We start from the raw sequence: 115,343 nt of genomic DNA on the forward strand, positions 1-115,343 counted from the left end.
TAACTGACGAGCAAAACCGTCACACCCCATCCAGCTTTGGATACAGGTAGGTGTGAAACCTACTTTGGAGTCTATCGCATCCGACTGGAATTCTTCGCGCGGTAACATGGCGCCCTGGAATAACTTATTAGATTCAGCTAGAGTCGATTGCCATTCTGAGCGCAGATTATCAGGCAAATCATCTAAGCCGTATAGGAACATGTCCTTTCGGAATGCTGGATAACCAGCAAAGAGTTCATCACTGCCCTCACCCGTCAATACTACTTTATAACCTTGTTCACGAACCTTCTGGCTCATCAATAGTTTGGCTACACCTAGCGTGTTATAAATGGTTCTTTCGGTGTGCCAGATAGTACGTTCGAAATGGTCGTAGAGATGCTCTGCAGACAGCGGCAAAATAATTTGTTCGGCTCCAGTCATCACCGCCATTTCGCGCGCGACAGGAGTTTCATCATAATCAACATCATCAAAACCAATGGTAAAAGCTTTAACGGGATCCTGACGAACTGAAGCGGACAATCCGAGAATTGAGCATGAATCTATGCCACCTGATAAATAGGCGCCAACAGGAACGTCTGCATTCAAACGATGCTGAACAGCTTCCAGTAGGTGTTCGCGCACGCCATCAATGTATTCCTGCTCTTCTTTAACATTCAAATGCTCTTCTGCTTGTGGGAAATTGATATCCCAGTATTTATGCTGTGAAATATTGAGCTTGCCATCTTGCCGCTGGATTTTAATCCAATGACCAGGTGGAACTTGATTAACACCTTTGAAAGCCGTTGAACCAGGAATCATCACTTGAATCAATTGGTGATACAAACCTTCAGAGTCAATTTCACGTTTCACTTCGGGATGAGCAAACAAGACTTTTAATTCTGAGCCAAATACAATGCCATGCTCAGTTTCAGTCCAGTACAGTGGTTTGATACCAAAACGATCACGCACCAGGTACATGGTTTCTTCTTCACGATCATAAATAGAAAATGCGAACTCGCCGCGAAGATTCTCAACGGTCTTTTCGATGCCATAATGCGGGTACATTTGTAACACAAGTTCGGAATCACTTTTTGTATGATAACGCGCACCTTGCGCAGTCATGTCAGCGCGAATGCGTTGGAAATCATAAAACTCACCATTGTGAACCATCATGTAACGCTCATCATCACTGACTAATGGCTGTCGGCCGCGCTCTTCATCCAGATCGATAATGGTTAGTCGTGCATGACTTAAGCCCACCCCAACGCCAACCGGATTATAGTAACCAAAATTATCTGGTCCACGATGATATTGAATGGCCGCCATGTTGACGAGTGTTTGTGCATCAATAGTTCGATCTTTGTCTCGATGAATGACACCGGCAATACCGCACATATAAAAATTCTCCTTGGAATCTTATCTATAATTTAGTTCTAAACGATAACGTATGTAGTAATCAATACCTCTACCTGTGAGACGATGTTAATTAGATCACATCCATCACCATTTCAGTCCTTTCCACCATGCAAGTTAGCAATGCCATACGTAAAAAGACTGCACCTCGCGCTTGTGAGAAGTACCAATTGTGAGGTGTGCCATCCAAATCAGTTGCTAACTCATCGCCACGAGCCAATGGGTGCAAAATAATGGCATCTTCTTTTAGAGGTGACTTGGCGTTTAATACAAACTTATCGCCATGCGATTCAAAACCATTGTCCACCCAGGCGATGGCATTAATGTAAACCACATCCAGCTCAGGTAGCTCTTTGTTGAGACGATTGGTTAAACGCAAATTTAAACCAGCCTGCTCTAACTGTTCTCTTTGTCCTTCAGTGAAAATGTCGTCATCCTTCTGATCATGGATAATGACAATTTCTTCAAAGATTTCTGGGAAATGAGCAAATATTTTCAGCAAGCTACGAACCGTACGCATGTAGCTCGGCAGTCCCACAACACCGACACGAATTTTCTTAGGGTTGTCCAATAACAACTCTGGACGCCACTTGAAAATAGTGTAGAGATCTGACATTGCCTGCGTTGGGTGTTCGTCAGTTCCATTACCAGCATTGATAATTGGAATACGCAATGTTGACGTCATTTCTTTTACTGAATCTTCGTTCGATTCACGCAATACCACGCAGTCGCCATAGTTATTAAACATCTCGCCGATATCAGAAAGCGACTCACCTTTGGCAATTCCGGTAGTTGAGCGGTCGGTAATCGACATAATGTCACCACCCAAACGATGCCATGCACTTTCGAATGATAGGCGAGTGCGTGTGCTCGGTTCATAAAAAGCACTGATTAATATCTTGCCCTGCAATGGGTTATTGTATCGCTTAGGATTACTTTCATACTTACTGGCCAAACGGAATAACTGCAAAATCGTTTGGCGGTCAAATTGATCACAAGTAATAATATGCTGATTCGCTAATTTCTTTAGCGCATCACCATCTTCCTGGATCGTTTTCAGTAATGCTTTTGGATGAGCATCACCACATACATCAGGTTTCACTCTGGAAAACACCAGGTCTTCATCTTTCATTTGGTCTACCATAATTGGTCCTTTAACCAGTCTCTAACGAGTAACACTATGAGGATGATTGGCGATAAGCAGGTCACTGCCATCGCCGCGAGAATTAAGAATTGAAGAGCATCAAAAGATATCAGCATATTACTTCTCCATATTCGCTAATCGATTCCAGTCGAAACGTTCGTCAGCAAGCAATAATCCCAGCATACAAATAATGAACGAAACGCAGCAGCTAATGAGCGCGCCAACGTAGAACCCAATGCTGAAATAACCGATCAGTCCACAAGTTGTACCTAACGCCATCGCAGCGCCGGCATATTTCCCGGATAGTCGCTGTTGATACAAACCTAAAACAATGGGCCAGATAGCACTTGCCACGAAAGCACCAGCCAGGTTCAAGACCTCGCCCAAGGTGCCCACTCGAGGCAAACATATAATCCAGGTGGCAAAGCCTAAAAATAAAATTGAATTACGACTAATTTTCTCAAGCTTTTTATTGTCGGCCTGCTTATTGATAAACCCTTTGTAAATATCCTTGGTAATCAAATCGCTGGTCGCTGCTAACAATGAATCAAGACTAGATGCCAGCGCCGAAAAGACCACAACGAATACAAAAATCGCACCAATAGAACCTAACAGCTTGGCTGCGACCATTGGCCCAACCATATCCGCTTCTGCCGGATAGATTCCTAATGCCGGTGCCGCCAATGCAATAAATCCGGTCACGATTGGAATCGGCAACCACAATAAGCCCGCCATTAAATAGGCACGCTTACCAATACCTTCTCGGAAGGCAAGTGCTCGAGACCACCAAACGTTTGAATGGAATATTTCGCCAATACCAAAAAAGATATTATTGAACAAAAACATAATCGCTGCCGGGAATAATAAATTCAGCAACTGCGGATGCTCTTTTTTAGCCGACTCATAAACTGTTTCCAGTCCAACAGTCTGGTAGCAGACATAGCCAATAATTAAAACGCCAGTGATAATGATCAGTGTCTGCACATAGTCAGTTGCGATAACCGCTCTGAGTCCACCGAGCAAGGTATAGCCAACGCAGATAATTAAGATCGCAGTCATGCCCAGCTCATAACTCAATCCACTCAAGGTGGACAGCAAGACACCACCAGCCATGCCAAGGCTCACTAACCAACCTAGCGCATAGCAAAAGGACACCACTAAGAAAATGATCCAGGCAGGTTTGCCATAGCGCACACGAATAAAGTCTCCGCAGGTATAACCTTGAGGCATCAACTCTTTAATGCGTTTTGCCATTGGCGCAAACAAAATCAAGCCGAGCGCCGCCATTGAGTAACCGACCATGCCCCAGATACCAAACTGGTAAGTCAGCTGCGGTGCAACTAAGGTCGTGTTACTGGTGATCCAGGTAGCCATTGCGGTTGCCGAAGCAAATGCAAAGCCCACATTACGTCCGGCCAGCATGAAGTCATCAAGATCCTTATTTTTACGGCCTAACCACCAGCCGAAGAAGATCCAGATCACGCCAAAAGCCACCAAAAGGCTTGCCGCCATCGTTATAGAAATAGGATTAAAGTCCATGATTTAGCCTTCTGTTGAAGTCTCTTTTGATTGAAAGGCTCGAGAGATCATGTAACCAATAAGAATGACAAACATTAATGCGCCGACTCCAAACACTAGCCAGACTCGCAAGAGTGAATGGTGGGCAACGGTAACACTGGCTACATTACTTTTGACGTTCTGCTGTTCATCAAGCAGACGCAGAAAATAGGTTCCCTCGTCGTAACCCGTTAGGTGAACCTTATCTTGATAAGTCACATCCAACAGTTGCAACTCTGGAGAAAAATTCTCACTGGTTGATAACTGAAGATATAGGGGGGATTTTCTAGCAGAGTCAATTAAGACTTGCTCGGGATCAATTTGATTGGTATTCGAACGATTCCATTCAACACTAAAATAACCGGCGTTAGAACTTTGTTCCACTGGTTCTAATTTCAGCTCACAGCTAACTCCTTCACAAACTGAAGAGTTTTCCGCGCTAAACGCTGCGCTATTTAGTGAAAAAACGAAAAAAATGACCGCAATCAGTTGTAAGGCCATAAAATTTACATTGTCTTTGCAAAGACAAGTAACCTTAGCAAAGCTAAGTGCTTAGATCAAATCACCTGGTTACAGATTAAACACTTACAATAACCTATAAGAATTTGCTAAGGTGGAACAATAACTCAAAGAGAGGTACAACTTATCTATTCCGTTAATATCGAAAGAATCGAAAAAGATTTATATGAGTTAGCGAACTTTGGCTTTAATCCCAAAGATAAAGGTATCTATCGCCAAGGGTTAACTGATATCGATATGCAGGCTCGTCGCTGGGTCATGCAACAGTTCGAAGCCAATGGGCTGCAAACTCACATGGATGGTGTTGGCAATGTATGCGGTCGCCTGGGCGATCCTGATAAGCCTGCAATCATCATCGCCTCACACTTAGATTCAGTTCCTGCAGGCGGTATGTTCGATGGCACGCTTGGCGTTATTGCCGGACTGGAATGCATACGCGTTCTCCGCGAAAATAATATCGAACCCAATCATCCCATTGAAATTATTGGCACCAGCGAAGAAGAAGGTCGTTTTGGTGGCATGCTTGGTGCACAGGCATTAAGCGGTAATTTAAATTTTCAATGGCTGGAAACCGCCAAAGATCCCAAAGGTGAACTGTTAAAAGATGCGATGCAGAAATGTGGATTGGATATTCACAATGCACTGCATTGCCGTCGCGAGCCGGGCAGCATGAAAGCTTTTTTAGAACTGCATATTGAACAAGGCCCAGTGCTAGAAAAACGACAAAAATCTATCGGTGTCGTTGATGGGATTTCTGGTGTTTTTAAGTGGCTGGTGAAATTAAAAGGTAAAGCCGATCACGCTGGTACCGCACCAATGGATATGCGCAGTGATGCCTTTATGGGTGTCGCCGATTTTGCCCATGAAATTAGTCGTATTATTGATGAAGAAGGCACCGATAAAAGTCGTCTCACCATTGGGCGTGTTGATTTAAAACCAGGCTACGCCCACACCATTCCCGGTGAAGCTCACTTTACCTTGGTTGGTCGTGATATGAGCGAAGAAGTGATGCAGCAAATTGCCAACAGTTGTGGCAAAGTGCTGTCCTCGATTGCTCGCAAACATAAACTTCGTTTCGAGTACGAACAAATGAGCTGGATGGGCCCAAAATACTTTAGCCCAAAACTGGTTGAATTCATTGAGCAACAGGCAGAGGAGCTTGGTTATAATTACTTACGGATGCCGAGCGGTGCTGGTCATGATATTCAGTTCTTCACCGATCTGACTCCAACCGGCTTAATCTTCATACCCAGTGTTGGCGGCGTCAGCCACGCTCCAGATGAGTGGTCACACTGGCAAGATGTCGAACAGGGTTCGAATTTGCTTTTAGCAACTCTCTTGAATATAGCGAATGATAAAGTCTCACTAGAAGAATAATCACTGTATTTCTATATCCGAGGCAGCTTTGATGGCTGCCTGTATCTTTTGCTATCTCGCTTACAACCCCACTACTCTTGACTTCTTTTATAATCGTTTCTGTGACTCCCGTCATAATCTCCCTCTGGTCAGTCCATTATTTACACAAAATATTCACGCTACCGAGAGTAGCTTGCAACTAATAAGTGCAAAAACTGCATCCAAAAGCCTTAAATAACCGTAACAGTAATGTTACTCAAACAAATGGGACTAATATGTCTGAGGAACACAATATTGACCAGCAGCATCTTGCCTGGTTAAACGATATGTCGATGGGAAGCCGACAAGCGTTTCAACGCTTGTACGAAAACTCCTCGGGAAAGTTACTGGCCATAGCAACCAAGTTGCTCGGGCGAAAAGATTTGGCGGAAGAAGTTTTGCAAGAAGTCTATATTAAAGTTTGGCACAATCCAGAAGGGTATCACTCAGAACGCGGCAGTGTAATGACCTGGTTGATCAGTATTCTACGCAACCAATGCATTGATCAGCTACGCCACTCGCAAGTGAAGCAAAAGTATCAGCACAAGATGCCTGAGCCTGCGGATATTAGTCCGCAACTGGATCTGGACATGAGTGCTTCCAATGAAAAGCTTGATGAATGTATGCGTATGCTGAAAGGCGAACAAAGAAATACCATTCAGCTGGCTTTCCTTTATGGTTACACCCATCATGAAATTACCCACTACTTAAGTGCACCTCTCGGCTCCATTAAAAGCTGGATCAGACGCGGTCTTGAAGCGCTGAAAAGGTGCCTGAAGTCATGAGGTATCATAACGAAGAGCTCTCCAACGAACTGGCTAAGCACTATGTTATTGGCACTATGACGCCTCTGGCTCGTCGTCGTTTCAAAAAATTACTGATTAAACATAGCCACTTACAGCAAGCAGTATGGCATTGGGAGCAAATTTTAAATCCCATGGCTGAAGAACTTGCGCCTATAGATCCTGATCAGCAGGTATGGCAAAACATCACTGCAAGACTGGGGTGGGCTAGCAAATCCAAGGCTTCCTCATGGTGGACTGTCTCTGGCTGGTTAGCGACAGCTGCCAGTCTGTTAGTCGTCGCCTATCTGTGGACAGCACAACCGTCAATCACTCCACAGCAGCCAGCTTCTGCACAGGCCTTGGCCATTCTTCAGGTAGAAGCAAACCAACCGGCATGGGTTGTGCAACAAACTGACGATAGGTTGTCAGTGACGGTGAAAAACTTACCTGACATTCAGGCCGACCAGGATTTTGAATTGTGGATGCTGCCAGCCAATGGCCAGGCTCCTATTTCCTTAGGCTTATTACCTAAAGCGGGTAATAAAGAGCTGGCCATCTCGGCACAGCTTCCTGATCTCATTCAATCAGGCCTGGCGGTGAGTATTGAGCCTGAGAATGGTTCACCAACTGGCGCACCGACCGGTCCAGTGATTCTTACTGCGCAGTGGATTGAGATTAGTGGATAGAGATTAAAAACTAGCTATTTCAGCTGGACGTAAAAAAATATCATTTTTTTTGCATCCAGCTGCATCTTCCAAACGTATACGAGTTACACACACAAAAAAGGTAGGTAACTCGTTATGAAAAAACAACTTATAACCAGTGCTGTTTGCTTCACTTTAGCCAGCACTTTAATGTATCAAGCTGCGGAGGCATCCAGTCACCGCGAAGCTCCGAATATCACCCGTTATCCAACGGTTGATTCCACCGATTTTTATCTCTTTAACAGCTATGAAACTGATCGGGCTGGATATGTCACCATTTTGGCGAACTATATCCCGCTGCAAGATGCTTATGGCGGCCCCAATTATTTTGCTATGGATCCTGCTGCTGCCTATAACATCCACATTGATAGCGATGGTGATGCAGTTGAAGACCTCACTTATCAATTTAAATTCACCAATACGCTGGCAGCTAATGGTGAAGGCATCAAGCTGACTATCGGTCCCGACGGTAACCAGAGACAAGTTGCCATCCCTCTGAAAAATGCTGGCGGGATTGTCGCAGGCGATAGCTCAGCTTTAAACTTTATTGAAACCTATAACCTGACACAAATTGAAGGTCCTGTTCGCTCAGGTACTCGTACTGCATTAAGTAGCGACATGGGTAGCTCAACCTTCACCAAGCCTTGGGACTATATTGGTGAAAAAACCTTCTCATCCGCTGCTGACTATCAGAGTTATGCCGATCAATACGTTTACAACGTCACACTGCCTAACTGCTCCCAGCCGGGTCGTGTTTTTGTCGGTCAGCGTAAAGATCCTTTTGCGGTAAATCTTGGCGAGAGCTTTGACTTAGTGAACTATGTTCCAGTCGAAGGTGATAGCGAACCTGGCGCTGGTGACGGCGGCGGCTTCCCTGGTGGTATCACTCAGGATGTCGCGAATGATGATTTAAGAGACAAAAATGTCACAACTCTGGCATTAGAATTACCAGCCAGCTGTTTAGTCGGTGATGGTAATGGCGTGATTGGCGCATGGACTACCGCCAGCTTGCCACAAGCTCGCATCCAAAACCCAAATGCAAGCTTCGACAAGCCAGAAGTTAATGGTGGCGCTATGGTGCAAGTTTCACGCCTGAGTGCTCCACTGGTCAACGAAGTGGTGATTGGTCTGCCTGATAAAGATACCTTCTCTACGGCTCATCCTAACGCGGATATTCAGTTCGCAGACTATGTGACTCATCCGAGCTTCCCGGCGCTACTGGATCTATTATTCCGAGATGCAGTTAATGCGACGTTAGGAACTAACTTTGAAACCATCGCACCGACTAACTTTCCTCGAAATGATCTGATAGCTGCCTTCCTGACCGGTTTTGCAGGCGTCAATCAACAGGCAACGGTGACTCCATCTGAGATGCTACGTTTAAATACAGCCATCCCAGCAACACCGGCTGCTAATCAATCTCCATTAGGTGTTATCGGTGACGATCTGGCTGGTTTCCCCAATGGTCGCCGTCCAGGTGATGACGTAGTGGATATTGCTTTACGTGTTGTTATGGGTCGTTTGTGTCATGAGATCCCTGTTAGTGGCACGCCAACTAACCTAGGTCTATGCCAACCTGAAGATGCCAATGTTGGTACAGCACCATTTACCGATGGCGCGCCTTTATCAGCTTCGGACATTGATGAGCAATTCCCTTACCTACGTACGCCATTAGCTGGCTCACCAAACTAAGGAGGAACTGATGAATATTGCAAAATATATGCAGCCCATCCCCTTGCTGAGTGTGCTGTTACTAAGCGCACTCATATTGGGCGGCTGTGATAGCGATGGGCCATACAGAGACGACCCACCGGTAAATACAAAACCGGAAGCTATCGGACAAAGCATCATAACTGAAACGGATACGACAGTAGATGGGCAGCTCGAAGGCTCTGATGCTGATGGAGATAGCTTAACTTTCAGCGTATCGCAAGATGTTATGAATGGTGTTTTAAGTATCAATTCTGATGGTAGCTTCAGTTACACACCTGATAACGGCTATACCGGAACTGATCAGTTTAGCTTTGTGGTTAGCGATGGCAGTGCAACATCCGATCCAGCTATCGTTGATATCACTATCAATGTGAAACAGGAAATGTTCGGTTCTTACAGCCGAGCGTCTTATTCCAAAGCTGAAACTGATGAACCATCAGGTGTTAATGGCCGTGAGTTCATATTCGATGTCGATACTACCGACTACTACCAAGACTTGGTCATTGAAGGAGAACAATGATCGATGAAGAACTCTAGCTTTAAAACTTCTCTAAACACTTCTCTTAACACTTATCTAAACACGGTACTGTCAGGGCTTTTTGCCCTGCCAGTACTTTTTATTGCAAATACAGGCTATGCTGAAAGTAGCACCTGGGTTCCTGACAACGATCATGTACTGGTCCTCAGTTACCAACCCAAGCCTGACACCAAAACAAGTTCTACCAATGAATTTTACTCAACCAATAAATGGAAACAGCTAGAACCTGTACTGCAGAATTTATTGATTGAATCAAGCCTTCCTGGAAAGAGTTCTCTTGAACAGCAAGCTCAACGACTTGTGTCTGAGTGGACAAGTGCTGTTGAAAAAGACCCATACCTATTATCGTCAAGTGACCTTTCCCAATTAAAACTATTCAAGGCACAGCTATTACAAAAGAAGCATCGCTTTAAAGAAGCTCTGCAAGAATTAGAAACCATAGACAACAACGACCGACTGTTTGCTCAGGCACTTTTAATCGAGTCTCGTATCCATCATATTCAAGGGCAGTATGACAAAGCACGCCAGTCATGCAGTCAATTACTCAATCAGAACTTACCCTTGTTTGCTCAACTGTGCTTAATTGAAACAGAAGCATTAGCAGGGCAACCGGAAAAAACTTATAAGCTACTCAGTGAGTTTAAAACACAGTACGCTCATAGCTCAGCAGAAGTTCTTAACTGGTATCACCAAGTTGCAGGCTCAATTGCCAGAATATTAAACAAAACATCCGATGCCGAGCAGCACTTTTCTTTCAACTTAAATCAAGCACCCAATAGCCAATGGTTTCAATGGGCCGATATGGCACTGAGTAATGGCAAAGCCAATTTAGTGCTAACCAGAATGAAACAACTAAACAATCCAGATATTGAACTGAAAGACGGCCTGATCATAAGAATGGCCAGAGCTGAAAAGATGCTTGGTAGCAATAACGAATTCCAAGCTTTAGCTAAGCAGCGAATTGAATTAAGAGTTAAAAGAAATGATCAACTGCATGCTGCCGACATTGCCTATTATTATCTATATATTACCCCTCAACCTGAACAAGCTTTGTATTGGGCGGAAAGAAATTGGCAGACAGTAAAAGAGCCAGCAGATAGCGAACTATTAATGCTTGCTCAACAAATGGCTCAACCAATGAATCAACAGGAGGTCACTGATGAGAAACAGTAAACCTTGGGCATTTGTTGTGATCTTTATCGTAAGTGCGTTTATGCTATTGAATGCCCCTGCCAGCTTTGCTCATCAATTCAGTACAGCCCACGCCAAGCTTGAGCCCACAGGGCAAAATCAATATCAGGGACATCTGGCATTGTCGTTGCAGGATATTCAGCAAGCGCTGTCTATCGATCCCAATAATGATGGAAAACTATTGTGGCAAGAAGTGAAACAGAGCCTACCTGCCCTGCAACTGTATTTAAACGATCGCTTTACTATTTCGCAAAGCATATCCGATTCGACTATTAGCTGTCAGCTTAATTGGTTGAACTCACCACAGCTTTCAGAACTGTATGGCGAAACATTGTTACACATTCCATTAGCAGTAACCTGCCCACAGTCAGCGGACTCTGCTGGAGAATTGGTCGTACGGTACAACGCATTTTTCGAACACTTCAATGATCATAAGTTACTCTTGAGCTGGAATTTCAAAGATGGTGAAAGTGGAGATAATGGAGAGAACGGAGAAAATAACCAGAGCGCAGAAAGCTACTTCATTATTGATGATTCAAATCAAACAGCAACACTAGCTTTTGTTAAAAGCAGTCTATTAGATACCGTCAATTTTTATTTATACCAGGGCGTGATCCATATCTGGTTTGGCCTTGATCATGTTCTGTTCGTATTAGCGCTGATTCTACCTTTTGCCTGGTTACGGTTTCGGCAAGGGCGTTTTTCTGATACAAAAAAATTAGTGTTAAAAGATTTGTTAGTACTCATTACCAGCTTCACACTGGCTCACTCAATCACATTGACACTGACTGCGTTAAATATACTTTCAATTCCTTCTCAGTGGGCAGAAATTGGTATTGCTATCTCGGTGGCCTTCACCGCCATTAACATTATTACCCACTGGGTCAAACGACTCGGCATTATTACTTTCTTGTTCGGCTTACTGCATGGCATGGGTTTTGCCGGCGCTCTATCCGAACTTGGCCTTAGCGAGACTTATAAAATCTCAAGCATAGTAGCCTTTAATCTTGGTGTGGAAATTGGGCAGGTTGCCATTATCTTTTTGCTCTACCCTCTATTGACTCGACTGCGTAAAACCCAAACGTTGCAATACAGATTAGTGCCGACACTTGCAGTTTTAATTGCAATCATGGGAGCTTATTGGATAGTGGAACGTTTATAAATTTTTACACTTAACAAAAAAAGCAGTAGCCAATGACTACTGCTTTTTTATGACTAACGGTTTTGTCTTAGTCAAATCTTAAGCTCCGCTTACCAATACAGCGCCCAAGATTTGTAATAAGAATTAAGCAGCTTCTTCTGCTTTATTCTTGTGCTCTAAGACTTTTTCAGCGGGTTTCTCTGAAGTACCAATCTCGATAGTACGAGGCTTCATTGCTTCAGGTATTTCCTGCTTCAAGTTAATGGTTAATAAACCGTTATTCATATCAGCTGATACTACTTCAATATGATCAGCTAAGTTAAATTTACGTTCAAAGGCACGATAAGCAATGCCCTGGTGCAAGAACTTTCGTTCTTCATTCGTATTCTCTTTACGACCACGTATGGTTAGCACACCCTTTTCAACCTGGATGTATAATTCATGGCGATCAAATCCAGCAACCGCAATGGTTACGGCATATTTATTTTCATCGAGAACTTCGATGTCGTAAGGCGGGTATCCACCAGTAGACTGTTCGCCACGTAATGAGCTATCCAGCAAAGATGCTAAACGGTCGAAACCAACACTACTACGGTATAGTGGACTTAAATCTATTCTATTCATAATCATATCCTCCAATAGAAGCAATATATTGTTAATGTTTAAGAGCCCTAATCTCTCAGAGACTTAGCGCTCACGATCCTATTTGGGGATAGTTCGAAAATATTTCAAGTCACTTCTAAACAAAATATCAGACAAAAAAATAGCCACCCGGAGGTGGCTATCAATTAACTCACTGCTCTTCCTACTCACCGATATGCTCTTCTAAGAAATCTAGAATCTTCTCAAAAGATTCAATACGGTATTCAACCTTCTGGAAGCCATGACCATCTTCTCGATAGAAAGTATCGTACTCTTTACCGGCTTCTTTCAGTTTTTCTTCCAAGAATTGTGCATTGTCAAATGGCACTCGAACATCTTCCTCTCCGTGCACAATTAATAGCGCTGCTTTCAACTTATCAACATGGTAGGCAGGAGAGCGCTCACGAATTCTTTCTTTAGTATTCTCACCAATAATTTGTCTAATATAATTGTCTCTTACTTCTGAGTTGCCTCTAAAAGAATCAGCCTTAGTCCATTGAATCTCCATTTCGTAAATACCTGCCTCAGGGATTGAACATTTATACAGGTCAGGCTCTTTTACCACCGCATTCATGGCAGCATACCCCCCATAACTACCGCCATGTATACATATTCTGTCTTTATCTGCCAACCCTTTCTCAATTGCCCAAAGGGTTGCATCAGTCAGATCATCCTGCATTTTTGCGCCCCATTCTTTTGCACCGGCCATCATAAAATCATTACCATAACCACCTGAGCCACGATAATTAAGTTGCAACACTAAATAGCCTCTATTAGCTAGTAACTGAGCTCTCCAGTTAAATCCCCATTCATCTGTTACACCATAAGGGCCCCCATGAGGAAAAATAATCAGGGGAAGATTCTTAGGTTTAACACCGTTTGGAATGGTTAACTGACCATACATCTTCAAACCATCGCGAGCAGTCATAATAAACGGCTCTACTGACGCCATTTGTTCCGGCTTAATATGCGGCATAGCACTAGCGATATATTTTGCTTTGTTCGTTTCACGATCAAACAGGAAGAAGTCACCGAGATTCTTGTCACTATAAGCTTTAATCATAGCCAACTTATTGTCATCACTATAATTGGTCATGACAATATCTTGACCTTTAAAGCTGGCACGAAGTGACTTATGAAAAGCAACTTCTTCGGCTACAGAATCGTCACTTAGATAAAAATACTCTGGATAGCCGGGCTCATAAGTGACACCAATTACCTCTCCTTGAGCACCGTATAGACCTTCTTTAATATCTACATCGGGATGACGATGCAAAAATTTAATTTTTCGGGTCTTTAAATCCAGCTCAAATAAGCCGGTAACGCCATCATGATCAAGATCGTGATTAGACTCAAAATAAAATTTATCATTTGTTAAGTTAAATCCAATTCCATCTACATTAGGAACGTCATCTCGATTGACTGTTAATGATAATGCTGTCCAATTCCCTTGCAGGTCTTTAACATGTACTCTTGTAACATCGTCACTCAGGTCATTTACATCGCCTCTATCAAGTTCAATTGCAACTCTTGGCACTTCATTTAAATCTACATCTATGGAGCTAATAACAGCTTCAGAACCACCCACAGGCTTAGGGGAATCTGAGTTATAAAGTAAGTCACCTGTATATACATCCATACGGTGAAGCTTCATACCATATTCATCTGTCCAGTGTGATTTACCAACTAAAATACGCTTGTCATCATCTTTTAAAGGACTAATGAAATCTATCCGTGAACGCTGGTAGTCCCACAACTGGACTCGCTTGGTGCCATCGATATTTCCCGCTACTAGTTTAGGCTCTTTGGGAGCTCCATCCAAATATCCAGTAATATTAACGGCTACCATCATAACGCGCTCATTATTGACCCATTGGAAATCTATAACCTCTCTTTCATCACCGACTTCAAAAGAGGTTAGAATTTTATTGTCGGCAATATTCATGACAGCTAACTTAACTTCCGAACCATCTTCATAGGTAAAGGCAATATGCTCACCATCTGGTGATACTTTAGCGCTTTTGAATTGTGATTTTTTTGCAAAGTCTTCGATTGGAATAGTTTTTGATTGAGCAGCGCCGCATAGAAAAAGCGCAATAGCCAAAGTAAATACTAGTTTAAAAAGCTGTTTCATGACATTCCTCTGGTCATTGTTTGAATTATAAAAACTCACCTACAATAAAGAGAATGAGTGCATTTGTATAGCTTCCTTTTGTATCAGTTCCAGATAATTTTATGTCTTTACCTACAGACACAGAAACACCTGGGAAACTTTATTTTGAATCAATCTATCTAAGATTTTTCTTGTAAAAATCAATTCTCTTTTACGCTTTCGTCTCAGCGAGCTTTTGCAGAACTAAACCTACCGCAAAATTACCAAAGGTCGCTGTGATGTGCGTTGCAGATCCCATACCCACATCACAAGCCATGCGCAGCGCCCTTTCTGAGTCTGGCTTAGCCTGAGTGATGCCTCCATCCGGCAATGGATAAGCTAGTTGCTCTGTTGAGTAAACACAGGGAACCTGATATTTACGTTTCAGGTTACTTGAAAAACCATAGTCGTAACGCAGGATAGAGCGTGTTTTGGCCAGCAAGGGATCGTTATGAGTTCGCGTCAGATCAGCAATAGTAATTTGGGTTGGATCTACCTGTCCACCGGCACCACCGACGCAGACAATGCGGATCTTGTTGCGCTTGCAAAAGCGTATCAGTGCTGCCTTGCTGCGCGCGCTATCAATCGCATCAATGACATAATCAAACTCTGTTGAAATATAGTCTCGGACGTTCTCCGGCTTAAGCAAGTCTTCAATGATGGTAACCTGACAATCAGGATTAATCTGCGCAATACGTTCTTTCAGAACTTCCGCTTTACCCTGGCCGATGGTGTTTCCCAGCGCCACCAGCTGACGGTTAATATTCGATTCGCTGACTTCGTCCGGATCAATCATGGTGATCTTGCCAATCCCAGATCGGGCCAATGACTCAACCACCCACGAGCCAACACCGCCGACACCTATTACACAGACATGAGATTGCTGAAAGTTTTCCAATGCTTTTTGCCCGTAGAGTCGAGCAATTCCGCCAAATCGATTATTCACAAAAGAGGTTGGTATAAGAATGATGTGACGATTATAGCAACTGATGCGTCGATTAGTTAACACACTGATAGCCTTGAAGGTGGGCTTTCGGCAATAAAGTGCTTAAAATGGCCCGAACTAATACAGATCTAGGTTTAGAGGGTAAACTATGAAATTAAATAAATTATTCGTGGCAACCACCATTTTAGCTACCTCAAGCATCGCGTCGGCCGATGTCGTTGGTATTTATGCTGGTGCTCAAAAGTGGAACTATGATATCGACGGCTATGTTAGCTCCGGTTCTGGCAACGTTGATTTCAATGATGACTTGGGATATGACGATAGCGATGATAACAGTTACTTCGTGGCCTTAGAGCATCCAATCCCTGTTTTACCGAATATTAAAATCCAGCAGAACAATCTTGAGGGCAATGCCACAGGCACTGCATCAAAAGACATCACTTTTAATACTAGAACCTTCCCAGAAGGAATGGACATAGTCTCCGCTTATGATTTCAGTAATACTGACTATACTTTGTACTATGAAATATTAGATAACTGGGTAAACCTTGATCTGGGTATAACTGGTAAGGATTTTGATGGCTATGTATTGATGGAGTATCCACCGGGTATAGGCAGCATCCCCAATAATGGAAGAGTGAATTTCAAAGGCATAGTTCCAATGCTTTACGGTAAAGCTCAATTTGACTTACCATTAACTGGATTCAATGTTGGTACCACTATGAATATTGGCCAGACTACTGATGATAAAATCAACGACTACACCATGTACTTCGGTTATGAAGGTGAGACGGGATTTGGTTTTGAAGTAGGTTACCGTAACTTCACGGTTGAGTTTGATAGTTTCGATGACTTATCCAGCGATTTTACCTTTGATGGTTATTACGCCAGCTTGAACTTCCATTTCTAGTATCAGCCGCTGCATACTGAACAGTTGCGATAGTAAGGGCGATTCATCAATCGCCCTTACTTTTTATAGCTACAGTCCCCTGAGTTAATTTTTCTCGATACATCAAGGCCAGAACTAACAATACTGCCGGGATTCCTAAGAAGGTAGTGTAAATAAAGAAGAATTCGTATCCCCAGCGGTCTATATCTGCACCACTGAAACCACCGAGGAATTTACCTGGCAAAGTCATTAAAGAGGTATAAAGCGCATACTGGGTGGCGGTAAACTCTCTATTGACCAAAGTGGCGAAATAGGCCATCAAGACCCCTTGAGCAAAACCACCCGCCAAATTATCGATGCTGATCACTCCAATTAAAAGCTCATTACTTTTTGGTTGAGTGGCCATATAGGCGAATAGCAGATTAGTCAGCATCACCAGTAAGGAGCCAGTGAAGAGACATTTCAGAATATTGACTCGATTAACCGCAATACCACCAAGAAAAGCCCCTAAAATGGTCATAATAAGGCCATAAACTTTAGAGATTTTAGCTACTTCATCCTTGCTGAAGCCCATGTCATCATAAAAGACATTGGTCATGACTCCCATTACCAGATCACTGACGCGAAACGCCATGATGAATGCAATAATGACCAGTCCCCACCAACGGTAACGAATAATAAAATCAACAAAGGGCGAAATAATCGAGCGAATAATATGCTGAGAAATCGAGCTGGTCTGTATAAAGCCTCGCAATTTATCCTGAGTACTTGGCACTGCTTTCAGCAAGTGATTAGTCACCTTATGATCCAGTTCTGAAGTACCAATTTCTTTTTCGACATGAGGTGGCTCAGGGGAAAGTAGCCAGCCAATCAGACCGACACTCATCAAAAGCGCCATCACCATATAGCTAAATTCCCAACTACCGCCTACCTCTTCATTGGCCAGCATCAAAGCGCCGGCACCGGCGGCAATCATGGCTAATCGATAACCCATGATATACATGGCAGAAGCTGCACCCTGCTTCTTCTCATCGACACTTTCTACCCGAAAGGCATCTATCACAATATCCTGAGTCGCGGCTAGAAACGCGGTCGCCAATGCAAAACCGATAATTCGTGCAGTGTGAGTTCCGGCATCCGTGGTGGCTATGGCCAGCAAACACAATGTAATGCCAACCTGCGCCACAAATAGCCAGCTTCGGCGCTTACCAAACCATTTATGAAGCAGTGGGATTTTTAAGTTATCGACCAACGGTGACCACAACACCTTGATTGAATAAGCCAGGCCAATCCACGATGCGAAGCCAATATCGGTTCTGGAAATTCCCGCATCTTTTAACAACCAGGAAAAAGTCCCCATCACCAACAAGTAAGGCAAGCCGGCAGAAAAACCCAGCAACAGCATGCGGATCACTTCCGGATGGAAGTAAACAAAGCCCTTAGCATAAGATTGAAGTTTTATTGTGTTATTTTTCACTATAAGATGGTTTTTATTTGGTTAATGGTCTTGATAACAACATGATTTCTATACTTGGCGCTGGCGCTATAGGCCAGCTGCTAGCCCATAAACTAACTGATGCCTCGGTTGAATGCCAGCTTATTGTGAGCGATTCTGACAAATACGACTCGCCCGACTGGCAGTTTCGTGATCTCAACCAGAAAGTCAGCTCTAAGCAACTGCAAAGCTCTGCCCACAACACTAGTCAACAGGAATCATCACCGCTAGACCTGGTCTTTGTCTGCGTTAAGGCACCACAACTACAAGCCGCGCTGAATTCCATCAAGCATCGTTTAAATGACCAAAGCCAATTAGTGCTGTTTCAAAATGGCATGGGGCATGAACAAGTCGCCAGCCTCTATGTGACTAAGCAGAATATATTCTTTGCCAGCAATACCCACGGTGCCTATCGCGAGTCGAATCAAAGCCTAGTCTATGCAGGAGAGGGCAAGATTATTGTCGGAGCAGCAGAGCAGCAAGCAATCCCTGAGTGGTTCAAACAATTGCAGCAAATTGACAGCGGGCTCGCTTTTGAATGGAGCGCCGACATCCAGCCAATACTCTGGCGCAAACTATTAATCAATGCAGTCGTGAATCCATTAACAGCCATACATCGCTGTAAAAATGGTGCCCTGCTCAAAGAAGAGCATAAGTCTCAGCTTTTGGCTTTAATCAATGAAAGCCGCCAGTTTGCACAAGCCATGAGATTTCATTTTGCAGACGACCTAAAAACCATCATTCTCAATGTGATTGAACAAACCGCCGATAACTACTCATCTATGTATCAGGATGTGATGGCTGACCAAGTCACCGAAATTGACGCCATCAATGGCTATTTGCTGGATCAGATCCAGGCCAAAGCTTTTCATGCCCCTCACCACTGGGCTTTGTGGAGTCAGTTCCACATTCAGTATCCGCCATTGAAAAAACAGGCAGAAACCAAGGCCAAGAACTTTGATGAGGTGACTTATCACGTCACTCAAGAGCACGGTACCGAGCGTCCTTTTACTGGCCAATATAATATGCATCAGGAAAAAGGTGTTTATCGCTGCGTGTGTTGCAACTCTGTATTATTTGACGACAGTGGTAAGTTCGACTCAGGCTGCGGCTGGCCAAGCTTTGATCGTGCACAAAATAATAAAGCCATAGCCTATCTCGTTGACACCAGCCATAATATGCAGCGCGTGGAAATTCGTTGCGCCCAGTGTGGCTCCCATCTTGGGCATGTATTTAACGATGGTCCGACAGACACTGGACAGCGTTATTGCGTTAATTCAGTCAGCTTAGATTTTAAGCCGGCTAACCATTAGAAAGAGTACAGACTGACCATGAGCAAATTCATCAGATTAGGCATTGCATTAATCGCCTCCCAATTGATGCTAACCGCCTGCCAAACAGGTTCTAATCATCAGCAGCAAACGAACTTGCTGGTGGGCGATACCAGCTACCCAGAACTGATAAGAGCCTACCCATACTTTCAAACCGCTAAATCCACAGTAAAAGAAGCGCCAAAAGCTGTTGAGAAGCTTAAAGCTGTCTCCGAAGCAACGCAGCTTACCGTCTACTTTGGGGTCTGGTGTCATGACAGTATTCGCGAAGTCCCTCAACTGGTTAAGCTACTTGAAGAGGTCAACAATCCCAATATCAGTTATCAATTAATTTCACTGGATAAAACGAAACAAGAGCCACTGGGACGCGCCAGAGCCAATGATATCCTTTACACTCCTACGATTGTGGTGTCTCAAGCAGGCAAAGAACTGGGCCGTATTATTGAAAAGCCCGAACAGGATTTGGCGACTGATTTAGTCAATATCTTACATTAAAAGGGTTTATCGCAGGCGGCTATTAGTCTGCGCGTAAAGCCTCAAAACCAGAACGACTTCTTAACCAGGGTTGTATGGTAGGAAAGGACTCTGCCAGCTCAGCGATAAGTTGTTCCGCATCCTGTTGAGAACTCAATTGATCGAAAACAAGGGTGTAATAAATCTGGCCATTAACCCGTGTTCTAATAAGGTTTGTTTTTTTAGACAACGCTTTATCAAGAGAGTCAGCAAATGAACGCGCCTGACTTTGTGAGTGGTAGGCCGCTAATTGTAGAACCTTTCCGTACTTTCCACTCTGTGCATAAGTTGGCTTAGTCTCTACAGCAGGCTGCTCGGGAGGCTGCTGGCTAAGCGGTTCTACAGATGATTCTTCAAGCAATTCATCATTTAGGCCCTCTTCTCCTGCTTTGTTAGAAAGTTCGGCCACTGTTTCATCTGCGACTTCTGCCGATAATTCCTCGACAACAGAAACTTTTGCGCCCTGAACCACCACCGGCCCATCGCCACTTTTCTCAGGCTCATCCGACTCAAGCTGCTCAGCTTCCGGATTCTCTATCTCAAGAGTCTCTGTTTCAAGAGTCTCTGTTTCAAGAGTCTCTGTTTCAAGATCTAGGGTCGTCTTCCAGAAACGATAATAGCTTAGGCCCAGCGACTCTTTCTCTTCTGCACAGCGCCAAGACTTCTTGTCACCGGGAGCACAGTACCAATAATCATTGTCACTTTTAGAATGTTCGGAGCTGATATTTGAGGAGCTTGCACAAGAGGTAATTAGCAAGGTTAGACTTATAGCCAGTAGAGATTGTTTTTGAGAAGAGTTCAGTGCCATATTAAAGTCGCTTAAATCCTTGCTTCACTTATTACCTTAGAATATTTCTTAAGACTAACCCAACCTGGCGGTAACTATAAAGCACTAATGTTCAAATGATTTAACAACTGGCTTTTTATTTAAGTAAAGTTGTAAGCGCAACTGATAGTAATCAACCAGTTTATCGCACTTGCCACAATCATCATTTGAAGCTAACTCAATCACTTTCAGTTGAGTAGCAGCTGCTTTGTCAAATTGTTGGTTAGCGGCATAGGCAGCAGCCAAAGTATCAAGATAGCCATGATTGCCCGGGTATTTTGCAACAGCACTCTCCGCCAATATTAGCCCTTGTTCAGGATCAAATAGCTCAGAACCCTGGCTAACCACTTTTATCCAGGCCAGATTGTTCATCGCTTGATAACTGCCTTGCTCAACCGCCAATTGATACCAAAAGACAGCCTCATTATAGCTTTTACGATCATCAATGTAGCCAAAGTAAAAGGTATTACCCATCCAATACTGAGCGACCTTATCACCGCTTTCTGCGAACCTTTGCATGGTTTGCAGAGCTTGTTCTTTTTGCTTGATGCTGACACTTTGGTCTTTAGAGGTTAAATCAGAAATGGCTTGATGAAATACCGCCTTTTCGTAGCCCTGCTCTGCTGAGCGCGACATCCACTTGCTAGCTTCTTCGCTATCAATATCAACACCTAACCCACGAAACAACATCATCGCATAAAGATATTGTGACTGTTCATCCCCTGACTTAGCCGCTTTCTTACAATATTGTTCGGCGACCATATAACTTTTTGCATGGTAATGTTGCTCACAACGCAAAATATCTTCTTCGGCTGCACTACAGGCAACAAGAATCCCTGCCGACAGCAAAACCAGCAATAACTTAAGGTTTAACAACATTTTCATTGGATAAATATACAATACGCAAGAGTGACTCAATCAGGAGTTAGCCACAAATTCTGCGGCACAAAACAACAAATCGGACTGTATTATCGTTAAACTATGCGTAAAATGCACCCTAAACACACTAAATCATGAGGATTTTATGTCACGAAATATTACCGAACCACTTTCTCAGCAAGCTTTAGATACATTATTTTTCGAAGCACGCACCTACAACGCCTGGCAAGACAAAGAGGTTTCAGATGAGCTACTACATAAGCTTCATGACCTGGTTAAGATGGGACCAACTTCAGCTAACTGCTGCCCGATGCGGGTGATTTTCGTCAAAAGTAAAGAAGCCAAAGAAAAGCTAAAGCCTTGTTTGATGGAAGGTAATCAGGACAAAACTATGTTCGCACCTGTTTGCGCCATTATTGGCATGGATATGGAGTTTTACGAAAAGCTTCCGCAACTGTTCCCACATACGGATGCCAAAAGCTGGTTCGTTGGCAAAGAGAAATTCATTGAATCCACTGCTTTTCGTAACAGTTCGCTACAAGGCGGCTACTTTATTATGGCAGCGCGAGCACTTGGTCTGGACTGCGGCCCTATGTCAGGTTTCAACCAGAAAAAGGTCAACGAAACCTTCTTTGCCGATACCAACATCAAAGCCAACTTTCTCTGCAATATTGGCTATGGTTCGGAAGAAGACCTGTTTCCAAGAAGCCCTCGTTTGGACTTTGATGAAGCCAATAAAATTCTCTAATCGTTTAAATGTGAAAATAACAAGGAAACGCAATGGATAATAACAACGAATTTGTTCATGTTGATGAAGAGCAAACACCACAACCCAGCGATGGTCAGGCTCAAATGGTATCACCTGGCCGAGGATACCACTGGGTAGAGCGTTCTTTATCCGAAATATTTGTTCCCCATTTTGGCAAGTGGTTTCTGGCTGGACTAATCTACAGCATTGTAACGACTGTACTACCCATGCTGGGCGTAATCATAGCTATGTTGGTATTGATATTAAATCCACTCTTTTTAGCTGGTGGTTATCTCGGAGCAAACAAAGTCCAGCAAAAGTCTGGAGAAGTTACGCCGCAACAGTTTTTTGAGGGCTTTTCTCACCCGAAAAAATTTGCCTTGCTGGCCTACTGCGGTATTTTTGCTGCTATAGGAGGTGCTATTGTTTATGTCATTTTAAGTGCCATAGGAATTGAGCAGCTTCAGTCCATTGATTGGCAAATCATACAGGCCGGTAGCAGCCCTGAGGCAGTTCAGGTTGAAATGGAGGCCTTTGCCTCGGTCATTGGTCCCTATGTTTTATGGATAATCCTTAGCTTTATCGCTTTGTCGCTAGCTAACTGGTTTGCAGTTAACCTGATCATGTTCCAAGAACAAAATCCGTTATCGGCACTTTTGAACAGCTTTATTGGTGGTATCAAGAACCTGTTAGCGATGATTGTTCTGGTTCTGGTTTTGATAGGCCTTGGTATCGCAGTTGGACTAATAGCAATGCTCGTTGGAGCACTTGTTTCAGCAGTGTTGCCGCCAGTTGCTGCCGATCTATTATTAAGCACATTGCTCACCGCTGTGCTCATGCCAGTGATGGTAGGTATCGGTTATATGTCTTATCGCGAAGTCTATTTGGGTGATGTTAAGAAGTCCAAGAATACTTTGTAGTTCTAACGGTAGGGATGAGTGACGTTCGCTCTTAGCACATAAAAAAAGGCTTCCAACAGGAAGCCTTTTTTATTTTTATACAGAAACACTTACTTCAAGTGACGTTCAAACAAGAAATAAATCCGCTTATATTCATCCAGCCAGCTTGAAGGCTCAGTAAAGCCATGCGGCTCAATCGGATAAATCGCTGTTTCGAAATACTCTGTTTTTTCCAGTTCAATCAAACGCTGCACCAGACGTACCGTATCTTTAAAGAATACATTGTCGTCAACCATACCATGCGCAATCAATAATGGCTTGTTCAAACCTTCGGCAAACTCAATCGGCGAGCTGCGCTCATAAGCCACAGGATCAACCTTGGGTGTATTCAGAATATTTGATGTGTAGGGATGATTATAGTGCGCCCAATCGGTTACTGGACGTAACGAAGCACCTGCGGCAAACTCATCAGGCGCAGTAAATAACGCCATAAAGGTCAGGAAGCCACCATAAGAGCCGCCATAAATTCCAACCTTACTGCGGTCAACATTGGCATTGCTGGCCATCCAGTTTGCACCATCCTGCAAATCAATGACTTCCGGTGTGCCCATTTGACGATAAATCGCAGTTCGCCAGTCACGGCCATAATTAGCTGAACCGCGGTAATCGAGATCCAGAACTACATAACCTTGCTGGTTCAAGAAACTGTGGAACATAAACTCACGGAAGTAATTCGACCAACCCTGGTGGGCATTTTGTAAATAGCCCGCGCCATGGATAAAGATCACTGCTGGATACTGCTCTGCTCGCTCAACATCAAAACTGGCAGGTTTGTATAGACGGGCATGAATAGGCAAGTCCGCTTCGCGTGATGGAATTTCCACATACTCAGGCTGAGTCCAGGCCATGGACTTAAACTCATCCGATACCGTATCGGTCAGTTGTGTCACATCACCGCCTGTAGCAGCAGTAACATACAAATCTTTAGGTTTTAAGGCTTCGGAATGCTCAATGATCAACTGAGTACCGTCGGGTGACAATACATAATCATTTAGGCCACCCATATCGGTGACCGCCCGCGAATCACCACCCTTAACGGCAACTCGATAGACTTCAAAAATCCCGGGATGTTTTTTATTGGCGCGATAATAGAAGTACTTCTTGTCAGGCGACAGAGTAACTGAGTCCACTACATAGCGACCCTTTGTCAGCGCATCATCGCCACGATTGATCACTTTGGTATATAAGTGGCTAAAGCCTGTTGCTTCTGATGTGTAATAAATCGTTTTATTATCAATCCAGCCGAAATCATTAAAATTCCAGTCGTTAACCCATGCTTTATCACGTATGTGATGCTGGTTATCTAATTCTTTATCATCAAAGTCGATAGTCGCAATCCAGCGATCTTTATTGTCTGCTGAATAAAGCATCAATAGCGCATTGTTCCCATCTGGCGACCATTGAATGCCATTGCTTGGGATCCAGTCGAACAAAGAAACACTACGAATGCCTTTGTGAGCTTCGTACTCTTTATCCAACTTTCGTGCTGTGTCGCGTTTGATATCCGCCAAAGGATCATCTTCGATATAAGGCAGATCTTCATAACTTAATTCAGATTTTTCACGAGTGTTGAGATCCAACAAATAAAGCGTTTCATGGCGCGGTTCAGAAGTACCGACTAAAGTTCTAACCTCTTCATTCTTAACATAGCCATCTTCAGTCACAAAACGTGGCATATTGTCGGCCTTACCCTTTTCTTCAGACTTATCATAGGTACCGACGACCAGGTAGCGCCCATTGGGCGATAAGCTCAAGGTATGAATTTCCTTTTGCTTACCCAGATACCATGGTTCTGGCGCATCTCTTTCAGAACTTTCAGCGACTTGTTGCTGGCGTTTTTTGTTATGCTCGCGTTGCTCTTGTTGTTGACGGATATAATCAAAATAACGCGTTTGCTGCTCTTTCAGATAGCCTTTATCTTCTTCCTTGTCTGGGTCCTCTTCTAAGCGAATATCCGCAAGGAGACTGATCAGGCCATCATTTAAATTAATACTATAAAAACTGTTTTTTTCACGGAAAGCCACATTCTGGTTACCGATAAACATTGGCTGACCTTCATTAGCCAACGTTTTAGTCAACTGACGAACTTCACCCGACTCCAGATAACGAACGTATAAATCACCATTCAGGTTATAGGCTTTTAAGGTTTTATTCGGGTTTAAAACGCCATTATTACCGTCACGCTCAAGTAGCTCTTTATCGCTAAGTTTTTGCGCCTGTTTGGTGGCAAGATTTAGCTGATACCAGGCTTTCTCTTTATTACCGACAATTTTCTGTTGGTAGTAAATGCTCTCACCATTCGCGTGCCAGTAGACATTTTCTGGGGCATTACCAATCCAGTCCGGATCAGACATGACTTTATCTAAAGTCAGGGGTTCTGCCTGAATACTGGCAGAGAAGACAAGAGCACAGCTCAGCATTGACTTGATAAGCAATGGCTTGAGCAACCTATGGGTTATCTGTTGTTTTTTCATGGATGAGACTCTCTACTCTACAAAACAAGTGCAACTAGCTTACCGAGCAGAGCCAGCCAGTCAAGTGTTGCGATGTAACGGAAAGTTAACTGGTCATCCCAATGAGCGAACAAAGTTGAGTTAAATACTGGGCATGGGTAATATAAAGCCCACTTTCAAACCTTAAAACAGCTCGAAGAGTAGGACCAAATGATGAAGAAATCCTTAATAACTCTATCTTTAGCTGCTTTGTTTCTAACCGCTTGCGATGACAAGCAACAAGAATCAGCGCAGCCCTCTTCTGAAACAGCAGAAGTCGAAGCAAAACAGGCTCAACCACAACCTAGTGGCAAGCCTCAAAACAGCTTCTTAACCGCCTATGACAATATCGATTTGGCGCAATATAAAGAACGCGTGAAATTCATGTCTACCGATGACTTTCAGGGTCGAAGCCCAGCTACCGAAGGTGGCCGCAAAACCGTTGAATTCCTGACCAGCGAATTTAAAGAGCTGGGGTTAGAGCCAGGCAACGGTGACAGCTATCTGCAACAGGTCCCGCTAACCAGCATCGAAGCTGATGCAAACATGGAGCTACAACTGGGTGATAACACCTTGAAATTCCCTGAAGACTTCGTAGCTAACAGCAGCAAGCTGGTTGAAACCGTTACCCTTGATAAGTCGGATCTGGTATTCGTCGGATTTGGTATTGTCGCTCCAGAATATAACTGGAATGACTATGAAGGCCTTGATATGGAAGGCAAAACAGCGGTGATTCTGGTCAATGACCCAGGCTTCCACACTCAAGATCCGGAAGTATTCCAGGGCAAAGCTATGACCTATTACGGTCGTTGGACATACAAATATGAAGAAGCCGCTCGTCAAGGTGCTTCTAGCGCAATTATTATTCATGACACAGCCCCAGCATCTTACGGCTGGAACGTAGTATCAAATAGTTGGTCTGGCCCACAGTACCATCTTGCCGAAGCAGGCGACGACCCCAAGCTAGATGTAGAAATGTGGATCACTTACGACCAGGCACTAAACCTGTTCAGTCAGGCTGGACTGGATTTAGCCGCAATGCAAGAAGCAGCCCTAAAACCGGACTTTGAAGCCGTACCACTTGATGCAACTGCTTCAGTAACGGTCAGAAATACTATCGAAAAGTCAGAGTCACCTAACGTTATTGCGACCATACCGGGCAAAACGAAACCAGATGAACATGTGGTTTATATGGCGCACTGGGATCACCTGGGCATGAATCCGCATTTTGAAGGCGATCAAATATTCAATGGCGCGGTGGACAATGCCACCGGTACCGCTGGCATCATCAGCATTGCTCAAGCTTTCAAGGCGTTGCCAGAGCAACCAGAGCGCAGTGTGACTTTTATTGCCGTGACCGCTGAAGAGCAAGGCTTGTTAGGCTCAAAATATTACGCAGCCAACCCAACCGTACCAATGAACAAAATAGTCGGGGCTTTCAACATCGATAGCATGAACATCAGTGGTCGTGTTGAAGACTTAACAGTCGTTGGTTTTGGTAAATCAGAAATGGAGAAGTATGTTTCCAAAGCAGCCGAACGCCAAGGGCGCGAACTGGTCGCGGAAGCAAAACCGGAGCGTGGTGGTTATTACCGCTCTGATCATTTCAGCTTAGCTAAACTAGGCGTTCCAGCAATCTATGCTGGCGGTGGTACAGAATACCGCGAAGGTCAGGACTTGGCGCTCATCGAACAACGTAACAATAAGCGTGGCGAATGCTACCACCAGGTGTGTGATGAATATCAGGAAGACTGGGCTTGGGAAGCAGCTTTAGATGACGTCAAAGTCTTCTTTGAAGCAGGCTACCTTCTGAGCAACAGTGGTGATTACCCTAATTGGTATGAAGGTACTGAGTTTAAAGCCATTCGTGACGAAAGCATGAATAAGTAATTAAGCTGTTCAAACAACGAAAAGCCCAGACATCTTCTGGGCTTTTTTGATTGATTCATAATTTACTACTATCGAACAAAAAATAAGCTGGTATAGTAGGTTTAGAGAACAAAAAAATATAACTATAAGCGATCCACTTTTTAGTCGAAGGAATTGATGGTATTGGCTCAATGAGGAGGGGCTTTTGTTGCGTTTTATTTTCCTATTGTTATTCTCATGTTCGCTGAATGCTGCTCAGGAGTATTCAGTTGAACAACTGCCTGTGGAATTTGAGGGCGACTGGCAGGTATGTCAATACGCAACATCAAAAAATCAATACGACTGTAGTTCAATCAATGTCCCCGGCCCTATTGAGGAGGCATTCCCGGAGTTCAATGGTTTAGCATATTATCGAACCACCTTTACTGTTTCTGAGAAATTCCAATATCAATCTTTAGCTGTATATATTCGACAAATACGTGATGCTGATAAGCTCTATATTAATGGTCATCTGATTGGCCAAACGGGTCAGTTTGCACCTAACTTTGAAAAGGCAACTTTATATCAGCGTCTTTATCCTATCCCCTCTACTATCCTTAATTATGAACAACCCAATGAACTAGTGATTAAAGTCTATAATCATGCTCGCCCCGGTGGCATGGTGATGAGCGCGCCAGTTATTGATAGTGTAAAAAACACCTATCAAAATACGGCCACTCAAGAGTCTCTACTCATGATCTTTATTGGCATGATTCTCCTGATTTCTGCGGTGCAGATTTTTTATTACTTAGCTCAACCGGCACACCGGGAAAACTTATTATTTGCCATCCTTTGCGTGTTTGAATCCATTTATTTACTCACCTACTCGCAGGCAGCACTGGATTCAGGCATTAACCTAACCAGCATTTTCCGCATTAATATGCTGTTATTTGCTATTTTAACGGTTAACTTCTTTCTGTTCGTTTCCAGCTTTTTTAAACAAAGTATTCCATGGTCCATCAAAGCTGTTCTTTTATTCATTCTGTTATTAGGGATTATTAGTGTCACCATTCTACCCATAGACTGGATATATTATGTGCTTGATATGATTCAGCTAATTAGCGTATTTATTCTTATTCCGTATTACTTCTACATTTTTTACCAGTCCAACCGACAAAAACTACCTTATGCAAACCTAATGACTAAGGTCCTGGCATTGTATATTTTCACCGCCTTGGTTGACTTCGCCATTGACCAACAATGGGTTCCACTTTTTATTACCGGCATAGCGGGTTTATTGTCACCGATATTCTTGATTACTGTTTTTATTGCTATCACCTTTATTTTAATCCACAAACACTGGCTCTATTACCGACACGCAACTTATGATTATTTAACCAATTGCCTGAGACGTTCTTCCTTTGAGCAACGTTTAGCCGAAGAAATTCATCGCATCCATCGAACCGGAAACACTATTGTTGTGGCCTTAATAGATATTGATAATTTCAAAGAAGTTAACGACAACCATAATCATTTAATTGGTGATAAGGTTTTACAGGAGGTGGTTAATCGAACCCGCGCTTCATTACGGGACTTTGACTTATTGGGGCGATATGGTGGCGATGAATTTGTTGTGGCTGCTGAGGTTTCTGATAAAAAAGATGCCATCCAATTACTCAAAAGAATCCACAGTTCTATTGTAGAGAAACCTGTTAGGGACAAAAAAGGGGAGTCAATTCAAATCAACATCACCATTGGTGCTTTTGTCGCAGAGTCATCGGATATGATGACTGCCTCAAAAATGATTGAAGAAGCCGATGAGATTTTAGTCAAAGGTAAAGTTAAGCAGAAAGGTCATATTCATATTTAATTGGTTCCTTGAGTATGGATTTAACAATATGCAGACTTGTGAACTTTATATTCAAGTCACCTTCGCAGTTCTGACCATGCGTGCAAAAAGCTTTGGCAAGAATCTCTTGATATAAATCGCGTAGGTTTCTTTGCCACCGATATAGGCTTCTGCTTTTCCTTTACACCAGGCTTTCAATATCTTCTCAGCGCAGACTTCAGGGCTCATGCCTTTTTCCTGAGCATCATCCATTTTGTTCTGTTCAGAGCCATCGGCCAATAATGCTTTGTAGGTTAAGTTGGTTTTAATAAAGCCCGGATATATGGTCGTGAACTGTACGCCCTGGCCATGCAGTTCAGCACGCAAACTGTCCATATAGGCGGTAATCGCATGCTTGGATGCGGCATAGGCCGAACGCAACGGCGTGGTGAACTTCCCCACCAACGAACTAACCGTTATGACACCACCCTGCTGTCGCTCCAGTAAGTGTGGCAATACAGCTTGTGTCAGTTGCACCGTGCCAAAATAGTTCACCTCCATTAAACGACGATGGATCTCAAGTCCCGTATCCAGTACTTTCGAGCGCTGACTCAAGCCAGCATTATTGATCAAGATATCAATGGGGCCATATTCATTGATCACCTGCTCGACTAAAGATTCAAAGTGATCACTGTGTGCTAAATCAAGTTCAACGCAGTGATGCCGCTCTGAATTTCGGCAATTTGCTTTGATCCGCTCCAGCTCATCCAGTCGGCGCGCAGACAAAATTAAACGCGCCCCCTTTTTAGCGAGTACATAAGCAAGTCCTTCACCTATCCCTGAAGAGGCCCCAGTTACCCATACCGTTTTATGTTGGAATGCGGAATCATTATGGTTGCTCATAAGTGCCCCTATTGAAAGTTTATGCTTCTTTATAACCAAAAATTATAGCTCCGACCACTCCTGATTTTTAAGCACTCAATTTCACATCACATTTCTGACGTGGTATAACCTCTCGACTTACAGAATTCAACTCTACAATACAGTCAACATAGGATTTTCAATGTCTGATCAAGTCTATCAAGATGCGATTACTCGTGTCCGTCGAATCGGTGAAAGTGCGGGTGTTAATTATGAAGTCATCGAAGCACTCATGCACCCTATGCGAACGATGGTCGCATCCCTGCCCGTTCGTATGGATGATGGCTCAACTCAATATTTTACCGCCTATCGTTGCCGCTATAACAATGCGTTAGGGCCTACTAAAGGCGGTATTCGCTTCCATCCGGATGTTAACCTGCAAGAAGTTCAAGCACTGGCGCTGTGGATGACCATTAAATGTGCAGTGGTTGGCTTGCCTTATGGTGGCGGCAAAGGCGGCGTCACAGTCGACCCCAAAAAACTGTCACGCATGGAAGTAGAACGTCTATCACGCTCTTATGTGAGACAAATGGCCGATGTCATCAGCCCTGACCGCGATATACCAGCACCTGATGTTTATACCAATGAACGTATTATGGGCTGGATGATGGACGAATATGAATACATCACTCGTAAGAAAGCCCCTGGCGTAATTACCGGCAAGCCATTAAGCCTCGGTGGCAGCGTGGGACGAGATGATGCCACTGGACGCGGCGCCTATCTGTGTATTCTTGAGCTTGAGAAAAAACACAACTGGAAGCCGGAAGAGATTACTGTTGCAGTTCAAGGTTTCGGTAATGGTGGTTACCATGTAGCTCGCCTGTTACATGAGCGAGGCTATAAAATAGTTGCCATCAGTGATTCGCGTGGCGGAATTTACTCGAGCCATGGTTTTGATGTGCCCAGCATCTACAAAGAAAAACAGGCCACCAAGCAGGTAAAAGCCGTTTACTGCACGCACTCTGTCTGTGAGCAGGTCGAGCATACAGCCATCACTAATGAAGAGCTACTAGAGCTGGATGTGGACATTCTGATACCAGCAGCGCTGGATGGTGTTATCGGCGGTCATAATATCGACAACATCAAAGCGAAATACATCGTAGAAGTCGCCAATGGCCCAGTCTTGAGCGATGTTGACGACACGTTACACAGCAAAGGCATTCACGTTATTCCTGATGTTCTAGCCAATGCTGGCGGTGTCACCGTATCCTACTTTGAGTGGGTACAAAACCGTTCAGGTTACGCCTGGGATTTGCCAACCGTACATGAGAGACTGCAGAAAATTATGTCTGAGAGTTTCAATCGTATATGGGATCTGGCTCAATCAGAAGGTCGCAGCATGAGAAATGCCGCCTATACCCACGCCATGCGCAAAATAGGCGAAGCCATTGAAGCCCACGGTACTCAGGATTATTTCTCTATCCGCGACTAATAGCCGGAAGAAAACAAGCTCTACCGGAAGCTCCAGTCATTCATCATAAATGACTGGAGCACTATCTAATTCATACTATCTCACCACAATACCCCATCACGCTGACTTAACTTCCTTATTTACAGCAAGAACTACCCTGCTGAACTGGTGGACACTTCACCGTACCGTATGAACAAAACACACAACAGTCACCTTTTAATGGCTTTAGCAGTGCTTTGCATTGGGGGCATTCATAAAACCATTGACACATATTGGTTGGCATCACTTCTTGAGTTTTTCCACCACATTCAGGGCATGTAATTGTCGACTCCAAGTTTAAACTCACACAGAATCTCCTCAGTTAATCCAGACCACATACATTTACAGCTATAGAGCGTCACTCATTCAGTTAAACGGTAACTTCCAACTATAAACTATAACTTATAACAGTAACCTTCTCCGTGCATCTACCCATAAAAAAAGCCCCAGTACCAGACCGGGGCTTTGACTAACAACGCTAGCTTAAAATATCACATCATCATCCATATCTTCGTTCACCTTCGAGAGCAACCACTCACGGAAAGCAACAACCTTAGGACGATCATAAGAGTTCTCAGGACAGACCAGATCATAGGAATAGCCACTATCCACCACAATATCAAATGGTGCAATCAAGCGACCGGTTTCGATGTCCATCTGTGATAATACACTATGACCCATGGCGATACCCTGACCATGACGTGCTGCCTGTAGCACCATGCCTGAATGACTGAATACTGGCCCATGATCAAGGTTTACCCCAGTCACTTCGGCACTTTTCAGCCAGGTACGCCATTCTTCAGTGGTCGCATCATGCAGTAATGTCACATTTTTCAAATCTTCCGGAGATTTCAATTTCTTTTTCTGCGGGAAGTCTGGCGAACAAACCGGCGTCAAATGTTCTTCAAACAGGACGTCACAACAAAGGCCATCATACTCACCCTTGCCGTAATAAATGGCGATATCTATATCTTCACGCACAAAGTCCACTTCCACATCGGAGGCCTTAATACGAACTTCAATCTCAGGGTGAAGCTCGCCAAACTCGGCTAATCGAGGAATTAACCACAAAGTAGCAAAGGTTGGAATAACACAAACCGTCAAGGATCCGGTCGCACCTTGAGCTTTAACCTGCTCGGTAGCATTGACCAGCTTCTCGAAAATATCACGTATCTTCGGCCAATAGAGCTGCCCTTCATCAGTCAGAAGCAACTTCCGGTTTCTACGGATAAATAGCTGCACACCTAAGAAATCCTCTAAGGCTTTGATTTGGTGGCTAATGGCAGCTTGAGTCACAAATAATTCTTCGGCTGCTTTTGTGAAACTCAAATGTCGCGCAGCCGCTTCAAAAGCGCGCAAACTGTTGAGCGGTGGTAAACGTCTAGACATCGCCTCTCCTTGCATTAGTTTTTTTTATATATAACATAAAAATATATCGTTTGAACCTGGTCTTACAAGTGGTTAATATTTGACCTGTCTCAAGGAGCTACTCAAGAAATCCTTTATTTTTAAAGGACTCTGAAAAGTCAAATATGCATTTGATGCAGCTATTTTGACAAACCTTTGTAGCTCAAGGCAAACACTTTATAAAATTTTTATAATGCATTTTGTAAAATTTTATGAAGACGGTTTTTGACTTAGCATTGTTTAAGTCCACAGGGGAGGAACTCCTGTAAGTTGGTAACTTGGTTTTTGGTTTCATTGACTGACTCCTTTGTTTAGCGAGCGAGCATTAATATATATACCTACCCCCATTTGGTCCTTATGTTTCGCAGATTGCTAATAAATGGCTTGCACCTTGCAAGCCTTTTTTTTATCTTGCTTCTTTCCAAACATTCCAGCCAAACAGGCTAACCAAAAGTACCAAAACTCATGACTACCAAACAAACTCACACTACCAACTCTGTCATCATGGTACCGCCCACCGACTTTGCCTTTAACGAGCAAACCGGCGCTGACAACGAATTTCAAAATAAGCCACAGCAACCGAACGAACACCTTCGTGAAGATGCTCTATGCGAATTCAATGAGATGGTAAACCTGTTACGTGACGAGCATATTGAGGTTTTGTTACTCAACAAACATGCTCAAAGCCATCAAGAGTTGCCAGACCTGCCTGATGCGGTATTCCCCAATAACTGGTTCTCAACCTCAAATAGCGGCACATTGACACTCTACCCCATGAAGACACCCAATCGTCGAGCTGAAGTCCGCCCTGACGAGCTTACCCTTTTGCTTAATCGTAACGGTTATCAGGTTAACAAAACGGAACATGTCGACAAAAATCATCAACAAATCCTTGAAGGAACCGGCAGTATCATCTTCGACCACAGTAACCAGATCGCCTACGCCGCCATCTCAGATCGTTGCGATAAAGCGCTGTTCGAAGACTTCTGCCAACAACAAGGCTATACACCAACCAGCTTTAACAGCCAAAGTAGCAGCGGCAAACCTTTCTATCACACCAATGTGATGATGAGTGTTGGTGAGCATTTTGTAGTGATTTGCCTGGATTCAATAGTCAATGACCAGCAGAAACAACTGCTACTCGATAGCTTTGCAGAAACGAAAAAAGAAGTGATTGATATCAGCTTTGAACAAACCGAAAACAGCTTCTGCGGCAACATATTGCAGCTACATAACAGCAAAGGCGACAAAATCATTGTCATGTCTGACAGCGCTTATCGAGGCTTTACCAAACAGCAAAAAGCCACACTGGAAAAGCACGGCAAACTGCTGCCTTGCCCGATTCCAACCATTGAGCAAGTTGGCGGCGGTAGCACCCGCTGCATGTTGGCAGAAAATTTTATGCCGAAATAACAATGCATAGTTACCACCTCGAAGCGGTTAACATTCTGCAAATTGTATTTTTTGCATTAACCAGCTTTGGCGCTTTATTAGTTGCTAATCAGCGTCGATATCAAGGTCTTTTCTGGTTATTGATAAGCACCTCAGGTTTAATGGTTTTCAACCTTCTGGAAGAGACTGGAGTCATTGAATATCTGATTAGCCCGGTATTTTCACTAATCTGCGGACCTTTATTTTATTGGTTTGTCAGGCAGCTGGTGTATGCAAAGACAACACAACCTAAATATTATCTGCTTCACCTGATACCTGCTGTTCTAGCAATCCCTTTTACCCACTTACCCCAACTGGTTTTATTATTTGGCACCCTCAGTCAGCTACTCTACTTCAGTTTGAGTGTCCTGCTTGTCCGTCAATACCATAGAGCCAATCAGGCGCTGCGCTCAGATGCATACACGCTTCAACTTAAATGGCTCAGTAAGTTGCTGGTGGTTGTTATTGTACTCAGCGTTGTTGACCTAACCAGAGTAAACTTACAGCCCTATCTGCCCTTCCCTTTACTTAAAACCTGGTACTTTTACATGCAGCTGGCCTACTTCATTCTTTTTGGTTTGCTGATATTCAAAGCCATGCGACAGCCTGAAACTTTCCAGTCACTCTCTGAGTTTGAGGCTATCGATGCAACTATATCTAAGCCAACTGAAGAGAAGAGTCAGGCCATAACTCTATTCAACCAGATTCACAAATACATTCAGCAGCAACAATCTTATTTGCAGCCTCGCCTGTCATTAAAGGACTTACATAACGAGCTTGGCATTAACGAAAAAGAATTATCATGGTCTATAAATAATGGCAGCCAGCACAATTTTTGTGATTACATCAACCAGTTGCGTGTTCAACACTTCTTGTCGCTTGCCCAAAAAGACAACCGCGCAAGCATTCTGCAAATGGCAATGGATTCTGGTTTTAGCTCAAAATCTGCATTTAATGCTGTATTTAAAAAACATTGTGGTTTAACACCCAGCGAATACCTCAAGTCTTTATAAGTAGCAGCTTAATTAAGTCCAGAATCATCTTTCAGGACGAATTTAACACCAGTTTCTTAGAGACTCAGGGTTTTCACTACTGGAGAAAACCTCATGCATCGTATCAAGTTCATTATTAAGTCTATTGCCGTAGTGAGTATTATTTTACTCCTGACAGTACTGGCATCCATTCCTTATGCTCTTTTCAGCCCACAATCGCCAATTGTGAATGGTGTTACTGCCAATCGTATTCTGCTCAATAACGTTAATATCCTGTCCGCAGACTTTAAAAGTCTATTGCCAAATCACTCTGTTGTAATAGAAGACGGTATCATCACAAAACTTACCGAGAGTGTTCCAGCTGACGATGATTATGATCTCGTTATTGATGGTCATGGTCGCTACTTAATGCCGGGACTGACTGATGTTCATACCCATATTTATGACCGAAGCGATCTATTGCTGAATCTTGCCCATGGAGTTACTCAGGTTCGCGTCATGCATGGACTTAAACTGCAATTAGCCCTCAAAAAAGAAGTACAGTCAGGCAAGACTATTGGCCCAGACATGCTGGTTGCCAGCCCAGCAATAAACCAACGCAGCCAATATGCGGCTTCCGAGTTTCATACTTTTATAGAGTCAGAAGCCGAGGGACATCAACTGGTCAAAGCTTATAGCGAAGAAGGTTATGATTTAATCAAAATCTATGACGGTCTGAGTCGAGAGAACTTTACAGCTATTAGCCAGGCCTCTGAACAATTTAATATTCCTTTTGCGGGACACTCTCCATTCGCTGTTTCCCTTGAACAGCTGCTCGCTTCCAATATTCAAAGCATAGAACATATAGAAATGCTGTATCAGGCAGCTTTAAACTACTCCCGTGAGCAGAGTGACCTAGATGCTTTAATTCTTGCTTTAAAACAAAATCCAAAGCCTGTTACCACAACCTTGATTGTGTATGACGAGTTAGCACAAGCGGCAGAAATGAAGTCAGAATATATTGAAAGCAAGCCAATGGAGTATATTCCAGAGGTTATACAGAGCATCTTCTCTCCAGGGATTGAGCACATCATGCAGGATGAAAACCCAGAATCCTGGCGCTCAAAAGCAGATTATCTCGGCTTGATGGCTAGGCAACTGTACGCTGCCAATATCCCTATGCTTCTCGGCTCCGATGCAGGGGCCAACTATACTATTAATGGCATTGGCGCAATTAAGGAAATGCAGCTTTTGATGAGCTATGGCGTTCCAGCTGAGTCTATTCTCGTCAGTGCAACGGTGAACCCGGTCAAAGCTCTTGGGTTTAGCAACAGAGGACAAATAGCTGAAGGATTCAAAGCAAACCTCATTATCACCGACACAGATCCCAGGACTGATTTATCGACATTTTATGAGCTCAATGGACTTATTAAAGACGGTATCTATTATGACAAACAAGCGATTGTGCAGATGAAAGTAAAAGCCAAAGAGCATATGCCCAGTTATGAATTCCTGGGATGGTATTTAATTAATTGGTGGCAAAGCTAACTTTCACCACAAAAAAGCCCCTCACGAAGAGGGGCTTTTCTAAAACGTTTGAAACGGTTGACTATCCGCCAACTACTGCTCGCATCATAATCGCAGTTGCAATCGCGCCTACAGAACCAACTGCATAGCCTAAAATCGCCAGCAATACACCAACTGGTGCTAATGATGGATGGAAGGCTGCTGCAACAACAGGAGCTGATGCTGCACCACCAATATTCGCTTTACTGCCGACGGCGATAAAGAAATATGGCGCTTTAATTAGTTTAGCTACCACAAACAGAATAATGATGTGGATCATCATCCAGGCCAGACCGATGAAAAACACCTGGTAGTGCTCAAGGATCTTGGTCAGATCCATCTTCATACCAATACTGGCCACTAGAATATAGATAAAGACGGTACCAATCTTAGTCGAACCGACATGTTCAATCTTACGCAACTTAGTTTGTGATAACAAAATGGCAAATAACGTAGAAACAATAATGATCCAAAAGAAAGAGCTGCCTAATCCAATATTATCAAACACCTTATAGGCTGTACTTCCCTTCTCTACAGAGCCCAGAATCATACCTGGCCAGAAATAACCAGCCAAGTGTGCAATTCCGACTACTGCAAAGGCAAGACCAAGAATCATCTTATAATCTTCGAAACTGGCGATACGCTCGTTCTCGCGAGTATACTTTTCAACAGTTACTTTTAGCTCTTCGATACTCGAGTTATCAGCTTTCATCCACTTATCTATCGAGTCTGACTTTTTGATCATGAACAATAAAGCAACCATCCAGATTTCTGCGACCAGTACGTCCATGACAGCCATGGTGCCGAATAGAGTATCACTCACTTCATACAAAACCTGCATCGAAGCCTGGTTTGCACCACCGCCAATCCAGCTACCGGCAACGGTTGCTAAACCCGCCCAGATCTCTTCGCCTTTCGGCACCACCTGATCGGTAATACCGACCCACTCAGGAGCGATAAAGGCAAATAGTAACACTGCCAATGGACCACCAATAATGACGCCGACCGTACCGGCGAAGAACATCGCTACTGCTCGCCATCCGAGGCCTATAATCTTTTTAAAATCAATGCTTAAGGTAAGGAGGAATAAACTGGCAGGCAGTAAATAACGAGAAGCAATATAGTAAATATTATCTGCACTGGATTTTTCAAACAACCCTAATGTGTTTAGTGCCCCCGGGATGAAATAACATAACAATAGTGCCGGAATATGTTTATAGAACTTGTGCCAGAAACCTTGGCCACGACTGGAGGTGTAAAAAATTAACCCCAATACAGCCATGATAATGCCGAAGGTTGCAGCATCGTTATTGAAAAAGGCTACTCTCTCAGTAGTTTCTGTTACTGCCATTACAAAATCCCCAAACTCTAAATTGGTTAAAAATCAAACAATATTAATTAACGTAGCCAGCCAATTTGGCGCAGGAAATAATTCATTTCCCAGGCAGGGCCGACTAAAAGAAATAATAAGTCTTTAAAAAATGAAGGTTTTTTACCTTCGATATGGTGCCCGATGAACTGACCAATCCAGGCTATGATAAAGACAACCAAGGCAATTTGCCACAGGGCTATCGACACCACGCTTTCCAGCCAATAGGTAAACCACAGCATCAAGACCGACACCAGCAGCATGCCAGTAAAAATTTTCCAGCCGAAACTGATATAGAAGAGTTGCGCTACAGCGACGAAGATAACCGCCCAATTGACTAATGGGTGAAACTGCATTATTTCAGGCACTGGAATGACCCACAAGAATGCCAGAACCGTCCACATAATGGTCGGAACGCAAAGCCAGTGCAATAATTTATTAGTTGGGTTACGGTGACTTTCACTGTATTCCGCAATCCACTCTTGTCCGCTACGCATAGCCTACCCCAATCATTGACTTACGATTTAGTACGAATTTGCCCGATAATAGCACAGAAAATCAGCGATTGACGCAAGCATACCGCAAAATCTGATTCCCCAGACCTCTCACTCGTGCTATTAAATATAGGCAACTCATTGAGTTACGCCGGATAAGTCAATAATCAACAACATCTAAGGGGAACACATTATGGGAATGGTCAGTGAATTTAAAAAGTTTGCCATGAAAGGCAATGTAGTGGATATGGCAGTGGGCATCATCATCGGAGCAGCATTCGGCAAAATTGTCAGTTCATTTGTGAACGACATCCTGATGCCCCCACTAGGAATTTTACTGGGTGGCATGGACTTCAAGGAGCTTGCTTTCACCATCAAAGAAGCCACCGGCGATCAGACAGCAGTCACCCTCAACTATGGTAGCTTTATCCAAACGGCAATAGATTTCATTATTATTGCTTTTGCCATCTTCATGATGATCAAAGCTATGAACCGCCTATCACGAAAAGAAGAAGCAAAACCGGCAGCACCGCCTAAACCATCGCCTGAACAGGAGCTCCTAACTGAAATTCGTGATTTATTGAAAAAAGATCAAGGTTGATTTTAATGGTAGGGGCGGCGATCCTGCCCTTTGGGTACCAGTGTGGCCGCCCCTACCAAAACCAGCCCCATACCAAAACAGCCTCTACCGCATCCCCTGCAAGCCACCGGTATGAATCATCAATACCTTATCGCCCTCTTTAATCCTCTCTTCCTCTACAGCGTCTTTAACCGCAAGTAAGCACTTACCGTTATAAACTGTATCAAGTTGCACATCGTTATACCGGTGGAACTCATCAATCAATGACTCAAGCTGTGAATTTGATTTGGCAAAGCCACCGCAATGATGCTCAGTATCAATTCGCCAGTTGGTTTGTGGCTTCAGGCTGGGTTCTAACTGACTGTATAAATAGTCTGCCCCTGAAAAAGCAGCAACTCCAACAACCTGGCTTTCAGGACAAGCCTTGGTAACACCTACGAGTGTTGCACCTGAGCCAGTGCCCATAAAAATATGTTGATATTCACGCTCTAACTCCTGCCCAATTTCTTCAACCCCTTTAATCGCCAACTCACTAAAACCACCTTCACTGATCCAGTAACTGCTGGGAAATTGTTCGGAGAAATGATTCCATAGAAAACTATGTCGCAACTGCGCATAATCAACGCGGTTGGTGAAAATCAGCTCCATCCCCCATTGGCGACAATCTTCCAGAGTTGGAGTTAATCGTTGCCCTTCGTGAGCACGCACAAAAGCCGCTGTCTTAAAGCCCAGCTCTTTTCCAGCAAAAGCCAGCGCGTGCAAATGATTCGACCAATTACCACCCATCGACACTAATGTTTTGCAACCTTTAGCCTGAGCATCCATCAGCAAGTATTTCAGCTTTCGCCACTTATTGCCTGACACAACCGGATGAATCAGATCATCACGCTTAACTTCCAGTTCAACCTTATGTTGCTCTAGAAATGGCATCTGAACTTTTTGGCAAACAGAAAGATTGGTTCTTAACACATCAAGTTCCCTGTTGAATTTGATATCACTATAACATGGCTTTTTCTTGTAGGGTGGCCCTTGGCCCACCGAATGAAATATCGCAACCCCGTTAAACCAATATCGGCGGTCCAAGGCCCGCCCTACAAAATATGTTGAGCCACCCTCATCGAGAAAACCACTGCATTGCTACCGGAGCCTACATTCTGTACTAAAAAAAAGAGCGCCACTGTGGCGCTCCTATCTTCTTTCAACTGCATAGTTTTAACGGTTAACTTCTTCCCATAATCCTAGTTGGATATCTCTGGAGAGATGTGTAATCCAGCTATTGTAGTTTCGATGAATTTCACCATTTTTATAGTGCAGATTTTGGCTATCAACATAATTAATGCTGTAAGCTGAGGTAGTGAAGGTAATATTGATAATGGCTGTGTGTTGACGCAAATCAAGTCTCGCTTCAACCAGCCCGGGCTTAACTACCTTTGGCTTCCACCCTCTCTTAATTGCCGCACCAACAATAACTTTTTCAATTTGGTTTAACGTTAAATCGCCTTGTTCTGAAATGTTGTTTACAGGTTCATTATTAACATTGAGAACAGGTGCTGTCTTGCAAGCTACAAGTAAAAGTAATCCTGATATAAGTATTAAAATTCGTTTCATGTAACAGTCCTTAGTGTAATTATAGATAATAAGCTCGCGTAGCTTACAAAATTTTCACAATAGTGGAAAGCGTCAAATTAAAAAGTAAACGGCTGTGGTGAGACACTTTTACCTAAATTGATAATCACCAACCTATAATAATTTTTTAAACCCATAAAAAAACCGGCTCAATTGAGCCGGCTAAAGTTGTTACTTACTACAGGGTTGTACTTTATTACTTCATTAACTTTTTCAATTCTCTTTCAGCAACGCTGGCTGGCAATGGAATGTAACCATCTTTTACTACCACTTCCTGACCAACTTTAGAAAGTACCATCTTCATGAACTCTAATTCGATTGGCGAAAGAGGCTTGTTAGGGTGCTTGTTGACATAAACAACCAGCTGACGACCTAGTGGATATTTACCAGAAATCGCGTTTTCAGCATTAGCTTCGTAGAACTCACCGCCTTCTTTCTTGGCCAATGGTACAGCTTTAACACTTGATGTGCGGTAGCCGTAGCCTGAGTAACCGATAGCGTTCTTAGACAAGCCAACTGACTGAACTACTGAAGCAGAACCTGGTTGCTCGTTAACGCTGTTCTTGAAGTCGCCTTTACATAGCGCATGCTTTTTGAAGTAACCGTATGTTCCTGATACTGAGTTACGACCATAAATTTGCATATCGCCTAAGTCTGCCAAGCCTAGCGCTGACCAGTTAGAAATATCTTCACCGCCGCACTTGCGAGTTGAAGAGAAGATACCGTCAACTTGAGCAATGGTCATACCTTCGATTGGGTTATCTTTATGCACATAAACTGCTAAAGCATCAATTGCTACCGCGATAGCCGTTGGCTTGTAGCCATGTTTCTTTTCAAAAGCTTCAAGCTCTTTGTCCTTCATTAAACGACTCATAGGGCCGATATTTGACGTACCTTCAGTCAATGCAGGTGGCGCTGTAGAAGAGCCCGCTGCTTGAATCTGGATGTTAACGTTTGGGTATTGACGCTTGAACTCTTCAGCCCAAAGGGTCATCAGGTTAGCCAATGTATCTGAACCAACACTAGAAAGATTGCCAGAAACGCCGCTGGTTTTTTCATATACAGGAAGGTTTTCATCAACTTTAGCTTGTGTTACGCCAGCAGAGAATGCTGAAACCGCAGCCACTAAAGCAACTTTTTTAAATAAATTCATTTCATTTCTCCAACTTATCTTTGGTTGGTATCAATCGCTAAGAGTCTCTTGATACCGATTATGATTAACTAACGTGGTTATTATGCTGAGGCTTTATTAAAAGGATATGACTCAAATATGACGCTTTTATGACATCTATTTGCATGCTACATGACAAATATGAACCCTGAACGCAATCCTCTTAACAAACCTAGTTCGCCAGCAGTTGGTTAGTATCTTAAGTTAGAGATATGTCAGTTTGATGACAGCTGATGTACGTTAACGCAACTTATCCAACCTACCAATCCCGTAGGGGCGACTTGCGGTCGCCCACTCGTCTTGCGACCGGACGCATTGCCCCACCCCATCAATAAATCAAACCGACCCTCCCCAAAATCAATAATATGACTTCAATCAACGATCCAACACTCCGTTCGCTTTATTATGCAAGGTCAAACCAGTATCCGCTCCAGAAACAGGCATAATGCCTACCCATTGATATATTCAATAAATCAGTTAATTCACATCACATAAGGTGTTTCATGTTACAAACTAATCAATACTCCTACGACGAACTAATTGCCTGCGGCAACGGTGAATTGGTAGGACCTCAGGGCAACAAGCTGTCGCCTTTACCTTTACCTAATATGCTGATGATGGACCGTATCACGACAATCACCAATGAAGGTGGTGAGTTTGGCAAAGGCTTCATTGAAGCAGAACTGGATATCTCTCCGAAGTCCTGGTTTTTCGATTGTCACTTCAAAGGCGATCCCGTTATGCCAGGTTGCCTGGGAGTTGATGCCATGTGGCAATTAACTGGCTTCTTTTTGTCTTGGCTTGGCTGTCTTGGAAAAGGGCGTGCGCTAGGTTCTGGAGAAATTAAATTCTTTGGTCAAGTGCTACCCGCGGCCAAAAAAGTCATGTATCGTATTGACGTTAAACGTGTGATTCAGCGCAAGTTAAAAATGATTATTGCCGACGGCTCGGTTTCTGTAGATGGAAAGAAGATATACACTGCGGAAGACTTAAAAGTCGGGATTTTCGACAGCGTCGAATCATTCTAACCCAAATTCAGTATCGAACAGATCTTAAAAGATAATCGTAGAATATTATGAAAAGAGTCGTTATTACAGGCATGGGCATCGTTTCATGCTTAGGAAACAATGTTGAGGAAGTTGCCGAGTCATTAAAGCAAGGCAAGTCCGGAATTAAATTCAAAGAAATCTATAAAGAAAAGGGATTGCGTAGCCATGTTGCTGGCAAGCCTGATATGGACATTAAAGATCATATTGATCGCAAAATTGTCCGCTTTATGGGTGATGCCGCAGGCTATGCCTATATTTCGATGCAACAAGCCATCGAAGATGCGGGCTTAACCGACGATCAGGTTTCCAACGTCCGCACCGGTTTGATCACTGGTTCCGGCGGTGGCTCACAAGGCACTCAGGTCGAGTCAGTAGATATTGCTTTGGAACGCGGCGTAAAACGCGTTGGCCCCTATGCGGTGCCTAAAACCATGGGCAGCACCACTTCCGCCTGTCTGGCCACGCCGTTTAAAATTAAAGGCATCAACTACAGCATCACTTCTGCTTGCGCGACCAGTGCCCACTGTATTGGTAACGCATTTGAACAAATCGCCATGGGTAAGCAGGACATCGTATTTGCTGGCGGTGGCGAAGAAGAAGATTGGCGCTTAACCCTGTTGTTTGACGCAATGGGCGCGCTATCCAGTAAATATAACGATACTCCAGAAACCGCATCGCGTCCTTACGACGCAACCCGTGATGGCTTTGTCATCTCATCCGGTGGCGGCATTCTGGTCATGGAAGAATACGAACACGCCAAAGCTCGTGGCGCAAAAATCTACGCTGAGTTAGTTGGCTATGGCGCAACCTCTGATGGCTACGACATGGTCGCCCCATCTGGCGAAGGTGCGGTACGCTGTATGCAACAGGCGCTGGCAACCGTTAAAGGCGATATCGACTACGTCAACACCCACGGTACCAGTACCCCAGTCGGTGACACTGCAGAGTTGAAAGCGATCAAAGAAGTATTTGGCGACAAGCTGCCGAAAATCAGCTCAACCAAATCACTGGCCGGTCACTCACTCGGCGCAACTGGCGTACATGAAGCTATCTACAGCCTGATCATGATGCGCGACAAATTCCTCGCTGCATCAGCTAACATTACTCAGCTCGATGAAGATGCAGAAGGTATGCCAATCGTACAAAAACGTGAAGATGGTGTGGAAATTAAGCGCGTCCTTAGCAACAGCTTTGGCTTCGGCGGCACCAACGCCTGTCTCGTCTTCGAAAAATACGACCAATAAGCAACAACTCTTCTGGTAGAGGCGGGCCAATGTGCCCGCCTTTTTTATCCTTCGTACTGGCGACCTGCGGTCGCCCTAGAACTAATGTTATGATTTAGGGCGAGCGCAACTCGCCCCTACAGTGTATTTGTTGGATGGCCGCTGCGCCTTATCCAACCTACTTGCTGGGATTCGTTCCACTGGGTCTGCCCCTTAGGTGCATCACCAGCCTACGAAAGCATCCTATCAACCAATTACACCGACCAATATGCTCCAACCCTTCGTAGCAGCAGGCCCCACGCGACATCTTCGTAGGGGCGACTTGCGGTCGCCCTTTGCACCCCATAATTATGGTTGGGGAGCCAATGCACCCCAAAATATATTTGGGCAGGAAAATCTTAAAGGCTTTTGTACAGACAAGCCATATATTGATGTGCTGGCTAGCTACAATCTACTCTTTTGTCTGAGCCATAGTACAATCGCGGCCAGCTTCCTTGGCACGGTACAGCTGCTGATCTGCTGCATTAACCAATTCGTCCGGTTCGTTCTCGCCATCCGGAATCGCAATCGCCACTCCCAGACTGATGGTGACCCGATCGTAACCGTCCAGGTCATCGCGTAAAATGTTGAGCTCACGGACCGCTTCACGAGCCGCCTCGGCGACCTTGAATGCTCCGACTCGATCAGTATTGGGCAGAATCAGGGCGAACTCTTCACCACCGTAGCGCGCGGCCAGGTCGGCTGGGCGGTGCAGGCTGGCCTCAAGGGTTCTGGCGACGACTTTCAGTGCCTCATCACCACTCTGATGGCCAAAATGGTCATTATACTCTTTGAAATGGTCGATATCGCAGATCACCAGTGCCAGCGGTGTATGCTCGCGTCGACCACGTTGCCACTCCGCATCCAACACCTCATCAAAATGCCTACGATTGGCAATGCCGGTTAGACCATCAAGCATGGAAAGTTTTTCCAGCTCATCATTGGCCCGCTGTAACGCTTGAGTCCGCTCAGCTACTCGTGCCTCCAAGTCGTTAATCAAACGCCTTAACTCTCCGGCCATCTTAGAAAAACTCAATCCAAGCTGATTAACCTCGCGGATCGGGCTATTATGCTCCAGCTGCTGTTCTAGCTCTCCAAGAGCCAAACGATCAGCACGCCGACTGATCCGCTCCACGGGTGCAGCGATGCGCCGAGCAAGCATAAGGCCGATAACCGTACCAACGATTACAGCCAACAGAGTAAAGATCGAAGTCTTTCGGGCACCATCAACTAATGGCGCGGTGAAGGCACGCTCAGGCAGCACTACTCCAACGACAAGTTCCAATCCATACTCATTGCTTAGTCGGCGCAAATCAAACAGATAGCGCTCTCCTTCGAACTCCACAGTAGCCTGACGGTTCTCTTTAACCTCGTGCAGCTTCTCACCAACAGTACGCAGAAGCGGATCAGGATGAGCATCAATGGTAATAAGCTCCAATTGTTCGCTGTCGTGATTATAAATCGGTGTCTGGGTTGAGCTTGCTATCATAGAACCGTTGGGTTCGATAACGAAAGCCAAACCACCATCCCCCACAGGCAGAGACTGCAAATATTTACCAATGTGCTCTAACGCAAGATCAACCGAAGCCAGACCAATTAACTTTCCCTCGCTATCTCTGATCGGAGCCGCGATGCCGGTACCAAGACTGTTATATGTGCTATGACGGTATACAGGATACCAATAAGGCTGTTGATGCTTGCTGGCGGGAGTCATAAAAGGCCGCACGCGCGGGTCGTAACTTTCAGGCTCAGATATGCGCCGATCACACAGCCCTTGTTCATCGACACTAAAATGAGCAATCGTTAAAGGCTCGCCATCAATATTACAGATTAGATGCGCCGCCTCCTCACCACCCGGGGGGCGGGTCGAGCCGATATAACGCCCGTCAGAAAAAGCAACCGTCATGAAGGTCAAATAAGGGAGCTGCTGGATTTGGTCATAGAGCATCGGTGCCAGAACCCGAATATCGCCCTGGTCTGGCCGCTCGCGCAACACATGCTGCCGATTGAGTTGAACTAGAGTAGCTGGCGTAGCAAAGAACTGCTCCAAATGTGATTCGATGCGTGCGCCTAGCTCAGCACCAAATAATCGCGCAGCGCGCTCGGTACCCTGTTGCGCATTGTGATAGGAAATCCAGCTGATGGTGCCCACTGCGCCTATGAAAAGTAGTAGGAAAGGTACTGTTAGCAGAGTTCTCAGGGAAATGTTGCGCATAATAATTTACAAAATTTCCTTTTAGTCCGAGAGTTTATTTTTTGTAGTCTTGGTCTGAATTATACGGTGGGTGGAATCTTTAGTATGGATAGATTCGTTAATACCGCTATTTTGCTAAATTCATCACATAACCGTATGAAAAACGTACCAACCAACGGCATAAGTGTCAAGTTTTTTTACACTTTTTGATTGGTTGCACTAATGGACAGGCCTCGCTCCCAATATATTCCTAACTTTAGTAGGGGCGACCTGCGGTCGCCTTTGAACTAATTTTTTTGATTTAGGGCGAGCGCCGCTCGCCCCTACAGAGTAGTTGTTGGATGACAGCTGCGCCTGATCCAACCTACAGTGCTACAAGGTTTTTATTTCGCGAATACGCAGCTGAAGGTGCTGCCTTTTCCGATCTGGCTTTCGATTTTGAGTTTGCCGTTATGGCCTTCGAGGACGTGTTTAACGATGGCGAGGCCGAGGCCGGTTCCACCTTGTGAACGGGTGCGTCCGCTGTCGACGCGGTAGAAGCGCTCGGTGAGTCTTGGGATGTGCTCTTCGGCGATGCCGGGGCCGTTATCCTGTACTTCGAGGATGAGGTTGTTGCCATCTTCTTTCCAGAAGATGTCGATTCGGCCCTTGGCCTGGGTATAGCGTACGGCATTGAATATGAGATTTGAGAAAGCGCTACGCAGTTGTTTCTCACTGCCGTACAGATGGGCATTAGTATGAGAGTGGAATAAAATTTGATGTTCTTTCTCACCGCTGAGTGAGCGTGCTTCCGCACAAATGCTATCCAGCATCAAGTTGACATCCACTTGCTGTTTGCCGTTTTCCTCCGCCTTGGCATCCAACTTGGATAACAGCAATAAGTCATCCACTAAATGCCCCATGTTTAAAGCTTGTTGGCGCATCATTTGTAACGGCTTGGCAACGGATTCAAGTTGTGGATTGTTTTCGGGATCAAGCATTTCCAGATAGCCGGTGATCACAGTAAGTGGCGTTCTCAGCTCATGCGATACGTTGGCGACAAAGTCCTGGCGAACTCTTTCCAGGTGCTGCTTCTCAGTAATATCACGAATTATGACCAGCCTTTGATCGTCGTTGTACGGTGTGATGCGAATATTAAGAATTAACCGTTCATTAGCTGGAGAGTTAATGATCAGGGGTTTATTATAATCACGCGTTTGCTCGTACTCGATAAAGCTGGGATGACGTAATAAATTGAAGAGCCGTTGCCCAATATCCGTACTCGACTTTAGCCCCAACAGGCGTTCTGCTGCGCGATTGAACCAGCGAATCTCACCGTTATTACTGATAATCAGTGCACCGTCCTTTAGCGCTGAAGTTGAGGCTCTAAATTCAGAAATAATCCCTTTAAGCTTTTTAAGTTCTTTACGGTGTTTTCGTTGCAGCACAAAAAGATGGTTAAAGATCTCGCCCCAGATGCCGGGCGCGGAAGGTGGGTATAGGGCTCTTGATTTGACTAACCACTTATACAGGCGAGACAGTTGAACCAGATTCCAGAATAGATACGCAAAAATGACGACTGCAATGGAAGCGGCGGCACGATCAAACAGTGAACCAATCAGACCAACAACTAGGATGATAAAGGCCAGCGTCCATACTTCGGTTTGCCAGTAACGATTCGTCCACATGATGATAGTACGCCTTTTGCTTAATTATTTTGCCGAGAAACGGTAACCAGATCCTCGCACAGTTTGCACATAGTTTTCTACATTATAATCTTGCAATGCTTTTCTTAAGCGACGGATATGAACGTCTACAGTCCGCTCCTCTACCACGACCTGCTGTCCCCATACTGAGTCAAGCAACTGTCCACGCGAATACACTCGCTCGGGATGACTCATGAAGAAATGAAGAATTTTATACTCGGTCGGACCTAAGTGCAGTTCTTCGCCGTTAATCATCACTCGATGACCTGCCGTATCTAGTTGTATATTTCCATGCGAGATTTGTTCGCTAGGATTATTTCCCTTACCACTACGACGTAGTACCGCTTGTACTCGCGCTAACAACTCTCGTGGCGAAAAGGGTTTAACCACATAGTCATCAGCGCCCGCTTCCAAACCTTGGACGCGGTCATCTTCTTCGCCGCGCGCTGTTAACATAATCACCGGCACATCCTGATACTTCTGATCTTTTTTCAATTTCTTGGTCAACTCGACGCCGGAGGCACCCGGTAACATCCAGTCCACCAGCATAATATCGGGCATGAATCCCTCTTTTAACAAGCCGAATACCCGCTCGGCAGTGGCTGCCTGCTCTACCTGATAACCCGCTTGTTGCATGCAAAAGGCGAGCATTTCACGGATGTCGCGTTCGTCTTCTAAGATTAAAACTTTTGCACTCATGTGTTTTCCTTTTTTCAGCTATTTCTTCGGCTATTTCTTCGAGGATCCTAAGACCATTTATTCATCTTTTGCCAGGCGCTGCATTTCATCCCAGCTTTTATGACGCACATCTTCCCCTTGCACCAGGTACACCACATACTCGCAGATGTTGTTCGCATGATCACCGATCCGTTCCAGCGCTCGTGCTGACCACATAAAGTCCAGCACCTCTGAAATTCGACGAGGTTCTTCCATCATGTAAGTTATTAACTGACGTGAAATGGCATTGTATTCTTCATCTGCCTGATTATCCAACTTAGCCACATTCACAGCAGAGTCAACGTCCATGCGAGCAAAAGCATCTAATGCATCATGTAGCATCTTTTTAACATGGTTGCCTAAATGTAATAACGCACCATAGTGAAGTTTGACATGAGCAGGTGCCATTTCTTTATTGGCAAGTGCTTTAGCCATGCGCGCTACTTTTTCTGCTTCGTCACCCATCCGCTCGAGATCAGTAATGGTCTTCAATATGGTGACAATCAATCGCAAGTCACCGGCAGCAGGCTGACGCTTTGCTAGAATTTTAGTGCACGCCTCATCAATTTTAATTTCTTTGGCATTAACCATTTTTTCATTAGCAATAACTTTATCGGCAGTTTCGCTATCATTATTAGTAAAAGCATCCAGCGCCAATGTGATTTGCTCTTCTACAATACCACCCATCGCCAGAACTTCTTCGCGCAGGTTTTCTAAATCAGCATTAAACTGTTTAGAGATGTGCGTTCCTAAGTGTTCGTTATCCATCATAATAAACCTCGTTCACCTTTCTAAATTAAGGCCTAGACTTAACTTGCCATGCAACCCTGTCATTAACCGTAGCGACCGGTAATATAATCTTCGGTCTTTTTCTTGTCAGGGTTAGTAAATATTTTATCGGTATGATCAAACTCAACCATATCGCCCATATACATAAAAGCAGTATAGTCCGAAACACGCGCTGCTTGTTGCATATTATGAGTAACAATGACAATGGTGTAGTCATTCTTCAATTCATTAATCAACTCTTCAATTTTCAAGGTTGAAATAGGATCCAGAGCAGAAGCTGGCTCATCAAGCAATAAGACTTCAGGCTGTACCGCAATCGCTCGTGCAATACATAGACGCTGTTGCTGTCCACCGGACATGCCTAATGCATTTTCGTGCAATCGGTCTTTAACTTCGTCCCAAAGTGCAGCACCTTTCAATGCCCACTCAACCACCTCGTCCAATACGCGGCGTTTGTTTATGCCTTGTAGACGCAATCCATAAGCCACATTCTCATAAATTGACTTAGGAAATGGATTAGGTTTTTGAAACACCATCCCTACCTTGCGTCTTAGTTCAGCGACATCAACACCAGGTCCATATACATTCTCGTTACCGAGACGGATTTGACCTTCAGTGCGAGCGATATCCACCAGGTCATTCATTCGATTAAAGCAGCGCAGTAACGTAGATTTACCGCAGCCTGACGGCCCGATAAAGGCTGTTACTTTTTTTTCTGGGATCTGCAGGTCAATATCAAATAGCGCCTGTTTATCACCGTAAAAAAGGTTGAGCCTCTCAACTTCAATCGCAATCTTCTCATCCACTAAAGGATTATGCTTCTGCTCTTGATTTGCCTTACTACCGTCTTGCTGTGTTTGTTGCTGTAAGTCTTGCTCTTGTGTCATCTCTGTCACCTTTCAGTTGCTCAAAGTATCTTGTCTTTTGCAGTAAAATTACTGTTCAAGCGCTTTATACTTTTCGCGTAAATTGTTACGAATTTTAATGGCTGCGATATTGAGAATAATAATAATCAGTACCAGCAACAAAGCGGTCGCATAAACTAATGGACGCGCAGCTTCGACATTTGGACTTTGGAATCCCACATCATAAATATGGAAGCCAAGGTGCATAAACTTACGCTCCAGATGCAGGAAGGGTGCATTGCCATCAAGTGGAAGGGTTGGTGCAAGCTTTACTACACCAACCAGCATCAATGGCGCCACCTCACCCGCTGCTCGCGCTACCGCAAGAATCAAACCTGTCATCATTGCTGGACTTGCCATCGGCAATACTGTTTTCCATAGTGTTTCGAATTTAGTTGCGCCTAAAGCCAGACTGCCCTCACGAATCGATTTAGGAATTCGTGACAAACCTTCCTCGGTAGAAACGATCACTACCGGTAAGGTCAGCAAGGCCAAGGTTAATGACGCCCAGATTAAACCTGGTGTACCAAACATCGGCGCAGGTTTCACTTCTGGGTAAAAAAGGTCATCTATTGATCCACCCAGAAAATACACAAAGAAACCCAGACCGAATACACCGTAAACAATGGATGGCACCCCCGCCAGATTATTGACTGCAATTCTGATGGTTCGCGTTAAAGGCCCTTGCTTGGCATATTCACGCATGTAGACCGCCGCAACTACGCCCAGCGGCGTTACTACCACCGACATAAGCAGCACCATCATAACGGTACCAAAAATTGCTGGAAATACGCCGCCTTCGGTATTGGCTTCCCGTGGCTCATCAAATATGAACTCGCCAAGCTTCGAAAAGTAATGTCCCGTTTTCTCCAAAGTACTCATTTTATTGGGTTGGAAAGCACGTACCATGTTGTTAGCCGTAACATTAATGGTGCGCCCATCAACCAGTTCAAAAACCGCACTGTCCCGCTGAATCTGTACATACAAATCTTTTAGCTCGCCCTGAAACGATTGAAAAGATTGCTGCAGCTCTTGTCTGCGTCTTTCTAAATCAGCTTGAGCTTCCTCTGTTAACTCGCCTTCAATTTCCAGGCGGCGCTCTTCGAGGCGAAGCTGCTCAATATCATAGTTAATACTACCGATGTCATCTCTTTCGATTTCACGAATTTGTTCGTGTAGCTCGGTTGCACGCTCGACTACTTTTTCTAGCGCACCAAAATCACCTTCAATTACTTTCCCATCAAAGTTGACGGTTTTGACGAAACCATAGACATTGCCCCACTCGCGGCGCTCAACGACAACAACATCTTCGTTAGTTGAAGTAGACTGCAAATGTTTTAAATCTAACCAACGAAAGTCGATACCGTACATATCACGGTTGCCCACTTTAAGCAGGTATTGCTCGCGAATAACACCATCCTGTGTGTCTTCTTCATGGCTATGAATTTCACCGAGTACTAATTCCTGCTTTCCATCAGCATCCAACGTAAATGTTTGAACATCCGCCGGCCAGAAATGAATCAAACCACGATAGGCAATCAGTAATAGAAGCCCGACTACCATCAATATAGAAATACTGATAGCGCCTGCATTGAGCCAAACCCAATGTTGTCCGCCTTGAAAGAATTTTTTACTCATCATTCAACTCGCTTAATATTCTTCATCAATTCTTATTGGGTTTATAGTGAACCGTACTTATTGCGCAAACGCTGACGTACAATTTCCGCAATAGTGTTAAATACAAAGGTAAACAGGAAAAGCACAAATGCTGCCAGGAACAGTACCCGATAATGCGAACTTCCTACTTCCGATTCCGGCATCTCAACCGCAATATTGGCTGACAGTGTGCGGAAACCTTCAAAAATATTCATATCCATAATTGGCGTATTGCCAGTGGCCATCAATACGATCATGGTTTCACCAACCGCACGACCAAGACCAATCATTAAAGCCGAGAAAATACCTGGGCTGGCGGTTGGAATAACCACACGGGTTAATGTCTGCCACTGACTTGCGCCAAGCGCCAATGAGCCATTGGATAAATGTTTTGGCACACTAAAAATCGCATCTTCAGTAATAGAGAATATGGTGGGGATCACCGCAAAACCCATCGCAATACCAACTACCAACGAATTACGTTGATCGTAGGTTATGCCCTGCTCATTTAGCCAGGCAGGCATGTTGCCATTGAACATCGCCGACTCCACTGGCTCGCCTAACCAGAACGCCAGCACAGTACCGAAAATAATAATTGGAAATAATAAAGCTGCTTGCCAGCCATCCGGGACCCTATGCTTGATGTTGCCCGGAAGTTTTGACCAGGTTAAACCGAAAAGAACGGTAACAATGGGTAAGAAGATGATTAACAGAATCACCCCTGCCAAGTGTTCTTCGATTAAGGGTGCCAACCATAAACCTGCCAAGAAACCCAAAATAACAGTAGGCAATGCTTCCATAATTTCTACGGTGGGCTTTACCATTGAGCGCATTTTTGGTGCCATAAAGTAAGCGGTGAAAATAGCACCAAAGATGGCTAAAGGCACAGCAAACAGCATCGCGTAAATAGCTGCCTTAAAAGTACCAAAACTTAATGGCACCAGTGAAAACTTGGACTCGAAATCATTGGTAGAAGCTGAAGATTGCCAGGTGTAACTAGGTTCTTCGTAACTTTCATACCAGACTTCACTCCAGATTGCCGACCATGAAATTTCGGGATGTTCGTTTTCTACTGCAAACACTGTGGCCTGGCCGTCTTCGCCAATACCAACTAAACGCTTACTACGAGAATTTATGGCCAGAGCCTGAAGGCCTTGCCCAAAATCAAACTCCTCTAACTGACGCTCTGATGTGGTATAGAAAATCCCCATCTTGCCTTGCGTATCTGCTGCAATAAATCCTTTACGTCGTTTTTCGATAATGATTTGTGAAATGGCGTTGTCTGATAATTTAAAGTCACGAATTTTTCGCAAATTGAATCCATCGTCGCCACGCACCTGGAACCATTGACTGATCACACCATCACTATCACCAATCAATAAGGACGTTTGCCCTAGCAAGAAAACGGCTTCAGTAACCGCTTTACCGTCAGCGACTTCTTTCTCATTAAATAATGACTGACGTTCATGTAACTCCCACTCGTCATCAATATGGCGGTATGCAATTAAGTCGCCCGCCTCACTGATAATATAGAGCCAGTCAGGACCAGGAGTGGTTAGTACATATTTTGGTGCAAAGGGAATATCAAAGCTGTCGCGCGATTCTTCTTCAAGGGTTAATTCTTCAGTCAGAAAGTTCTGATCGATGGAATAAGTGATTGTGGTAACTTTCTGATCGGCTCCAACTGAAGCAATCACAATCCCGTCTTCCCAACGACTGCCGAACAATCGAGTGATCTCCGTATCAGTCAGCTCAAAACTGTCCTCGCCAAAGGGATACAGCAATTGCGGCTCAATGTGCCGCTCATTATTGGGATAACTGATCTTATATTTGTGTGAAAAAAGTTGGAAGCTACCATCAGCGAAGCCAGCAGCCATTAAACCCTTCAAATCCAGCTCAGCGAATGCTGTTGGGGGTGCGTCATGCAAAAAACGAGCCTTCTCAATCAATTGACCATCGCCTACATTGAAGAAGCCAAGATCGCCACTTTTACTGATAGAAAAAGCAATTTCACCGTATTCTTCTACCGCCATATACTGCGGCTCGTCTTGTTGCCAGCTATAATCCTGCTGTAACTCAACGCTGGCAGGTTTAAAAATCGGAAAAACCACCCAAAACAGATAGAAGCAGATCAGCCCCACGGCTCCGATCACCGAAAGCCCGCCCAGTCCAATACTGTAGCGAGCGACTAAGTCATTGATTTTTCTGCGCTTATGTTTGCCACTTCGGGTCTGTTCGTCCAAAAGCTTGCGCGTGGTCTCTTTTACTGATGTATTCATGACTAATTAACCATTTATTGATGCAGGTTAGTATAGAGGTGAATTGTTACAGTTATATTAAGGTTCTTAAGAGGCTGGGGTGGTAATGTGACAGTCAAATTTCACTATTGTGATAGGCATGAGGTTTGTAAAAAGTTTCATGACAATAATGAGTTTCACAAACCCTTCGCTTTTCTGTCATGGAAATGTCATAAAATCTCCGTAAAATTGCCAGCGTCAATTAATTAAACCCCATTATTGGAGAAGACAATGAAATTAAAACTAATCGCTGTAGCCGTAGCTACTGTAATCTCTGCTCCGGCATTTGCCGAAGGCGAATCTTCTGCTAAAGCTGGTAGTGGCTTTAAAGTGGAGACTGGTGACGTAAGCCTATCAGTTGGTGGTCGTTTGCAATATGACATCGACATGTTTGATGGTGAAGCATTTAGCGGCACCGATGACTCAGGTTCAGATTCTGAACTACGCCGTGCTCGTATCTTTGTTTCTGGCAAAATTGCTAAAGACTGGTCCGCTAAAGTTCAGGCTAACTTTAATGACGCAGATAGCGAAGCCAACCTTGAAGACGCTTACATCAAATACACAGGCTGGGAAACTGCAGACCTAACGTTAGGTAAACACAAAGAGCCTTTCGGTTTGGAAGAAAACACTTCATCTAAAGACATCACTGCTATTGAGCGCACCATGATTATCAATGCATTAGCCCCAGGTAAAAACTATGGTGCTTCTTTAGGTAATGCATCAGATGACTTTAGCTGGAAATTCGGTGTGTATGACCGTGGCGACGAAGGCGGCAACATTGCAACAGCTTTCACAGGACGCGTGACTTTTGCCCCAGTTGTTTCTAAAGACGAAGTATTCCACCTAGGTTTTGGCTACACGCAAAGTCGTTTAGCTGGCGATACTTATGGGGAAGCTGATCAACGTTTAGAAATCCACACTGCAGACGAGAAAGTGGGTTCAGGCTCAATCATCGGTCAAAGCATCAGCGCTTACAACTTGGAACTTGCTTACTCAACGGGTCCATTCCACGCACAAGCTGAATACTTCGATGGTGAAGTTGACGGTGGCTTGGCCGCTGATACTGATATCGAAGGTTACTATGCTCAGGTAGGTTACATCCTAACCGGCGAATCACGTCCGTACAGCAAAGGCGTATTCAAGCGCGTTAAGCCAAAAGGTGACGCAGGCGCATGGGAAGTCTTTGGTCGTTTCAGTAGCTACGAGCCAGGTACAGATGAAGCTGAAGCTTTCACTGTAGGTTTGAACTATTATGCAAATGCAGCTGTTCGCATCGGTTTGAATTATGTTTCAGGTGATATGACTGAAGGCGGCGTTGATAAAGATGGTGATGCATTAGCAGTACGTTTCCAATACGTATTCTAAGCAAAACCAGAAATATTTAGTTTCATGATTAAGGGCGCACAATGCGCCCTTTTTTTCTGTTTACTGACGGGCCAAGGTCCGCCAAATGGCCGTATGTTGGTGATGAGCGCAGTGAATCCCAACATATTCTTTAAATACCACTTTTTGTTGGGATTCACTGCGCTCATCACCAACCTACATAAATAACTTTCTTTTGTACGGACAAGAGCCTGCCCCATGGGGTACTCATGAGTTGTCCCTACGACACGATAATCTAAGTTAAATCATCAAGCGCAACACTCCTTGCATCACTCCTGTAAACAATTATGATAGGAACAAATACCAAGGAGCGAATACCATGTCAGATTTTCTCGGCTTTGATTGGACCAGCCTGTTCTGGCCAATTGCAACCCTCGTTATCGGTTTCTTTGCCTATCAACTTTTACAAAAGTTTTTTGCTCTAAGTAAAAACAAAAATACTAATGTGGTGTTACAAAAACAATTAACCAATATTGTTTTTATGTTGTTATTGATCATTATCTTTATATTAGTTCTACCTATAAAAGATACCTTAAAAAATCAAATCATAGGCCTTATTGGTATCGTGCTATCTGCTTCTATTGCATTAAGCTCGGCAACCTTCCTTGGCAATATCATGGCTGGCATCTGGCTTCGCTCGGTTCGTAACTTCAGGCTAGGCGATTTCATAGAAGTAAAAGGGATGTTTGGCCGAGTGTCAGGGCGTGGACTATTGCATACTGAATTACAGGATCGAGAACGTGATTTAATAACACTGCCCAACTTGTTTCTAGCGACTAACCCGGTCACCGTTATGCATAGCGATGGCACTATCATTTCTACTGAAATTTCGCTCGGTTACGACGTTGACCATAAAGTTATCGAGCCTTTACTGATTGAAGCAGCTGAAAAAGCAGAGCTTGAAAAACCATTCGTCTATATCGAAAAACTCCTCGACCATGCCATAGTGTATAAAGTCCATGGCTTAGCAACCGATATTAATACTTTGCTCTCAAGTCGCTCTAAACTAAACGCCTGTGTCCTTGATAGCCTGCACCGGGCTAGTGTTGAAATCGTATCGCCATCCTTTAGAAATCAGCGGATGGTGGATAGCAAGATATTCATCCCTGAAGTGTTAGTGGATAAATCAGGTAACATTAAAAAGCCTAAGAGCCACGAACCTGAATCAGTCATTTTTGATAAAGCCAATAAAGCCGAGCAAGTGGATCAGACCCGTCAGCAGATTGAAAAGCTACAGGAAACCGTTGAAGAAATGTCTAAAACAATCAAAGACTCTACGGATTCCGATCAAAAAGATAAAATCAAAGCCAAGCAACAGAAAACTAAAGAAAAGATTGAGTCGCTTAAAGAACAGCTGGTTATTGAAGAAACCGAGTTGAATAAAGAAGGCAAAGGCGAGGATTAATAAAATTAAAGGGCGAGCGTAGCTCGCCCCTACAAAATAAAGGTACTATTTATAGGATGGGTTAGGCAACAGCCGTAACCCATCACTCGTCAATTAGATGGGTTACGCATAAATGCTAACCCATCCTATATCACTACAAAATAAAGCAGGTACTATTCGTAGGCTGGTGATGAGTGAAACGAATATCATCATTTGCAGCCCACAAAAAAAGCGGCCGAAGCCGCTTTTTTAATCTTTCGTTAAGACTATTCTTCTGATGCCAAGAACAACCTTAAAACATAAATAAACATCATGGCGATACTTGAGAATAAAGAAATCGCTGCACCTACATAACGGTCTTCTGGATAATGATGCAGGATATTCGAAGTATCATATAAAATAGCAGCACCAGAAATACCAATCATGGCTACGCTAAACCAGGTTCCTAAATGGAAACCAAAAGTAAGGCCGCCCATAATGGCTAACAAACCTAATCCAAACCCCCACATCACAATCCCACGTAAGAAAGAAAAATCTTTGCGGGTATAAAAAACGATAGCAGTCAGGATGGCAGTACCAACTAAAGTTACTACTGCAGCGCTTTGAATAACGCCAGGTGCTTTAACTGCTGCCACTAACAACAACGGAGAGAAAAATACAGCATAAAGAGTTGTGAAAATTACGAGATTTATATATTGAACAGCTTTTGATTCAACGGTATGTGCAAAGCGAGAAGCCACCCAGCCAGTTCCAACAAATAATATAACCATCGAAATTAGGCCAAATGTTCCTAATCCTCTAAAAAAGTTATAAATTTCTGCTGAAGTGCCCGACTCGTATAGACCCACGCTGATCAACACAAACGCAAAAATCGCGCCCAATAAATGGTTATAAGTTTTGGTTATAAATTTCGCGCGATCACCTAATCCACCACGAACAACAACTTGTTCTTCTGTTTGTTGATAGCTCATCAATGTCTCCTTTGTTTAAGCTTTAGATTATTAACGAAAACCACTTTCTGACTAGAACGGAATGTCGTCATCAAAATCATCATCCATGGCCGGAGCTGGCTGTGGGTTTTGATTCTGTTTTTGGTTATTTTGATTATTGTTGCCGCCGAAAGAAGCTTCGCCGCCGCTACGGCCGCCAAGCATTTGCATTTGACCATTGATATCAATCACAACTTCAGTGGTATATTTGTCCTGACCTGATTGATCGGTCCATTTACGGGTCTGCAGCTTACCTTCAAAGTAAACTTGTGAGCCTTTTTTCAGGTACTCACCAGCAATCTCAGCTAATTTGCCGAAAATGACAATTCGATGCCATTCGGTTTTTTCCTGTTGCTGACCGGTGTTTTTGTCTTTCCAGGTCTCAGAAGTAGCTAACGTAAGGTTGGCAATCGCTCTACCGTCTGGTGTGTAACGAATTTCCGGATCCTTCCCTAAATTTCCTACTAAAATGACTTTGTTAATGCCGCGACTGGCCATTGATTACTCCTGTCTTTGTCTTTTAATCTACTAAAATCTTTAATTATCAATATATTAGGCTTGAATTCGGCCTAACTTTTCTAATTCTTCACGCTCGATGGTCGAGTCGTCCACTCGCAAATATACCTTGCCTTTATGGTCGTCCGCAATGGCTTCGATGACTCCGGCCAGCTTTAATGCGGATTCCTGCACAGCTTTGGCCGTATCACCCTCATTCAGTTCCAACACCCAGCGCTTCACTTCGGGTAACTTACCCAGCCAACTGAGCGCCCCCCCTGCGATAACCATCAAGCCAATATTCAACCAGATGACACCAGTAAAACCGAGCGTGGGCAGCAAATAACCAGTTACGCTGCCACCGAGGAAAGCACCTAAAAATTGACTGGTCGAAAAAATACCTAGCGCAGTACCACGATATTGGGCACCAAATAGGTTGGAAACCGTAGAAGGCAGCTTGGCTTCCAATAAATTAAAGCCAGCGAAAAATAAGGTCAGAACCACCAGCCAGAACCACAGACTCTGCCAGCTGGTCAGCAATGTTAATAATGATAGCGCCAACAATAAGAAAGCAGCCTGCATCACCTGACGATGCCAGCCCTTCTTTTCCGCTTTAAGCATCATCGGCAGCATGATAGCAATCGATAGCGCCAACACCACCAGATAGATCCAGGAATGCTGCGACAGCTCGAAACCACTGGCAATCATTTTGTCTGGAACCACTAGGAATACGGCCACCAACGCCCAATGAATGACAAATACCGATATCGCCAACACAAAAATGCGTCCTTTTGCGGTGACGTAACGCCAGCGTTCAGCAAAGCTCAAATCAATTTTCAGCATGTCGATGGCAGGCACACTAGGTACTACAAATACAGCAACCAGTAACGCGGCAAAGGCCAGAATTGCAATCACATAGAACAAGCCTTGCAGACTGAGCCAATTAGACAACAATGGCCCAAGCACCAGCGACAAGGCAAAAGCTAAACCAATACTGCCGCCAATCATGGCCATGACTTTGGAGCGCTGATGCGGACGGCTTAAATCCGCGGCCAGTGCCATGACTGCACTGGCAATCGCACCTGCGCCCTGTAATGCACGACCAAAAATCAATCCCCACACGGTTTCAGAATTAGCGGCCACCAGGCTACCCGCAATAAACACCATCAAGCCAGCGTAAATCACCGGCTTGCGGCCAATCTTATCGGAAAGCAGTCCAAGTGGAAGTTGCAGGATGGCTTGCGACAGACCGTAAATACCAATTGCCAGGCCCAATAAAGGTAAGGTGGCGCCTTCGAGGCCTTCGCCGAGCACTCGAATAACCGGCAATAACATGAAAAGGCCAAACATACGTAAGGCAAAGATACTGGCTAGCGAAATAGCGGATTTTTTTTCTAGTGTGGTCAGTGAAGACGATTTCATACACAATCCAATGGCTTAGGGCTTTTCGTTTATTATTTAATCAGCGTAATTGACCAGAAGCCCTAACAAACCTTTTCTGTTTAAGGCGATTCACGTTATAGTTAACGGCTGCGATTTTCTCATTTTAAACCGCAAAACCCAAATTTATTTTGAAGTAGCGCCTGATAGCTTTTGGCTAAGCACTCAATCGGCTTCTAGCGATAACGATATTGGCATTAAATTCACAAGATACATGCATAATACAGCGCTACTTCTGTTAGCTCACACAAACGAAATAGGAAACTGATGGACAACATTGACATCCGCGGTGCCAAGACCCACAACCTGAAAAACATTGACCTCATCCTACCTCGCGACAAGCTAATCGTGATTACCGGTTTGTCCGGCTCTGGCAAATCTTCTCTAGCGTTCGATACATTATACGCTGAGGGTCAGCGTCGCTATGTGGAATCATTATCCGCTTACGCACGTCAGTTTCTGTCGCTCATGGAAAAACCCGATGTAGAACATATCGAAGGTTTGTCGCCAGCAATTTCCATTGAGCAAAAATCCACATCGCATAACCCGCGCTCCACTGTGGGTACCATTACCGAAATTTATGACTACCTGCGTCTGCTATTTGCACGTGTCGGCACGCCACATTGTCCCGCTCACCATTTGCCACTCGAAGCACAAACCGTGAGTCAGATGGTGGATCATGTGTTGGACCAGCCGGAAGGCACCAAGTTAATGCTGTTAGCGCCGGTGATTAAGAACCGCAAAGGCGAGCATATTCAATTATTGCAGGAACTACAGGCGAAAGGTTTTGTTCGTGCCCGTATCAACGGCGAGGTGCATGACTTGTCTGCGGCACCTGCCATGGAGCTGCATAAAAAGCACACCATCGAAGTCATCGTCGACCGCTTTAAAGTGAAAACGGATATGCAGCAGCGGCTGGCTGAGTCATTTGAAACAGCGCTAGAGCTGTCCGATGGTATAGCTCGCGTGGCATCAATGGATGAAGGTACTGGTCTGGAAGACATGGTCTTTTCGGCCAAGTACGCCTGCCCAACTTGTGGTCATTCAATCCCTGAGCTGGAACCGCGTATTTTCTCTTTCAACAATCCGGCAGGAGCCTGCCCGACTTGTGATGGCCTCGGCATCGATCAATTCTTCGACCCTGAGAAAATCATTACCAATGAAGATGTCTCGTTAGCTGGTGGCGCGGTGCGCGGCTGGGATCGCCGTAATGTGTATTATTTCCACATGCTTCAATCATTGGCCAAGCATTACAAATTTGATGTTGAAGCGCCATGGAGCAGCTTGACCAAAAAGATTCAGGATGTGGTGTTATACGGCAGTGGCAAAACGCAGATTGACTTTGAATACAGTAATGATCGCGGCGACAAATACCAGCGCAAGCATCGCTTCGAAGGCATTATTCCTAACATGCAGCGCCGCTATCACGAAACCGAATCGGGCGCGGTGCGCGAAGAACTACAAAAATACATGACCACTCAGTCTTGTAGTTCCTGCGGTGGCACCCGTCTTAATGAAGATTCGCGCAATGTATTTATCGATGGCACTTCTTTACCGCAAGTGACTCATTGGTCAATCGAACAGGCCCATGACTATTTCAGTACTTTAGATTTGCCTGGCCAACGTGGTGAGATTGCCTCAAAAGTTCTGAAAGAAATTAGCCAGCGCTTAAGCTTTCTGGTTAATGTCGGGCTAGACTATCTGACCCTGGAGCGAAGCGCAGATACATTGTCGGGCGGTGAAGCACAACGTATTCGTCTGGCCAGCCAGATCGGCGCAGGCCTGGTCGGCGTGATGTACATTCTGGATGAACCTTCGATTGGTTTACACCAACGCGACAATGATCGCCTGCTGCAAACTCTGACGCATCTACGCGATTTAGGTAACACTGTGATCGTTGTTGAGCATGATGAGGATGCTATTCGTGCCGCTGACTTTATCGTTGATATTGGGCCTGGTGCAGGCGTGCACGGTGGTGAAATCGTTGCACAGGGAACATTCGCTGATATTAAAAAAGCCAAAAACTCGCTGACCGCTCAATACCTGACCGGCAAACTGAAAATTGAAGTACCCGAAAATCGCACACCCTATGATGCCAAGAAAACCATTCAAGTGCTCGGCGCAACAGGCAACAACCTTGATGAAGTCAATCTAGAAATTCCGATTGGGCTTTTGACTTGTGTAACCGGTGTTTCAGGCTCAGGGAAATCAACCCTGATCAACGATACGCTGTATCCCATCGTTGCCCGCGATATCAATCGCTCCAGCTTGCAACCCAAACCTTATCAATCAATTGAAGGTTTAGAGCATATCGATAAAGTCGTCGATATTGACCAAAGCCCCATTGGGCGTACACCGCGCTCAAACCCGGCAACCTACACCGGTATTTTCACACCAATTCGTGAACTGTTTGCAGGAACCCAAGAGTCGCGCACTCGCGGTTATAAGCCTGGGCGTTTTAGTTTTAATGTCAAAGGTGGACGTTGCGAAGCCTGTCAGGGCGATGGCGTGATCAAAGTAGAAATGCACTTCTTGCCGGATGTCTATGTAGCCTGTGATGTGTGTAAAGGCAAACGCTACAACCGCGAAACGTTGGAAATTTTATACAAAGGAAAAAACATTCATCAGGTGTTGGATTTAACAGTAGAAGATGCGCGTGAGTTCTTTGATCCGATTCCAGCAGTTGCCCGCAAGCTGCAAACTCTGATGGACGTTGGCCTTTCTTACATCACACTCGGTCAAGCGGCAACCACTCTTTCGGGGGGTGAAGCACAGCGTGTGAAGCTATCGCGCGAACTATCCAAACGCGACACCGGACAAACACTCTACATCCTGGACGAACCAACCACAGGACTTCACTTCCACGACGTTAACCAACTGCTGAAAGTCCTGCATCGCCTGCGCGATCACGGCAACACAGTAGTAGTTATCGAACACAACCTCGACGTCATCAAAACCGCCGACTGGATTGTCGATCTTGGCCCCGAAGGTGGCAGCAAAGGTGGACAGATAATTGCTACAGGAACACCAGAAGATGTAGCCAAAATCAAGCAGTCTTATACCGGAAAATACCTGAAACCGATGTTGAAGTAATACCCCCTCTAGATTGAGCCTTAGTTATAAGTTATAACTAAGGCTCACAATAATATAAACATTAGGGGAATAAGAATGATAAGAATAGTTCTAGCTGTTTTCATACTTTTATTATCTTCACAATCAGCACTAGCCAGTATTTTTGAACATCAATATGTAGAATCTCCCTACATGAGAGTTCAAGCAGAACATCAAAAGCTCTATCTATATAAGACAGAAGTTAATGCTGAAATTGTCGGCATAATTGCTGACGTATCCATTACTCAATTCTATAAAAATGAGGGGAATACCCCCATCGAAGCAGTTTACGTTTTCCCAGCGTCTCCATCTGCTGCTGTATACGGGCTTACCCTTAATGTTAATGGCAGAATAACTAAAGCCAAAATACAGGAAAAAGCTCAAGCTAGACAGACTTATGAAGCTGCTAAGAGTGAAGGTAAGAGTGCGTCGTTGCTGGTCCAAGAGGGGCCAAATGTTTTTACTATGAACGTTGCCAATATCCTTCCAGGGGATGAGATACAGGTCGAGCTGAACTATGTTGAACAATTGGTGACCCAAAACGGTAATTATAGATTTCAGTTACCAGTTTCGATAGGGCCGAAATATGGTGATGCCAGTACTACAGCAATCCCTAAAGACTTCGAAAACTCTATAACTGTTGATATCTATTCAGCTCTTCCCGTAAGCAATGTGTCAACACAACATCATGACTCTACAATAAAAAACAGCTTTTATAGCACAACTGTTACTTCATCATTTACCGATTCTAAGCAACCTTTTATTTTAGACTACAGTTTGAGAAGCGATTCCTTCAATAGTGGCCTGCAGGTATATGATGATGGTAAAGAAAAATACTTCATGCTCATGACACAACCACCCAAACAACCTAGAGTAGAAGACACCTTCCCAAGAGAATATATTTTTATTGTTGATGTTTCAGGTTCAATGGGTGGAATGCCAACAGAAACCTGCAAGAAAATGATGGCTGAACTACTATATGAACTTAAACCACAAGACAGATTCAATATATACCAATTTGCAGGAGGAACTGCATCGCTAGCGGATCAATCGTTACCGGTCAATGATAGTACTTTAGATCAGGCATTTTCCTTTATTGAACAGGCCGGAGGTTATGGTGGGACAGAAATTTTGCCGGCATTAGATAAAGCGTTGAGTGCAGAAAAACCAGAAGGTTTTAACCGATCAATTGTCGTCATGACAGATGGTTTAGTAGATGTTGAAAAGGAAGCTTTTGATCTTGTTAGAAGCAATCTTGGACAAGCAAATCTTTTTTCTTTTGGTGTTTTTGATCAAAAAGGGTATGGCTCAAATGAATACTTAATTGAAGGATTGGCTAGAATTGGTCAAACGGATCCAATTCTGATTAGTTCCGACAAAGACATTAATAGCATGGTCACCCTTTTTGTGGATTATATTAGCCAACCACTATTATCCAATATTGAAGTCGACTTTGGGAGCATGGAAGTATACGACCTCATCAATGATACTTATCCTGATATATTTACTCAAAGGCCACTGGTTATCCTTGGGAAATGGAAAGGCGATTTGTCAGAGCCAGTGATAATCGATGGGGTAACTTACAATAGTGGATACTCTAAAACCATCTCTGCTGACAAAATTCCAAATGAAAACAACAAAGCTATCAAATACCTCTGGGCAAGAGAGCGACTGAAAACCTTGTCAGATTACGACGAAGTGACTGGAACCACTGATGAGCTTAGAGAATCCATTATTGCTTTAGGTCTAAAGTACAATTTGCTTACAGCTTATACTTCTTTTGTTGCAGTTGACGAAGTTATCAGAAATCCAAATGGTGAACTTGAGAAGGTTTCTGAGAACCTTCCAGCTCAAGAGCCATCTATAGGACTTGGCTTCGATGAGTCGGAGGTTGAGCTTCCGATAAGTAGAGTTGAGGTAGATACAATAGTAATACATTCACGTACTTTTTCTCTGCATGGAAACGTTTGGACTGAACAAGGGATCGAAAAAGCATCAATCGAAAAAATCATGGAATTAAATCCTGATAATCTCTCCTGTATCAAAAATCAATATCCAAAGCTTTTTGATATATTAAAACAACTCAAGAATATAGTGATTAACTTTAATGGAAAAGTACGTCACTATAAATTAGTAAAAGATGCCACGAGCACATGCGAAAGCTTCTACAATATCAACTAGTATTTTCTCTACTTATATTACTAGTCACAACCAGCCTTTCAGCTTTCAGTAAAGGAGCTGAAAGGCTACAGCTCGTTTTTATCTTCAAAAGTGAGAGTTCAATAAATCAAGGGTTTTATCAATCTGCATTTAATTACTATCGTTCTAGGCAAACTACAAATCCCAATTTAATCATTATTCGTAATGTTGACTCTTTACAACAAGTTGTGGAGGTTGTAAATAATCAAAAGAGAAAGGTTCATTCAATTGTACTGGTTTCACATGCATCCCATTGGTCAGGTCTCAGCATTCCGATTACAGAACATTCTAGTCACAAAACCACAAGTTCAACTCTGTTGCAGTTCCTTGATGATAGAAGCCCCCTGATCAAGCAAACGGTCTACTCACAAGCCCCTAAAATCATTATCGAAGGCTGCGGGATAGGTTCAAGCCAAACTTTACTAAAAGCACTTTCCAGATTCTTTACTTCCCATGATGGTATTATTCCAGAAGTTTCGGCTCCAAAAGGATACATGCTTTTTTATTATCTGAATAACCCAGTAAAACAGAACAAGGAGTTTCTCAAAGCTGAAATTCCTATCTGGGAGGTTTCAATACCATTTTCTAAAAGCTATGACTATCAAAGTATAATTAATCAGTTTTCGGAAAAATATGGTGATAGCATTCCTTGGGATATTGCGCTTGAGTTTCCCCATTCTTCTCTACTTCAAAATGATTACACTTATAAAAAAAGAACAATTACTCTTTCTTCGTATGGATACAAGTCTGATATAGATAAGTTTAATTCAAAGTTGGACTACATAAAAAAACATAAAAGTATTAAAGAACAGCTCGATGATTACGGTATAGGTGTTGGTAGATTCAGCTGGGAGTTTGATAAATCTTCCCGTCCAGGAGTTGTAAAAATAACAGGTCGATCTTTAACCATAACAGTATTTGATAGCTCTCAAGTAAAAAAAGCCCGCTAATCAGCGGGCTTTCTAGTATTCAAAACTATTACTGAATACTGATGGTTAGAGTTGCATTTGAGTAGTCTTTAAATCCATACAAACTAACATACCAATCGCCTGCCTGCGGATTTGTGATGATACAGACTTCCTCGTTATTGTTGCTATAAGATCGACAGTCAAAGTTGCTTCTATCCGGCAACGCGCTAAACATAACATACAGGTCTGCATCACCAGAGCCACCCGTTAGTGTGACTTGTAATGAGTCAGTGTTAGCAGGAATTGCAACAGGAAAGTCTGTCCAGCTTCTGCGAGCACCAGAAAGGTTTTCATAAACAACTGTCTGGCCCGGTTGATTTTGTTGCGAATCTGCATCAATTTCTACCACGATTGGATCATGATCCGATGCCCGGTAGGCAGCCGGAGAATAAAAATTATTAACTTGCTCCGGCGTTTTAAACTCTTCGTTGTAATCTAGTGCACGCGGTTCATCTGCATTAATATGCCAGTCAGTTACATCAACTATTTTATTCGCCAAAGAGGAACTGACCATCACATGATCGAGACTACCGGCCAAACCCGTGTAGACATATGAATAAGCTTTATTCCCTTTCAGTTGACGCGCGATATTAACGTAGCCTGACTGCTCCAGTTCATAAACCGGGTCTTCCTTTGCGTAGGCATTTAAGTCACCCATTATTACAATGTCATTATCAGCTACACCCGTCGGGTTAGTGGCAAGCCACTGAGCCATATACTCTGATGCTGCTGTGCGTCGCGCATTCCAGCAACCCTGCCAATCACCCTGGTCTTCATCAAGGCTACCGTCAGTCGGACAACTGCCTTTTGATTTAAAATGATTAACAGAAACAGTCAGCTCTTCCCCACTGGCAAGATGGCGGAAAGTTTGAACCAATGGCTGTCTATTTTTAGCATCAAATGGGTATGTACTGGTTGTAACAGCCTGACCTGTTTCTTCAACAGTTTCGTTTCTATAAATCAGACCAACTGTAATTTCGTCAGTACCAATTTGATTCAGTCCAGGATCAACAAAACTGTAAGTCACTCCCGCTCCTGAATTGGCGTTTAATCCGTTTACAAGATCTTGAATCCCACTGTCTGAACCGAAACCATCATTTTCCATTTCCATGATGCCGATAATGTCAGCATTCATGGCTAAAATGGCATTGATAATCTTGTCACGCTGACGATTAAACTCATTTAACGTATCCGCACCACGCGATGTAGGAAAGCCACTACCCTGCCCATCGCCATTGAAATAATTGAGTACGTTAAAGCTGGCCAGACGAAGATTCCCTAAACTGGATAATTGAGGCTGACTGGTTCGCTGATTGATATGCGTAAACGACGGAGCTTGGGTAGGCTGTATACGATAGGCTGCAAAAGCTTCATCCAGAATTCCTACCAGACTGTTAACCTTATCGCCGGAACGAACCGTATTGTCAGCTGATAAACCACCTGTCGGATAGACTACCTGTGCAGGATTTTGCCCTGTCTGCCCATCATCCATAATAATTTTATTGAGGGCATTATCTATTCCAACTTGTTGTGCCTGCACTCCTGGGCGATAAAGCTGTGTGGGCTGATAGAGACGTTCTGTTCCTGATAAAACCAGCTCACCGTATCTCGCCAGATTATAATTTTCAGTAACGATTAACTCATGATTAAAACTCACCAGCATCCCTTCGTAGGATTCCCAGTCGTTATTATTAGTAACCGGCAGGCTCACAATTTGAGGTTGCACATTGATACCTGAATCGCAAACCAATAAATCAGTAATATTAGTCAACTGCGTTTTACCGCCAAACTCCTGTATCGTTCCAGCCACACGGACTTTATCACCAATTGCCAGCGGTACTTCAAAGCTACCTTCATAGACGAATAGCCCTTCCGAAGTACTGCTATCCATATCATAGTCTGTGCTTTCTTCCTGTATAAAGAATCCGTTTAATTGCTCAGAGCTTTGAAAGTCACCCACAACAATGGCTTCCACCACTACCAGGCTATTCTGCATGTTGCTTTGGTTTCCATTACCCTGAATGGTATGAATAAAAGTAGCACTGTCGTTACAGGCACCCAGCTCAATACCGCCCGGTTGTGAACCTCCATCCGAGAATAAGCCTACATCAGAAAAATCATCAACCGAAGAGCCAATCCAGTTAGATGCAGGATCAAAAGTATCCCAGGCATCTGCATCAGCCATTGAGTTATTGCGACGTAATGACATGTCTTGCGTTTTAAGAGAACTGGTTCCCCAGTAGCTACCTGGGTCAACTCCGATCTGACCTAGCGAATCCACCACAGTTCCTGACATCTCTACGGTGACCGCATCATCTCCGTTAAACCAGCTACCGCCATTTAATAGTTGAGCCAAGTTAGCCAGCGCAGGATCTGAGCTGCTATGCGCTACCACATAAGTTTCTCCAGCCATAAGTGAACCAGATAGCGCTATCGTCTTCCCTGGTGCAGTATTACCATTGAAGTAGAACTTCAACTCATAGGCACTCAGGTCAATATTTTGAGAGCCTGAGTTAAACAGCTCAATCGCTTTGTTATAACTGCTGCCCTCCACATATTCTGAAATTATCAGTTCCGCATGACTGGCTGCCGATAAACTGGCGCCGATTAATAACGCTAATATGGTGTTGTGTCGTTTCATTGTTTACCCCTTTCTTGTTAGGTGTTATTGAAAAGAAACAACACTACAAAGGAGTTATGACAGCCAATTGACTAATTCATGACTGTATCGCGACAGAATGATGACTATTAATAGGAATTAGAACTTGTACACAAAAAAGCCCGCACAAAGCGGGCCTATATATGAATGAATATTGTTTTACAGTATTTCTTCCTGCGCTTCCTGTTCTAATTTGGCACGAGCGGCAGCTTCTTTTTTCCGCATTAAATTCTTTTGATATTTGGACTGCACAATATCACTCAGAACCATTACGGCAATCACAAAGTAGAAGGTCGCTTTATTCATTGGCTCAATCGGGTAACCGAACAACAATAGATGTGATTTATGGCCGCCATCAGATAGTAGCATGATGCCGACTACTAGCAGGATAAATAACCCTAGCACTTCAAACATACGGTTCTTTTGTAAGAAGCTTGAAACGGTGTCAGCCAACCAGATCATCAGGACGCCACTAATAATAATCGCAATGGCCATGATCCAGAAGTTATCGGTTAATGCCATGGCACTTAAAATTGAATCGAAAGAAAAGACCAGGTTCATCAAAACAATAAGTGTGATTACTTTTGCCGCTGACTGGGGCTTTCGCTCATGAGCTTCACCAATTTCCAACGCCATCATGTGCCAGATTTCTTTAACCGCGGTATACATGATAAAAACACCACCGAGTAAGATAATCATACTTTCAAAGGTAAAAGTGGCTTCGATGACGCCTGTCCAGGGAATCGTAAACATTTCGCCCTGCACATATTTGATGAGTTCAATAAGAACAAACAGTAAAACGATTCTGAGAGCAACCGCCAATCCAATACCTAATCGACGCACCTGCTTCTGCTTTTCCAGTGGTGCACGTTTTGATTCCAGCGAGATGTAGAGCAAATTGTCGAAGCCAAGAACTGCCTGTAATACAATCAGCATTCCCAGTGTTAATAGATTTTCGATTGTAAATAACTCCATAAGTAAACCCTTTTAATTTAATTACTGGATAATTTGTGCGGCGATGATTTGATCATTCTGCTCAAGTGACATCACAATGTCCATCCCTTCGATGACTTCGCCAAAAACAGTATAGTTGCTATCAAGGTGTAGATTCGGTGCCAGGTTAAAGAAGAACTGTGCACCACCAGTGTCCTTGCCTGCGGTTGCCATACCTATGGTTCCTTTGCGATGCGAGCGCTGATTGAGCTCTTCACGAATACTGTAACCGACGCTGCCCGATCCATCGCCCAACTTACTGCCACCTTGCGCGACAAAGTTTGGAATCACACGATGGAAGTAGGTGTTTTCATAGAAACCACTTTCTACTAAGCGAAGAAAATTTGCCGAAGTGTAAGGAGTATCAGCGAATAGTCTGATAACGATATCACCTTTGGTGGTTTCAAGTTTTACCTTAACTGGTAAGCCTGGCAGCTCCGTAGGCGTCGCCATCGGTTCGGTTTTCGGCTCCTGATAGGTTTTCAAGGCACGCTGGGCACCAATGCGAATAATGTCTTTGTCGCTTTCTGCCAATTGCTTTAAAACAGGTGGGATATTCAGTTCAACAAAGTATTGAATCACTGCACGTTGATGATTAGGGTCATCTGATTCCAGCCAGGCTTTGACCAGCTTCTGTACCTCGGGTTGCGCTTTGTCATTGGTCGCCAAGAAAGCTTCCGACTGCACCCATGTATTCTCACTGTCTCGGAGAGCTTTCAGAGTTTGCGGTGTCATCCAGCGTCTACCAGACTGCAGTACTGTCACCTGTAAAGTGGGATTTTCTACCAAGGCTAAATCATTTAGCAGTTGGATATGTTCGGTGCTGGTTAATGTTCTAATTCCTAAAGACTGAGCAGCGGCAAGCTGAATAGCGTTATCGTTACTAGCGATTTTTTCCAATAGCAGAGGCGTGATGTCTTTGTGTCCCAGTCTCGATAAGGCACGAATGATAAAAGCCTGTGTCGCGCTATCCAGTGACTCACTCTTATCGCGCACTATGCTTATGACGTCCGGAACATGGGGATCTCTTAGCAATGGCACTCTCGCCAGTAAAAAACTAGCCTTTAACGCCGTATCTTTGTCACGCAATCGGTCTATGACTCGTGCTACTTCAATTTCAGTATCACCAGTTAGTAAATGACGATGGAACACTGACATGATAGCCAAGCCTTGCATGGCGGCATTGGCAACTTGAGCATCTTCAGTCTGCTCAATCAGGCGTGCCAAGGTGGACACTGAATTTTCACCACCCAAATTACCAATCGCCAGCACCATGGCGGCACGAACTTTACCGTTCTTTTCCTGTTGCAGTCGCTCGATTAAGTTGGCGGTTGCGGGCTTGTGCAGACTGATGCCTAAAGCAAAAGCCGTTGTTTCACGCACCTCGGCCTTAGAGTGCTCAAGCAATGGCAGAATCAAGTCGCTGGCCTGTTCATCACCGATCCGCCCCAAGCTGATTAACGCCAGTTCCACAGTCTCAAGATTGTCGCACGCCAGCGCTTTGCTAAAGGCTGGCTGATTAATTTGGCGCATATCGGCCAGTCGATACAGTACATCGGATTCAACGCAAGGCGGTGCTTTTGGAGTTAAGGCGGTGCAACTGGCTAAAAAGACGGTGAAAAAGGCGAGCGATAGTGGTTTTGCAAGCTTGCTGCGGTGGCTTAGTACAGTGAGGCAATGTAAAATGCGCATAACTTTGATCAACCCTTCTAAATTTAATGGCTCAATATATTTATACAATGAATCGCGTGGGAAAAATTGTCCCACCGAATAAAACTATTCTAAAAGATATTTCCCTATCATTCTTCCCTGGCGCCAAAATTGGTGTTCTAGGTCTTAACGGCTCGGGTAAATCGACTTTATTACGAATCATGGCTGGTGTCGACACCGATATTGAAGGTGAAGCACGTCCACAATCCGGCATTAAAATCGGCTACCTGCCACAGGAACCGCAACTTGACGACAGCAAGACGGTTCTGGAAATTGTTGAAGAGTCGGTAACACATGTTAAAGAAGCCTTGGCAGAACTGGATCAGGTCTATGCGGCCTATGCCGACGCCGATGCTGACTTTGATGCCTTAGCAAAGCGTCAGGGTGAATTGGAAGCGATTATTCAGGCAGCCGACGGCCATAACCTCGACAACACTTTAGAGCGAGCCGCTGAAGCACTTCGTCTACCGCCCTGGGATGCAGCAGTGAAAAACTTGTCCGGTGGTGAGCGTCGTCGTGTCGCCATGTGTCGTTTGCTTCTTGAGCATCCTGATATGCTATTGCTGGATGAGCCAACGAACCACCTGGATGCTGAGTCAGTAGCCTGGCTTGAGCGCTTCCTGGTTGATTATAAAGGTACCGTGGTAGCCATTACCCACGACCGTTATTTCCTTGATAACGCTGCAGGTTGGATTCTGGAGCTGGATCGCGGTCATGGTATTCCATGGGAAGGCAACTATTCGTCATGGCTGGAGCAAAAGTCTGCGCGATTAGAGATTGAAGAAAAACAAGAACAGTCTCGCCAGAAAACCATGAAAGAAGAGTTGGAATGGGTTCGCTCGAATACTAAAGGTCGTCAGGCGAAATCAAAAGCACGTATGGCGCGCTTTGAAGAACTCTCGAGCAAAGAATTCCAGCAACGTAACGAAACCAAAGAATTGTATATCCCACCGGGCCCACGCCTTGGTACTCAGGTTATAACCGCTAACGGTTTAACTAAAGCTTATGGCGACAAATTGCTTTATAACGATCTCAACTTTAACCTACCGCAAGGTGGCATTGTTGGTGTGATTGGTCCTAATGGTGCTGGTAAATCCACCATGTTTAAGCTGATTACCGGCGAAGAAACGCCAGATTCAGGCGAGCTGAAGGTTGGTGAAACCGTCGAACTGTCCTATGTTGACCAAAGCCGTGACTCATTAGACGACAGCAAAACCGTATGGGAAGAAATTTCCGACGGCTTGGATTTGATTACCGTTGGTAACTACACTACGCCTTCGCGCGCTTATGTTGGTCGTTTTAATTTCAAAGGTACCGACCAACAGAAACGCATCGGTCAGCTATCAGGTGGTGAGCGTAACCGTGTTCACCTCGCCAAGCTACTGAAAAGTGGCGGCAACGTATTGTTACTGGATGAGCCAACCAACGACCTCGACGTAGAAACCTTGCGTGCATTGGAAGATGCATTACTAGCCTTCCCAGGCTGCGCGGTAGTTATCTCGCACGATCGTTGGTTCCTCGACCGTGTTGCCACCCATATCCTGGCTTTTGAAGGCGACAGTGAAACCGTCTGGTTCGAAGGTAACTATCAAGAATACGAAGCCGATCGTAAACGCCGCCTTGGCGCAGAAGCCGATCAACCGCATCGCATTAAATACCGTAAGATCTCAAAGTAAGTATTAGCTTATATCTATAGGCTGGGTTAGAGGCTACGGCCTCGTAACCCAGCACTAGTTATAGTCTTTATTTCGGTGGGCCAAGGCCACCCTACCTGAAATCAATGTCCAACTTTGTGTAGGGTGGGCCTTGGCCCACCACAAGTAAACCAAATTATTCCTGAATTTGATTATCCAGTCTCCCTCAAAATTCCTTTAGACAAGCCAAAAACCATCTGCTACTTTAGATTCATTATAAAATACTGATTTGGGATTGATTAGTGTCAGAACAGGAACGACGAAATTTCTCGCGCATTGAATACAATGCCAAAGTATTAATTGAACAGGGGGAACACAAATCTGTCGGCTCGGTTATTGAGCTGTCACTCAATGGTGTTCTTATAGACTCAAAATCAAAACTAGATAAGTCGCAACCTGTAGATGTTCAAATTATTATCGATGAGTTCTCACCAGCCATTCATTTGAAAGCAGAAATTGTTCATCATGAAGATCAACAATACGGTTTGAAAACCTTAGAAATTGACATTGATAGCATGTTGCAGCTCAGAACCATCATCAGTATGCATAATGATGATCCCGATGAGATTCATCGCGAATCGAAAGCTCTTTGGGAAACAAAGTTAGAAGAAAAAGACAATAAAGACAGTGAGCAGTAATCTAATCTGCAAACCACCCATCAAATCGAGTCTCATACCCTTTCGGTTTTGCCAAATCCAGTTGCCAGCAAATTTCCCCTCTCGCTAAATACTTCACTTCAAAATGGGTTCTCTCTGAGCCTTTGTCCACTTCAGTAACTTCCGGTGTTAACTGCCATAAATCTTTCGCTTGCTGTGCTGCTTCTTCAATATAAGATTCGATATTGGTAGCTAGAACCAGCTTCGCATTATCTTGCATACGGGACAGTAAAAACTCAAAAAACGGCATATTGAGCCAACGCTGACTTGCATTCTTGGGCTCTGGGTTTGGGTAAAGAATAAAGACTCCGGCAAGACTTTTCGGTTGCAAGGCATGCACAGTCCAGGGAATGGCATCGGCATGTACAGGCAATAAATTATCCAGTGATAACTGTTTAGCCTTATCAGCAAAGTCACTATATTTATTTCTGGTTCGTTCGATGGCAATCAGATGTTTATCCGGATTGTCCTGGGCAAACATTAGTGCATGTTTCCCTCGCCCTGCACCAATTTCTAAATATTGTGGTTGTTTTATCTCTGGCTTAAGAAAACCACGAGGTGGATACAATTTTTCAGGTTTAAACTGGCGTAAATTGACATTGGTCATAATATATTTAGTTTCGCTGATACTAGAGCAAGTTGATCTTTACATGAAATTAAGAAGAGGTAGTATAAAGCGTTATCTGAAACGGTAAAGGAAACGCCATGAAAAAAGTATTGATTATTCTCCTCATTTTGCTGGCCATTGCTGGCGTTGGTTACTATGGCTGGCAACAATATCAGCAAGCACAAACTAAATTGTGGGAAGAAAAAGCGCAACTGGCGGAAGACACTCTTAAGCCTATTAAAATGCAATTTAAAGAGACGCTTATGAGTGGGATGCAACAGGGAGTTGTCGAGGCTATTGATTACTGTAATTTGAAAGCCCCCGGAATTACTGCAAAAGTTCCTGAAGGTGTTGAGGTCGGTCGCACCAGCCACCGTTCGCGCAACCCAGAGAATGAACCAACTGATTTATTACAGGCTCCACTAGATTATTATCTTGAGATGGAACGCCTGGGAAAAGAGACCAGCGGACAAATTACGCAACTACCAAGCGGTGACTGGTTATACGTTGAACCGATTTATACCCAGCCAGTTTGTCTTGCTTGTCACGGTGAAAATATTGCACCTGAAGTACAAACTGCTATCAATGACAAATACCCGAATGATCAAGCCACCGGCTTTAAAGAAGGCGAGCTGCGAGGCATGTTCTGGCTCAAGTTAGCCGAAGATTTCGGTGCACAAAATTAACAGCTTTACTATAGCAGCATCATAACTAGATGAGCTGGATGAACTGATCCATTCGGCTGACCCCAATCACTTCTAAGCCTTCCATTGGTTTGGGTGGCTTATTACCCTCCGGTACTATGGCACGCTTAAAGCCATGCTTAGCTGCTTCTTTCAAGCGTTCCTGCCCATTAGGCACCGGTCTAATTTCTCCTGCCAGCCCTATTTCACCAAAAATCACAGTGTGCGCCTCCAAAGGGCGGTTGCGTAGACTGGAAATAATCGAGGCCACTAAAGCCAGATCTGAACTGGTTTCCATCACTCTGACACCACCGACTACATTGGCAAACACATCCTGATCATAAGTCGCAATGCCTGCATGACGATTGAGTACTGCGAGCAACATCGCTATCCGCTGATGGTCAAGGCCAACTGCTATGCGACGTGGCTGTGGTGCATGCGAGGTATCCACCAAGGCCTGAATCTCAACCAGCATAGGGCGCGTACCTTCCCAGGTCGCCATCACAGCACTTCCTGCCACCGGATCCTGATACTTTGATAAGAAAATTGCCGACGGATTTTTCACCTGCTTCAAGCCTTCATCCGTCATGGCGAAGACGCCCAGTTCATTGACTGCACCAAAACGATTTTTAACAGCGCGTAACAGACGTAAGCGTCCGTCTCGTTCGCCTTCAAAGTAGAGAACTGCATCAACCATGTGTTCCAATACACGCGGTCCTGCCAGAGCGCCATCTTTAGTAACATGGCCAACAACTAACAGAGTAATACCCGTCTGCTTGGCAAAACGGACCAGCTGAGCGGCGCTTTCACGTACCTGCGCCACACCACCCGGTGCAGACTGCAACATTTCGGTATAAATGGTTTGAATCGAATCCACCACCATCACTTTAGGTTGCTGTATTAAAGCCTGTGAAGTAATTTGCTCAACCTGAGTTTCAGTCAGTAACGAAAAATCACCAGTGGCTAATCCTAGACGTTGTGCACGCATGGTCACCTGCTGCAATGACTCCTCACCAGTTACATATAATACCGAGTCGGTTTCGCTGATTTTGCACAGACTTTGCAGCAGAATGGTTGACTTACCAATGCCCGGATCACCGCCCATCAAGACCACCGAGCCCGGTACCAGACCACCACCTAGAACGCGATCTAGCTCAGACAGGCCTGATGACATGCGTGGCAACTCAGACAAATCCACCTTGTCCATCTTGACCACTTTGGTCGCCTGCCCTGAATAACCTGTGAAGCGCGACGTTTTAGAGCTGGCTGCTTTTTTAGCATCTACCTGCTCAACCAGCGAGTTCCATGCTTTGCATGCGCCACATTGCCCTGCCCATTGCGGGGTTTCGCTGCCGCATTCTTGGCAGACATATATTGTTTTTACTTTTCCCATATCAAATATTCCCGAAAAGCTGATATTTCCGCTACTCTTCGTTAAATCCTCCTCAATATGCTCACTGATGATCCTACATCAGCTCCGCTATTTCGTCGGGTTTTGCCTTGATTAACGTTATCTCAACTTTTCTACCAATGTCACCTTAGTTAATTTGTAATTCTGACTTGCCTTGTCAGACAATTGTTCAGTCCGTTTTCTTATTGATGTGCCGGTTGCACCCTTCCTCGATATACCCACTGATGATGTTACATCAGCTCCGCAATTTCGTCGGACTTTGCCTCGATTAGCGTTATCTCAACTTTTCTAATTCTTAATTTTAATCTTCTAACTGATTGCGCATGATCGATGATCTTTGCGATAAACCATGTCGTATATCATTGCATTCTTTACTTTTTGTCCTAGATTACGCTTCTATTCGCCAGCGCCTATCTTATGAGATAGAATAGTTTTATTGAAGTAGATTTCTGATATTAATCATGAACAACAGATCCGCTGATGAATGGGCGCCCGATAGCTGGAAGCGCAAACCGGTCAGTCAGCAAATAAAATATGGTGATACTGAATCCTTGGCGCAGGTTATTGATAAACTGCGTCAGTTACCACCTTTGGTATCAGCCAGTGAAGTGGATAGCTTAAAAAGCCATATTGCCGATGCTCAGGCCGGTAAAGCCTTTATTCTGCAAGGTGGCGATTGCGCTGAGTCCTTTTCGGACTGCAATGCAGAAGCCATTTCACAAAAAGTTCGCCTGTTAATGAGCTTAAGTTTGCTGGTCAGTCAGCAGACAAAAAAACCTGTTGTTCGAATTGGCCGCATCGCTGGTCAATATGCCAAACCCCGTTCTGAGCTTACCGAAACTCAAGATCAAACCACATTGCCCAGTTATCGCGGCGATCTGGTTAACCATGTGCATTTCAGTGAGTCATCGCGTATGCCAGACCCGGCGCGCATGTTACAGGGCTACAGCTATGCCTCATTAACGCTCAATTATATTCGCTCTTTGCTTGAGGGTGATATCAGCGACCTGTTCCAGCTTGAGCAGGAATCGCAAAACCTTTTGACCTTGAAAACCAACGCCAAGCTGCATCAGAGTCTCGATCAGTTCCGAGAAGCCATGCGTCTGTTTCACCAGGCCACTGGCCCACAGCATAACAGTCGCCACTGGCTTGAGTTCTTTACCAGTCATGAAGCGCTGCACCTGCACTACGAAGAAGCGCTGACCCGCAAAGCCAATAACGGTCAATGGTACAACCTATCAACCCATTATCCATGGGTTGGCATGCGCACCACCATCCAGGACAGCGCCCACATCGAATACCTGCGTGGCATTGCCAATCCGATCGCTATCAAAGTTGGGAAAGACTTATCGCCAGAAACTCTGGTACAGCTCTGTAAAGTACTCAACCCCAACAATGAAGCAGGTCGTCTAACTCTGATTCAACGGTTTGGTCATCAGTCAATCGCTCAAGTATTACCGGATATGATTAAAGCGGTTCAAGAGGCCGAACTGAAAGTACTGTGGAGCTGCGATCCGATGCATGGCAATACTCGCGTCAGCGCCCATGGCATCAAAACCCGTGATTTCCTACATATCCAAAGCGAGCTGCAACAGGCTTTTGAGATTCATGCAACCCACGGCAATCATCTTGGCGGAGTACACTTGGAAATGACCGCAGAGGCAGTGATGGAGTGCGTGGGCGGCAGCTATGGCGTTACTGAGCAAGAACTGGATAAAGCCTATACCAGCTTGGTCGATCCCAGGCTCAATGTGGCACAAGTCTTTGAATTAATCGATTCAATCGAGAAAAAACAGCAACATTTACATAAAATTGACACAAAACACTTATCATCTTCTTGAAATGTAACCAAATGTTCACGTATATTAGGGAGATTCGTTTGCCTTAACAGGTAAACTAGCCCTATGGAAAGCGTGTTCACCCCTGATGGATAGTATGAGGAGCAATGATGAAAATGACTAATGCTGTAAAAAAATACATAGCTGTATCAGTCTTCGTGGCAGGTTCTTTCTTGTCCGGTCAGGCATTTGCTAATGCTCAACTGTGCTCAGATATTCAATACTCTCCAACAGACGACACCCAGCTTCATGTACTCACACAGCTTGAGCCTGAATTAGTTCAGCCAGCTCCTCAACAAAACACCAAAAAAGACGAAAAAAAATCCGAACAGTCAGTTAGCTGGTTTTCTTGGCTAACAGAATCTCATACAATGCCAAGTCTGCATTTTATCGATATTCTAGAACTGTTTGGCGGTGACGAATGAGCGAGCAACACTCCCATACTCAAAACAACCTTTCAAAAAATACCAGCAACAACAATAACGACACAGAGCAAGAGCCAAACCAAGAAGGCACCGGCTTCTGGTCGACTGTGAAAAGTGTGGTTGGCGCCATGTTCGGCGTCCAGACCGAAGCACAACGCCAAAAAGACTTCGAAAAAGGCAGTGCAATACACTTCATTATCGGCGGCATCGTCTTCGTTATTGTGTTTATTTTCACCATCCTCTATTTTGTTAATTCTGCACTGGAAAGCGCGGGACAGTAGATTAATTTGATAGTTTTTGTTACCGACTTAAATTATTGGTGTTATCTCTAGTCTTTAGAACAAATACATTACTTAAGTTAGGGTTTCGCCCCTCGGCGAGACCCTTTTCTTTGCACCACGGGCACTTCCTACGGTCGCTTTCCAAAGAAAAGGGACGACAAAATCGTCAGGAACGATTTTGAATAGCGAAGCTAGTCCGAAGGGTGAAGTACAGGGAAGTACTTCATAAAAGAAACGACACCCCGTGATTGAGGTTTCGCTACGCTCAACTCCCTTCGTATCCACCAAGCCATTTAACGCACCGTAAAATACATTCCATCCGTGGCCCGAATTTTACTATTCAAAACGTCCTGTTTTGAATTGCTATGTCTTGGCTACTACTTAGCTCAATCAAAAGGGGTTTATTGGAGTAACATGATACTTATGTGTTTCCTTAGATTTGCATAGCCATGTGGCTGATTCCGTTACTTCCGATAAACCACTATCAATTCCTGAGCATTATTGCGTCCTGCGCCATCGCAGGAGATAAAGCGTCGTACGGGGAAGGATTGCAGGTCTTTTGCTTTGGCGTAAATAAGGCGGGCGAAGTCGGTGTCGTGATTGGATATCACTACCGGGACGCCTCGTTTGGCGAGTTTCTGTGCTTCTAAAGCTAGCTCTCGCTGGTTGTCGAGCGAAAACTCTTGTTGGCTGTAGCTGGTGAAGTTAGCGGTTAATGACCATGGCAAATAAGGCGGGTCACAATAAATCACGTTACCGCCTCGAGTATGGGTCATGGTTTTGCTAAAACTCTGGCAACGGAATTCTGCACGCTTGGACTTTTCTGCAAAAAACTCCATCTCACGACCAGGAAAATAGGGTTTCTTGTAACGACCAAAAGGTACATTGAAACCACCTGAGCGATTATAGCGACACAAGCCGTTGTATCCGTGGCGATTGAAATAGACAAATAATGCAGCTCGCTCTCTTCCCGGTTTCAGTTGATTAAAGTGTTCGCGTAATTCGTAAAAGGTTTTCTGGTTATTGTATTGATCTGTGAAATATTGAGAACAGTAATCGATAAAGGTTGTTTTACCTTTTTTCAACTGATTAAAAACATCGATTAAATCTGGGTTAATATCAGCCAGTAAATAGCGATCGTAATCTGCGTTAAGAAATAGTGCACCGGAACCAGCAAAAGGCTCGATCAGCTTATTGCCTTCAGGCAAAACCTTAAGAATTCGCGGCAATAATCGAAACTTGCCACCCGCCCATTTAAGGAAAGGTCTTTGGTATGAAGCGGGCTTTGGTGCAGACATATTCGGTTTTTATTCTTACAATTGCTGCCTAGTGTACCAAAACCGATCACGAATGAAAGGTAAAATTGATTCATCAAGATCAGCAACTCAAATAGGAAAAGCATGACTCACCCCAAAGCTTCCAAAACAAAACAGACTACCAAAGCCGTCTTTATATTTGCCCATGGCGCGGGAGCAGACTCCAGCTCAGAGTTTATGCAAAGCATGGCTAACCTCATCAGCCATGCTCAAATAGAAGTCGTGCTGTTTGATTTTCCCTACATGCTGAAGCGCCAGCAAACTGGGAAGAAGTCACCACCGGATCGAATGCCTAAGCTGATCGATTCCTATAAGCAACAGATTACAGAGCATGCAAAAGGCCACAAAGTCTTTATTGGCGGCAAATCGATGGGGGGACGTGTGGCCAGCATGATTGCAGATGAAGAGCAGGTTGATGGCTTGATCTGTATGGGTTATCCGTTTCACCCGCCGGGCAAACCTGAAAACCTCAGAACCGATCATCTCAAAGACCTTCAAACGCCTACATTAATTCTACAGGGAACCCGCGACCCTTTTGGTAAACCTGAAGAGGTATCGGCTTATGAGTTATCCTCGAAGATTAATGTTAACTGGCTGGAGGATGGCAACCATAGTTTAGAAACCTTAAAGCGCTCGGAGATAACCACTGAGCAAAGCTGGCAAACAGCCGCACAGATGGCACAGGACTTTATATTAGCCCGACTCAAACAATAGCGAAGAGTTTTAAGAGAAGAAGTTAAAGTAGCAGATCGTCCCCCAGACAATTCCAGTGAAGAGTAGAGCGATGAAGACCAAGGCTGAGCCGATATCTTTAGCGCGTCCAGAGAGTGGATGTTGCTCTGGCCCAATGCGATCAACCACCGCCTCAATCGCTGAATTAGCTAACTCGGCCATGAGAACAACGCCTAGCGTTAATAGCATAATAGCGATTTCGCCTGTTGTGCCGCCTAAAACAAAAGCCAAAGGTATCAAAATCACTGCAAGCGCTAATTCTTGACGGAAAGCAGCTTCACTAAGCCAAGCCCCTTTTAGTCCCTGCCAGGAATATTTTGTTGCATCAAGAATCCGTGGAATGCCTGTCTTACCGGGTTTCATTAGTGACATTGTGACTGACTTAATAAATTGGGCTTATGTATTGATACTACTGTATGCTAATCTTTTGAGCAAACTGACAAATTTTGGCAACTCTATGAAAATCAAATACTTAAAATACCTGTCAATTCTATTTTTTGCACCATTAATGGCCTGTTCCGAAGTTAATAGCGACGACAATTCAATGACTTCCGATAAGCCAGATACCGATTACCTTCAGCAAATTGAGAATGCGATTGCTGATAAAAGCTGCAGCAATAATACTGATTGTGGCTTGGTAGAAGTGGGCGCAAAGCCCTGTGGAGGTCCTGAAACTTATGAAGCTTATTCAAAACCCAATGTTGATGAAGAAAAGCTTCATGCGTTAGCAAGCGCTTACAAAAAAGAGCGCCAGGATTACTTTAAAGAAAATCAGATCATGGGCATTTGTGTAGTCACTCCGAAGCCAAACGTTGGCTGTGTGAATAACCAGTGCGTTGCGTCAGAGCAAAGTCTGCAAGTCCAGTAGTTCGCTCGCTTTATCAATATCAGCGTCTTGTTGCTCTGATCCTTTTTGATGCGGAATAACTCCCAGGCAAGGCGCTGATATATTCTTCTTAAGCCAATCAAGGTTCTGCTCACTGCGGTTCATCTCACCAAACACAAAGTTGGCTACCCAGCCCCGTAACTTAAGCCCGCGACGCTCGATATCCCTAACGGTCAGCATGGCATGGTTTAAACAACCTAACTTCATACCCACCACTAAAATCACGTCCAGCCCTTTCTGTTCAACCCAATCGGCATAGGTTTCTGTGTCATTAAGAGGCGTTAACCAGCCTCCAGCTCCTTCGACTAGCAGGTATTCACTGTCTCGAAACTGAGCCAGGCGATTAAGCTCGGCAATGGATAACTCAACACCAGCTTCTGCTGCCGCAATATGAGGTGCGATAGCCGGTTCAAAGCATAATGGATTCACTTCTGAGTAGCTTAATTGTGCAAATCCGGGGCATTTACGGGATAAATCAAGGATTTTTTGGCCATCTTCATTGACCCATTGGTTACTTTGTAGCTCCGCTCCAGACGCCATGGGTTTTAGACCAGTCACCTGCTTATCGCAATGCAACAATGCATTGATAAGCAGTTGAGTTATAAAGGTTTTTCCGACCTCAGTATCAGTGCCGGCAATGAATAATTTTTCTTTCATATTGTCCAATCTGTTACCCCTCGCACACTACAACGGCTCAGGATTACGCTATAATTTGATACAAAGTTGCTACATAAAAGCGTAGCATATAAACATAGTCCACATTTATTGGTGACTTAATTTGGCTGGCGACAACACTATCATACTCACTTTGGCTATTATAGCCCTTGTTGTGCTTCTGGTTGCAGTAGTGACTGCTGCACTGAAACACGCATTGGTTAGACAGCTTGAATCTAAAAATCAGGAACTGAAAACAGTTCTTGAAGAAAATACTCGTAATATCGCCGGTAAAGCTCAACGCATTAAAGAGCTTGAATCCACCCATACAGATCTCAAAAATTCTCTGCAAAGTTTGTCTGAGCGAAATACTACGCTTACTCAAGAGCATCGCGAACTTAGGGGCAAATACAAGCAAGTGCAAAGTTCCTACGAGGAAGCCCAACAAAACTATCTCAATGCATTGCAATCCATTGCTGACACCAAGCGAGAACTTGATGACGAAATGGACCAGCTTCGAGAGGAATGCGACACACGAGTACGCACTATTCGACAAGACGCTCTCGATGAGAAAGAACGCTTTAAAGAAAGCCTCGGCTCAGAATTCGAGCATCTTAAAAAGAGCCACAAGCGATTGGTTCAGGCGAATGCTACCCTAAGTCGTAATATCGATAATTTACGCGATGAACGTGATTTCTATCGCACCGAATTCGAAACCCTTCGTGACTTCCTGCATGAAGCACAAAAGAAAAACGTCAAGCAAACTCTGGAAGAAAAACAGGAAGAACTGAAAGAAAAAATTGTTAACTTTGAAAACAAAAAAAACTAACTCACTCTTTCAGCACAAACCTGTAACTCTTAGCCTATTTCAACTGCGTAATCATGATAGCCCATCGCTGGGCTAACTTCGGTTCCAAAGGCATGGCCATAAACCAGTTCATACGTTGCTGGCAGTTGGCCATCTTCCATCCTGAACTGCTGATACTCTTGCTCAAGTTTTCGTAACTGACGTGGACTGGTTAAGCCATGATTGCGGCTTGAGTCGATGTTATGAGCACCAATATTTTTTAAATCACGCATCAACTCAACGGCTTTGTTATAACCGATCACTACTGGCTCACTATCTACCACCGGATCAGAAAGGCGTGCGCTTAACATAGCATCACCCACATGATGCATATCGATAAAGTTATTGACGTGCTGATAATCGTTCACTGCTGCCCAGCTTTGCTTTAACTCATATAAAGTGTCAGGCCCTAAGGTAGTAAACAGCAATAACCCCTCTGGTTTTAAAATCCGATTCAATTCCTGAAATAATTGCGGTAGTTCATCAATCCACTGAAAAGTAAGATTGGAAAATACAAAATCAAAGCTATCACTTTCAAAAGGCATGCTCAGCGCATCGGCGCACAGATACTCTTCCTGTTGCGATTGAGCATTACAATACTCAATCATGCCTTGCGCCAGATCGGCACCCGTCACTTTGGCTTCCGGATAGAGTTTGCTCAGTTGGCGGGTAAAGTAGCCTGTGCCACAACCTAAGTCTAAGATATTCCGAGGCTGCAATTTAAAATACTGAAGACGTTCCAATAACCGTTCACCGGCCACTTTCTGAAAAAAGGCCGCATCATCATAGGTTTTTGCGGCACGACTAAAGGAGCGAGCAATATCGGTCTTAGCAATCTGGTTAATCTTTTGACGCGTAGAATTACTCATGCAAAAACTCTTTTACATCATTAACGAATAAAGGCTTATGGGACAAAAAGGGAGCATGACTCGCTTTCGGATACACCTTGTGCTGACTGTGTGGAATTAATTCAGCCACCTGCTCGGCCGTTTTAGCTGGTACCAAAGAATCCAGACGACCGTAGAGGCGTAACATAGGCGCCTTGATATTGACTAAGTCATCGCGCAGATCCACTTCATTCAACAAAGCCAATCCACCACGTAGTGCTTTTCCCGCAGGTACGCCATGAATAAATACGGTATCTCTTAATCGGCGAATATCGTCTTTTTGTGTTTCGCTTCCTATCGCCTGAATCGCCAGGAAGCGAATAATGGTGCCCTGGTAATCTTCTTCCAGATAACGGCAGAAACTATCCATAATGTTCGCTTTCATAGCATGCTGCCAGTCATCCTGCTGCACAAAACGCGGATTGCTGGCCACTGTAATTAATTTGTTTATCCGATCAGGAGATTCAATCGCAATATTGGTAGCAATCAGGCCGCCTAATGACCAGCCCAGATAGTGCGCATTGTCCGGGGCTACTTTGAGCACCTGCTCGGTCAACAAACTCAGCGTGTAAGGATCGCCAGGAATCGGCGAGCGGCCAAAGCCCGGCAAATCAATCATGTGCAAGGTAAAATGCTCAGCCAGATCATCTGCCAACATTTCCCATATGCCTGAGTGCAATCCCCAGCCATGCAACAAAACCAGATCGGGACCTTGCCCTCTTGATTCAATATAAGGTTGTAACTTACTCACCAGTTGCCTCTTTCTGCATTGTGTTTAGCTTGCTTGATCTGAAGCGCTAAATGCTCCAGCAAATAATCAATATCGTCAGTGGTGTGTTCTGCGGTTAAGGTAACGCGCAGGCGCGCACTGTTTTCCGGTACCGTGGGTGGCCTGATGGCCACTAACAAAATACCCGCTTCTTTTAACGCACGACTGATGACCAGTGTTTTGTCATTGCGTCCGATTAGCACTGGCTGAATGGCTGTTTCAGAAGGCATTAATGGAATATCGTATTCACTGGCCAGCCGACGAAAATAAACGATGTTTTTTTGCAGTTGCTCGCGCCGCCATGACTCTTCCTGAATCAGTTGCAGGCTGGCTCGATTGGCCGCGGCTACTGCTGCAGGCATGGCCGTGGTGTAAATATAACTACGACCAAACTGAATCAGGCTTTCGATCAGCAACTCACTGCCAGCCACAAAAGCACCAAAACCACCCAGCGCCTTGCCCAAAGTCGCCATATAAATCTCGGCTGTCTGCTGCGCTAGATTAAAATGTTCAAGGCTACCTTTACCCTGCTCGCCCAGCACACCAAAACCATGAGCATCATCAATCATCAAAGATGCTTTATGTTTTTTGCAACTCGCAATCAGGTCAGGCAGCGGTGCAATATCGCCATCCATACTGAAAACACCATCGGTCACCACCAGACGGCTTTCCGCAGGCTGTTTCATCTGGCGCTCAAAGGATTCCAGATCAGCGTGAGCATAGCGCAACATTTTTGCTGGACTGGCCATGCCGCCATCAATTAGCGATGCATGATTTAGCTTGTCTTGGATAATCAGATCATTTTTATCAGGAAGACAGGTCAGCACACCATAGTTCGCCATATAGCCTGTCGAGAACAATAAGGCCCGCTCAACCCCTAAGAATTCAGCAACCTCTTCTTCCAACGCATGATGGTGTTCGCTGTGCCCAATAATTAAATGTGATGCACCACTGCCAACACCATATTGCTTAGCAGCTTTTTGCATCGCTTCGATTAATTTTGGATGATTAGCCAGACCAAGATAGTCATTGCTACTGAAGTTCAGATACTCGCGACCTTCAGCCTTTATGCGTACACTTTGCGCACCCTCAAGAGTTAGGCGCTGACGCAACAAATCCTGAGCTTTTCGCTGCTCAAGTCTGGCTTGCAGTTTTTGCCACATGGCAATAAATCTCTATCAGCTGTCTAGTGAGTTTTAGTTGCGTCGTAAAATAAAGGCTTAGCTGGTTGCTGCTCTTCAACTTTAGGTGTTTCTTCAGCAAGCTCTTCTTTGTCCAGCTCGCGACGCTCAGGCTCAATACCCAAGCGCTTAAATAACAACATATCCGCTTCCGCTTCTGGATTTGCGGTAGTTAATAATTTCTCGCCATAGAAGATCGAGTTAGCGCCCGCCAGATAGCATAAAGTCTGAGTTTCTTCGTTCATGTCTTCGCGACCGGCGGAAAGACGCACGTACGACTCAGGCATCATAATGCGTGCAGTAGCAATCATGCGCACAAACTCAATGGAATCAAGTTTCTCCACATCACCCAGTGGCGTGCCCTCAACCGCAACCAACATATTGATTGGAACACTTTGCGGATGCTCCGGCATATTGGCTAATTGTTGTAATAAACCATAACGATCACTGGTTTCTTCACCCATGCCAATAATGCCGCCGCTACAGACATTGATTCCGGCATCACGAACATTCTGCAAAGTATCGAGACGGTTCTTGTAGGTACGAGTGGTAATAATTTGCTGATAGTACTCAGGAGAAGTATCAAGGTTATGGTTATAGTAATCCAAACCCGCTTCGCCCAATTTCTGCGCCTGTTCATCGGTCAACATACCCAGCGTGACGCAGGTTTCCAGCCCCAGGCCTTTGACCTGACGAACCATTTCCAGCACTACGTCCAAATCTTTTTCACGTGGCGAACGCCAGGCCGCGCCCATGCAAAAACGGGTCGCACCATTTTTCTTGGCCTGTTGCGCTTTGCTGATCACTTCCTCAACCGCCATTAACTGCTCTTTGGACAAACCAGTATTGTAGTGACCTGACTGTGGGCAATAAGCGCAATCTTCCGGACAGGCGCCAGTTTTAATGCTCAATAATGTGCTGGTTTGCACCTGATTCGGATTGAAATGTTGACGATGAATGTTCTGTGCAGCGAACAGTAAGTCATTGAAAGGCTGATTATAAATCGCTTCGATTTCCGCCACAGTCCAGTCATGACGAACCTGACCGCTATTCAACTTTTCCAAACTGGTTAATGTGTGACCGTTTTTGTGATTGCTCATTGTTTTAAAAACCCTTATAGTCTATGGCTTCGCGCGCAGCAAGATTCAGGAAGAATAGCGTGAAGTTTACGGTTTCATCACTCACTGTCAACCAAATAAAGGGAATTATGGTTTACAATCTATTTTCTATCGTTCGCGAGAATACCCCGCAATTCAACGGCAACTGCTCCCTATGTGGCTTGAATGCTGAACATTCAGGCTTTTGTGAGCCCTGTTTATCAGCGGTGCAACGCCAGGGACAATACTGCCAGCAATGTGGTAACAGCCTGGGCAAGCAACCTTTTGCCGCTACTTGTGGTCAATGCCTGAAAAAACCGCCACGCTACCAGACCTTAGTCGCTGCGACTCATTATGAGTTTCCGGTCAGTCATGCCATCAGCGAAATGAAGTTCGAAAAGCAACTTCATCATATTCGCAGTTTTAGCAATTTGCTGATTGAAGAAATCCATAGTCACTATCAGGATAAAGAGCTCCCAGAAGCGATAGTGCCAATTCCACTGCATTCAAACCGCCTGCGTGAACGGGGCTTTAATCAATCACAGTTGATTGCCAAACACCTGACTCGCAAACTGCAAGTGCCGCTACTCGACCATGCACTGCTTCGCGTTAAAGACACCCCACACCAGATTGGCCTCAAAGCAATCGAACGTCGCAAAAACCTCAAGTACGCTTTTGATATCAAACAAGCCATGCCAAAGCATATCGCACTGGTCGATGACGTAGTCACCACCGGCTCCACCATTCAAGAAGCCTCAAAGCAGTGCTTAAAGCATGGCGTGGAACGCATAGATGTGTGGTGTTTAGCTAAGACCTGACTTTAATACAGACAAATGCACAATCAGTACATTTGTCTGTAACCCCTTCTTGAGCTGGATCAAGCCACCTACAGATGTCCATTGTTATATTGAACTATAGCTCCTAGATTGGAGTTACATTAATTCAATGGAGCAATCCCATGCACACAGAAACCTACTCTCGCCGCTCTCAATTAATACACTGGGGATTAGCTTTGTTTGGTATCGCAGCCTGGCTAACAGGCGAAAATGCCGATGATGGTTTTAATACCAATGGCTTTCTGTTGCACCTCTATTTAGGCCTTGCAGTGCTGGTGTTTGTTCTGACTCGCTTTGGCGTTGGCATCTTTACGCGTGGAAAACTCAGCTTTAAGGGGTGGACCATCTTTAACAAGCATCAATGGCGACTGGCCGCACAGGATATTGGACAACTAGTCCGCTTCAAACTGCCGCACAGAAAGATGCATGAAGGTATTGCCGGGCTTGCCCAATTTTCAGGCTTACTATTATTTTTATGGATGGCGGTTTCTGGAACTTTAATCTTTCTGCTACAAAACAGTGCAGCTTCCGCAGTTTTTGAGGCAGTTGAAGAAGGCCATGAAGTTGGCGAAGCACTGATCCCGCTATTTCTTATTCTGCATGTTGGTGCCGTCTTAATACACAGCTTTGCTGGCGAGCATGTCTGGAAAAATATGGTCAAAAAGGATGCTTCCTAAGTCTTCACAATCTCTTCATCTGTTCGCGATTAAGGTTTAAAGCCTATTAAGCTCACTAGCCTCATTTAAAACAACGAGGTAAAACAACGAGGAGATGATCATGCTTGTACAATTAACTTATGCCAGCCGAATTAGTAAAACGCTGGGTTCAGAGGATATCAAAAATATCCTTCAACATTCTCAAACCAACAATCAGGCCGATGGCGTTACCGGCGCATTATGCCTTTCGAACGGCATCTTTCTGCAAATTCTGGAAGGCGACCGCAATACCGTTAACCGCGTCTATCACAAAATCCTACAGGATCAGCGACATAAAGAACCAGCGATCCTTGATTATCGGGAAATTACTGCACGCCAATTCAGCGAATGGTCGATGGGACTGATTACTCGTACTGATGATAATAAGCAGCTCTTTCTAAAGTATTCGTCCGATGCCAATTTCGATCCCTACAACATGAGTGGTGAAACGCTAAGGGGCTTCTTCGATGAAGTCGTCGACAATGTTCGCTGGTTACGTAAAAGCCCAGACTAAGAATTTAAACTGCAGGGATGCAGCTTTTAAATCCAAGCCACCATCTGCTTCTATTCCAAACAAGCCCTAGCCCTTTAAGCAATACCTGATACAATGCGCATCATATAATGTTACTGCGCTCGGACATTCCTTTTGCTCAATAAAGACCGTTCACAACAAGTTCTCCAGATCTCATTGCCGATTGTCGGTGGCATGATCTCGCAGAATATTTTGAATCTGGTCGATGCCGCCATGGTCGGCACTCAAGGTAGTGCTGCGATTGCAGCGGTAGGTATCGCAGGCTTTATCAATTTTATGGCAGTGGCCTTTTTTATTGGCTTTGCCGCAGGTGTCCAGGCCATGGTTTCGCGCCGCATGGGTGAAGGTCGACAAAGCGAAGCCGCCTATCCGCTTAATGCCGCTTTATTAATCATTGGTCTAATGGCTCTGCCGACCAGTATTATTTTATTCTTTCTTGCCCCTGATATCCTGAGCTTGCTCAATAACGATCCTGAGCTATTGGAAGAAGGGACTCCTTATTTACAGGCGCGCTTTGCTGGAATTTTAGCGATTGGACTGAACTTCAGTTATCGCAGTTACTGGAGCGCCATTAAGCAAACCGGCTACTACCTGCGCACCTTGCTAGTCATGCACTCGCTGAATATTCTGCTTAATTACACTTTAATTTTCGGTAATTTTGGCATGCCCGAACTGGGTACTTTAGGCGCAGGAATCGGCACCAGTATTTCCTTGGCGCTTGGTTCCGTTTATTACCATATTTTAGCGACCAAACACACCAAGCAATTTGGTTACATGGAGCGATTAGCGGCCTGGGCAACCATAAAATCAATTTTCAGAATTTCATTTCCGTCCTCTATCCATCAATTATTCTTCGCTGGAGGCTTCACTGCTCTGTTCTGGATTATTGGTATGGTCGGGACACACCAGCTTGCTGCCGCAAACGCCATCACCAACGTCATGCTGGTGGCTATTTTGCCATGCATTGCACTGGGCATTGGTGCAGCGACTTTGGTCGGTCAGGCGCTAGGAAGGCAGGATCCAAAGGATGCCTACTTGTGGGGGTGGGATGTGGCCAAGATGGCCTTAATCTTCGCCATCAGTCTTGCGACTCTGTTCTTTATATTTACCGATCCAATCATGGGAATATTTTTGAAGGAGCAGACAGCACTTGAAATTGCCCATTGGCCATTTAAACTTTCCGCAGGCATTATCATCATTGATGCTATGGGCTTAGTATTCATGAATGCACTGAATGGCGCCGGTTATACTAAGCCACCGATGTATGTTTCCCTGTTGTCTCAATGGCTACTTTTCTTGCCGGTGGCCTGGTTGCTTGGCCCCTATTTGGGTTTTGGCTTCCTGACTATCTGGTTCGCCTACGCTGCCTACCGAGTTCTGCAAACAGGCGCTTTTATCTGGCTATGGCAACGCAGAAGTTGGGCCAATACGATTGTCGACTAAAGACTGGCTTAGTTAACAGCCACAAAACGCTATTTCAGCATTTTCGAGGCGATGTCCTGCTCATCGATACGTAAGAAGTAATAATCGTATTTAAAGTCTTTTTCAAAACCAAATTCACGATATATTTTATGTAGGCGATGATTTTCTTTGCGGGTAGTTACTTCGATCCGAATCGCATTCGTTTCTTCGCACAAATCCTTTGCCGCATTTAATAAAGCCTCTGCAGTTTGCTTGCGGCCGGTTCCACCAAACACATAGAAATCATTCAAAGTCCAAATGGGTGCAAGCCCAATACTGGAATATGACGGATACAGCTGAGCAAAACCAGTCAGCTCATTGGCCTCATAAGAAAGTAAAATCACAGAAGTCTCTTGTTCCAGCATTTGTCGCAAGAACTGCTCTATTTTTTGTGGTTCAGAGGGTTGTTTATAGCGTTGACGGTAGCTATCGAATGCAGGTACAAGCTGCTCTAAGTCTTTGATTTCACATGTCTTGATGTTCAAAGCAGTATCCTTATGCGATTTTTATCAGGTATTCAGTAAGAATTCAGTTTACAGGCGGTAAAGTTGTGATTAATGAATGTTATTGAGCCTCAAACGCCCAATATAACTTCAGTTGGTATTATAGTGAATCCTAAGGAGTTATCCATGAATAAAATGATAACCACAGCACTGATCATGACATTGGGCCTGGGTTTGTCTCAAGTTGGTTTTGCCAAAGAGCACAAAGGTCCACAATCGAATCAAGCACGTAACAATGCTGTCGAAAAGCGTCATGATTCAAACCGATTTGAACAACGTCATAATCGTGACAATCGCTTAGAGCACCGACGTGATGATCGTCGTGATGACCGCTGGCGAGATAACCACCGAGACGATCGCAGAGATAACCATCGACACAGCGACTCGCGTGGACATGATCGTCACTACGGCTCGCATGATCGCTACCGCGACAATTACCACCCAAGACCAAAGCACCCACATTATCGTGTGTACCATGATCGTTATTACCCACGATACAGAAGCTACCCAACAACGGTGTATTACTTAGGTCAGGACTGGTACTACTACGGCGGTTATTACCACCCTTACCCACGTGGCCATATCCACACTCATTATTGCCACCACCGCTACTGGGAACCGATTGCTGTAGGCATCATCTTAGGTAGTGTACTCGGCTGGTAAAGCTTTCCCCCTGACCCTGGACGCTTTTAACACACTACCCCTTAGTGTTAATGTCCCTCTCTCCTGAGTCCAGGGTCAGTTTTTTATCCATAAAAAAAGCGAGCATTGAGCTCGCTTTTTTGTTTCCTACTGACTAACCCAAGACCCAATCAAGACCCAATCGGTGAACCCGGGGGTATGGGTAGGGTTTGTGCTTCTTCCTGAGGTTCAAAATCTCCATTGAGATATTGAACAACCAAATCCTTCAGCCAGGCGTAACGGATAGAGTTGCGCTTGGCCTGAGTGGTCAGCCAGCCATCCAGCTTGCCTATTTCGTGGTGCAAGTGTGATCTGACTTCTGGAGAAGCCTTTTGTTCAGAGGCGGCGGTTAATAAATGCAAGACCGTCAGATAATCCACACGTTGCTGAATCAAGCCCTTCAATCCTGTTTGCTCAGGGCTTCGCAAAGTTGTCGTCAACAATTGAGTGACGAATTCTTCAAGACCTGGTAGCTCAGGTGTTTGCGCTTTTTGCTGTAATAAGCGGGCTAAGCGCTCCGGGGTCAACAGTAACTGCAAGGTATGTTTTGCAGAGGCTTCAGCCATAGAAATCGGATCAAGTGTTAACCCGGTGTAACCATTAAAGCTCTCACGATTTTTGTAATAACCGTAGGCCTTGGGAGGAATTACCTCTAGCACTGAGTCGGGGATCATCAACTGTTCAACAGCTAATGTTGAAAGCAAAACACCAATCGCCTGTTTTTGTAGACCTTCTTCCACCGGGCGAACTGGGCGATACGTATCGCCTTTAACGCTGTATTCATAATTAACACCAGCCACCAGCTTCACTGCCGCTTCCACTTGGTAACGGTGGAATAAGTAAAGCGGCACTAAAGTCTCGGCTAGCTCAGAATAAGGTACACCATCCGCTAAATTATTATGCCCAAACTTGTCTAAGGCAACTTTACGTACCTCTAGCACTCGTGCCAATTCTGCTGCAGGATTTTGCCCGTTATCCCAAAGATGAGCAGACGGATGAGCACCGCTGGCTGGTCTTGCATCAGGATCAGAAATAAACATCAGTCCTTTCGCGCTGGCTTCTCGAACAATGTTACGCAGTGCTTCAGCTTCCTGTTCTGGTTCCAGTTCTGGCTCAAATTCAGTGTAGCCATAACGTACTGCTTCAATATCCCACTTACCGATATCTTCAGCATAAGCATTTTTTAAACTGACTTTCTTACCGTCAACAGTATTACCGTCAACAGTATTACCGTCAAAAGTATCACCCTCAAGAGTTACCAACGGATGTGGATAATCCATGACTGAAGCACGATTGCTCGGACTTGCTGCAAAATTATGTGCAATCCCTAAAGTATGGCCCACTTCATGAGCAGACAACTGACGAATACGCGCTAAAGCCATATCCATCGCCGCTTGCTTATCACCCTCTTTGCCATAAACACCGGTCAACGCATTGGCAATCAACAAATCCTGTCTCACTCGCAAAGAACCCAAGGTCACGTGACCTTTAATAATTTCACCGGTACGCGGATCAGCCATCGCCATGCCATAAGACCAGCCACGAGTGGCACGATGCACCCATTGAATCACGTTGTAGCGCACATCCATCGGATCGGCATCTGCTGGCAGGTCACGAACTTCATAAGCACCTTCTAGACCAATCGCAGCAAAGGCCTGCTCCCACCAACGAGCGCCTTCTAACAGGGCGGTTCGAACCGGTTCAGGTGCACCCGGATCAAGGTAATAAACAATCGGCTGTATCTTGCCGTCTTTAGCACGCTCTAAACGATGACGGTAAATCAATTTCTTTTCAATCGGCTGATCAATGGGCGAGGCATAATCGGCATAGGTTAATTCAAAGAAGCCGCTTTTCGGATGGAACACTCGAGGCTGATAGTTATCATCCGGCAATGCCACGAAAGACACATGCTGGTGAACTGTAATCGCATCAGGAGTCGGCACCACCTGCTTAACATAGTTGCCTGCGCCTGAACCCTTAAAGGTTAAGACACTTTCAAACAAAGTATTCTTGGGAAAGTTTTTAACTTTGCTGGCAACAAGGGCTGAGCGACTGGAATCAACACTAAAGCTACCTTGATCCGTTGCTTTTAATCGCTCGCTGACTCCATGTAAATCACGCTGCAAAAAAGCGGTTAAATCGATCAGATAACGGCTACCTGAACGAGCATCAATTTCAAAACCATGTAACACCGAGCTGGCAAAAGCCTCATTAACCGAATTCTTTTCAGCTGGATTATCAGTATCAGCACGATAGCGAGTGTTGAGGTGTTTTAGAAAGACCTTATTGCCATAACGCTCAAACTGTACCAGGCGCGACTCACCAAGCTGACCACGGTCAAGTCCTATGTCGTTGGAGCCGATACCAAACGGCAAGCCAGTGTACATGATAAAAGGCTGCTCAAACTTACTGACCTCCAGCCAAACCTTACCTTCATTTGTACTGAGATAAATCGGCATAAAGCCATTAACACGACGACTTTTGTTTTCAATTTCAGACCAGCTTGCCGCATTGGCGGTCAACATCACCGCCAACAGACAAACTCCCCCAATCAGACCTCGAACAGCTTTTAACATGGGCTTATTTCCCTACCTGATAAAAAACGTTTAATTAAATTCTTATAGCGCCTTATTAAAATACAAACTATTGATGTAAGGCCGCATCGAGCCTAGCCAGTAACCTCGGAAGTTTGGATTATCGCTAAACATAATGATACTGCCACGCCCGAACCTTTGTGCCAAGATTGCTGGCGTATTTTTGATACGCTGCACATTGGTTTGTGACGAATACCCCGCAATCAGCGGACTTTCGGTATAAGAAGCCACCGTAACAAAATCTTTTGTTGCGGGTTTGAAGACCATGGTACCCGCTTTGGTGAAAGCTAGCTTGTCTAACTCCAGACCAAAAGCCAGCGGATGGCTATTATCTAAATCAGCTTCATAGATGGCACCGCCAATAATGTGCTCGGCACGGGCATCATCACGCTCTGAGAAGGGACGCTGCTGATTTTCTGATGCTTCCGGTTCAAGCAATTCAAAATCGACCAGTCCCTGCTCGACCAACCAAGGATTGGCACCGCGGGTGGCGACGATAGTGCCCCCTTTACGCAACCATGCCTTGATATACTCCAAGTCTTCTGGCTCAAGGGCAGGATATTGCCCACTGACCATCAGCAGATGGGTGTATTCTGATAAATCAATGCCACCCAGTTCTTCGCCATACTGCATAGAAACCGGCAGCTCAAGGCGCGTGTCCAGCAAATGCCACACTTCGCCAGCCTCATAAGAATAAACACCATCACCAATCAACAATAAAGGCTTAGGCATCTCCAGATCGCTCACATTCGGACTACCCAAGTCAGTGCCCTGTCCGCTATAGCCTGAGTCAACACCATAAACCGTTAAACCTAAATCCATCACATGAGCGTTCACCTGCTCAATCAGTGCATCTCGCTCACTATCATCCGCCGGTAATGGCACGGTAAAGGTTCCTGCCATAAATTCATGCACCTCGCCATTTACCGGTAGCCGCGATCCTTTTTCCAGTAACTTAACGTCAATATCAGCACCGAGCAATCGCGTTAATGCGGTTGCTGCGTAAAAATCCTGCCACTCAATCAATAAAGCCACCGGATTATCGCTGCCCACATATGAGCTAGCCGAAGCAAGCTCAACTGACTCAAGTGGCAAACGTTGCAACTCATCTTTATTTAAATGCTGGTAGTCTAGATTAAAGGCTAACGGGAAAGTCCAGGCAGAGACATCATAGAAAGTATTATCAGTGAACTCGGTGCGCGTTTCGAACATGGCTTTAATCAGGCCATACTGTTGCTGTTTGAAGTTCACCACATAGGAAACTTTCGCAGGCCATTCTTTGCCCGCAATTTTTCTAGGCCCTGCCAATTGCTGCACTTCAATTTGATGACTGTTTAGAATGCGCAAAAATTCTTTGATACGACCTTGATCGTTAGAGCTGAAAATCACACCTTTTTCTGAGTCTCGACTGGCTTTAGCTGGCCATTGATTGAAAAAGTCTTTTTGGTATTCAAGCAACTCATCACCTAACTCAAGTCCGGCCTGCAAGGTCGAGAAGGAAGTGGCAACCTGGTTACGAATGGAGAAGGGAAAGCTGACATCGCCATTAACCGATTCCTGCAAGTGACCGCGCGAGCTGGCCTGCTCAAATAAAATGCCAATACCGCCATTAATGTCCGGGAAAGTTGATCCCTTACCATAATAGAAGTCATCGAAACTTTCCTGACTGTAATAACGCGAGCCAATCGCATCCAACGCTTTGGCATGATAGCGTCCAATTTTTTCAGTTAACTCAAAATTTAATTCAGAAGTTAAAGGATTCTGCCGAGTGGGAACGCCTGGCTGGAAAAAGAAGGTCGAATTAGTCCCCATCTCATGGAAGTCTCCGACGATATGCGGACGCCACTCATAAAAATGCTTAACCCGCGCCTGGCTTTCTGGATGTTGCAACAACAGCCAGTCACGATTCAAATCAAACCAGTAGTGGTTAGTACGACCTCTAGGCCAGGCTTCGTTATGCTCAATCGACTCAGAGTCTGCAACCAGTTGCTTACCTTTGTAACGATTGGCCCATCCAGCAAAGCGACCCATTCCATCGGGATTAAGCATTGGATCGATCATTACAATAGTATTATTCAATAACTCCTGAATCCACTCTTCATCAGAGGCAGCAAGTCGATAAGCCACCAATAATGCCGCATTAGTGCCACTCGGTTCATTGCCATGCACTGAATAACCCAACCAGATAATGGCCGGCCCCTGATACTCAGTTAAATTTTTGCGCTGTTCTTTAATCTCATCCAGACGCGCCAAATTCTCAGGCGATGAAATATAGGCGGTGATTAGAGGACGATTTTCATGGGTGCGCCCAATTTCGGACAGATTCACACGCTCTGAGCTTTCGGCTAATGCTTTAAAGAAAGATACCGACTGGTCAGGACGAACATGCCATTCACCGACAGGATTACCGAAAACCTGATTCGGCGTTACAACATCCTGCTTAAAATCAATAGCTTGGTTAAAATAGTAGTCAAAAGAAGTATTACTTTCCTGAGGCAGAGCAGCCTGCGAAAGGCCAACAGAAGCGACAAGAAATGTGGCAAGCAATAATTGTTTCATGAGACTGAGTTTTTCGTGGTTTTCTCCATTCTATAGGTTGTAAATTTAGCTGCAAGCCCAATCATAGGTTATAATAGAACCCATCAAAGCAACATGCTAAGGCATTAAACGTTATTATGATTACTATTTCAGAAGCTGCTCAAGAGCATTTTCGCCGTTTATTAGCCGGTCAGGAAGAGCCTGATACCGGCATTCGCGTATTTGTGGTTAACCCAGGCACCAGCCATGCAGAGTGTGGCGTTTCATACTGCCCACCGGACGCCATTGAAGATACCGACACTGAATTGAAGTTCGATGGTTTTTCAGCCTTTATCGACGAAGATAGCGCTCCTTATTTAGAAGAAGCCGAGATTGACTACTCGAAAGAACAAACCGGTGGTCAGTTAACGCTGAAAGCACCTAACGCAAAAGCACGTAAAGTTGACGACGACGCACCAGCTTCGGATCGCATTCGTTATTACCTCGAATCCGAAATCAACCCAGAGCTCGCCAACCACGGTGGCCAGGTATCATTGGTTCAATTCACCGAAAGTGGTATCGCCGTTCTACAATTCGGTGGTGGTTGCCAAGGTTGCGGTATGGTCGACGTCACCTTGAAAGAAGGCATCGAGAAAACCTTGATTGAACGTGTTCCAGAAGTGAAAGGCGTTAAAGACGTCACCGAACACGCCGAAGGTGAGAATCCTTATTACTAAATTAGTAATATCAAAGTTCTAAAAAAAAGGCGCTTTAAGCGCCTTTTTTGTATCCGATAGCCTTTATAACATTCTGCTTTCTATCTTCATGATAACTGGAAAGTAGCTCATCGCACTCTAATAGAATCTTTTTCTTTTCCTCTTGAGTCATATCTCTAGTTATATGATTTAATAACTTAGGATTGAACCACATGATACTAATAGGAAAGGCACCATAGCAGCGATTGTCACCTATGGAATACACAGGCTGCGCTCCTCTCCATAACAGCAAATCAACTTGCCACTCAGAGTATGGCTTAGGGGTATCATCAAATCGACCTGGCCCTGATTCACGTGCGATTTTCTCTAACTTCCAGTTCGGATTGAAAAGATACGCAGGGATATCAGTTAACCACAATAAAAAAATAAACAAAATAAAAACCATACGGGCAATTCGATTCGAATCTTTTTTTGTGTAGATATCAATATTTTTCAGGTTTTGCTGCGCCTCATAAACAGCATCACTATTGACCACTAATGCTTCACTAACACTGGAAAACATCCCTAAATCGGTAGTGTTTACATTGTTATTTTTCTTTATTGATTCAACATACTCAGTTAAGACTTCCCCTGATAATTTCCCGATATGCTCCTTAGCAAGGGTTACATCTCTAGCGTATGACCACAAGCTTGATTCAACATCATTGTCTTTGTTATTTCTACCAACGAAAAGCCCTAAAACATTTCCGTTCTGGACAAAACAAACGCCAATAACAAAACCCATATAGGTTCCGACTAAAACATCAACGTCCTCACTCAATATCCAAGCTTCAAGCTTGTCTCGCGAGTATCGCCCCAATAGCCGCTCTATTTGCTCGTCATCACATTTTAATCTTCTTATAACCCCCTCAGTCAGAACCCTTATTTCTGAAAGGTCTTCTTCCTTTGCTGGGCGGTATTTGAATGCCAACATCCTAAATCCCTTCATTCTTATTATCTAATCAAATTATAGTATAGTTTACTAATAGGATGGGTTATACCCAAGGGGGCAGACCCGGCGTAAGCCGTAACCCATCATCAATGTAGAACTTTTGTTGGGTTACGAGGAAAAGCCTCTAACCCAACCTATAACGTCCTTATAATCAAATCCAATTTCATTTAATCAAATTATCATGCAGCAATTGCAATACTTTTAAAGCATCATCATCGTTCACTAAAAACGATAAATGATGATCGCCTGTAGCGTGACTTAACAGCAACCATTGCTCAGGAAGGTCTGCATCAATTTGCAATAAGTGCCACAATGCTTGGCTGGCTTCACAACCGATTAGAGTGAGCATGGCGCTATGCGAGGTAAAGACACTGCGGCAGACTTCGGCAAGTTTTTCAGAGAGCTTTTGCAGGATTGAATCGGAGTAAATACTGTTATTGGTTTCAATCGCCATGACTAGAGAATTTTTGGTGGAGGCCATCAATTCACTGCTCAAGCCAAACTCATTAATAATGGCAAAAACTTTTTGTAATGTGTCAGGTTGTTGCCCGCGTCGTCCGAGCAACAAAGTAACAATCGGAATTTGCTGTTTTAATGCAATGGCTTTAACCCATTTAGAAGACTCATAATCACTGGTTATCAATGTCCCTGACTCGTCAGGTTTGTGAGTATTGCGAATTTCAATAGGAATATTATAAGCCATCACTGCACTAAGGCATCGTGGGTGCAAAACTTTTGCACCAGCTTCAGCCATATCAAATGCTTCGTTATAACTAATGGCACTCAACTTTTTAGCACTACTAATTTTATTTGGATCGGTACTGAACATCCCAGCCACATCAGTCCAGATTTCGAGCTTTTCGGCCTGTAGCAATGATGCAAAATAAGCGGCTGAAGTATCCGAGCCTTCTCGTCCCAGCAACACAGTCTGCCCTTCGTCACTAGAGGCGATAAAACCCTGGCTTAAAATCACATCGGCTTGAGCTGCCCATTGGTTAGCTAGTTCTGCATTAGGCCGCGGATGACAAACGGCATTCAGATACAAATCATTGTCGTTTTGATGATGATTTGATTCTGAGGTTAATATTTGACGCGCATCTAACCATTGGACGCTATAGGAGTCACCAAAAACCTTGCGTAAAAATTCCGCGCCGAGTACCGAGGATAGTAGCTCACCATGCGACACCACCTGCGCTCGATCCATTGCTGTCAGTTTTTCTTTATGGCTAATATCAGCGATAGCGATTTGCAGTGAGTCAAACCAGGGATCAAGCAAAGTAGCATCAACTTCTAGCTCATGCGCCATCGCTTTATGCTTATTCAGCAGTTGATGCAACGCATCCTCACTGTCATCGGTTACTGCTAACTTTGCAATCGCTTCCAACTCATTGGTAACGTTTTTAAATGCCGAATGAATGACGGCAACTTTTTTTCCGTTCTCAATATTACTTTTTACAATCGATGCTATGTTATCCCAATCCGTTTGGCTGGACACACTGGAGCCACCAAATTTGAGTACCACCCATGAATGTGTTTGGTTTGTCATGATTTATCCGATGAATCGTTTTTATTAATGAATAGAAAGACAGCTGAATTATTTACTGAGCTGGTAGCGGTTGCCGCAATAAGGACAACTGGCGCGTCCGTCTTTATCAAAGGCCATAAAGACTCGTGGGTGCTGATTCCACAAGGTTTGATCTGGCATAGGACAGTGCACTGGTAAGTCACTATCACTGACTGTAATTACCGGGGCTTGCTTTGGTTTAGCACCATTATTCTCAGCGCTTTGTTTTTCAGTCGCTTGCTTGGCCATCTGCTTGCTCATAACCGGCTCCTTTGTTCCATTCTTCTTTACGCTCATTCTACATCGCTGTGTTGAAAAGTCGATTGCCAGACCTCAACAATTGCCTGTCGTTGTTCAGTCAGCTCATCTTTGGAAAGCAATGCTGGTTGGTTTTGCAGTGCTCTTGAGTTCGAAATATCTCTGAGTAGCCGATAGTTTTCCATCATGCAATCACGTGTACTCTTATTAAGCAGATCCTTCTCGGCCAACAACTGCAACCAGTCGACATTATTAAACGGCAACCCGTCTACCGAGCATTGCTCCAGCAGCGACTTCGAATATTGTAATGCCCAGTATTGCACTAAAAATTCTATATCAACCAGACCGCCATAACCTTGTTTGATATCCCAAAGACGAGCGTCGGTTTTATCAAGGTTGTCACGCATTTTTTTGCGCATGGTAATAACATCCTGACCTAATTGTTTGCGCTGCTCGCTACTGAGTACTTTATTACGCAATTGCAAATAACGGTCTCTCAAGCTGGTATCGCCAGCAACCGGGCGTGCTCGCACCAATGCCTGATGTTCCCAGGTCCAGGCTTCATTCATCTGATACTTGTCAAAGGCATCAATGTGACTGACCAGCATTCCGGAGCGACCTGATGGACGCAAACGAGTATCCACTTCATACATAATGCCTTGCTGGGTGCGAGTTCCAAGGTAATGCACCAAACGCTGTGCCAGACGGGTATAAAATTGATGTAATTCCAGAGGCTTGCCCTGTTCACCTGATACTTGCGTCATAGCATCTGGCTCACCCTGATATAAAAACACCAGGTCAAGATCCGAACCATATCCCAGTTCATCACCACCCAGTTTTCCATAGCCAATTACTAAGAAATCACATACTAATTCACCAGCGTCCGGCCTTGGTTTGCCATGTTTACTTGTCAGCTCATTCCAGGCCATTTGCAGTAAATATTCCATGATCACTTCTGCAAGATCAGTCAGTTGTTGCGAGACTTCACTGATGTCGAAACGTCGAGTGAGATCGCCCGCCGCAATTTTAAATTGGCTGGACTGTTTAAAACGACTCAAAGCCAACAACTGCTCTTCGGTTTGATTCATTTCGATGCGCATCATGGCTTGTTGCAACTGGTTGGCCAAATTCTCTTTAGTCAGCTGCTTGCCAAAATTACTGGGGAACAACAGTTCATCCAGTAACGATGGATAAATAGATAACTGTTGCGCCAACCAGCTGGAGCGTGAAACTAGTTGAACCAGAAACTCCAAGACCGGAATATTTTCAGCCAGCATTTCAAAATAAGCCGTTCGGCGACCAATCCCCTGCAATACCTCAAGACAACGCGATATAGTTTTGTTGGAATCTTTCTGTCGGCCGGCCTGAATCACCAGGTGTGGCAATAGTTGCTCTATTCGCGCAAAACCGCGCAAACCAATTTTTCGTTCTGAGAATTCCTGCCTGAAACTTTGCAACTCTTTCAAGGTTTGCTCTGCCAAAGAATACTGCTGTAAGACCTCAGTCTGGCGTTCACTGTCCAACTGACCTTGTACTAACTTTTTAAGAACTGGCACTTGATCATTGTGATCATGCTCTTCTTTAGGATCATGAAATAACCCCTTAAAGAAACGAGCCACTACTTGCTGATGTTTGGCTAATTCAGTTTCGATCGTTGCCCAGTCCGCATAGCCCAGCAAAAGTGCAATCTTTTGTTTCTCATCGTTGCTATCCGGCAAATCCTGTGTTTGTTTATCTGCATGAATTTGTAGACTATTTTCCAATTTTCGCAAAAACTCGTAAGCACTTTTCAGGCCACTGGCATCTTCGTCTTTGATTAGCCCCTGCTGCACTAACGCTTCGAGAGCCTGCCACCAGTTTTTCGCTTGTAACTGAGGATGTCGGCCGCCGCTAATCAGCTGCAAACTTTGCACAATAAATTCCAGTTCCCGAATACCGCCATCGCCTAATTTAATATTGTTTTGCGCATCTTTTCGCTGCAGTTCAATGGTGATCTTTTGCTTTAACTGACGGATGGATTCGAGCACACTGAAATCAATATAGCGCCTAAAACTAAAGGGACGGATAATATTCGCTAACTGCTCTCGGAAATGGTGATGGGCCTGTAACACTCGCGCCTTGATCATGGCGAAACGTTCCCACTCTCTTCCCTGCTCTAAGTAATAATCCTGCAGTGCATTAAAGTTAGCCACCAGTGCACCACTTTGCCCATAAGGACGTAACCGCATATCCACACGATAGACAAAACCATCCGCCGTATTATCCGACAACAGGCTAATCAGTTTTTGTCCATGACGCATAAAGAACATTTGATTCTCAACTGACTTACGCTGATCTTCGCCGATTCGCGTTTCACCATCTTCCGGATAACCGAAAATCAGATCCACATCTGATGAAAAATTCAATTCTTCGCCGCCCAGTTTCCCCATCGCCAATACCAACAAATGTTGCTCTTCACCGTCGCTGGATACAGGAACTCCGTATTGCTGGCAGGTTTGCTGATAACTCCAGTCTTGCGCACAATTGATCAACTGCTCAGCCAGCACGGATTGCAGATAACAGATTTGACGAATCGGTAGCTGCTGCAGAATATCGGCCACTGCAATTTGCATTGACCAATAATGACGCTGATGGCGCAAGAATTGCTTTACCTCGTATTCAGGCCAGGACAGATCCAGCTTCTGTTGAATACTTAAAATATTGGCTGACAAATTACTCAAATCAGCAGCCAGAGCCTCCACTAGCCATTGCGGCTGACGTTTTGCCCAGTGATAGAGGTAATCACTGCCACATAAAATTCTTGCCACCTGCTCCATATCTCCCGCATAAGCGGTACCCAGAGCCTCGAGCCACTGCGAGGTTCGCTGTTCTGCTTCAGCTTGCAAGGTTTCTGGAATAGGTGCTATCTGCATCATCAATGAATCAACTTTTGTCGTATTTACTGGCCTGTAAGAGGATTATGCTATCGTATTTGGGGTGTTTTAAGCTATTGATGTTGTACGATTTATTACAATTTAATGCAAACTAATAATTTATCCGCCCGACAAACATTGATAGGATAGGCCGATAACAATGAATAAGGAGTATCTTAAGAATGGGCATCATCATCACTTTAGTCATCATCGTTGCGTTAATCCTGTTTATCGTCGGGATTTACAACAAGCTGGTCAACCTGCGCAATCGCTTTAAAAATGCATACGCACAAATTGATGTACAGCTTAACCGCCGCTACGACTTAATCCCGAATCTGGTTGAAACCGCCAAAGGTTATATGAAGCACGAGCGCGAAACGCTTGAAGGCGTTATCAATGCTCGCAACACTGCAGTTTCAGCAAATCAGGCAGCAGCCGACCATCCCGAAGATCCGAATGCCATTAAGAACCTTAATCAGGCGGAAGGTCAACTTACTGGTGCATTAGGTCGCTTGTTTGCCTTATCGGAAAACTACCCGGACTTGAAAGCCAATCAAAACATGGCTCAACTGATGGAAGAGTTAAGCACCACCGAGAACAAAATTGCTTTTGCACGTCAGGCTTATAATGATGCCGTCATGCAATACAACACCTATCGCGAGCAAGTTCCTAACAACTTTATCGCCAATCCATTTGGTTTCCAGGAAGCTGAGTTGTTTGAAGTTGAAGATGAGCAGGTTAGAGAAGCTGTTAAAGTATCTTTTGACTAAACCTCATTTTTTCATCAACTGATAAGCAATAACAACAATGGACTTTTTTGAACATCAAGAAGTAGCCAGGAAGAAAACCCGGCTACTGGTTTTCTACTTCCTGATGGCTGTGATCTTAATTGTCGCAGCCCTCAATTTTATTGGCTTCATGCTGGTAAAGTCACAAAGCTCCCCCGACATGCCCTTCAAAATCAGCGACTGGTTTCAGCATTCATGGTTCTACGCCGTGACCCTTGGCACCATTTTATTGATCTTGTTAGGTTCTTTATTTCGTTGGTTCCAGCTCAGCGCGGGCGGCAAAGCAGTTGCTTCAATGGTTAAGGCACGCGAGGTCTTGCCGGACACCAACGACCTGTTAGAAAGACGCTTGCTCAATGTAGTTGAAGAAATGTCAATCGCCTCAGGAACATCCGTTCCCACGGTGTATGTGATGGATGAAGAAGAATCGATTAATGCCTTTGTGGCAGGACTTGAAGCCAGCGATACGATACTGGTTGTCACCAAAGGCGCTCTACAGAATCTGACTCGTCAGGAACTGCAAGGCGTAGTCGCTCACGAATACAGCCATATCTTTAATTCTGATATGCGCATCAATGTACGCTTAATCGCCATACTGGCTGGCATTTTGCTACTTGGCCAGGCTGGTTATTTTGTCATGCGCTATATCCGTTTTGGCAACGTCCGTAGTAGCAAAGAAAGTGGCGGTGCAGTAGTAGCCGTATTTGTAATCGGCATATCACTGTTCATTATTGGCTATATTGGCTTATTCTTTGGCCGCTTAATTAAATCTGCCATTTCTCGCCAACGAGAATATCTCGCTGATGCTTCCGCCGTTCAGTATGCCCGCGATAACGAAGGCCTGGCCGGAGCCTTTATCAAGATTAAACAGCAGGGTTCTTTGCTGAAAAACTCGCATGCGGAAGAAACCAGCCACATGTGTATTTCAGAACCGATCAAGCTCAATTTAAATAGCCTGGCTTCGCACCCGCCGATTGAAAAAAGACTGACAGCGATCATGCCCGGCTGGCGTAACCTTGCCGAACGAATCGAAGAGCAGCGCCTGCGTGAAATGAATCAAGAGCAACAACATGATGACATTGAGCTTGAACCTGAAACCAAGCAAGCAGCTGACTTTGGATTTGGCGCCATTATCGACACCATTGGCCAACCGACCACCCTGCACCAACACGCTGCCGGGGTTTTATTACTGGGGTTACCCGAAATTATTCGCCAGGCTGCTCATGGTCAACACTCTAATTATAATGCAACGCATCTGGCGCTTGCCCTGCTACTGAGCGATGATCATCAGGTCTCTGAATCAGTCTTAAATCTAATAGCCGACAAAACCAGTCAGCAAGATGCCGACCAGGTTCTGGAGTTAGCGCAACATATCACCAAGGATAAACGCCACTTACGTTTAACCATGTTGGATATTTCAATTCCCAGCCTGCGTCGACTCGGAGCCAAAGAGCGCAAAGAGTTTTTAAGTCTATTGAGAGAAGCGATTCATCTGGATAGCCATATTTCGGAATTTGAATATGTGCTTTACGCCATACTGCAAAAGAACCTCAGCGATATCAAACAGCCGCCAAGCAATAGCATCAAGAGCTTCAATGGTGTAGCGAATGAAATCCAGGTTATCCTTTCTGCAACGGTACACAGTACAGGCCAAAGCGACGACGAAAAGCAGGAGCTATATTCAAAACTGATACAGCCGTTCGTTAAAGACCCTTCACCATTGCTTGAGAAAAGCTTTGATGCCGAATCTTTCCATCAGGCCTTAAAACGCCTGAACCAGTTAACCCCAATGCTGAAAAAACCATTGATTCAAGCGTTGGAAGACGCCGTTTCTTATGATGGCAAAGTACATCCTCAGGAAATCGAACTGCTACGAGCCATCGCCGAATGCTTAAACTGCCCTATTCCACCGATATTGGAACAGGCGCAGCATGAGCTGGTGAAAGAAAACCCTACAATTAATAGCTAAAAAAAATGAAAGTGTTTCATTTTAAAATTTATATTGCAGCATTTTTGACTGTGTTAACTGGATGCAGCTATTCTGGAGGTGCTGTAGAGTCCTATATAGTCGACGGGGACTTGCCTCAATATATTGTGGTTAATCTATCAGAAAAAGATGTTCGGGATAAATTACTAGAAGCCTTTAACGCTAAACAACTCAAAGACAACATTTACTACAGGAGTCATGGCTTTAAAAGTAATGAGAACAATGATACGCCCTTACCGCTTATCGCAGAAGATGAAACTAATTCGCTATGGGGTAATGAATTTTTCTCAAACCCAGAAAATAGTGAGAAAATCTTCATACATTCAATGGGAGCCTCATTTTTATCTTCCTGTTACTTACAGAGTGGAAAGCCTATAGGCTATAGCGCGACATTTTATATTGAAATAACTTCAATTGAAGGGAAGTCTAAAATATCAGTTAATTCCTTTGATTCAAATATCATATATGGTGGCGAGTTTAACGCTCATGCAATGGGGTGGGTACCACAAAGTAAGAAAGTCGAACCTGCTCAAATAGAAAACTACAAATTACTGGCGGTTATAGCAAATATGCTGGGAATAGCCTTGAAATCCCCAAACTACTATATTTCTGATATCACAACGAAAGCTCCTTCGTGTTAATTTCAATAAGACCCAAATTAATACAATCAGAATCACCCTTTAATATTAACGATTCATACAAGAGTTTTGCTTAAAGGAGCCACTCTAGATGCTTTCAATGACAGGTATTATTGCACTCAGTATAGTTTTCGTTGGAATTCCTTATATCATTTTAGGCTTTATTGCTTATTCAGATAGAATACCCTCAAGTTCAAAATTTGAAGCAGCCGGCCCTTGGTGGGCTTTGTATCCAAAGAATTATAATGAGTTCGGAAGAAAACTTACTCTATGGGGAAAGTTTTTATTGGCTTTAGCTTTGCTAGTGACTGTTTATTTCTTTATTAATGGGTGAAATCGTAATGAATGTTCTGAGAATATGTATAGCTTTCCTTTTTTCTCTATTCATACTAAGTTGTGAGCAAAAAAGTACTGATGAACTTTTAAAAGAGAAAATTATTGGCACATGGAGTGCTAACTATCCAGCTCAGCATAGCAACGACATAAGCGCATACGGAGAAGGAACTTATTATTCTGATGGCACTTTTAGGGGCTGGAACAAAATAACATTCCCTGATGGTACTATTAAAGAAAGCTCATATTATGAATCATGGGAAATCAAAGATCATAAGCTAGTTTTAACACCAAAGAAAAAGTATGATTCGCCAGAAATGAATAGTGTCATTATTGATCACATTGAATCTATAGATGAACAGACTATGATTCTAGTCAATGACAAAGGTGAAACAATGACAAGGAAGAAGGTCTTAGATTGATTAGTAGCATTAAGCTGCTAGTTTTGTCACGAATGATTATTGGAAATAAACAAAGTTTTGCTTTCGAACTGAAAAGCATTGATGAAATGATTAATATTGAGGTTTGGGTGGCCGGCTTCAATGTTAGTTCTAATGATACCAATGCTTATGGCAAACAGTTCGTGCATCATTTAAAGCTGGATCGAGAGAACTTAAAAAAGACTTTTGATCTAAAGATTACTAATTACTTAAATTCTTTAACGCTAGAGGAATGCGTAAGTAAATTACTTGCATATAACTTGGGAAACTCCAATGGTGATCAGCAACTGGATGAGATCAATCTTAGATGTAGAGTTTTAGAGCTTGGCCCCACAATGGATCACCTATGTTGTTTTTTAATTCCATATAAAAGAGAATTTTATCTGCAATGTTTTGTTTTTGACTCTAAGTATGAAGAAATAAAAAATGTAAAATGGCTTTCTCGTAAAGTTATTCTTAAAGAACTAATTTGCGTAATTGAAAAAACCATAGATCAAATAACAAATACCGCCTAATCTGACATACAAATTTTGCTACAGGCTGTATTCATTGAAACACAGCCCTAAGCCTAAGTAACTAATTCCAATACGGATTTTCTTCCAGTGCTCTGGTGCGCATGGTGACTAGCGCTTCGAGGATGTCTTTTTCGGTGCGTTCCAAGCGTTCATCAACACGATCTTCTGTTTTCAATGCGCGGCGGATGAATTCGAGTTGTTTGAAGAGTTCGATGCTGGCGACTAAATCTACCCATCTTTGGCGATAAGGTTTGCGTTTTTTGTTTTCGAACAGGCTGCCGAAGAAGAGGCCGATATCGAGGGTACGATACATTCGAGGCAGGTACGTCAGATAGTCGTTTTCGGTCAGTTCCTCTTTGCCGGTTAAGTGGCGTTTGATGTCAAACAGCTGGTGCTGTAATTGACGAATAGCGAAGGGGAAAATTTCTTTTTTCAGGCGCTGTCCGCCACCTTCTTTGAAAGCCAGGCGCCATTCTTTAAGGTACAGCCAACGGGAAAAATGCAGTAGTTTGAGGTTGTAAGAAGGCGATTTAAGGTATTCGACAAATTGAGTGCCTTCGCGCTTAAAGGCTTTGCGTAGCCCTTGTTCGAAACCTTCTAATTCTGAGTATTTAAAGCCATAGAGTTTGCCGTTGTTAAGCCAGTTAATTTCTTGTGCGACTTTCAACAGTTTGGCAAAGTTTTTGGTAATTTCTCGCCAGTCACTTCGCAAGCCGCTCAATGCGTGACGCGGTATCATGGGCGCAAATACGGAGTACATGTGCTGCATGAACATTAAAGCGCGGTTCAGCTGCAGAACATTATCCAGCGTTACTTCGCGTTTCATTTGCTTGATGTAGTGTTGCCAATGGCCAAGTCCAGTATGCGCGATGGTTTCGAAGGCCGCTTCAGCTGAAGATTTAGCGCTTAGTTCGACTACTCTAAGTTGTTTTAAATATGGAGACGACTTTCGGCACAGACTGTAGCCACGCTCAGCTTTGCTTTCACTGTCTAATACCAGATTAAATTTTTCAATCAGCTCCTGGCATAAGGCAAACAGCACCGCTGGCTCGCCTTCTTTAAGCTCCAGTTCGACTTCACAGATATCCTGCTGAGCTTCTTTACAACGGATTGAACCGACATCCAAAGCGATTTCGATCTGACTGTCGCTCTCTGTGACAACCATCTGGCGTCTTAAAAAGTCTGTATTAAAGGCTGGCTTGAATGGGCCATCCTCTTCTTCGGCTTCTTCGAGCAATATCATCAGATACGGCTCGGCCACGGCCTGCAGGTCTAATTCTTTGGAAGGGAGTTCGATCTCGGATTCATTGCGTTGAAACAGGCCACCGACCACTCGACCAGCGGATTTGACCGACTGGATGAACTTTTCACCGTCTCGGCGGATTCGTAGCCCGATTTCCATCTCTCTGAGTTTATGATTCTCAGTGTCGAAATAGGTGTTGGCCAATTGCTTTTCCTGCCAATCACTAGTGTCCGAGAATCGATCGCTAACCCATTGTTTTATATCGCTTATCTTATCGGGCGTCGCTGATAGTTTTATTTCTATTTCGATCGACATGCCTTAATTTCTACTCAGTTTGGTTTGAGTCATTCAACGCAGTTTACAGCGCGAATCGGAAATTGCCAATCGTTAAGTCTGGTATGCGAGTGCCCGCATGCTTATAATGTGCACCTTTACTTGTTGGCCCAAATAATCCATTGGGGGATATATGGCTAATTCGATTCTTGACCTTTTTGCGTCATCACCTATTCGTCCTATGCAAGATCATATGGCGAAAGTTCATGAGTGCGCCTCTGAACTGAAAAACTTCTTTAAAGCGACTATCGAAGGCGACTGGGATAAAGCAGATCAGCTTAAAACCCATATTCGTGAGCTAGAAAATGAAGCTGACGACTTAAAGCATGATTTGCGCATGCACTTACCTAAAGGCCTTTTCCTGCCGGTAGCTCGTACCGATCTTCTCGCTCTTTTGAGCAAACAGGACAAAATTGCCAATATCGCACGCGACATTTCTGGCCTTGTATTTGGCCGTAAGATGCAGTTCCCTTCTAATGTTAATGAAGACTTGATGGGCTTGATTCAGCGTTCGATCGATGCATCAGCGCAGGCTTTTAAGGCTATCAACGAATTAGATGAATTATTGGCAACTGGCTTTAGAGGCCGCGAAGCCAGTCTGGTTGAGGAAATGATTGACCAACTGGATATGATTGAAAACGATACAGACGATTTACAACGTGAATTACTGTTCAAGATCTTTGAACAAGAAAACGAACTACCCCCTGTACAAGTGATGTTTATGTATAAGGTAGTACAACAAATCGGTGATTTAGCTGACAGCGCTCAAAGCGTCGGTTCGCGCCTTGAAATGATGATAGCTCGATAAACCGGGGGGAGTCGTGGATTTCATATTACTAAACGCAGATACCTTTATCTGGATAGCGGTAGCATTTGGTTTTTTAATGGCTTTTGGGGTTGGCGCCAATGATGTTGCCAACGCCATGGGTACCTCGGTTGGTGCGAAAGCATTAACCTTGAAACAGGCTATTTTTGTTGCTGCTATATTCGAATTCGCTGGTGCTTACCTGGCCGGTGGACAAGTAACCCAAACCATTCGCAAGGGCATTATTGACTCTGCTTATTTCGAAGGGGCACCAGAGCTCTTGATTTTCGGCATGATGGCAGCTCTGTTGGCTGCTGGTGTGTGGCTGGTGCTAGCGTCTAAATTTGGCTGGCCGGTTTCCACTACCCACTCTATTATTGGTGCTATCGTTGGTTTCGCTGCAGTCGGTGTGAGTATTGATGCGGTTAGTTGGGGCAAAGTTGGTTCCATCGTCGGTAGCTGGGTTGTTACCCCTTTCATCGCCGGTGTGATCGCTTTCCTGATTGTCATGAGCGTTCAAAAGCTTATTCTCAATACTGATAATCCTTTCCAGAAAGCAAAGCGCTATGTTCCTATTTACATGTTCTTAACGGGCTTTGTAATGGCGTTAGTGACCATTATGAAAGGCCTTAAACATGTCTTTAAGGATCATGATATCAGCCTGAGCATGACCGAGACTTATCTGATAGCCGCTGGTTTTGGTGCTATCGTTGGCATTATCGGTGCCTTGGTGATTAGTCGCATTAAAGTTGAAGAAGAAGCCGATAAAGACTACCACTTCTATAGTGTAGAAAAGGTTTTCACCGTTCTGATGATTGTGACCGCCTGTGGCATGGCCTTTGCCCATGGTTCCAATGACGTTGCTAACGCGATTGGTCCTTTGGCTGCGATTGTAAGTGTGATTCAAAACGGTGGCGATATTGGTGCCAAAGCAGTGGTTGATCCAAGAATCCTGCTGGTAGGTGCGATTGGTATTGTCATAGGTTTGATCGTCTTGGGTAGCCGAGTGATGGCAACCATCGGTCAAAAAATTACCCACTTAACGCCAAGCCGTGGTTTTGCTGCCGAGCTGGCAGCCGCATCAACGGTGATTATTGCCAGTGGGGCCGGTCTGCCAATTTCAACCACGCAAACGCTTGTTGGAGCGGTGTTAGGGGTTGGTATGGCACGCGGCATTGCGGCTCTGAACCTGGGTGTTGTACGTAACATTCTTGTATCATGGGTTGTTACCTTGCCAGCTGGCGCCATCCTGTCAGTGACCTTCTTCTTTATCTTTAAGGCACTATTCACTGTTTAATTCATAAAATAACTAGAATAAGTACACTTAATTAGCCCCTTTGTGGGCTAATTAACACTTAATAACAAACGGTTTTAAGCCTTCTAAATCAGTAGCTTAAAGCCGTTTTTTTATGCCGTTAGAGCTCACCTAAAGCAATATGCTCATTAGTCTTAACGACAACCCTTCCCCCATTCTTTGACCTGCTATATACTTGCCACTTTATTCGTGATTGAGCTCAAAATTTAACCGTTAGGATAGTTTATGTTTCGTCTACTTTTAGTGTTTTTACTGCTGACCACTAGCCAGTTTGCACCAGCAGCTGATCCAGCTCAAAACACAGCCGCAGAAAGCAATTATTATGTGTCCGATGATATTGGAGTCATTATGCGTAGCGGCCCGACTAATCGCTATCGAGTGATAGGCCGTTTAGTTGCCGGAACACCTATCGAAGTTCTAGCCACAGATACTGACAATAAAAGCAGCCAGGTGCGCACAGCAGATGGTGAAGAAGGTTGGATTCAGATGGAATACATCACCGATCAACCAACTATCCGTGCTTTGTATTCAGAGCTACAAGTTGAGCATGATGAACTTAAACAAGAGCTTGCTCAGACCAAACAGCAAATCGCTGACAAAGAGAATGTCATTGCACTGAATGATCAGCTGCAACAACAGGTTTCCGAACTGCAAAATGAGTCGGATAAACTTCGCCAACAAAACGACTTGCTAAAAGATCGTTTTCACAGCGATGTGTTTTACGCAGGCGCTTTTGTCCTGCTAGTGGGCATGCTAATCAGCTGGATATTATCCCGCTTTAGCATGAAACGCCGTCAGCGCTCCGGTTGGCGTTGACGTTTTCAGGTTGTACTTTAGGCTCTGTTAGTCCTAGTCAGTACATTGTTATTAGGTAATTGCCGTAATGTTTAAAGCCAGTCAAATCCTGTCAGATTCCTATCAGCAACTCTCGCTGAGCGAGTGGCAGGAAATTATCACCCAAAACTACTCTGTCGATGAGTCGAGCTACTTACAAGAATTGTTAGAGCTCGCCACTCCTGACGACAAAACCGTCAATATCATTACCCACCAGGCTTCCCAGCTGGTTGAAGAAATCCGTCAAAGTAGTAAGTCGCGAGAAGGTGTTGAAGCCTTTTTGCAACAATACAGTCTGAGTACCAAGGAAGGTGTGATTTTGATGTGTCTGGCGGAAGCGCTGTTGCGTATTCCTGATGCCAATGTTGCCAATGCTTTAATCCGTGACAAGCTCAGTGCTGCCGAGTGGAAAAAGCATACCGGGCAAAGCGAATCAATCCTAGTCAATGCCTCAACCTGGGGTCTAATGTTGACCGGTAAAATCGTCGACGTTGATCAAGATGGCGATGGTAAACCTGATACCTTATTAAAAGGCCTGATTGCCAAATTTGGTGAGCCGGTTATTCGCCAGGCCATGAATCAGGCCATGCGTTTAATGGGTCGCCAATTCGTACTGGGGCGCAGCATCAAAGAAGCCATGAAACGCGGCGCTAAAAGCGTTGAGAAAGGCTATACCCACTCTTTCGATATGTTGGGTGAAGCTGCCTATACCGCTCATGATGCGCAGCGTTATTACGAAGCCTACAGCAAAGCGATTCAGGAAATAGGCCAAGTCAAAGTTAAAGAAGGCCAATTAGCACCTAGTATTTCTATCAAGCTGTCCGCACTACATCCACGTTATGAAGTGGGTCAGAAAGATCGCGTTATGACCGAAATGGTTGATACGTTGCTTAAGCTGGTCAAACAGGCGCGCGATTTAGATGTGGCTGTAACCATCGATGCTGAAGAAGCGGATCGCCTTGAGCTGTCGCTGGATATTTTCGAAGCACTTTATACTTCTGAGATCTGTCAGGACTGGGCTGGATTGGGCATGGTCATCCAAGCTTATTCCAAACGTGCCCTGCCTGCATTAGGCTGGCTTGATGCACTGGCTCGCAAACATGGCCGCCGCATTCCCATTCGTCTGGTCAAAGGCGCTTACTGGGATTCGGAGATCAAATGGTCACAACAGGCTGGCCTAAGCAACTATCCGGTATTTACCCGAAAAGCAGGCACCGATGTGTCATACCTGGCGTGTGCGCGCTTCATCATGAATACAGAAGACAGCTTCTACCCGCAATTTGCTACTCATAACGCTCAAACGGTGTTTAGCATTATGGAAATGGCGGGCCAGCGTCGCGACTTCGAATTCCAGCGCCTGCACGGCATGGGTGAAATTCTGTATGACAAG

100 protein-coding genes and 1 pseudogene (2 of these 101 cut by a window edge) are annotated in these 115,343 nt (G+C 44.4%); 52 read left to right on the forward strand and 49 right to left on the reverse strand.

The features are described from left to right. The 4 genes from asnB to ACYTXU_RS09295 all read right to left on the reverse strand — a co-directional run. Positions 1 to 1,374, reverse strand: the 5' portion of a protein-coding gene (gene asnB, locus ACYTXU_RS09280; protein WP_462206423.1) for an asparagine synthase (glutamine-hydrolyzing). 645 nt of this gene lie to the left of the window's left edge; the window shows 1,374 of its 2,019 coding nt (coding positions 1-1,374); it begins with the start codon at positions 1,372 to 1,374; its stop codon lies beyond the left edge, outside the window. Between the two features lie 91 nt (positions 1,375 to 1,465). Then, the gene (locus tag ACYTXU_RS09285; RefSeq protein WP_462206425.1) at positions 1,466 to 2,536 is read right to left on the reverse strand and encodes an aspartate/ornithine carbamoyltransferase family protein; all 1,071 of its coding nucleotides are present in this window, start codon (positions 2,534 to 2,536) and stop codon (positions 1,466 to 1,468) included. A 117-nt stretch (positions 2,537 to 2,653) separates the two neighbouring features. Further along, positions 2,654 to 4,075 (reverse strand): sodium:solute symporter family protein, encoded by a 1,422-nt coding sequence (locus tag ACYTXU_RS09290; protein ID WP_462206426.1) that lies wholly within the window; start codon positions 4,073 to 4,075, stop codon positions 2,654 to 2,656. 3 nt (positions 4,076 to 4,078) lie between these two features. Then, on the reverse strand, positions 4,079 to 4,594 hold the full coding sequence (locus tag ACYTXU_RS09295) for a hypothetical protein (protein WP_462206428.1): 516 nt from the start codon (positions 4,592 to 4,594) through the stop codon (positions 4,079 to 4,081). Positions 4,595 to 4,738: 144 nt separating this feature from the next. On the opposite strand from ACYTXU_RS09295, the gene ACYTXU_RS09300 reads away from it, so the two are divergent. From ACYTXU_RS09300 to ACYTXU_RS09330, 7 genes are all read left to right on the forward strand, one after another. After that, entirely contained in the window at positions 4,739 to 5,989 is a 1,251-nt protein-coding gene (locus tag ACYTXU_RS09300; RefSeq protein WP_462209405.1) for an allantoate amidohydrolase, read from the forward strand. Between the two features lie 254 nt (positions 5,990 to 6,243). Then, complete coding sequence (locus ACYTXU_RS09305) at positions 6,244 to 6,792, forward strand: RNA polymerase sigma factor (RefSeq protein WP_462206430.1); 549 nt, start codon at positions 6,244 to 6,246, stop codon at positions 6,790 to 6,792. Next, positions 6,789 to 7,478 carry an anti-sigma factor gene (locus tag ACYTXU_RS09310; protein WP_462206431.1) on the forward strand — a complete coding sequence of 230 codons (690 nt, stop codon included), beginning with the start codon at positions 6,789 to 6,791 and terminating at the stop codon, positions 7,476 to 7,478. Before ACYTXU_RS09305 ends, ACYTXU_RS09310 begins: the two co-directional genes overlap by 4 nt. A gap of 168 nt (positions 7,479 to 7,646) precedes the next feature. Then, the gene (locus ACYTXU_RS09315) at positions 7,647 to 9,188 is read left to right on the forward strand and encodes a DUF4331 domain-containing protein (RefSeq protein ID WP_462209407.1); all 1,542 of its coding nucleotides are present in this window, start codon (positions 7,647 to 7,649) and stop codon (positions 9,186 to 9,188) included. A 10-nt stretch (positions 9,189 to 9,198) separates the two neighbouring features. Beyond that, positions 9,199 to 9,729: an Ig-like domain-containing protein gene (locus tag ACYTXU_RS09320; RefSeq protein ID WP_462206432.1), complete on the forward strand. Its 531-nt coding sequence runs from the start codon at positions 9,199 to 9,201 to the stop codon at positions 9,727 to 9,729. 3 nt (positions 9,730 to 9,732) lie between these two features. Further along, positions 9,733 to 10,920, forward strand: coding sequence for a tetratricopeptide repeat protein (locus ACYTXU_RS09325; RefSeq protein WP_462206433.1), 1,188 nt, complete (start codon positions 9,733 to 9,735; stop codon positions 10,918 to 10,920). Continuing rightward, entirely contained in the window at positions 10,907 to 12,100 is a 1,194-nt protein-coding gene (locus ACYTXU_RS09330; RefSeq protein ID WP_462206434.1) for a HupE/UreJ family protein, read from the forward strand. Before ACYTXU_RS09325 ends, ACYTXU_RS09330 begins: the two co-directional genes overlap by 14 nt. Before the next feature lie 123 nt (positions 12,101 to 12,223). Here ACYTXU_RS09330 and ACYTXU_RS09335 read toward each other — a convergent pair whose 3' ends face one another. From ACYTXU_RS09335 to tcdA, 3 genes are all read right to left on the reverse strand, one after another. Beyond that, positions 12,224 to 12,703, reverse strand: a complete 480-nt coding sequence (locus tag ACYTXU_RS09335) for an Hsp20 family protein (RefSeq protein WP_462206435.1) — start codon at positions 12,701 to 12,703, stop codon at positions 12,224 to 12,226. Positions 12,704 to 12,884: 181 nt separating this feature from the next. Further along, entirely contained in the window at positions 12,885 to 14,855 is a 1,971-nt protein-coding gene (locus ACYTXU_RS09340) for an alpha/beta hydrolase family protein (protein WP_462206436.1), read from the reverse strand. Between the two features lie 190 nt (positions 14,856 to 15,045). After that, positions 15,046 to 15,882 (reverse strand): tRNA cyclic N6-threonylcarbamoyladenosine(37) synthase TcdA, encoded by an 837-nt coding sequence (tcdA, locus tag ACYTXU_RS09345; RefSeq protein WP_462206437.1) that lies wholly within the window; start codon positions 15,880 to 15,882, stop codon positions 15,046 to 15,048. An 85-nt stretch (positions 15,883 to 15,967) separates the two neighbouring features. Here tcdA and ACYTXU_RS09350 point away from each other — a divergent pair, with 85 nt between their 5' ends. Next, the gene (locus ACYTXU_RS09350) at positions 15,968 to 16,729 is read left to right on the forward strand and encodes a TIGR04219 family outer membrane beta-barrel protein (RefSeq protein ID WP_462206438.1); all 762 of its coding nucleotides are present in this window, start codon (positions 15,968 to 15,970) and stop codon (positions 16,727 to 16,729) included. Positions 16,730 to 16,775: 46 nt separating this feature from the next. Here ACYTXU_RS09350 and ACYTXU_RS09355 read toward each other — a convergent pair whose 3' ends face one another. Further along, complete coding sequence (locus ACYTXU_RS09355) at positions 16,776 to 18,185, reverse strand: AmpG family muropeptide MFS transporter (protein ID WP_462206439.1); 1,410 nt, start codon at positions 18,183 to 18,185, stop codon at positions 16,776 to 16,778. Between the two features lie 41 nt (positions 18,186 to 18,226). Here ACYTXU_RS09355 and ACYTXU_RS09360 point away from each other — a divergent pair. The 3 genes and pseudogenes from ACYTXU_RS09360 to ACYTXU_RS09370 all read left to right on the forward strand — a co-directional run. Next, positions 18,227 to 19,051 (forward strand): annotated as a pseudogene (locus ACYTXU_RS09360) (ketopantoate reductase family protein); the annotation flags it as partial. Positions 19,052 to 19,126: 75 nt separating this feature from the next. Continuing rightward, positions 19,127 to 19,516, forward strand: a complete 390-nt coding sequence (gene msrB / locus ACYTXU_RS09365) for a peptide-methionine (R)-S-oxide reductase MsrB (RefSeq protein ID WP_462209409.1) — start codon at positions 19,127 to 19,129, stop codon at positions 19,514 to 19,516. An 18-nt stretch (positions 19,517 to 19,534) separates the two neighbouring features. Continuing rightward, positions 19,535 to 20,029 (forward strand): thioredoxin family protein, encoded by a 495-nt coding sequence (locus tag ACYTXU_RS09370; RefSeq protein ID WP_462206441.1) that lies wholly within the window; start codon positions 19,535 to 19,537, stop codon positions 20,027 to 20,029. A gap of 22 nt (positions 20,030 to 20,051) precedes the next feature. Here the strand turns inward: ACYTXU_RS09370 and ACYTXU_RS09375 are convergent, their stop codons facing one another. Next, the gene (locus ACYTXU_RS09375) at positions 20,052 to 20,855 is read right to left on the reverse strand and encodes an SPOR domain-containing protein (RefSeq protein ID WP_462206442.1); all 804 of its coding nucleotides are present in this window, start codon (positions 20,853 to 20,855) and stop codon (positions 20,052 to 20,054) included. A gap of 84 nt (positions 20,856 to 20,939) precedes the next feature. After that, complete coding sequence (locus ACYTXU_RS09380) at positions 20,940 to 21,758, reverse strand: tetratricopeptide repeat protein (protein WP_462206444.1); 819 nt, start codon at positions 21,756 to 21,758, stop codon at positions 20,940 to 20,942. Between the two features lie 139 nt (positions 21,759 to 21,897). On the opposite strand from ACYTXU_RS09380, the gene ACYTXU_RS09385 reads away from it, so the two are divergent. Beyond that, complete coding sequence (locus ACYTXU_RS09385) at positions 21,898 to 22,500, forward strand: malonic semialdehyde reductase (protein ID WP_462206445.1); 603 nt, start codon at positions 21,898 to 21,900, stop codon at positions 22,498 to 22,500. Positions 22,501 to 22,532: 32 nt separating this feature from the next. Next, complete coding sequence (locus tag ACYTXU_RS09390) at positions 22,533 to 23,420, forward strand: BPSS1780 family membrane protein (RefSeq protein WP_462206447.1); 888 nt, start codon at positions 22,533 to 22,535, stop codon at positions 23,418 to 23,420. A gap of 89 nt (positions 23,421 to 23,509) precedes the next feature. On the opposite strand, the gene ACYTXU_RS09395 is transcribed toward ACYTXU_RS09390, so the two are convergent. Next, entirely contained in the window at positions 23,510 to 25,933 is a 2,424-nt protein-coding gene (locus ACYTXU_RS09395) for a S9 family peptidase (RefSeq protein ID WP_462206448.1), read from the reverse strand. 192 nt (positions 25,934 to 26,125) lie between these two features. Here ACYTXU_RS09395 and ACYTXU_RS09400 point away from each other — a divergent pair, with 192 nt between their 5' ends. Together ACYTXU_RS09400 and ACYTXU_RS09405 are read left to right on the forward strand one after the other, a co-directional pair. Continuing rightward, the gene (locus tag ACYTXU_RS09400) at positions 26,126 to 27,841 is read left to right on the forward strand and encodes a M28 family metallopeptidase (RefSeq protein WP_462209410.1); all 1,716 of its coding nucleotides are present in this window, start codon (positions 26,126 to 26,128) and stop codon (positions 27,839 to 27,841) included. A 184-nt stretch (positions 27,842 to 28,025) separates the two neighbouring features. Beyond that, positions 28,026 to 29,669 carry a GGDEF domain-containing protein gene (locus ACYTXU_RS09405; RefSeq protein ID WP_462206449.1) on the forward strand — a complete coding sequence of 548 codons (1,644 nt, stop codon included), beginning with the start codon at positions 28,026 to 28,028 and terminating at the stop codon, positions 29,667 to 29,669. Between the two features lie 51 nt (positions 29,670 to 29,720). Here ACYTXU_RS09405 and ACYTXU_RS09410 read toward each other — a convergent pair whose 3' ends face one another. Continuing rightward, positions 29,721 to 30,530 carry an SDR family oxidoreductase gene (locus ACYTXU_RS09410; protein ID WP_462206450.1) on the reverse strand — a complete coding sequence of 270 codons (810 nt, stop codon included), beginning with the start codon at positions 30,528 to 30,530 and terminating at the stop codon, positions 29,721 to 29,723. Positions 30,531 to 30,690: 160 nt separating this feature from the next. On the opposite strand from ACYTXU_RS09410, the gene ACYTXU_RS09415 reads away from it, so the two are divergent. After that, positions 30,691 to 31,980, forward strand: a complete 1,290-nt coding sequence (locus tag ACYTXU_RS09415) for a Glu/Leu/Phe/Val family dehydrogenase (protein ID WP_462206451.1) — start codon at positions 30,691 to 30,693, stop codon at positions 31,978 to 31,980. 115 nt (positions 31,981 to 32,095) lie between these two features. On the opposite strand, the gene ACYTXU_RS09420 is transcribed toward ACYTXU_RS09415, so the two are convergent. Both ACYTXU_RS09420 and ACYTXU_RS09425 read right to left on the reverse strand, forming a co-directional pair. Next, the gene (locus tag ACYTXU_RS09420) at positions 32,096 to 32,305 is read right to left on the reverse strand and encodes a GDCCVxC domain-containing (seleno)protein (protein ID WP_462206452.1); all 210 of its coding nucleotides are present in this window, start codon (positions 32,303 to 32,305) and stop codon (positions 32,096 to 32,098) included. Between the two features lie 176 nt (positions 32,306 to 32,481). Further along, complete coding sequence (locus tag ACYTXU_RS09425; protein ID WP_462206453.1) at positions 32,482 to 33,387, reverse strand: transcriptional regulator GcvA; 906 nt, start codon at positions 33,385 to 33,387, stop codon at positions 32,482 to 32,484. A gap of 483 nt (positions 33,388 to 33,870) precedes the next feature. On the opposite strand from ACYTXU_RS09425, the gene ctlX reads away from it, so the two are divergent. The 3 genes from ctlX to ACYTXU_RS09440 all read left to right on the forward strand — a co-directional run bounded on the left by ctlX (position 33,871) and on the right by ACYTXU_RS09440 (position 37,355). Next, a complete protein-coding gene (gene ctlX / locus ACYTXU_RS09430; protein ID WP_462206454.1) occupies positions 33,871 to 34,818 on the forward strand; it encodes a citrulline utilization hydrolase CtlX in 948 nt (315 codons plus the stop codon). A 2-nt stretch (positions 34,819 to 34,820) separates the two neighbouring features. Next, the gene (locus ACYTXU_RS09435; protein ID WP_462206456.1) at positions 34,821 to 35,849 is read left to right on the forward strand and encodes an AraC family transcriptional regulator; all 1,029 of its coding nucleotides are present in this window, start codon (positions 34,821 to 34,823) and stop codon (positions 35,847 to 35,849) included. 93 nt (positions 35,850 to 35,942) lie between these two features. Then, entirely contained in the window at positions 35,943 to 37,355 is a 1,413-nt protein-coding gene (locus ACYTXU_RS09440; protein WP_462206457.1) for an amidohydrolase family protein, read from the forward strand. A gap of 61 nt (positions 37,356 to 37,416) precedes the next feature. On the opposite strand, the gene ACYTXU_RS09445 is transcribed toward ACYTXU_RS09440, so the two are convergent. Both ACYTXU_RS09445 and ACYTXU_RS09450 read right to left on the reverse strand, forming a co-directional pair. Next, complete coding sequence (locus ACYTXU_RS09445; RefSeq protein ID WP_462206458.1) at positions 37,417 to 38,724, reverse strand: DUF819 family protein; 1,308 nt, start codon at positions 38,722 to 38,724, stop codon at positions 37,417 to 37,419. Positions 38,725 to 38,771: 47 nt separating this feature from the next. Further along, on the reverse strand, positions 38,772 to 39,239 hold the full coding sequence (locus tag ACYTXU_RS09450) for an Mpo1 family 2-hydroxy fatty acid dioxygenase (protein WP_462206460.1): 468 nt from the start codon (positions 39,237 to 39,239) through the stop codon (positions 38,772 to 38,774). 190 nt (positions 39,240 to 39,429) lie between these two features. Between ACYTXU_RS09450 and mscL the strand changes: the two genes are divergently transcribed. Beyond that, positions 39,430 to 39,837, forward strand: coding sequence for a large-conductance mechanosensitive channel protein MscL (mscL, locus tag ACYTXU_RS09455; RefSeq protein ID WP_462206461.1), 408 nt, complete (start codon positions 39,430 to 39,432; stop codon positions 39,835 to 39,837). An 84-nt stretch (positions 39,838 to 39,921) separates the two neighbouring features. Here mscL and ACYTXU_RS09460 read toward each other — a convergent pair whose 3' ends face one another. From ACYTXU_RS09460 to ACYTXU_RS09470, 3 genes are all read right to left on the reverse strand, one after another. Further along, entirely contained in the window at positions 39,922 to 40,785 is an 864-nt protein-coding gene (locus tag ACYTXU_RS09460) for a 1-aminocyclopropane-1-carboxylate deaminase/D-cysteine desulfhydrase (protein WP_462206462.1), read from the reverse strand. A gap of 243 nt (positions 40,786 to 41,028) precedes the next feature. Then, positions 41,029 to 41,424 carry a hypothetical protein gene (locus ACYTXU_RS09465; RefSeq protein WP_462206463.1) on the reverse strand — a complete coding sequence of 132 codons (396 nt, stop codon included), beginning with the start codon at positions 41,422 to 41,424 and terminating at the stop codon, positions 41,029 to 41,031. Positions 41,425 to 41,638: 214 nt separating this feature from the next. After that, positions 41,639 to 42,595: a PstS family phosphate ABC transporter substrate-binding protein gene (locus tag ACYTXU_RS09470; protein WP_462206465.1), complete on the reverse strand. Its 957-nt coding sequence runs from the start codon at positions 42,593 to 42,595 to the stop codon at positions 41,639 to 41,641. 521 nt (positions 42,596 to 43,116) lie between these two features. On the opposite strand from ACYTXU_RS09470, the gene fabA reads away from it, so the two are divergent. Both fabA and fabB read left to right on the forward strand, forming a co-directional pair. Further along, entirely contained in the window at positions 43,117 to 43,641 is a 525-nt protein-coding gene (fabA, locus tag ACYTXU_RS09475; RefSeq protein WP_462206466.1) for a bifunctional 3-hydroxydecanoyl-ACP dehydratase/trans-2-decenoyl-ACP isomerase, read from the forward strand. Between the two features lie 47 nt (positions 43,642 to 43,688). Then, positions 43,689 to 44,906: a beta-ketoacyl-ACP synthase I gene (fabB, locus tag ACYTXU_RS09480; RefSeq protein WP_462206467.1), complete on the forward strand. Its 1,218-nt coding sequence runs from the start codon at positions 43,689 to 43,691 to the stop codon at positions 44,904 to 44,906. A 430-nt stretch (positions 44,907 to 45,336) separates the two neighbouring features. Here fabB and ACYTXU_RS09485 read toward each other — a convergent pair whose 3' ends face one another. From ACYTXU_RS09485 to ACYTXU_RS09515, 7 genes are all read right to left on the reverse strand, one after another. Then, the gene (locus ACYTXU_RS09485; protein ID WP_462206468.1) at positions 45,337 to 47,139 is read right to left on the reverse strand and encodes a sensor domain-containing diguanylate cyclase; all 1,803 of its coding nucleotides are present in this window, start codon (positions 47,137 to 47,139) and stop codon (positions 45,337 to 45,339) included. A gap of 362 nt (positions 47,140 to 47,501) precedes the next feature. Further along, complete coding sequence (gene phoR / locus ACYTXU_RS09490) at positions 47,502 to 48,785, reverse strand: phosphate regulon sensor histidine kinase PhoR (protein ID WP_462206469.1); 1,284 nt, start codon at positions 48,783 to 48,785, stop codon at positions 47,502 to 47,504. A 24-nt stretch (positions 48,786 to 48,809) separates the two neighbouring features. Continuing rightward, entirely contained in the window at positions 48,810 to 49,502 is a 693-nt protein-coding gene (gene phoB, locus ACYTXU_RS09495; protein ID WP_462206470.1) for a phosphate regulon transcriptional regulator PhoB, read from the reverse strand. Positions 49,503 to 49,559: 57 nt separating this feature from the next. Continuing rightward, positions 49,560 to 50,291: a phosphate signaling complex protein PhoU gene (phoU, locus tag ACYTXU_RS09500; protein ID WP_462206471.1), complete on the reverse strand. Its 732-nt coding sequence runs from the start codon at positions 50,289 to 50,291 to the stop codon at positions 49,560 to 49,562. A gap of 62 nt (positions 50,292 to 50,353) precedes the next feature. Continuing rightward, a complete protein-coding gene (pstB, locus tag ACYTXU_RS09505) occupies positions 50,354 to 51,196 on the reverse strand; it encodes a phosphate ABC transporter ATP-binding protein PstB (protein ID WP_462206472.1) in 843 nt (280 codons plus the stop codon). Between the two features lie 48 nt (positions 51,197 to 51,244). Further along, positions 51,245 to 52,852 (reverse strand): phosphate ABC transporter permease PstA, encoded by a 1,608-nt coding sequence (gene pstA, locus ACYTXU_RS09510; RefSeq protein ID WP_462209412.1) that lies wholly within the window; start codon positions 52,850 to 52,852, stop codon positions 51,245 to 51,247. A 41-nt stretch (positions 52,853 to 52,893) separates the two neighbouring features. After that, positions 52,894 to 55,149 carry an ABC transporter permease subunit gene (locus ACYTXU_RS09515; RefSeq protein ID WP_462206473.1) on the reverse strand — a complete coding sequence of 752 codons (2,256 nt, stop codon included), beginning with the start codon at positions 55,147 to 55,149 and terminating at the stop codon, positions 52,894 to 52,896. 249 nt (positions 55,150 to 55,398) lie between these two features. On the opposite strand from ACYTXU_RS09515, the gene ACYTXU_RS09520 reads away from it, so the two are divergent. Both ACYTXU_RS09520 and ACYTXU_RS09525 read left to right on the forward strand, forming a co-directional pair. Continuing rightward, positions 55,399 to 56,532 carry an OprO/OprP family phosphate-selective porin gene (locus tag ACYTXU_RS09520; protein ID WP_462206474.1) on the forward strand — a complete coding sequence of 378 codons (1,134 nt, stop codon included), beginning with the start codon at positions 55,399 to 55,401 and terminating at the stop codon, positions 56,530 to 56,532. 337 nt (positions 56,533 to 56,869) lie between these two features. Then, positions 56,870 to 57,955: a mechanosensitive ion channel domain-containing protein gene (locus tag ACYTXU_RS09525; protein WP_462206475.1), complete on the forward strand. Its 1,086-nt coding sequence runs from the start codon at positions 56,870 to 56,872 to the stop codon at positions 57,953 to 57,955. A 245-nt stretch (positions 57,956 to 58,200) separates the two neighbouring features. Here ACYTXU_RS09525 and ACYTXU_RS09530 read toward each other — a convergent pair whose 3' ends face one another. From ACYTXU_RS09530 to ACYTXU_RS09540, 3 genes are read right to left on the reverse strand one after another with little or no spacing between them, the layout of a single operon-like run. After that, a complete protein-coding gene (locus ACYTXU_RS09530) occupies positions 58,201 to 58,905 on the reverse strand; it encodes a Bax inhibitor-1/YccA family protein (RefSeq protein WP_462206476.1) in 705 nt (234 codons plus the stop codon). A gap of 51 nt (positions 58,906 to 58,956) precedes the next feature. Beyond that, positions 58,957 to 59,421: a single-stranded DNA-binding protein gene (ssb, locus tag ACYTXU_RS09535; RefSeq protein WP_331890666.1), complete on the reverse strand. Its 465-nt coding sequence runs from the start codon at positions 59,419 to 59,421 to the stop codon at positions 58,957 to 58,959. Positions 59,422 to 59,475: 54 nt separating this feature from the next. Continuing rightward, entirely contained in the window at positions 59,476 to 60,840 is a 1,365-nt protein-coding gene (locus ACYTXU_RS09540) for an MFS transporter (RefSeq protein WP_462206477.1), read from the reverse strand. Between the two features lie 285 nt (positions 60,841 to 61,125). Here ACYTXU_RS09540 and uvrA point away from each other — a divergent pair, with 285 nt between their 5' ends. From uvrA to ACYTXU_RS09555, 3 genes are all read left to right on the forward strand, one after another. Beyond that, the gene (uvrA, locus tag ACYTXU_RS09545; RefSeq protein WP_462206478.1) at positions 61,126 to 63,951 is read left to right on the forward strand and encodes an excinuclease ABC subunit UvrA; all 2,826 of its coding nucleotides are present in this window, start codon (positions 61,126 to 61,128) and stop codon (positions 63,949 to 63,951) included. Positions 63,952 to 64,026: 75 nt separating this feature from the next. Continuing rightward, positions 64,027 to 66,150, forward strand: a complete 2,124-nt coding sequence (locus ACYTXU_RS09550; RefSeq protein WP_462206479.1) for a VIT domain-containing protein — start codon at positions 64,027 to 64,029, stop codon at positions 66,148 to 66,150. Further along, complete coding sequence (locus ACYTXU_RS09555) at positions 66,123 to 67,118, forward strand: hypothetical protein (RefSeq protein WP_462206480.1); 996 nt, start codon at positions 66,123 to 66,125, stop codon at positions 67,116 to 67,118. Before ACYTXU_RS09550 ends, ACYTXU_RS09555 begins: the two co-directional genes overlap by 28 nt. 28 nt (positions 67,119 to 67,146) lie before the next feature. On the opposite strand, the gene ACYTXU_RS09560 is transcribed toward ACYTXU_RS09555, so the two are convergent. From ACYTXU_RS09560 to ACYTXU_RS09570, 3 genes are all read right to left on the reverse strand, one after another. Then, positions 67,147 to 69,777, reverse strand: a complete 2,631-nt coding sequence (locus ACYTXU_RS09560; RefSeq protein ID WP_462206481.1) for an ExeM/NucH family extracellular endonuclease — start codon at positions 69,775 to 69,777, stop codon at positions 67,147 to 67,149. 177 nt (positions 69,778 to 69,954) lie between these two features. Next, entirely contained in the window at positions 69,955 to 70,770 is an 816-nt protein-coding gene (locus ACYTXU_RS09565; protein WP_462206483.1) for a TerC family protein, read from the reverse strand. Between the two features lie 21 nt (positions 70,771 to 70,791). Beyond that, positions 70,792 to 72,480, reverse strand: coding sequence for a peptidylprolyl isomerase (locus tag ACYTXU_RS09570; protein ID WP_462206484.1), 1,689 nt, complete (start codon positions 72,478 to 72,480; stop codon positions 70,792 to 70,794). 26 nt (positions 72,481 to 72,506) lie between these two features. Between ACYTXU_RS09570 and ettA the strand changes: the two genes are divergently transcribed. Both ettA and ACYTXU_RS09580 read left to right on the forward strand, forming a co-directional pair. Continuing rightward, the gene (gene ettA / locus ACYTXU_RS09575; RefSeq protein WP_462206485.1) at positions 72,507 to 74,174 is read left to right on the forward strand and encodes an energy-dependent translational throttle protein EttA; all 1,668 of its coding nucleotides are present in this window, start codon (positions 72,507 to 72,509) and stop codon (positions 74,172 to 74,174) included. A 260-nt stretch (positions 74,175 to 74,434) separates the two neighbouring features. After that, positions 74,435 to 74,830: a PilZ domain-containing protein gene (locus ACYTXU_RS09580; protein ID WP_462206486.1), complete on the forward strand. Its 396-nt coding sequence runs from the start codon at positions 74,435 to 74,437 to the stop codon at positions 74,828 to 74,830. Position 74,831: 1 nt separating this feature from the next. Here the strand turns inward: ACYTXU_RS09580 and ACYTXU_RS09585 are convergent, their stop codons facing one another. Then, positions 74,832 to 75,455 (reverse strand): class I SAM-dependent methyltransferase, encoded by a 624-nt coding sequence (locus tag ACYTXU_RS09585; protein ID WP_462206488.1) that lies wholly within the window; start codon positions 75,453 to 75,455, stop codon positions 74,832 to 74,834. A 98-nt stretch (positions 75,456 to 75,553) separates the two neighbouring features. Between ACYTXU_RS09585 and ACYTXU_RS09590 the strand changes: the two genes are divergently transcribed. Then, positions 75,554 to 76,141 (forward strand): Tll0287-like domain-containing protein, encoded by a 588-nt coding sequence (locus ACYTXU_RS09590; protein WP_462206490.1) that lies wholly within the window; start codon positions 75,554 to 75,556, stop codon positions 76,139 to 76,141. A 25-nt stretch (positions 76,142 to 76,166) separates the two neighbouring features. On the opposite strand, the gene radA is transcribed toward ACYTXU_RS09590, so the two are convergent. Next, positions 76,167 to 77,531 carry a DNA repair protein RadA gene (radA, locus tag ACYTXU_RS09595; protein WP_462206491.1) on the reverse strand — a complete coding sequence of 455 codons (1,365 nt, stop codon included), beginning with the start codon at positions 77,529 to 77,531 and terminating at the stop codon, positions 76,167 to 76,169. Positions 77,532 to 78,010: 479 nt separating this feature from the next. Between radA and ACYTXU_RS09600 the strand changes: the two genes are divergently transcribed. The 3 genes from ACYTXU_RS09600 (at position 78,011) to ACYTXU_RS09610 (ending at position 80,093) form a co-directional block, all read left to right on the forward strand. Continuing rightward, complete coding sequence (locus ACYTXU_RS09600; protein ID WP_462206493.1) at positions 78,011 to 79,390, forward strand: 3-deoxy-7-phosphoheptulonate synthase; 1,380 nt, start codon at positions 78,011 to 78,013, stop codon at positions 79,388 to 79,390. A gap of 104 nt (positions 79,391 to 79,494) precedes the next feature. Continuing rightward, positions 79,495 to 79,812 carry a hypothetical protein gene (locus ACYTXU_RS09605; RefSeq protein ID WP_462206495.1) on the forward strand — a complete coding sequence of 106 codons (318 nt, stop codon included), beginning with the start codon at positions 79,495 to 79,497 and terminating at the stop codon, positions 79,810 to 79,812. Continuing rightward, positions 79,809 to 80,093, forward strand: a complete 285-nt coding sequence (locus tag ACYTXU_RS09610) for a DUF2970 domain-containing protein (protein WP_462206496.1) — start codon at positions 79,809 to 79,811, stop codon at positions 80,091 to 80,093. Before ACYTXU_RS09605 ends, ACYTXU_RS09610 begins: the two co-directional genes overlap by 4 nt. A gap of 464 nt (positions 80,094 to 80,557) precedes the next feature. Here the strand turns inward: ACYTXU_RS09610 and ACYTXU_RS09615 are convergent, their stop codons facing one another. Continuing rightward, complete coding sequence (locus ACYTXU_RS09615) at positions 80,558 to 81,391, reverse strand: Dam family site-specific DNA-(adenine-N6)-methyltransferase (protein ID WP_462206497.1); 834 nt, start codon at positions 81,389 to 81,391, stop codon at positions 80,558 to 80,560. Between the two features lie 102 nt (positions 81,392 to 81,493). Here ACYTXU_RS09615 and ACYTXU_RS09620 point away from each other — a divergent pair, with 102 nt between their 5' ends. After that, a complete protein-coding gene (locus tag ACYTXU_RS09620) occupies positions 81,494 to 82,123 on the forward strand; it encodes an alpha/beta fold hydrolase (protein WP_462206498.1) in 630 nt (209 codons plus the stop codon). A gap of 9 nt (positions 82,124 to 82,132) precedes the next feature. On the opposite strand, the gene ACYTXU_RS09625 is transcribed toward ACYTXU_RS09620, so the two are convergent. Beyond that, complete coding sequence (locus ACYTXU_RS09625) at positions 82,133 to 82,513, reverse strand: diacylglycerol kinase (protein WP_462206499.1); 381 nt, start codon at positions 82,511 to 82,513, stop codon at positions 82,133 to 82,135. An 85-nt stretch (positions 82,514 to 82,598) separates the two neighbouring features. Here ACYTXU_RS09625 and ACYTXU_RS09630 point away from each other — a divergent pair, with 85 nt between their 5' ends. After that, the gene (locus ACYTXU_RS09630; RefSeq protein WP_462206500.1) at positions 82,599 to 83,009 is read left to right on the forward strand and encodes a hypothetical protein; all 411 of its coding nucleotides are present in this window, start codon (positions 82,599 to 82,601) and stop codon (positions 83,007 to 83,009) included. Here the strand turns inward: ACYTXU_RS09630 and bioD are convergent. After that, on the reverse strand, positions 82,983 to 83,684 hold the full coding sequence (bioD, locus tag ACYTXU_RS09635) for a dethiobiotin synthase (RefSeq protein WP_462206502.1): 702 nt from the start codon (positions 83,682 to 83,684) through the stop codon (positions 82,983 to 82,985). The genes ACYTXU_RS09630 and bioD overlap by 27 nt on opposite strands. Before the next feature lie 121 nt (positions 83,685 to 83,805). On the opposite strand from bioD, the gene ACYTXU_RS09640 reads away from it, so the two are divergent. After that, on the forward strand, positions 83,806 to 84,510 hold the full coding sequence (locus tag ACYTXU_RS09640; protein ID WP_462206503.1) for a hypothetical protein: 705 nt from the start codon (positions 83,806 to 83,808) through the stop codon (positions 84,508 to 84,510). Positions 84,511 to 84,539: 29 nt separating this feature from the next. On the opposite strand, the gene bioC is transcribed toward ACYTXU_RS09640, so the two are convergent. The 4 genes from bioC to bioB are packed head-to-tail and all read right to left on the reverse strand — an operon-like array spanning position 84,540 to position 88,465. After that, a complete protein-coding gene (bioC, locus tag ACYTXU_RS09645; protein WP_462206505.1) occupies positions 84,540 to 85,397 on the reverse strand; it encodes a malonyl-ACP O-methyltransferase BioC in 858 nt (285 codons plus the stop codon). Beyond that, a complete protein-coding gene (bioH, locus tag ACYTXU_RS09650) occupies positions 85,390 to 86,166 on the reverse strand; it encodes a pimeloyl-ACP methyl ester esterase BioH (RefSeq protein WP_462206506.1) in 777 nt (258 codons plus the stop codon). Before bioH ends, bioC begins: the two co-directional genes overlap by 8 nt. Beyond that, on the reverse strand, positions 86,163 to 87,347 hold the full coding sequence (bioF, locus tag ACYTXU_RS09655) for an 8-amino-7-oxononanoate synthase (RefSeq protein WP_462206507.1): 1,185 nt from the start codon (positions 87,345 to 87,347) through the stop codon (positions 86,163 to 86,165). The genes bioH and bioF overlap by 4 nt, the downstream gene beginning before the upstream one ends. A 23-nt stretch (positions 87,348 to 87,370) precedes the next feature. Beyond that, entirely contained in the window at positions 87,371 to 88,465 is a 1,095-nt protein-coding gene (bioB, locus tag ACYTXU_RS09660) for a biotin synthase BioB (RefSeq protein WP_462206508.1), read from the reverse strand. Between the two features lie 107 nt (positions 88,466 to 88,572). Between bioB and ACYTXU_RS09665 the strand changes: the two genes are divergently transcribed. The 4 genes from ACYTXU_RS09665 (at position 88,573) to ACYTXU_RS09680 (ending at position 91,968) form a co-directional block, all read left to right on the forward strand. Then, positions 88,573 to 89,280, forward strand: coding sequence for a ComF family protein (locus ACYTXU_RS09665; protein ID WP_462206509.1), 708 nt, complete (start codon positions 88,573 to 88,575; stop codon positions 89,278 to 89,280). Between the two features lie 140 nt (positions 89,281 to 89,420). After that, positions 89,421 to 89,975 carry a cytochrome b/b6 domain-containing protein gene (locus ACYTXU_RS09670; protein ID WP_462206510.1) on the forward strand — a complete coding sequence of 185 codons (555 nt, stop codon included), beginning with the start codon at positions 89,421 to 89,423 and terminating at the stop codon, positions 89,973 to 89,975. Between the two features lie 100 nt (positions 89,976 to 90,075). Further along, positions 90,076 to 90,507: a BLUF domain-containing protein gene (locus ACYTXU_RS09675; protein ID WP_462206511.1), complete on the forward strand. Its 432-nt coding sequence runs from the start codon at positions 90,076 to 90,078 to the stop codon at positions 90,505 to 90,507. A 132-nt stretch (positions 90,508 to 90,639) separates the two neighbouring features. Then, the gene (locus ACYTXU_RS09680) at positions 90,640 to 91,968 is read left to right on the forward strand and encodes an MATE family efflux transporter (protein ID WP_462206512.1); all 1,329 of its coding nucleotides are present in this window, start codon (positions 90,640 to 90,642) and stop codon (positions 91,966 to 91,968) included. A 29-nt stretch (positions 91,969 to 91,997) separates the two neighbouring features. On the opposite strand, the gene ACYTXU_RS09685 is transcribed toward ACYTXU_RS09680, so the two are convergent. Next, positions 91,998 to 92,471, reverse strand: a complete 474-nt coding sequence (locus ACYTXU_RS09685; RefSeq protein ID WP_462206513.1) for a GNAT family N-acetyltransferase — start codon at positions 92,469 to 92,471, stop codon at positions 91,998 to 92,000. Between the two features lie 144 nt (positions 92,472 to 92,615). Between ACYTXU_RS09685 and ACYTXU_RS09690 the strand changes: the two genes are divergently transcribed. Beyond that, positions 92,616 to 93,152, forward strand: coding sequence for a hypothetical protein (locus ACYTXU_RS09690; RefSeq protein ID WP_462206514.1), 537 nt, complete (start codon positions 92,616 to 92,618; stop codon positions 93,150 to 93,152). 149 nt (positions 93,153 to 93,301) lie between these two features. Here the strand turns inward: ACYTXU_RS09690 and ACYTXU_RS09695 are convergent, their stop codons facing one another. Together ACYTXU_RS09695 and ACYTXU_RS09700 are read right to left on the reverse strand one after the other, a co-directional pair. Beyond that, entirely contained in the window at positions 93,302 to 95,746 is a 2,445-nt protein-coding gene (locus tag ACYTXU_RS09695) for a zinc-dependent metalloprotease (RefSeq protein ID WP_462206515.1), read from the reverse strand. A 42-nt stretch (positions 95,747 to 95,788) separates the two neighbouring features. Then, on the reverse strand, positions 95,789 to 98,323 hold the full coding sequence (locus tag ACYTXU_RS09700; RefSeq protein ID WP_462206516.1) for a M14 family metallopeptidase: 2,535 nt from the start codon (positions 98,321 to 98,323) through the stop codon (positions 95,789 to 95,791). Between the two features lie 116 nt (positions 98,324 to 98,439). On the opposite strand from ACYTXU_RS09700, the gene nfuA reads away from it, so the two are divergent. Beyond that, positions 98,440 to 99,018: a Fe-S biogenesis protein NfuA gene (gene nfuA / locus ACYTXU_RS09705; RefSeq protein ID WP_462206517.1), complete on the forward strand. Its 579-nt coding sequence runs from the start codon at positions 98,440 to 98,442 to the stop codon at positions 99,016 to 99,018. Between the two features lie 34 nt (positions 99,019 to 99,052). On the opposite strand, the gene ACYTXU_RS09710 is transcribed toward nfuA, so the two are convergent. The 4 genes from ACYTXU_RS09710 to glnE all read right to left on the reverse strand — a co-directional run bounded on the left by ACYTXU_RS09710 (position 99,053) and on the right by glnE (position 104,725). Continuing rightward, positions 99,053 to 99,970, reverse strand: a complete 918-nt coding sequence (locus ACYTXU_RS09710) for a hypothetical protein (protein ID WP_462206518.1) — start codon at positions 99,968 to 99,970, stop codon at positions 99,053 to 99,055. 181 nt (positions 99,971 to 100,151) lie between these two features. After that, on the reverse strand, positions 100,152 to 101,534 hold the full coding sequence (locus tag ACYTXU_RS09715; RefSeq protein WP_462206519.1) for an aspartate kinase: 1,383 nt from the start codon (positions 101,532 to 101,534) through the stop codon (positions 100,152 to 100,154). Positions 101,535 to 101,582: 48 nt separating this feature from the next. Next, positions 101,583 to 101,813, reverse strand: a complete 231-nt coding sequence (locus tag ACYTXU_RS09720) for a zinc-finger domain-containing protein (RefSeq protein ID WP_462206520.1) — start codon at positions 101,811 to 101,813, stop codon at positions 101,583 to 101,585. 32 nt (positions 101,814 to 101,845) lie between these two features. After that, a complete protein-coding gene (glnE, locus tag ACYTXU_RS09725; RefSeq protein ID WP_462206521.1) occupies positions 101,846 to 104,725 on the reverse strand; it encodes a bifunctional [glutamate--ammonia ligase]-adenylyl-L-tyrosine phosphorylase/[glutamate--ammonia-ligase] adenylyltransferase in 2,880 nt (959 codons plus the stop codon). 179 nt (positions 104,726 to 104,904) lie between these two features. Between glnE and ACYTXU_RS09730 the strand changes: the two genes are divergently transcribed. From ACYTXU_RS09730 to ACYTXU_RS09755, 6 genes are all read left to right on the forward strand, one after another. Beyond that, positions 104,905 to 105,492 carry a LemA family protein gene (locus ACYTXU_RS09730; protein ID WP_331891923.1) on the forward strand — a complete coding sequence of 196 codons (588 nt, stop codon included), beginning with the start codon at positions 104,905 to 104,907 and terminating at the stop codon, positions 105,490 to 105,492. Positions 105,493 to 105,529: 37 nt separating this feature from the next. Beyond that, a complete protein-coding gene (locus ACYTXU_RS09735) occupies positions 105,530 to 107,479 on the forward strand; it encodes a M48 family metallopeptidase (RefSeq protein WP_462206522.1) in 1,950 nt (649 codons plus the stop codon). Positions 107,480 to 107,484: 5 nt separating this feature from the next. Beyond that, positions 107,485 to 108,138, forward strand: coding sequence for a hypothetical protein (locus tag ACYTXU_RS09740; protein ID WP_462206524.1), 654 nt, complete (start codon positions 107,485 to 107,487; stop codon positions 108,136 to 108,138). A gap of 88 nt (positions 108,139 to 108,226) precedes the next feature. After that, complete coding sequence (locus ACYTXU_RS09745) at positions 108,227 to 108,469, forward strand: hypothetical protein (RefSeq protein WP_462206525.1); 243 nt, start codon at positions 108,227 to 108,229, stop codon at positions 108,467 to 108,469. A gap of 7 nt (positions 108,470 to 108,476) precedes the next feature. Further along, the gene (locus ACYTXU_RS09750) at positions 108,477 to 108,890 is read left to right on the forward strand and encodes a hypothetical protein (RefSeq protein WP_462206526.1); all 414 of its coding nucleotides are present in this window, start codon (positions 108,477 to 108,479) and stop codon (positions 108,888 to 108,890) included. A 23-nt stretch (positions 108,891 to 108,913) separates the two neighbouring features. Next, positions 108,914 to 109,423 carry a hypothetical protein gene (locus ACYTXU_RS09755; protein ID WP_462206527.1) on the forward strand — a complete coding sequence of 170 codons (510 nt, stop codon included), beginning with the start codon at positions 108,914 to 108,916 and terminating at the stop codon, positions 109,421 to 109,423. 61 nt (positions 109,424 to 109,484) lie between these two features. Here the strand turns inward: ACYTXU_RS09755 and ACYTXU_RS09760 are convergent, their stop codons facing one another. Next, the gene (locus tag ACYTXU_RS09760) at positions 109,485 to 110,981 is read right to left on the reverse strand and encodes a CYTH and CHAD domain-containing protein (protein ID WP_462206528.1); all 1,497 of its coding nucleotides are present in this window, start codon (positions 110,979 to 110,981) and stop codon (positions 109,485 to 109,487) included. Positions 110,982 to 111,132: 151 nt separating this feature from the next. Here ACYTXU_RS09760 and ACYTXU_RS09765 point away from each other — a divergent pair, with 151 nt between their 5' ends. From ACYTXU_RS09765 to putA, 4 genes are all read left to right on the forward strand, one after another. Beyond that, complete coding sequence (locus ACYTXU_RS09765; protein ID WP_462206529.1) at positions 111,133 to 111,807, forward strand: TIGR00153 family protein; 675 nt, start codon at positions 111,133 to 111,135, stop codon at positions 111,805 to 111,807. A 13-nt stretch (positions 111,808 to 111,820) separates the two neighbouring features. Then, the gene (locus ACYTXU_RS09770; RefSeq protein WP_462206530.1) at positions 111,821 to 113,101 is read left to right on the forward strand and encodes an inorganic phosphate transporter; all 1,281 of its coding nucleotides are present in this window, start codon (positions 111,821 to 111,823) and stop codon (positions 113,099 to 113,101) included. Positions 113,102 to 113,344: 243 nt separating this feature from the next. Next, a complete protein-coding gene (locus tag ACYTXU_RS09775) occupies positions 113,345 to 113,935 on the forward strand; it encodes a TIGR04211 family SH3 domain-containing protein (protein ID WP_462206532.1) in 591 nt (196 codons plus the stop codon). Between the two features lie 67 nt (positions 113,936 to 114,002). Continuing rightward, positions 114,003 to 115,343: the beginning of a bifunctional proline dehydrogenase/L-glutamate gamma-semialdehyde dehydrogenase PutA gene (putA, locus tag ACYTXU_RS09780; RefSeq protein WP_462206533.1), read on the forward strand. Its footprint extends 1,818 nt past the window's final position; the window shows 1,341 of its 3,159 coding nt (coding positions 1-1,341); it begins with the start codon at positions 114,003 to 114,005; the stop codon falls past the right edge of the window.

It is taken from the genome of Kangiella sp. M94 (assembly GCF_054926195.1).

Coding starts and splice junctions, on each gene's coding strand:
- ACYTXU_RS09440 (WP_462206457.1), top strand. CDS start 35,943: ATGCATCGTATCAAGTTCATTATTAAGTCTATTGCCGTAGTGAGTATT.
- ACYTXU_RS09485 (WP_462206468.1), bottom strand. CDS start 47,139: ATGCGCAACATTTCCCTGAGAACTCTGCTAACAGTACCTTTCCTACTA.
- ACYTXU_RS09525 (WP_462206475.1), top strand. CDS start 56,870: ATGTCAGATTTTCTCGGCTTTGATTGGACCAGCCTGTTCTGGCCAATT.
- ACYTXU_RS09375 (WP_462206442.1), bottom strand. CDS start 20,855: ATGGCACTGAACTCTTCTCAAAAACAATCTCTACTGGCTATAAGTCTA.
- ACYTXU_RS09625 (WP_462206499.1), bottom strand. CDS start 82,513: ATGTCACTAATGAAACCCGGTAAGACAGGCATTCCACGGATTCTTGAT.
- ACYTXU_RS09520 (WP_462206474.1), top strand. CDS start 55,399: ATGAAATTAAAACTAATCGCTGTAGCCGTAGCTACTGTAATCTCTGCT.
- phoU (WP_462206471.1), bottom strand. CDS start 50,291: ATGATGGATAACGAACACTTAGGAACGCACATCTCTAAACAGTTTAAT.
- ACYTXU_RS09700 (WP_462206516.1), bottom strand. CDS start 98,323: ATGAAACAATTATTGCTTGCCACATTTCTTGTCGCTTCTGTTGGCCTT.
- bioF (WP_462206507.1), bottom strand. CDS start 87,347: ATGTGGCAAAAACTGCAAGCCAGACTTGAGCAGCGAAAAGCTCAGGAT.
- ACYTXU_RS09730 (WP_331891923.1), top strand. CDS start 104,905: ATGGGCATCATCATCACTTTAGTCATCATCGTTGCGTTAATCCTGTTT.
- ACYTXU_RS09550 (WP_462206479.1), top strand. CDS start 64,027: ATGATAAGAATAGTTCTAGCTGTTTTCATACTTTTATTATCTTCACAA.
- ettA (WP_462206485.1), top strand. CDS start 72,507: ATGGCTCAATATATTTATACAATGAATCGCGTGGGAAAAATTGTCCCA.
- fabB (WP_462206467.1), top strand. CDS start 43,689: ATGAAAAGAGTCGTTATTACAGGCATGGGCATCGTTTCATGCTTAGGA.
- ACYTXU_RS09765 (WP_462206529.1), top strand. CDS start 111,133: ATGGCTAATTCGATTCTTGACCTTTTTGCGTCATCACCTATTCGTCCT.
- phoR (WP_462206469.1), bottom strand. CDS start 48,785: ATGTGGACGAATCGTTACTGGCAAACCGAAGTATGGACGCTGGCCTTT.
- ACYTXU_RS09695 (WP_462206515.1), bottom strand. CDS start 95,746: ATGTTAAAAGCTGTTCGAGGTCTGATTGGGGGAGTTTGTCTGTTGGCG.
- ACYTXU_RS09450 (WP_462206460.1), bottom strand. CDS start 39,239: ATGCGTAGCGGACAAGAGTGGATTGCGGAATACAGTGAAAGTCACCGT.
- ACYTXU_RS09470 (WP_462206465.1), bottom strand. CDS start 42,595: ATGAATTTATTTAAAAAAGTTGCTTTAGTGGCTGCGGTTTCAGCATTC.
- ACYTXU_RS09350 (WP_462206438.1), top strand. CDS start 15,968: ATGAAATTAAATAAATTATTCGTGGCAACCACCATTTTAGCTACCTCA.
- nfuA (WP_462206517.1), top strand. CDS start 98,440: ATGATTACTATTTCAGAAGCTGCTCAAGAGCATTTTCGCCGTTTATTA.
- ACYTXU_RS09325 (WP_462206433.1), top strand. CDS start 9,733: ATGAAGAACTCTAGCTTTAAAACTTCTCTAAACACTTCTCTTAACACT.
- ACYTXU_RS09670 (WP_462206510.1), top strand. CDS start 89,421: ATGCACACAGAAACCTACTCTCGCCGCTCTCAATTAATACACTGGGGA.
- ACYTXU_RS09630 (WP_462206500.1), top strand. CDS start 82,599: ATGAAAATCAAATACTTAAAATACCTGTCAATTCTATTTTTTGCACCA.
- ACYTXU_RS09620 (WP_462206498.1), top strand. CDS start 81,494: ATGACTCACCCCAAAGCTTCCAAAACAAAACAGACTACCAAAGCCGTC.
- phoB (WP_462206470.1), bottom strand. CDS start 49,502: ATGAGTGCAAAAGTTTTAATCTTAGAAGACGAACGCGACATCCGTGAA.
- ACYTXU_RS09295 (WP_462206428.1), bottom strand. CDS start 4,594: ATGGCCTTACAACTGATTGCGGTCATTTTTTTCGTTTTTTCACTAAAT.
- bioD (WP_462206502.1), bottom strand. CDS start 83,684: ATGAAAGAAAAATTATTCATTGCCGGCACTGATACTGAGGTCGGAAAA.
- ACYTXU_RS09425 (WP_462206453.1), bottom strand. CDS start 33,387: ATGTCTAGACGTTTACCACCGCTCAACAGTTTGCGCGCTTTTGAAGCG.
- ACYTXU_RS09370 (WP_462206441.1), top strand. CDS start 19,535: ATGAGCAAATTCATCAGATTAGGCATTGCATTAATCGCCTCCCAATTG.
- ACYTXU_RS09690 (WP_462206514.1), top strand. CDS start 92,616: ATGAATAAAATGATAACCACAGCACTGATCATGACATTGGGCCTGGGT.
- ACYTXU_RS09675 (WP_462206511.1), top strand. CDS start 90,076: ATGCTTGTACAATTAACTTATGCCAGCCGAATTAGTAAAACGCTGGGT.
- ACYTXU_RS09310 (WP_462206431.1), top strand. CDS start 6,789: ATGAGGTATCATAACGAAGAGCTCTCCAACGAACTGGCTAAGCACTAT.
- ACYTXU_RS09585 (WP_462206488.1), bottom strand. CDS start 75,455: ATGACCAATGTCAATTTACGCCAGTTTAAACCTGAAAAATTGTATCCA.
- ACYTXU_RS09415 (WP_462206451.1), top strand. CDS start 30,691: ATGTCTGATCAAGTCTATCAAGATGCGATTACTCGTGTCCGTCGAATC.
- ACYTXU_RS09740 (WP_462206524.1), top strand. CDS start 107,485: ATGAAAGTGTTTCATTTTAAAATTTATATTGCAGCATTTTTGACTGTG.
- ACYTXU_RS09615 (WP_462206497.1), bottom strand. CDS start 81,391: ATGTCTGCACCAAAGCCCGCTTCATACCAAAGACCTTTCCTTAAATGG.
- fabA (WP_462206466.1), top strand. CDS start 43,117: ATGTTACAAACTAATCAATACTCCTACGACGAACTAATTGCCTGCGGC.
- mscL (WP_462206461.1), top strand. CDS start 39,430: ATGGGAATGGTCAGTGAATTTAAAAAGTTTGCCATGAAAGGCAATGTA.
- ssb (WP_331890666.1), bottom strand. CDS start 59,421: ATGGCCAGTCGCGGCATTAACAAAGTCATTTTAGTAGGAAATTTAGGG.
- ACYTXU_RS09665 (WP_462206509.1), top strand. CDS start 88,573: ATGGTTTACAATCTATTTTCTATCGTTCGCGAGAATACCCCGCAATTC.
- ACYTXU_RS09715 (WP_462206519.1), bottom strand. CDS start 101,534: ATGACAAACCAAACACATTCATGGGTGGTACTCAAATTTGGTGGCTCC.
- ACYTXU_RS09380 (WP_462206444.1), bottom strand. CDS start 21,758: ATGAAAATGTTGTTAAACCTTAAGTTATTGCTGGTTTTGCTGTCGGCA.
- ACYTXU_RS09720 (WP_462206520.1), bottom strand. CDS start 101,813: ATGAGCAAGCAGATGGCCAAGCAAGCGACTGAAAAACAAAGCGCTGAG.
- ACYTXU_RS09605 (WP_462206495.1), top strand. CDS start 79,495: ATGATGAAAATGACTAATGCTGTAAAAAAATACATAGCTGTATCAGTC.
- ACYTXU_RS09600 (WP_462206493.1), top strand. CDS start 78,011: ATGAACAACAGATCCGCTGATGAATGGGCGCCCGATAGCTGGAAGCGC.
- ACYTXU_RS09320 (WP_462206432.1), top strand. CDS start 9,199: ATGAATATTGCAAAATATATGCAGCCCATCCCCTTGCTGAGTGTGCTG.
- pstA (WP_462209412.1), bottom strand. CDS start 52,852: ATGAGTAAAAAATTCTTTCAAGGCGGACAACATTGGGTTTGGCTCAAT.
- ctlX (WP_462206454.1), top strand. CDS start 33,871: ATGACTACCAAACAAACTCACACTACCAACTCTGTCATCATGGTACCG.
- ACYTXU_RS09560 (WP_462206481.1), bottom strand. CDS start 69,777: ATGAAACGACACAACACCATATTAGCGTTATTAATCGGCGCCAGTTTA.
- ACYTXU_RS09435 (WP_462206456.1), top strand. CDS start 34,821: ATGCATAGTTACCACCTCGAAGCGGTTAACATTCTGCAAATTGTATTT.
- ACYTXU_RS09530 (WP_462206476.1), bottom strand. CDS start 58,905: ATGAGCTATCAACAAACAGAAGAACAAGTTGTTGTTCGTGGTGGATTA.
- ACYTXU_RS09735 (WP_462206522.1), top strand. CDS start 105,530: ATGGACTTTTTTGAACATCAAGAAGTAGCCAGGAAGAAAACCCGGCTA.
- ACYTXU_RS09610 (WP_462206496.1), top strand. CDS start 79,809: ATGAGCGAGCAACACTCCCATACTCAAAACAACCTTTCAAAAAATACC.
- glnE (WP_462206521.1), bottom strand. CDS start 104,725: ATGATGCAGATAGCACCTATTCCAGAAACCTTGCAAGCTGAAGCAGAA.
- ACYTXU_RS09410 (WP_462206450.1), bottom strand. CDS start 30,530: ATGAGCAACCATAATGATTCCGCATTCCAACATAAAACGGTATGGGTA.
- ACYTXU_RS09315 (WP_462209407.1), top strand. CDS start 7,647: ATGTATCAAGCTGCGGAGGCATCCAGTCACCGCGAAGCTCCGAATATC.
- ACYTXU_RS09390 (WP_462206447.1), top strand. CDS start 22,533: ATGGATAATAACAACGAATTTGTTCATGTTGATGAAGAGCAAACACCA.
- ACYTXU_RS09590 (WP_462206490.1), top strand. CDS start 75,554: ATGAAAAAAGTATTGATTATTCTCCTCATTTTGCTGGCCATTGCTGGC.
- ACYTXU_RS09330 (WP_462206434.1), top strand. CDS start 10,907: ATGAGAAACAGTAAACCTTGGGCATTTGTTGTGATCTTTATCGTAAGT.
- ACYTXU_RS09385 (WP_462206445.1), top strand. CDS start 21,898: ATGTCACGAAATATTACCGAACCACTTTCTCAGCAAGCTTTAGATACA.
- ACYTXU_RS09775 (WP_462206532.1), top strand. CDS start 113,345: ATGTTTCGTCTACTTTTAGTGTTTTTACTGCTGACCACTAGCCAGTTT.
- ACYTXU_RS09540 (WP_462206477.1), bottom strand. CDS start 60,840: ATGAAATCGTCTTCACTGACCACACTAGAAAAAAAATCCGCTATTTCG.
- ACYTXU_RS09395 (WP_462206448.1), bottom strand. CDS start 25,933: ATGAAAAAACAACAGATAACCCATAGGTTGCTCAAGCCATTGCTTATC.
- pstB (WP_462206472.1), bottom strand. CDS start 51,196: ATGACACAAGAGCAAGACTTACAGCAACAAACACAGCAAGACGGTAGT.
- bioB (WP_462206508.1), bottom strand. CDS start 88,465: ATGAGCAATCACAAAAACGGTCACACATTAACCAGTTTGGAAAAGTTG.
- ACYTXU_RS09515 (WP_462206473.1), bottom strand. CDS start 55,149: ATGAATACATCAGTAAAAGAGACCACGCGCAAGCTTTTGGACGAACAG.
- ACYTXU_RS09335 (WP_462206435.1), bottom strand. CDS start 12,703: ATGAATAGAATAGATTTAAGTCCACTATACCGTAGTAGTGTTGGTTTC.
- ACYTXU_RS09710 (WP_462206518.1), bottom strand. CDS start 99,970: ATGTTGGCATTCAAATACCGCCCAGCAAAGGAAGAAGACCTTTCAGAA.
- ACYTXU_RS09465 (WP_462206463.1), bottom strand. CDS start 41,424: ATGAAACGAATTTTAATACTTATATCAGGATTACTTTTACTTGTAGCT.
- ACYTXU_RS09340 (WP_462206436.1), bottom strand. CDS start 14,855: ATGAAACAGCTTTTTAAACTAGTATTTACTTTGGCTATTGCGCTTTTT.
- uvrA (WP_462206478.1), top strand. CDS start 61,126: ATGGACAACATTGACATCCGCGGTGCCAAGACCCACAACCTGAAAAAC.
- ACYTXU_RS09565 (WP_462206483.1), bottom strand. CDS start 70,770: ATGGAGTTATTTACAATCGAAAATCTATTAACACTGGGAATGCTGATT.
- bioC (WP_462206505.1), bottom strand. CDS start 85,397: ATGAGTAATTCTACGCGTCAAAAGATTAACCAGATTGCTAAGACCGAT.
- ACYTXU_RS09745 (WP_462206525.1), top strand. CDS start 108,227: ATGCTTTCAATGACAGGTATTATTGCACTCAGTATAGTTTTCGTTGGA.
- ACYTXU_RS09760 (WP_462206528.1), bottom strand. CDS start 110,981: ATGTCGATCGAAATAGAAATAAAACTATCAGCGACGCCCGATAAGATA.
- ACYTXU_RS09750 (WP_462206526.1), top strand. CDS start 108,477: ATGAATGTTCTGAGAATATGTATAGCTTTCCTTTTTTCTCTATTCATA.
- ACYTXU_RS09555 (WP_462206480.1), top strand. CDS start 66,123: ATGCGAAAGCTTCTACAATATCAACTAGTATTTTCTCTACTTATATTA.
- ACYTXU_RS09290 (WP_462206426.1), bottom strand. CDS start 4,075: ATGGACTTTAATCCTATTTCTATAACGATGGCGGCAAGCCTTTTGGTG.
- ACYTXU_RS09445 (WP_462206458.1), bottom strand. CDS start 38,724: ATGGCAGTAACAGAAACTACTGAGAGAGTAGCCTTTTTCAATAACGAT.
- ACYTXU_RS09400 (WP_462209410.1), top strand. CDS start 26,126: ATGAAGAAATCCTTAATAACTCTATCTTTAGCTGCTTTGTTTCTAACC.
- ACYTXU_RS09285 (WP_462206425.1), bottom strand. CDS start 2,536: ATGGTAGACCAAATGAAAGATGAAGACCTGGTGTTTTCCAGAGTGAAA.
- ACYTXU_RS09305 (WP_462206430.1), top strand. CDS start 6,244: ATGTCTGAGGAACACAATATTGACCAGCAGCATCTTGCCTGGTTAAAC.
- ACYTXU_RS09570 (WP_462206484.1), bottom strand. CDS start 72,480: ATGCGCATTTTACATTGCCTCACTGTACTAAGCCACCGCAGCAAGCTT.
- radA (WP_462206491.1), bottom strand. CDS start 77,531: ATGGGAAAAGTAAAAACAATATATGTCTGCCAAGAATGCGGCAGCGAA.